Origin of the sequence: Thalassovita sp. (assembly GCF_034670005.1) — a bacterium.
In the GTDB taxonomy this organism is placed as follows: domain Bacteria; phylum Pseudomonadota; class Alphaproteobacteria; order Rhodobacterales; family Rhodobacteraceae; genus Thalassobius.
The window spans coordinates 1-115343 of record NZ_JAXMOH010000003.1; the positions used below are offsets into that span (position 1 = coordinate 1).

At 59.9% G+C, this 115343-nt stretch carries 103 protein-coding genes, 2 tRNA genes and 1 riboswitch (1 of these 106 running past the window's edge); of the genes, 56 read left to right on the forward strand and 49 right to left on the reverse strand.

Features of this window, described 5'->3' with window-relative positions; all coding sequences use genetic code 11:
- A partial coding sequence (locus VOI23_RS07515) for an autotransporter outer membrane beta-barrel domain-containing protein (RefSeq protein ID WP_323783729.1) occupies positions 1–3654 on the forward strand: 3654 nt, incomplete at its 5' end.
- 317 nt (positions 3655–3971) lie between these two features.
- Positions 3972–5309, forward strand: a complete 1338-nt coding sequence (locus VOI23_RS07520; RefSeq protein WP_323783731.1) for an MmgE/PrpD family protein — start codon at positions 3972–3974, stop codon at positions 5307–5309.
- 172 nt (positions 5310–5481) lie between these two features.
- On the opposite strand, the gene VOI23_RS07525 is transcribed toward VOI23_RS07520, so the two are convergent.
- A tRNA-Leu gene (locus VOI23_RS07525) sits at positions 5482–5568 on the reverse strand.
- Positions 5569–5713: 145 nt separating this feature from the next.
- Between VOI23_RS07525 and VOI23_RS07530 the strand changes: the two genes are divergently transcribed.
- Positions 5714–6697 carry a complex I NDUFA9 subunit family protein gene (locus tag VOI23_RS07530; protein ID WP_323783733.1) on the forward strand — a complete coding sequence of 328 codons (984 nt, stop codon included), beginning with the start codon at positions 5714–5716 and terminating at the stop codon, positions 6695–6697.
- A 48-nt stretch (positions 6698–6745) separates the two neighbouring features.
- Here the strand turns inward: VOI23_RS07530 and VOI23_RS07535 are convergent, their stop codons facing one another.
- Entirely contained in the window at positions 6746–7549 is an 804-nt protein-coding gene (locus VOI23_RS07535; protein ID WP_323783735.1) for an undecaprenyl-diphosphate phosphatase, read from the reverse strand.
- A gap of 225 nt (positions 7550–7774) precedes the next feature.
- Between VOI23_RS07535 and VOI23_RS07540 the strand changes: the two genes are divergently transcribed.
- Together VOI23_RS07540 and gltB are read left to right on the forward strand one after the other, a co-directional pair.
- Positions 7775–9208 (forward strand): NAD(P)-dependent oxidoreductase, encoded by a 1434-nt coding sequence (locus tag VOI23_RS07540; RefSeq protein WP_323783737.1) that lies wholly within the window; start codon positions 7775–7777, stop codon positions 9206–9208.
- An 89-nt stretch (positions 9209–9297) separates the two neighbouring features.
- Positions 9298–13836 (forward strand): glutamate synthase large subunit, encoded by a 4539-nt coding sequence (gltB, locus tag VOI23_RS07545; RefSeq protein WP_323783739.1) that lies wholly within the window; start codon positions 9298–9300, stop codon positions 13834–13836.
- A gap of 54 nt (positions 13837–13890) precedes the next feature.
- On the opposite strand, the gene VOI23_RS07550 is transcribed toward gltB, so the two are convergent.
- Complete coding sequence (locus tag VOI23_RS07550) at positions 13891–14397, reverse strand: hydrolase (RefSeq protein ID WP_323783741.1); 507 nt, start codon at positions 14395–14397, stop codon at positions 13891–13893.
- 133 nt (positions 14398–14530) lie between these two features.
- On the opposite strand from VOI23_RS07550, the gene mtgA reads away from it, so the two are divergent.
- The 5 genes from mtgA (at position 14531) to msrA (ending at position 18115) form a co-directional block, all read left to right on the forward strand.
- Positions 14531–15259: a monofunctional biosynthetic peptidoglycan transglycosylase gene (mtgA, locus tag VOI23_RS07555; protein ID WP_323783743.1), complete on the forward strand. Its 729-nt coding sequence runs from the start codon at positions 14531–14533 to the stop codon at positions 15257–15259.
- Between the two features lie 61 nt (positions 15260–15320).
- Complete coding sequence (locus VOI23_RS07560) at positions 15321–15986, forward strand: glutathione S-transferase family protein (protein WP_323783745.1); 666 nt, start codon at positions 15321–15323, stop codon at positions 15984–15986.
- Positions 15987–16055: 69 nt separating this feature from the next.
- A complete protein-coding gene (queG, locus tag VOI23_RS07565) occupies positions 16056–17105 on the forward strand; it encodes a tRNA epoxyqueuosine(34) reductase QueG (RefSeq protein WP_323784507.1) in 1050 nt (349 codons plus the stop codon).
- A gap of 66 nt (positions 17106–17171) precedes the next feature.
- Positions 17172–17618, forward strand: coding sequence for a peptide-methionine (R)-S-oxide reductase MsrB (gene msrB / locus VOI23_RS07570; protein ID WP_323783747.1), 447 nt, complete (start codon positions 17172–17174; stop codon positions 17616–17618).
- The gene (msrA, locus tag VOI23_RS07575) at positions 17615–18115 is read left to right on the forward strand and encodes a peptide-methionine (S)-S-oxide reductase MsrA (protein WP_323783749.1); all 501 of its coding nucleotides are present in this window, start codon (positions 17615–17617) and stop codon (positions 18113–18115) included. The genes msrB and msrA overlap by 4 nt, the downstream gene beginning before the upstream one ends.
- Before the next feature lie 48 nt (positions 18116–18163).
- Here msrA and VOI23_RS07580 read toward each other — a convergent pair whose 3' ends face one another.
- Both VOI23_RS07580 and VOI23_RS07585 read right to left on the reverse strand, forming a co-directional pair.
- Positions 18164–18757, reverse strand: a complete 594-nt coding sequence (locus VOI23_RS07580) for an outer membrane protein (protein ID WP_323783751.1) — start codon at positions 18755–18757, stop codon at positions 18164–18166.
- A 140-nt stretch (positions 18758–18897) separates the two neighbouring features.
- Positions 18898–20418 carry a malonyl-CoA synthase gene (locus tag VOI23_RS07585; protein WP_323783753.1) on the reverse strand — a complete coding sequence of 507 codons (1521 nt, stop codon included), beginning with the start codon at positions 20416–20418 and terminating at the stop codon, positions 18898–18900.
- 128 nt (positions 20419–20546) lie between these two features.
- Here VOI23_RS07585 and VOI23_RS07590 point away from each other — a divergent pair, with 128 nt between their 5' ends.
- A complete protein-coding gene (locus VOI23_RS07590) occupies positions 20547–21470 on the forward strand; it encodes a DMT family transporter (RefSeq protein WP_323783756.1) in 924 nt (307 codons plus the stop codon).
- Positions 21471–21516: 46 nt separating this feature from the next.
- Here VOI23_RS07590 and VOI23_RS07595 read toward each other — a convergent pair whose 3' ends face one another.
- The 5 genes from VOI23_RS07595 to VOI23_RS07615 form a co-directional block, all read right to left on the reverse strand.
- Complete coding sequence (locus tag VOI23_RS07595; RefSeq protein WP_323783758.1) at positions 21517–22845, reverse strand: FAD-dependent oxidoreductase; 1329 nt, start codon at positions 22843–22845, stop codon at positions 21517–21519.
- Positions 22845–23660 carry an ABC transporter permease gene (locus tag VOI23_RS07600; RefSeq protein ID WP_323783760.1) on the reverse strand — a complete coding sequence of 272 codons (816 nt, stop codon included), beginning with the start codon at positions 23658–23660 and terminating at the stop codon, positions 22845–22847. The genes VOI23_RS07595 and VOI23_RS07600 overlap by 1 nt, the downstream gene beginning before the upstream one ends.
- Complete coding sequence (locus tag VOI23_RS07605; RefSeq protein WP_323783762.1) at positions 23657–24706, reverse strand: ABC transporter permease subunit; 1050 nt, start codon at positions 24704–24706, stop codon at positions 23657–23659. Before VOI23_RS07605 ends, VOI23_RS07600 begins: the two co-directional genes overlap by 4 nt.
- Before the next feature lies 1 nt (position 24707).
- Entirely contained in the window at positions 24708–25835 is a 1128-nt protein-coding gene (locus VOI23_RS07610; protein ID WP_323783764.1) for an ABC transporter ATP-binding protein, read from the reverse strand.
- 65 nt (positions 25836–25900) lie between these two features.
- Positions 25901–26986, reverse strand: a complete 1086-nt coding sequence (locus VOI23_RS07615; RefSeq protein WP_323783766.1) for a polyamine ABC transporter substrate-binding protein — start codon at positions 26984–26986, stop codon at positions 25901–25903.
- A 146-nt stretch (positions 26987–27132) separates the two neighbouring features.
- Here VOI23_RS07615 and VOI23_RS07620 point away from each other — a divergent pair, with 146 nt between their 5' ends.
- Together VOI23_RS07620 and VOI23_RS07625 are read left to right on the forward strand one after the other, a co-directional pair.
- A complete protein-coding gene (locus VOI23_RS07620) occupies positions 27133–27810 on the forward strand; it encodes a GntR family transcriptional regulator (protein WP_416376515.1) in 678 nt (225 codons plus the stop codon).
- A gap of 107 nt (positions 27811–27917) precedes the next feature.
- Entirely contained in the window at positions 27918–29315 is a 1398-nt protein-coding gene (locus tag VOI23_RS07625) for an aspartate aminotransferase family protein (RefSeq protein ID WP_323783769.1), read from the forward strand.
- Positions 29316–29423: 108 nt separating this feature from the next.
- Here VOI23_RS07625 and VOI23_RS07630 read toward each other — a convergent pair whose 3' ends face one another.
- Complete coding sequence (locus VOI23_RS07630; RefSeq protein WP_323783771.1) at positions 29424–30701, reverse strand: M24 family metallopeptidase; 1278 nt, start codon at positions 30699–30701, stop codon at positions 29424–29426.
- Between the two features lie 464 nt (positions 30702–31165).
- Here VOI23_RS07630 and VOI23_RS07635 point away from each other — a divergent pair, with 464 nt between their 5' ends.
- The 4 genes from VOI23_RS07635 to VOI23_RS07650 all read left to right on the forward strand — a co-directional run bounded on the left by VOI23_RS07635 (position 31166) and on the right by VOI23_RS07650 (position 36137).
- Positions 31166–32266 (forward strand): ABC transporter ATP-binding protein, encoded by a 1101-nt coding sequence (locus VOI23_RS07635; protein WP_323783773.1) that lies wholly within the window; start codon positions 31166–31168, stop codon positions 32264–32266.
- Positions 32267–32381: 115 nt separating this feature from the next.
- On the forward strand, positions 32382–33473 hold the full coding sequence (locus VOI23_RS07640; RefSeq protein WP_323783775.1) for an extracellular solute-binding protein: 1092 nt from the start codon (positions 32382–32384) through the stop codon (positions 33471–33473).
- A gap of 73 nt (positions 33474–33546) precedes the next feature.
- Entirely contained in the window at positions 33547–34920 is a 1374-nt protein-coding gene (locus VOI23_RS07645) for an ABC transporter permease (RefSeq protein ID WP_323783777.1), read from the forward strand.
- A gap of 5 nt (positions 34921–34925) precedes the next feature.
- Entirely contained in the window at positions 34926–36137 is a 1212-nt protein-coding gene (locus tag VOI23_RS07650) for an ABC transporter permease (RefSeq protein ID WP_323783779.1), read from the forward strand.
- A 146-nt stretch (positions 36138–36283) separates the two neighbouring features.
- Here the strand turns inward: VOI23_RS07650 and VOI23_RS07655 are convergent, their stop codons facing one another.
- Positions 36284–37852 carry an alkaline phosphatase D family protein gene (locus VOI23_RS07655; protein WP_323783781.1) on the reverse strand — a complete coding sequence of 523 codons (1569 nt, stop codon included), beginning with the start codon at positions 37850–37852 and terminating at the stop codon, positions 36284–36286.
- A gap of 236 nt (positions 37853–38088) precedes the next feature.
- Positions 38089–38955 carry a branched-chain amino acid aminotransferase gene (locus VOI23_RS07660; protein ID WP_323783783.1) on the reverse strand — a complete coding sequence of 289 codons (867 nt, stop codon included), beginning with the start codon at positions 38953–38955 and terminating at the stop codon, positions 38089–38091.
- Positions 38956–39128: 173 nt separating this feature from the next.
- Between VOI23_RS07660 and VOI23_RS07665 the strand changes: the two genes are divergently transcribed.
- From VOI23_RS07665 to dxs, 7 genes are all read left to right on the forward strand, one after another.
- On the forward strand, positions 39129–39626 hold the full coding sequence (locus VOI23_RS07665; protein ID WP_323783785.1) for a MarR family winged helix-turn-helix transcriptional regulator: 498 nt from the start codon (positions 39129–39131) through the stop codon (positions 39624–39626).
- Positions 39623–40324: a response regulator gene (locus tag VOI23_RS07670; RefSeq protein WP_323783787.1), complete on the forward strand. Its 702-nt coding sequence runs from the start codon at positions 39623–39625 to the stop codon at positions 40322–40324. The genes VOI23_RS07665 and VOI23_RS07670 overlap by 4 nt, the downstream gene beginning before the upstream one ends.
- A 145-nt stretch (positions 40325–40469) precedes the next feature.
- Positions 40470–40967: a hypothetical protein gene (locus tag VOI23_RS07675; RefSeq protein ID WP_323783789.1), complete on the forward strand. Its 498-nt coding sequence runs from the start codon at positions 40470–40472 to the stop codon at positions 40965–40967.
- 38 nt (positions 40968–41005) lie between these two features.
- A complete protein-coding gene (locus VOI23_RS07680; protein WP_323783791.1) occupies positions 41006–41935 on the forward strand; it encodes a histone deacetylase family protein in 930 nt (309 codons plus the stop codon).
- Positions 41932–42174 (forward strand): exodeoxyribonuclease VII small subunit, encoded by a 243-nt coding sequence (locus VOI23_RS07685; RefSeq protein WP_323783793.1) that lies wholly within the window; start codon positions 41932–41934, stop codon positions 42172–42174. The genes VOI23_RS07680 and VOI23_RS07685 overlap by 4 nt, the downstream gene beginning before the upstream one ends.
- The gene (locus VOI23_RS07690) at positions 42175–43044 is read left to right on the forward strand and encodes a farnesyl diphosphate synthase (protein ID WP_323783795.1); all 870 of its coding nucleotides are present in this window, start codon (positions 42175–42177) and stop codon (positions 43042–43044) included.
- Between the two features lie 18 nt (positions 43045–43062).
- Complete coding sequence (dxs, locus tag VOI23_RS07695; protein ID WP_323783797.1) at positions 43063–44991, forward strand: 1-deoxy-D-xylulose-5-phosphate synthase; 1929 nt, start codon at positions 43063–43065, stop codon at positions 44989–44991.
- Positions 44992–45053: 62 nt separating this feature from the next.
- Here dxs and VOI23_RS07700 read toward each other — a convergent pair whose 3' ends face one another.
- From VOI23_RS07700 to thiB, 5 genes are all read right to left on the reverse strand, one after another.
- Positions 45054–45908: an SDR family oxidoreductase gene (locus tag VOI23_RS07700; protein WP_323783799.1), complete on the reverse strand. Its 855-nt coding sequence runs from the start codon at positions 45906–45908 to the stop codon at positions 45054–45056.
- A gap of 36 nt (positions 45909–45944) precedes the next feature.
- Complete coding sequence (locus VOI23_RS07705; RefSeq protein ID WP_323783801.1) at positions 45945–46754, reverse strand: SDH family Clp fold serine proteinase; 810 nt, start codon at positions 46752–46754, stop codon at positions 45945–45947.
- A 73-nt stretch (positions 46755–46827) separates the two neighbouring features.
- Entirely contained in the window at positions 46828–47523 is a 696-nt protein-coding gene (locus VOI23_RS07710) for an ATP-binding cassette domain-containing protein (RefSeq protein WP_323783803.1), read from the reverse strand.
- Complete coding sequence (locus tag VOI23_RS07715) at positions 47510–49042, reverse strand: thiamine/thiamine pyrophosphate ABC transporter permease ThiP (RefSeq protein WP_323783805.1); 1533 nt, start codon at positions 49040–49042, stop codon at positions 47510–47512. Before VOI23_RS07715 ends, VOI23_RS07710 begins: the two co-directional genes overlap by 14 nt.
- Positions 49039–50016, reverse strand: a complete 978-nt coding sequence (gene thiB / locus VOI23_RS07720; protein WP_323783807.1) for a thiamine ABC transporter substrate binding subunit — start codon at positions 50014–50016, stop codon at positions 49039–49041. The genes VOI23_RS07715 and thiB overlap by 4 nt, the downstream gene beginning before the upstream one ends.
- A gap of 38 nt (positions 50017–50054) precedes the next feature.
- Positions 50055–50166, reverse strand: a riboswitch (TPP riboswitch).
- 91 nt (positions 50167–50257) lie between these two features.
- Here thiB and aroC point away from each other — a divergent pair.
- From aroC to VOI23_RS07750, 6 genes are all read left to right on the forward strand, one after another.
- The gene (gene aroC, locus VOI23_RS07725) at positions 50258–51364 is read left to right on the forward strand and encodes a chorismate synthase (RefSeq protein ID WP_323783809.1); all 1107 of its coding nucleotides are present in this window, start codon (positions 50258–50260) and stop codon (positions 51362–51364) included.
- Positions 51364–52023 (forward strand): HD domain-containing protein, encoded by a 660-nt coding sequence (locus tag VOI23_RS07730; protein ID WP_323783811.1) that lies wholly within the window; start codon positions 51364–51366, stop codon positions 52021–52023. Before aroC ends, VOI23_RS07730 begins: the two co-directional genes overlap by 1 nt.
- Positions 52020–52964 (forward strand): AEC family transporter, encoded by a 945-nt coding sequence (locus tag VOI23_RS07735; protein ID WP_323783813.1) that lies wholly within the window; start codon positions 52020–52022, stop codon positions 52962–52964. The genes VOI23_RS07730 and VOI23_RS07735 overlap by 4 nt, the downstream gene beginning before the upstream one ends.
- Before the next feature lie 227 nt (positions 52965–53191).
- Positions 53192–55159: a type II secretion system secretin GspD gene (gspD, locus tag VOI23_RS07740; protein WP_323783815.1), complete on the forward strand. Its 1968-nt coding sequence runs from the start codon at positions 53192–53194 to the stop codon at positions 55157–55159.
- Entirely contained in the window at positions 55149–56609 is a 1461-nt protein-coding gene (locus tag VOI23_RS07745; protein ID WP_323783817.1) for a GspE/PulE family protein, read from the forward strand. The genes gspD and VOI23_RS07745 overlap by 11 nt, the downstream gene beginning before the upstream one ends.
- On the forward strand, positions 56606–57817 hold the full coding sequence (locus tag VOI23_RS07750) for a type II secretion system F family protein (protein WP_323783819.1): 1212 nt from the start codon (positions 56606–56608) through the stop codon (positions 57815–57817). Before VOI23_RS07745 ends, VOI23_RS07750 begins: the two co-directional genes overlap by 4 nt.
- Positions 57818–57838: 21 nt before the next feature.
- Here the strand turns inward: VOI23_RS07750 and VOI23_RS07755 are convergent, their stop codons facing one another.
- Positions 57839–58321, reverse strand: a complete 483-nt coding sequence (locus VOI23_RS07755) for a type II secretion system protein N (RefSeq protein ID WP_323783821.1) — start codon at positions 58319–58321, stop codon at positions 57839–57841.
- A 109-nt stretch (positions 58322–58430) separates the two neighbouring features.
- Between VOI23_RS07755 and VOI23_RS07760 the strand changes: the two genes are divergently transcribed.
- Positions 58431–58943 (forward strand): hypothetical protein, encoded by a 513-nt coding sequence (locus VOI23_RS07760; RefSeq protein ID WP_323783823.1) that lies wholly within the window; start codon positions 58431–58433, stop codon positions 58941–58943.
- Between the two features lie 7 nt (positions 58944–58950).
- On the opposite strand, the gene gspM is transcribed toward VOI23_RS07760, so the two are convergent.
- The 7 genes from gspM to gspG all read right to left on the reverse strand — a co-directional run bounded on the left by gspM (position 58951) and on the right by gspG (position 63585).
- Complete coding sequence (gene gspM / locus VOI23_RS07765) at positions 58951–59445, reverse strand: type II secretion system protein GspM (protein ID WP_323783824.1); 495 nt, start codon at positions 59443–59445, stop codon at positions 58951–58953.
- Positions 59442–60617, reverse strand: coding sequence for a type II secretion system protein GspL (gene gspL, locus VOI23_RS07770; protein ID WP_323783826.1), 1176 nt, complete (start codon positions 60615–60617; stop codon positions 59442–59444). Before gspL ends, gspM begins: the two co-directional genes overlap by 4 nt.
- A gap of 65 nt (positions 60618–60682) precedes the next feature.
- Positions 60683–61621 carry a type II secretion system minor pseudopilin GspK gene (gene gspK, locus VOI23_RS07775; RefSeq protein WP_323783828.1) on the reverse strand — a complete coding sequence of 313 codons (939 nt, stop codon included), beginning with the start codon at positions 61619–61621 and terminating at the stop codon, positions 60683–60685.
- Positions 61618–62298, reverse strand: a complete 681-nt coding sequence (locus VOI23_RS07780; protein WP_323783830.1) for a type II secretion system protein GspJ — start codon at positions 62296–62298, stop codon at positions 61618–61620. Before VOI23_RS07780 ends, gspK begins: the two co-directional genes overlap by 4 nt.
- Positions 62295–62660, reverse strand: a complete 366-nt coding sequence (locus VOI23_RS07785; protein WP_323783832.1) for a prepilin-type N-terminal cleavage/methylation domain-containing protein — start codon at positions 62658–62660, stop codon at positions 62295–62297. Before VOI23_RS07785 ends, VOI23_RS07780 begins: the two co-directional genes overlap by 4 nt.
- Positions 62645–63115 carry a prepilin-type N-terminal cleavage/methylation domain-containing protein gene (locus VOI23_RS07790; protein ID WP_323783834.1) on the reverse strand — a complete coding sequence of 157 codons (471 nt, stop codon included), beginning with the start codon at positions 63113–63115 and terminating at the stop codon, positions 62645–62647. Before VOI23_RS07790 ends, VOI23_RS07785 begins: the two co-directional genes overlap by 16 nt.
- Positions 63116–63129: 14 nt before the next feature.
- Positions 63130–63585, reverse strand: coding sequence for a type II secretion system major pseudopilin GspG (gene gspG, locus VOI23_RS07795; RefSeq protein ID WP_323783836.1), 456 nt, complete (start codon positions 63583–63585; stop codon positions 63130–63132).
- 145 nt (positions 63586–63730) lie between these two features.
- Between gspG and VOI23_RS07800 the strand changes: the two genes are divergently transcribed.
- From VOI23_RS07800 to VOI23_RS07825, 6 genes are all read left to right on the forward strand, one after another.
- Positions 63731–64489, forward strand: a complete 759-nt coding sequence (locus VOI23_RS07800; RefSeq protein ID WP_323783838.1) for a prepilin peptidase — start codon at positions 63731–63733, stop codon at positions 64487–64489.
- 100 nt (positions 64490–64589) lie between these two features.
- A complete protein-coding gene (locus tag VOI23_RS07805; protein WP_323783841.1) occupies positions 64590–66185 on the forward strand; it encodes a tetratricopeptide repeat protein in 1596 nt (531 codons plus the stop codon).
- Complete coding sequence (locus tag VOI23_RS07810) at positions 66182–67387, forward strand: tetratricopeptide repeat protein (protein WP_323783843.1); 1206 nt, start codon at positions 66182–66184, stop codon at positions 67385–67387. The genes VOI23_RS07805 and VOI23_RS07810 overlap by 4 nt, the downstream gene beginning before the upstream one ends.
- Before the next feature lie 332 nt (positions 67388–67719).
- Positions 67720–67998, forward strand: a complete 279-nt coding sequence (locus tag VOI23_RS07815; protein WP_323783845.1) for a hypothetical protein — start codon at positions 67720–67722, stop codon at positions 67996–67998.
- Entirely contained in the window at positions 67988–69244 is a 1257-nt protein-coding gene (locus VOI23_RS07820; protein ID WP_323783847.1) for a hypothetical protein, read from the forward strand. The genes VOI23_RS07815 and VOI23_RS07820 overlap by 11 nt, the downstream gene beginning before the upstream one ends.
- A 90-nt stretch (positions 69245–69334) precedes the next feature.
- Entirely contained in the window at positions 69335–70246 is a 912-nt protein-coding gene (locus tag VOI23_RS07825) for a DUF1698 domain-containing protein (RefSeq protein ID WP_323783849.1), read from the forward strand.
- Between the two features lie 29 nt (positions 70247–70275).
- Here the strand turns inward: VOI23_RS07825 and VOI23_RS07830 are convergent, their stop codons facing one another.
- Positions 70276–71007, reverse strand: a complete 732-nt coding sequence (locus VOI23_RS07830; protein WP_323783851.1) for a hypothetical protein — start codon at positions 71005–71007, stop codon at positions 70276–70278.
- Between the two features lie 207 nt (positions 71008–71214).
- Between VOI23_RS07830 and VOI23_RS07835 the strand changes: the two genes are divergently transcribed.
- A complete protein-coding gene (locus tag VOI23_RS07835; RefSeq protein ID WP_323783853.1) occupies positions 71215–73104 on the forward strand; it encodes a CRTAC1 family protein in 1890 nt (629 codons plus the stop codon).
- A gap of 67 nt (positions 73105–73171) precedes the next feature.
- Here the strand turns inward: VOI23_RS07835 and VOI23_RS07840 are convergent, their stop codons facing one another.
- The 5 genes from VOI23_RS07840 to VOI23_RS07860 all read right to left on the reverse strand — a co-directional run bounded on the left by VOI23_RS07840 (position 73172) and on the right by VOI23_RS07860 (position 77243).
- Positions 73172–73588 carry a thioredoxin family protein gene (locus VOI23_RS07840; RefSeq protein ID WP_323783855.1) on the reverse strand — a complete coding sequence of 139 codons (417 nt, stop codon included), beginning with the start codon at positions 73586–73588 and terminating at the stop codon, positions 73172–73174.
- Between the two features lie 15 nt (positions 73589–73603).
- Positions 73604–74356, reverse strand: coding sequence for a cytochrome c biogenesis CcdA family protein (locus tag VOI23_RS07845; RefSeq protein ID WP_323783857.1), 753 nt, complete (start codon positions 74354–74356; stop codon positions 73604–73606).
- Positions 74357–74374: 18 nt separating this feature from the next.
- On the reverse strand, positions 74375–75250 hold the full coding sequence (locus VOI23_RS07850) for a DMT family transporter (RefSeq protein ID WP_323783859.1): 876 nt from the start codon (positions 75248–75250) through the stop codon (positions 74375–74377).
- Positions 75251–75338: 88 nt separating this feature from the next.
- Positions 75339–75626 (reverse strand): HU family DNA-binding protein, encoded by a 288-nt coding sequence (locus tag VOI23_RS07855; RefSeq protein WP_058261462.1) that lies wholly within the window; start codon positions 75624–75626, stop codon positions 75339–75341.
- A gap of 132 nt (positions 75627–75758) precedes the next feature.
- Positions 75759–77243, reverse strand: coding sequence for an AMP nucleosidase (locus VOI23_RS07860; protein WP_323783862.1), 1485 nt, complete (start codon positions 77241–77243; stop codon positions 75759–75761).
- A gap of 87 nt (positions 77244–77330) precedes the next feature.
- Here VOI23_RS07860 and VOI23_RS07865 point away from each other — a divergent pair, with 87 nt between their 5' ends.
- Both VOI23_RS07865 and VOI23_RS07870 read left to right on the forward strand, forming a co-directional pair.
- Positions 77331–77774 (forward strand): VOC family protein, encoded by a 444-nt coding sequence (locus tag VOI23_RS07865; RefSeq protein WP_323783864.1) that lies wholly within the window; start codon positions 77331–77333, stop codon positions 77772–77774.
- Complete coding sequence (locus VOI23_RS07870; RefSeq protein ID WP_323783866.1) at positions 77771–78193, forward strand: DUF1810 domain-containing protein; 423 nt, start codon at positions 77771–77773, stop codon at positions 78191–78193. The genes VOI23_RS07865 and VOI23_RS07870 overlap by 4 nt, the downstream gene beginning before the upstream one ends.
- Positions 78194–78286: 93 nt before the next feature.
- Here the strand turns inward: VOI23_RS07870 and VOI23_RS07875 are convergent, their stop codons facing one another.
- The 6 genes from VOI23_RS07875 to VOI23_RS07900 all read right to left on the reverse strand — a co-directional run bounded on the left by VOI23_RS07875 (position 78287) and on the right by VOI23_RS07900 (position 83420).
- Entirely contained in the window at positions 78287–78469 is a 183-nt protein-coding gene (locus VOI23_RS07875) for a Trm112 family protein (protein ID WP_323783868.1), read from the reverse strand.
- Entirely contained in the window at positions 78466–79110 is a 645-nt protein-coding gene (locus VOI23_RS07880; protein WP_323784508.1) for an LON peptidase substrate-binding domain-containing protein, read from the reverse strand. The genes VOI23_RS07875 and VOI23_RS07880 overlap by 4 nt, the downstream gene beginning before the upstream one ends.
- A 27-nt stretch (positions 79111–79137) precedes the next feature.
- Positions 79138–80061, reverse strand: coding sequence for a co-chaperone YbbN (locus VOI23_RS07885; protein WP_323783870.1), 924 nt, complete (start codon positions 80059–80061; stop codon positions 79138–79140).
- 86 nt (positions 80062–80147) lie between these two features.
- Positions 80148–80936 (reverse strand): exodeoxyribonuclease III, encoded by a 789-nt coding sequence (locus tag VOI23_RS07890; RefSeq protein ID WP_323783872.1) that lies wholly within the window; start codon positions 80934–80936, stop codon positions 80148–80150.
- 92 nt (positions 80937–81028) lie between these two features.
- Positions 81029–82537: a hypothetical protein gene (locus VOI23_RS07895; protein WP_323783874.1), complete on the reverse strand. Its 1509-nt coding sequence runs from the start codon at positions 82535–82537 to the stop codon at positions 81029–81031.
- 196 nt (positions 82538–82733) lie between these two features.
- Positions 82734–83420, reverse strand: coding sequence for a response regulator transcription factor (locus VOI23_RS07900; RefSeq protein ID WP_323783876.1), 687 nt, complete (start codon positions 83418–83420; stop codon positions 82734–82736).
- A gap of 164 nt (positions 83421–83584) precedes the next feature.
- Here VOI23_RS07900 and ribA point away from each other — a divergent pair, with 164 nt between their 5' ends.
- Entirely contained in the window at positions 83585–84676 is a 1092-nt protein-coding gene (ribA, locus tag VOI23_RS07905) for a GTP cyclohydrolase II (RefSeq protein WP_323783879.1), read from the forward strand.
- Complete coding sequence (locus VOI23_RS07910; protein ID WP_323783880.1) at positions 84673–85167, forward strand: L,D-transpeptidase family protein; 495 nt, start codon at positions 84673–84675, stop codon at positions 85165–85167. Before ribA ends, VOI23_RS07910 begins: the two co-directional genes overlap by 4 nt.
- A gap of 79 nt (positions 85168–85246) precedes the next feature.
- Here VOI23_RS07910 and lpxK read toward each other — a convergent pair whose 3' ends face one another.
- The 6 genes from lpxK to VOI23_RS07940 form a co-directional block, all read right to left on the reverse strand.
- On the reverse strand, positions 85247–86242 hold the full coding sequence (gene lpxK, locus VOI23_RS07915; protein ID WP_323783882.1) for a tetraacyldisaccharide 4'-kinase: 996 nt from the start codon (positions 86240–86242) through the stop codon (positions 85247–85249).
- A complete protein-coding gene (locus tag VOI23_RS07920) occupies positions 86242–87459 on the reverse strand; it encodes a 3-deoxy-D-manno-octulosonic acid transferase (RefSeq protein ID WP_323783884.1) in 1218 nt (405 codons plus the stop codon). Before VOI23_RS07920 ends, lpxK begins: the two co-directional genes overlap by 1 nt.
- A 10-nt stretch (positions 87460–87469) precedes the next feature.
- Positions 87470–87712 (reverse strand): DUF4170 domain-containing protein, encoded by a 243-nt coding sequence (locus tag VOI23_RS07925; RefSeq protein ID WP_323783886.1) that lies wholly within the window; start codon positions 87710–87712, stop codon positions 87470–87472.
- Between the two features lie 163 nt (positions 87713–87875).
- Positions 87876–88661 (reverse strand): 3'(2'),5'-bisphosphate nucleotidase CysQ, encoded by a 786-nt coding sequence (locus VOI23_RS07930; protein WP_323783888.1) that lies wholly within the window; start codon positions 88659–88661, stop codon positions 87876–87878.
- Positions 88648–89994, reverse strand: coding sequence for a TldD/PmbA family protein (locus VOI23_RS07935; RefSeq protein WP_323783890.1), 1347 nt, complete (start codon positions 89992–89994; stop codon positions 88648–88650). The genes VOI23_RS07930 and VOI23_RS07935 overlap by 14 nt, the downstream gene beginning before the upstream one ends.
- A 136-nt stretch (positions 89995–90130) precedes the next feature.
- Positions 90131–91648 carry a DUF2125 domain-containing protein gene (locus VOI23_RS07940; protein WP_323783892.1) on the reverse strand — a complete coding sequence of 506 codons (1518 nt, stop codon included), beginning with the start codon at positions 91646–91648 and terminating at the stop codon, positions 90131–90133.
- Positions 91649–91774: 126 nt separating this feature from the next.
- Between VOI23_RS07940 and VOI23_RS07945 the strand changes: the two genes are divergently transcribed.
- The gene (locus VOI23_RS07945) at positions 91775–92521 is read left to right on the forward strand and encodes an SDR family oxidoreductase (protein ID WP_323783895.1); all 747 of its coding nucleotides are present in this window, start codon (positions 91775–91777) and stop codon (positions 92519–92521) included.
- On the forward strand, positions 92518–93123 hold the full coding sequence (locus tag VOI23_RS07950; RefSeq protein WP_323783897.1) for an enoyl-CoA hydratase/isomerase family protein: 606 nt from the start codon (positions 92518–92520) through the stop codon (positions 93121–93123). The genes VOI23_RS07945 and VOI23_RS07950 overlap by 4 nt, the downstream gene beginning before the upstream one ends.
- A 96-nt stretch (positions 93124–93219) precedes the next feature.
- Here the strand turns inward: VOI23_RS07950 and VOI23_RS07955 are convergent, their stop codons facing one another.
- Positions 93220–97023: a hypothetical protein gene (locus tag VOI23_RS07955; RefSeq protein ID WP_323783899.1), complete on the reverse strand. Its 3804-nt coding sequence runs from the start codon at positions 97021–97023 to the stop codon at positions 93220–93222.
- Positions 97024–97297: 274 nt separating this feature from the next.
- Between VOI23_RS07955 and VOI23_RS07960 the strand changes: the two genes are divergently transcribed.
- A complete protein-coding gene (locus VOI23_RS07960) occupies positions 97298–98635 on the forward strand; it encodes a mechanosensitive ion channel family protein (RefSeq protein WP_323783901.1) in 1338 nt (445 codons plus the stop codon).
- A 6-nt stretch (positions 98636–98641) separates the two neighbouring features.
- Entirely contained in the window at positions 98642–99832 is a 1191-nt protein-coding gene (locus VOI23_RS07965; RefSeq protein ID WP_323783904.1) for a TIGR03862 family flavoprotein, read from the forward strand.
- An 88-nt stretch (positions 99833–99920) separates the two neighbouring features.
- Here the strand turns inward: VOI23_RS07965 and VOI23_RS07970 are convergent.
- Together VOI23_RS07970 and VOI23_RS07975 are read right to left on the reverse strand one after the other, a co-directional pair.
- A tRNA-Lys gene (locus VOI23_RS07970) sits at positions 99921–99996 on the reverse strand.
- 80 nt (positions 99997–100076) lie between these two features.
- Positions 100077–101381 (reverse strand): calcium-binding protein, encoded by a 1305-nt coding sequence (locus VOI23_RS07975; protein ID WP_323783906.1) that lies wholly within the window; start codon positions 101379–101381, stop codon positions 100077–100079.
- A 99-nt stretch (positions 101382–101480) separates the two neighbouring features.
- Here VOI23_RS07975 and dapF point away from each other — a divergent pair, with 99 nt between their 5' ends.
- The 4 genes from dapF (at position 101481) to VOI23_RS07995 (ending at position 104928) form a co-directional block, all read left to right on the forward strand.
- Positions 101481–102323 (forward strand): diaminopimelate epimerase, encoded by an 843-nt coding sequence (gene dapF / locus VOI23_RS07980; RefSeq protein ID WP_416376516.1) that lies wholly within the window; start codon positions 101481–101483, stop codon positions 102321–102323.
- The gene (mtaB, locus tag VOI23_RS07985; protein ID WP_323783908.1) at positions 102320–103582 is read left to right on the forward strand and encodes a tRNA (N(6)-L-threonylcarbamoyladenosine(37)-C(2))-methylthiotransferase MtaB; all 1263 of its coding nucleotides are present in this window, start codon (positions 102320–102322) and stop codon (positions 103580–103582) included. Before dapF ends, mtaB begins: the two co-directional genes overlap by 4 nt.
- Positions 103583–103643: 61 nt before the next feature.
- Positions 103644–104267, forward strand: coding sequence for an FMN-binding negative transcriptional regulator (locus VOI23_RS07990; RefSeq protein ID WP_323783910.1), 624 nt, complete (start codon positions 103644–103646; stop codon positions 104265–104267).
- 55 nt (positions 104268–104322) lie between these two features.
- Positions 104323–104928 (forward strand): glutathione S-transferase, encoded by a 606-nt coding sequence (locus VOI23_RS07995; protein ID WP_323783912.1) that lies wholly within the window; start codon positions 104323–104325, stop codon positions 104926–104928.
- Between the two features lie 164 nt (positions 104929–105092).
- On the opposite strand, the gene VOI23_RS08000 is transcribed toward VOI23_RS07995, so the two are convergent.
- Entirely contained in the window at positions 105093–105752 is a 660-nt protein-coding gene (locus tag VOI23_RS08000; protein WP_323783914.1) for an outer membrane protein, read from the reverse strand.
- A 237-nt stretch (positions 105753–105989) separates the two neighbouring features.
- Between VOI23_RS08000 and petA the strand changes: the two genes are divergently transcribed.
- The 3 genes from petA to VOI23_RS08015 are packed head-to-tail and all read left to right on the forward strand — an operon-like array spanning position 105990 to position 108680.
- Entirely contained in the window at positions 105990–106550 is a 561-nt protein-coding gene (petA, locus tag VOI23_RS08005; RefSeq protein WP_323783916.1) for a ubiquinol-cytochrome c reductase iron-sulfur subunit, read from the forward strand.
- 12 nt (positions 106551–106562) lie between these two features.
- On the forward strand, positions 106563–107876 hold the full coding sequence (petB, locus tag VOI23_RS08010) for a cytochrome b (protein WP_323783919.1): 1314 nt from the start codon (positions 106563–106565) through the stop codon (positions 107874–107876).
- A gap of 15 nt (positions 107877–107891) precedes the next feature.
- Positions 107892–108680 (forward strand): cytochrome c1, encoded by a 789-nt coding sequence (locus VOI23_RS08015; protein ID WP_323783921.1) that lies wholly within the window; start codon positions 107892–107894, stop codon positions 108678–108680.
- Between the two features lie 173 nt (positions 108681–108853).
- Here the strand turns inward: VOI23_RS08015 and VOI23_RS08020 are convergent, their stop codons facing one another.
- The gene (locus VOI23_RS08020) at positions 108854–110107 is read right to left on the reverse strand and encodes an FAD-dependent monooxygenase (RefSeq protein WP_323783923.1); all 1254 of its coding nucleotides are present in this window, start codon (positions 110105–110107) and stop codon (positions 108854–108856) included.
- 44 nt (positions 110108–110151) lie between these two features.
- On the opposite strand from VOI23_RS08020, the gene VOI23_RS08025 reads away from it, so the two are divergent.
- The 3 genes from VOI23_RS08025 to VOI23_RS08035 form a co-directional block, all read left to right on the forward strand.
- Positions 110152–111486, forward strand: coding sequence for an amidase (locus VOI23_RS08025; RefSeq protein WP_323783925.1), 1335 nt, complete (start codon positions 110152–110154; stop codon positions 111484–111486).
- A gap of 143 nt (positions 111487–111629) precedes the next feature.
- Positions 111630–112808, forward strand: coding sequence for an aminotransferase class I/II-fold pyridoxal phosphate-dependent enzyme (locus VOI23_RS08030; RefSeq protein ID WP_323783927.1), 1179 nt, complete (start codon positions 111630–111632; stop codon positions 112806–112808).
- A gap of 16 nt (positions 112809–112824) precedes the next feature.
- Positions 112825–115343, forward strand: the 5' portion of a protein-coding gene (locus tag VOI23_RS08035) for a DNA translocase FtsK 4TM domain-containing protein (protein WP_323783929.1). 487 nt of this gene lie beyond the right edge of the window; only the first 2519 of its 3006 coding nucleotides appear in the window; its start codon is at positions 112825–112827; the stop codon falls past the right edge of the window.

The window sequence follows — 115343 nt, forward strand, 5'->3', positions numbered from 1 at the left end:
GGGGCTCCGGGCTTTGCCAAGGCGTTTGCGCCTGACAGCATCGTGCAGGGCGACGTTTCGACCCTGACCTTCACCATCGACAATAGCGCTGCTTTGGTCGCGGCCACGGCGCTTGATTTCAGCGACAGCTTCCCGTCGGGGATGACCGTTGCGGCGACGCCGAATGGGTCGAGCACTTGTTCGGGCGGTACGCTGACGGCGGCGGCCAGCGCCGATACGATCAGCTTCAGCGGCGGCACGCTGGCAGCCGGTGCAAGCTGTGAAATCAGTGTCGATGTGACGTCGGCAACCGTGGGCGATGCCGCCAACACAAGCGGTGATCTGACCTCGTCGCTGGGCAACAGCGGCACCGCGTCGGCCACGCTCAGCGTGACCGCGGCGGGGGCTCCGGGCTTTGCCAAGGTGTTCGCACCCGACAGCATCGTGCAGGGCGACGTTTCGACCCTGACCTTCACCATCGACAATAGCGGTGCGTTGGTTGCAGCCACGGCGCTTGATTTCAGCGACAGCTTCCCGTCTGGGATGACCGTTGCGGCGACGCCGAATGGGTCGAGCACTTGTTCGGGCGGTACGCTGACGGCGGGGGCCAGCGCCGATACGATCAGCTTCAGCGGCGGCACGCTGGCAGCCGGTGCAAGCTGTGAAATCAGTGTCGATGTGACGTCGGCAACCGTGGGCGATGCGGCCAACACAAGCGGTGATCTGACCTCGTCGCTGGGCAACAGCGGCACCGCATCGGCCACGCTGAGCGTGACCGCGGCGGGGGCTCCGGGCTTTGCCAAGGTGTTTGCGCCTGACAGCATCGTGCAGGGCGACGTTTCGACCCTGACCTTCACCATCGACAATAGCGCGGCTTTGGTCGCGGCCACGGCGCTTGATTTCAGCGACAGCTTCCCGTCGGGGATGACCGTGGCGGCGACGCCGAACGCGACCAGCACCTGTTCGGGTGGTACACTGACGGCGGAATCGAATGCGACAAGCTTCGGTTATACCGATGGCACGCTGGCGGCTGGGGCAAGCTGTGAGATCACAGTCGGTGTGACGGTTGCCATTGCAGGTGCCTACGAAAATGAAACCGGTGATCTGACCTCGTCGCTGGGCAATAGCGGCACTGCGTCGGCCACGCTGAGCGTGACTGCGGCGGACGTACCTGTCTTTGCCAAGGCGTTTACACCCGACAGCATCGTTCAGGGCGACGTGTCGACCCTCACTTTCACCATCGACAATAGCGCGGCTTTGGTCGCGGCGACGGATCTGGATTTCACCGATAGCTTCCCGTCGGGGATGGTGATTGCAACCGAACCGAATGCTACGAGCACCTGTACCGATGGAACTCTTACAGCGGAGGCGGATGCAGTAAGCTTCGCTTATACCGGCGGCACACTGACAGCCGGGGAGACATGTGAGATTACCGTCGATGTAACGGCTGCCATTGCTGGTGACTACGACAATGAATCCGGCGATCTGACATCGTCCTTGGGTAATAGCGGCACCGCCGCCGCGACGTTGAGCGTGACGGCAACGGGCGCTCCCGATTTCAGCAAGGCGTTTTCACCGGACAGCATCGTGCAGGGCGACGTGTCGACGCTGACATTTACCATCGACAACAGCGCGGCTTTGGTCGCGGCGACTGAACTGGATTTCACTGACAGTTTCCCGTCGGGTATGACCGTGGCGGCGACGCCGAACGCGACCAGCACCTGTTCGGGCGGGACGATAGCTGCGGTCGCTGAAGCGGCGGTGTTCGGGTATAGTGGCGGTTCTGTCGATGCAGGATCGACATGTGAACTGAGCGTCGATGTTACCGCATCCGTCGTGGACGATTACGACAATGAATCCGGCGATCTGACATCGTCTCTTGGCAATAGCGGCACCGCGTCGGCCAGGCTAAGCGTGACGACAGCGGGTGCACCTGTCATGACGCAGCGGTTCAACCCGGAAACCATCGCCCAGGGCGGTACTTCGACCCTGATCGTGACCATTGATAACAGCGCGAATTTCATCGAAGTCGGTGGACTCGCCTTTAACGGCATCTTTCCGGATAACCTGAAAATTGCAAACCCAACCGGGGCTGATTCGACCTGTGGCGGCACTTTGAACGCAGTGTCGGGTGACACCAGCTTCAGCTTCAGCGCCGGGACCGTGGGCGCCGAAGGCAGTTGTGAAATCCGGCTGAACGTGACCTCGGTCGCTGTCGGCGGGCTGGCGAGCAAACTAAGCCCGCTCTCTACTGATGCAGGGACAAGCCCGGCACCGGCGGATGTCGAAGTAACGGTGGTCGTGAATACCAATGCCTATGTCACCTTCGTTCAGGAAACGACCGAAGACGGCAGTTTTGGCTTCACCTCTCCCGAAGCATTGCTGAACTTCACAATTGCCACGGCAAGCGGAACCGGAAGCGTTGGCCCGATCGAGATACCGTCGGGCAACTACACCGTAAAGCAAAGCCGGCCGTCCGGCGTCGGCAATGAATCGATCAGCTGTAGCGATGACGACAGCACCGTCAATGTCACGGGCGGCGAGATCAATCTGGTCCTAGGCGATTTCGAATCCGTCACCTGCACGATCAGCAGTGTGGCAACGTTGCAGAAGACTGTGGATACCATCCACAACTTCTTACAGCGGCGGAATAACCTGCTGCTGTCGAACCAGCCCAGCCGATCCCGCCGGTTGCAGCGGTTGAATTCCGGTGGCACCGGTGGTCAGCAACTGAGTTTCGCCACCGGCGATATCATGTCGATGTCGCCACTGGAATTTGATCTGATGTCGATCGGATCGGGCAATTACCATGTAGCCACGTCGACCCACAGGATGCGCACGGCGCAGGCAATGGCGCTGTTGGCTCATAATCCCGATCTGGAAACCATGTATGTGAAAAACACTCGTTGGGATGTCTGGTTCGAAGGATTCTATAACGAATTCTCGGGCACCCAAGGGGCGGGAGGGCATTTCGCCCTGGGGTATTTCGGGGCCGATTACGTGGTGTCCAAAGACCTGCTGATCGGTGCGCTGATCCAGTTCGATTCGATGCGCGATGCGTCGACCGTCACCAGCAGCACTGTCGAAGGACAGGGCTGGATGGCCGGGCCATATATCACTGCGCGGCTGGCACCGAACCTGATCTTTGACGGTCGTCTCGCCATGGGTCAGTCGACCAACGATATCAGCCCGTTCAACACCTATACGGATACTTTTGAAACAGAACGGCTCCTCGCCAATGCCAGCCTGACCGGTCAATACGAGCTGAAGAATAATTGGATGATGTCACCCAATGTCAGCCTTTCCTATATCCGGGAAAATCAGCAGGCCTATGTGGATTCTCTCGGCGTTCCCATTCCGGGACAGAAGGTTTCTCTGGGTCAGTTGCGGCTCGGTCCGAACTTCTCGCGCCGGTTTGAGATGCTCGGTGGTGATGTGTGGGAACCGTTCTTCACCTTTGATGCAATCTACAACTTCAGCGATGCGTCAGGGGCGAGCTTGTCTGCCAATGCAACCACCGAAAGCGATGGCCTGCGGGGGCGTCTGGAAGGCGGGTTCAACTATACCAACCGCGAAGGGCTGCAATTCAGCATGACCGCGAATTACGACGGTATCGGTCAGAATGATTTTGAAAGCTACGGTGCCGGTTTCAAACTGACTATTCCGCTGCAATAGCATCGGATTGAGATGCGGATCGGATAAACCGGTTGCTCGGGACCACGATAGCGCCCCGCTCATTGAGCGGGGCGCTGTTTGTTTTTGGGCGCTGGATATCCGACGCTGTTGGCGCGGATCAGGCCACAATACAGTGTCTGGAAATCGCGCCTCACCCTGCTTGATCCATCTCACGACATCCGAGGCGCAGTATTTGAGGCTATCGGCATGATTTGAAATTTGCGCAGTCATTGCGCCCAACGCCGCGACTTGACCTTGCGCTTTCCAGTTGAACAGGCTTTGACTCTATCCAAATGACTAGGGATCAGGGGCTACGTATGGCTGTCATGGACCAAATACTTGATTTGTCGGAACTGTCAGATTCCGACATCCCTGATGCGGTACTCAGGCTCGCCTATGCTTCGTTTTTTGATTGGCTGGCCTGTGGCAGGGCAGGGATTGGCGAACCGGTGGCGATCAAGCTTCACGCCTTTGCCGATCACGAATTCGGCTCTGGGGCGTCTTCGCTGTTTGGCGGTGGTCAGGCACCCGCGCGGATGGCCGCGTTGGTCAATGGCGCGATAAGCCATGCGCTTGATTTCGACGATACCCATTTCGACCATGTCGGGCATCTTTCTGTCGGGATATTCCCGGCCGCGCTCGCCGTTGGCGAAGAAACGGGTGCAACCGCGCGTGCCGTTGCCGAAAGCTTCCTGATCGGAGCCGAAGCGGCAATCCGTCTGGGGCGGATTTTGGGAACGGTTCACTATAATCGCGGCTTTCACCAGACGGCGACTGCGGGGGCCTTTGGGGCGACACTTGCCGCCGGGCGGCTTTACGGGCTCAGCCGCGACCAGATGCGTGCCGCTTTGGGACTATGCTCGACCCGTGCTTCGGGTCTCAAATCCCAATTCGGAACGATGGGCAAACCGTATAATGCCGGACTGGCGTCTTCGAACGGGGTGGAATCTGCGCTGCTCGCCGGGTTGGGTATGTCATCGGCCGATGATGGGCTCATGGGGCTACAGGGTTTCGTCGCGACGCATTCAGATGCACCAGACATGGACGCAGGATGGCAGACACCGCCGCCACAAGAATTCCGGTTCACGCGGAACAGCTACAAATTTCATGCCTGTTGCCACGGCACTCATGCGATGATCGAAGCGTTGTTGTCCGCGCTTCAAACGCACCGAATACAGCCCGAGGAAATCGCAAGGTTGCGGGTAGGTGTGAATCCGCGTTGGCTTTCCGTTTGTGACATCAAGACGCCCCGGACGGGGCTCGAGGTCAAATTCAGTTATTCCTGGTTGGCGGGCATGGTTTTCCACGGCTATGCCACCGGGAATGACCGGACCTACACAGACACTCTTTGCACTGATACCAAGCTTCGGGAGTTCTCCGGAAAAGTGACCGTTACCGGAGAACCGTCATTGTCGGACCAGCAAACTCAGGTTTCAATCGAATTGACCTCGGGCGAAAAAATCGCAGTTTCACAGGACCTTGCGGATCGGATGCCGATTGAAGCGCTGGAAACGCGTCTGCTGACCAAGGCTCAAAACCTTATCGGCAGCGGGGCAGAAGACCTCGTCGCGCTGTGGAATAGCTTTGACAGTATTGATGCGACAACAGTGGGGGCCTTCGTGCAGGCGACACAGCACCAATGCCAAGCCACCTGAAAGAGAATTAGGGGGGCTCTTTTCTGCTTTGCCTAGGTTCGGATTTTCGGCGTGGAAACGAACGATGTTTGCAGATTACGACATTTCGCAGCGCTGAATTGGCAAGTGTCAGGCGGAACAGCCAGCGATTGCCATATCCCCAAAAATCCGAACAAAAATTTCTAGGATTTTTTGGTGCCCAGGAGAGGACTCGAACCTCCACATCGTTGCCAATACTAGCACCTGAAGCTAGCGCGTCTACCAATTCCGCCACCTGGGCAGGTGTCGTGGACCGCGATGTATCCCCGCCCGCAGGCAGTGTCAACGACGTTTTTCAACTTTTTGCCGTGTGGGCAAATCTCCTTGTGAAAACGCCCTTTCAAGGCTAGGAAAAGGCAACGTTTTCATTAGCCGGAGTCATCCCCATGTCGAAACTCGTGACCATTTATGGCGGGTCAGGCTTTGTAGGCCGTTACATTGCGCGGCGTCTGGCGAAAGACGGCTGGCGCATCCGCGTGGCGGTTCGTCGCCCGAACGAAGCCATGCATGTCAAACCCTATGGCACGCCGGGTCAGGTCGAACCGGTTCTGTGCAATATCCGCGATGACGCCAGCGTGGCGGCGGTGATGAACGGGGCGGATGCGGTTGTGAACTGCGTCGGGCTGATGGGGGAAAAGGGCGCAAACACCTTTGATGCCATTCAAACCGAAGGCGCCGGGCGGATCGCCCGTATCGCGGCCGAACAGGGGATTGAAACTCTGGTGCATCTGTCGGCCATCGGCGCCGATGCTGAGAGCGCCAGCGCTTACGCCCGCACCAAGGCCGAAGGCGAAGCAAACGTTCTGGCCCATATGCCGAAGGCTGTTATCCTGCGTCCGTCGGTGATTTTCGGGGCCGAAGATGGTTTCTTTAACCGTTTCGCGTCGATGTCGCGGATGGGGCCGATCCTGCCGATCGTCGGTGGCAATACCAAGTTTCAGCCGGTCTATGTCGATGATGTCGCTCAGGCGGCGGTTCTGGCGGTTCAGGGCAAGGCGGAACCGGGCGTATATGAACTGGGCGGAGCTGACGTAAACACCCTGCGCGAACTGATCGATCACATGCTGACCGTGATCCACCGCCGTAAACTGGTGATGAACCTGCCGTTCTGGATGGCGCGGATCGACGCGGCACTGTTCGAACTGGCTAGCAAGCTGAGCCTTGGTCTGTTCACCGCCCCGCTGACCCGCGATCAGGTGACGCTGCTGGCCAAGGATAATGTGGTGTCCGACGGTGCCAGAGGACTGGCCGATCTGGGCATCAAGCCGGTCGCATTGGAAGCCGTGCTTCCGGACTATCTGTGGCGGTTCCGCCCGTCAGGTCAGTATGACGCCATCAAGGACTCGGCGAAGAACCTCAAGATCAGCTGACCGCAGCGCAATAGCATTTAGAAAGGGTGGGCCTTGGTCCGCCCTTTTTTATTGATACGCGATCACCAGCAAAACCACGCCCAGGAATATGCGGTAGATCACATAGGGTGTGAAACTGGTCGAGCGCAGCAGGCGCATCATCAGGCTCAACGCTATGAGTGCCGAAATGCACGACATCACCGCCACGATGGCCCCGTCCCGTGCGGCGGCCATATCTGCGGTTTGGATGACCTCGGCGGTCAACAGCGTGCCACTGGCGAAGATCGTCGGGATCGACATCAGCATCGACAATTTGGCCGCATCGTGGCGCGAATAGCCCAATAACCGGCCCGCTGTGATAGTGATCCCGGATCGCGAGGTGCCCGGGATCAGTGCCACGGCCTGCCACAGACCCATTTTCACCGCATCCTTCACCGACCAGTCTGTGTCGACTTTTTCGGTGCGGCCGGTCTGGTCGGCCCAGTACAGGACGATCCCGAAGCCCAGCATGGTCCAGCCGATCACCGCTGTGTTGCGCAGCAGATCGCTCAGTCCCGTCAGATTCAGCGCCAGACCGAACAGGACTACCGGGATGGTCGCCAATACGAGCAGGAAGGCCAGCTTGGACCCCGGAGTGTCAATCCGCCCGGTCAGCATTCGGGGAATGCCTGCCAAACCGATCCGGACATCGGTCCAGAAAAACAAAACCACCGCCACCAGCGTTCCCAGATGCGCGGCGACATCGATAACCTGCCCTTGATCCTGCAACCCGGTCAGATTCGGTATGAGAATCAGGTGACCCGAGGATGAAATGGGCAAAAACTCAGTAACGCCCTGAATCAGCGCGATAATGAGCAAATGTAAAATGGTCATGTGACGGCCTGTATCTGTTCAGATGCTAGTGGTATAAAACATTGAGAATGCGGGGAAAGATTTATTTAAGGACCGGATCGGACCTAATACCTGCGCCAGAATGTCGCTTTCCGCCAATCCGGGCGCAACTTTTCTACATTTAGGTAAACTGTTCTGACTTTTATTTGTCGATCAGGTGCCGTAAAGAACCTCGGACTCATTCTGTTTCTTAGGAAAGGCAGCGCTGTGGCCAAGCAACCGATGCTGAAATTTGTGACGATCGAACGCGACATGCCGGAAAAGCGTGACGCGGATCTGCGCAACAAGGATTTCCACGAAATCTATGCGGAATTCGCCGAACAGAAGGCCCGTGAACAGGCCAGCCGCTGCAGCCAGTGCGGTGTGCCCTATTGCCAGTCGCATTGTCCGCTGCACAACAACATCCCCGATTGGTTGCGGATGACTGCGACCGGGCGTCTGGAAGAAGCATATGCGCTTAGCCAGTCGACCAATACCTTCCCGGAAATCTGCGGACGCATCTGCCCGCAGGATCGCCTGTGCGAAGGCAATTGTGTGATCGAACAATCGGGCCATGGCACCGTGACCATCGGGTCGGTGGAAAAATACATCACCGACACCGCGTGGGAAAAAGGCTGGGTGAAACCGATTACGCCCGCTGCTGAACGTGATCAGTCGGTCGGAATCATTGGCGCAGGCCCCGGTGGGCTCGCTGCGGCTGACGTGCTGCGCCGCGCCGGAGTGCAGGTCACAATTTATGACCGCCATGACCGCGCCGGCGGGTTGCTGACCTATGGTATCCCGGGATTCAAGCTGGAAAAAGACGTGGTGATGCGCCGGATCGACCAACTGCAACAATCCGGTGTCGAATTCGTGCTGAACTGCAATGTTGGTGAAGACATAAGTTTTGACGCCATTCGCGGCAAGCATGACGCGGTTCTGATCGCAACCGGCGTTTACAAGACCCGCGATCTGACCGGTCCGGGGGCGACTGCGGGCGGCATCGTGCGTGCCATTGATTACCTGACCGTGTCGAACAAGCTCAACTTTGGCGACGATGTGCCGGAATACGAAGACGGCTCGCTCAATGCCGCAGGCAAGAAGGTCGTGGTTATCGGTGGCGGTGACACCGCGATGGACTGTGTGCGCACCGCGATCCGGCAGGGCGCAACGTCGGTCAAATGTCTCTATCGCCGTGACCGCGCCAACATGCCCGGATCACAGCGCGAAGTGCAAAATGCCGAAGAAGAAGGCGTCGAATTCGTCTGGCTTGCCGCGCCCAAGGGATTTGCCGGCGATCCGGTCAGCGGCGTGATGGTGCAGAAAATGCGTCTTGGCGCGCCGGACGCGTCGGGCCGTCAGTCCCCCGAAGTGATCGAGGGCGCGGATTATGTCGAAGAGGCCGATCTGGTGATCAAGGCGCTTGGGTTCGAACCCGAAGACCTGCCCAAGCTCTGGAACACCGATGGGCTGGATGTGACCCGCTGGGGCACCGTCAGGGCGGATTTCCAGACCGGGCAGACATCGCTCGACGGTGTTTTCGCGGTCGGCGACATCGTGCGCGGTGCCTCTCTGGTGGTCTGGGCGATCAAGGACGGGCGCGATAGCGCCGACGCGATCCTCGACTACCTGGGCGATGCCAAGGCCGTCGCCGCCGAATAAACCATTCCGGGCGGTCCCCCGCCCGCCCCACCGAATTTTCTAGGGCCCTCCGAAAGGGTCCTGACCCACCAGACAAGGAAGGGTTGGATATGACGAAGTATGATGAAAACTGGGCCGCTGCCGAAGAAGCAAAACGCCAATGGATTGCCGAAAACGGCATGTACAGTATTGAGGACGAACATTCGTCCTGCGGTGTCGGTCTGGTTGTGTCGCTGGACGGCAAGCCCAGCCGCAACGTCGTCGATGCCGGTATCACCGCATTGAAAGCGATCTGGCACCGAGGCGCCGTTGACGCGGATGGCAAAACTGGTGACGGCGCGGGTATCCATGTGCAAATTCCGGTACCGTTTTTCTATGATCAGATCGAGAGGACCGGACACAAGCCACGCATGGATAAGCTGATGGCTGTCGGTCAGGTGTTCCTGCCAAGGGTCAACTTCGCCGCGCAGGAAACCTGCCGGACCATCGTCGAATCCGAAGTGCTGCGGATGGGGCATCAAATCTATGGCTGGCGTCACGTTCCGGTCGATATTTCCTGTCTTGGTGAAAAAGCCAACGCGACCCGCCCTGAGATCGAACAGATCCTGATTTCCAACGCCAAGGACATCGACGAGGAAGCGTTCGAACGCGAACTCTACGTGATCCGCCGCCGGATCGAAAAAGCGGCGGCCGCCGCCGGTATCAGCAGCCTTTATGTCTGTTCGCTGTCCTGCCGGTCGATCATCTACAAGGGCATGATGTTGGCCGAACAGGTGGCCGAATTCTATCCCGACCTGAAGGACGAACGGTTCGAGAGCGCCTTCGCAATCTATCATCAGCGCTATTCGACCAACACCTTCCCCGAATGGTGGTTGGCGCAGCCGTTCCGCATGTTGGCCCATAACGGCGAAATCAACACGCTGAAGGGCAACGTGAACTGGATGAAGAGCCATGAAATCCGTATGGCATCCAGCGCCTTTGGCGAACTGGCCGAAGACATCAAGCCGATCATTCCGTCGGGTTCATCGGATTCCGCCGCTCTGGACGCCGTGTTCGAAGTTCTGGTGCGTGCCGGACGCAATGCGCCGATGGCGAAAACCATGCTGGTGCCGGAAAGCTGGTCGAAACAGGCCAAGGAACTGCCCGACGCCTGGCGCGACATGTACAGCTATTGCAATAGCGTGATGGAACCCTGGGACGGCCCCGCAGCTTTGGCGATGACCGATGGACGCTGGGTTTGTGCCGGTCTCGACCGAAACGGCTTGCGCCCGATGCGCTATGTCGTGACTGGTGATAATCTGCTGATCGCCGGGTCCGAAGCGGGCATGGTTCCCACTGACGAATCGAAGGTGAAGGAAAAAGGCGCTCTTGGACCGGGTCAGTTGCTGGCCGTCGACATGCAAGAAGGCGAGCTGTTCCACGACACCGAAATCAAGAACAAGCTGGCGGCGGCCCAGCCGTTCGGGGATTGGGTCGGCAAGATCAATGATCTGGACGAAGCCCTGTCTGGCCTGACTGAAAAGCCTGTCTATTCGGGCGCCGAACTGCGCAAGCGCCAGATTGCCGCCGGTTACAGTATCGAAGAACTGGAACAGGTGCTTGCACCGATGGCCGAGGACGGCAAGGAAGCGATTGCTTCGATGGGCGATGATACGCCCTCGGCGGTTCTGTCCAAGAAATACCGCCCGCTGAGCCATTTCTTCCGGCAGAATTTCAGCCAGGTCACCAACCCGCCGATCGACAGCCTGCGCGAATTTCGGGTGATGTCGTTGAAAACGCGGTTCGGCAACCTGAAGAACGTGCTCGACGAAAGCTCGGCCCAGACCGAAATTCTGGTGCTGGAAAGCCCCTTTGTCGGCAACGCTCAGTGGCTTGAACTGGTGCGTCAGTTCAACGCCGATCTGGTGGAAATCGACTGTACCTTCCCCGCGGGTGGCGACAGCAGCGGCTTGCGTGCCCATCTTGAACGAATCCGTAACGAAGCAGAAGACGCCGTGCGTTCCGGTGCAGGGCATATCGCGCTGACCGATCAGCATCAAAGCGAAGACAAGGTCGCGATGCCGATGATCCTCGCCACCAGCGCGGTGCATTCGCATCTGACCCGCAAAGGTCTGCGCACCTTCTGTTCGCTGAATGTGCGGTCCGCCGAATGTATCGACCCGCATTATTTCGCCGTTCTGATCGGCTGTGGTGCCACCGTCGTCAACGCCTATCTGGCCGAAGACAGCCTGTCCGACCGGATCGAAAAAGGCCTGCTGGATTGTAGCCTGACAGAAGCGACGAGGCACTATCGCGATGCGATCGACCAGGGTCTGTTGAAGATTATGGCCAAGATGGGGATCTCGGTGATCTCGTCCTATCGCGGTGGTCTGAATTTTGAAGCTGTCGGTCTGTCCCGCGCCATGGTCGCGGAATTCTTCCCCGGTATGCTCAGCCGGATTTCCGGGATCGGCGTCAGCGGCATTCAGCGCAAGGTGGAAGAGGTCCACGCCATGGGTTGGGGTGGAGGCCGCGACGTGCTGCCGATCGGCGGTTTCTACAAGGCCCGCAAATCGGGCGAAACCCACGCCTGGGAAGCGCAGACCATGCATCTGCTGCAACAGGCCTGCAACCGTGCCTCTTTCGAGCTGTGGAAGCAGTATTCGGCCAAGATGCAAAGCAATCCGCCGATTCATTTGCGCGATTTGATGGATTTCAAATCATTGGGCAAGGCTGTGCCGATCGAAGAGGTGGAATCGATCACCTCGATCCGTAAACGTTTTGTCACCCCGGGGATGTCGCTGGGGGCGCTCAGCCCAGAGGCACACAAGACGCTGAACGTGGCGATGAACCGGATCGGTGCCAAGTCGGATTCCGGCGAGGGCGGCGAAGATCCGGCGCATTTTGTGCCGGAACCGAACGGCGACAACCCGTCGGCCAAGATCAAGCAGGTCGCGTCGGGCCGGTTCGGCGTCACCGCCGAATACCTCAACCAGTGCGAGGAACTGGAAATCAAGGTGGCTCAGGGGGCCAAGCCCGGCGAGGGCGGCCAGTTGCCCGGCATGAAGGTCACCGACCTGATCGCCCGGCTGCGCCATTCGACCAAGGGCGTGACGCTGATTTCGCCGCCGCCGCACCACGATATCTATTCGATCGAGGATCTGGCGCAGCTGATCTATGACCTGAAACAGATCAACCCGCGCTGCAAAGTGACGGTGAAACTGGTCGCGGCATCGGGCGTTGGCACCATTGCCGCCGGCGTGGCCAAGGCCAAAGCCGACGTGATCCTGATTTCCGGTGCCAATGGCGGCACCGGCGCGTCGCCCGCGACGTCGATCAAATTCGCCGGTCTGCCCTGGGAAATGGGCCTGACCGAGGCGCATCAGGTTCTGGCGATGAACAACCTGCGGTCCCGTGTGACTCTGCGGACCGATGGCGGTCTGCGCACCGGGCGCGACATCGTCATGGCCGCGATGATGGGGGCCGAGGAATACGGCATCGGCACCGCCGCTTTGATCGCGATGGGCTGTATCATGGTGCGTCAGTGCCAATCGAACACCTGCCCGGTGGGCGTCTGCACGCAGGACGAAGCGTTGCGCGGCAAATTCACCGGCACTGCCGACAAAGTGGTGAACCTGATCACGTTCTACGCGCAGGAAGTGCGGGAAATCCTCGCCTCCATCGGGGCACGGTCACTGGACGAAGTGATCGGTCGTGCCGACCTGTTGGGCCAGGTCAGCCGTGGATCGGCGCATCTGGACGATCTGGATCTCAACCCACTGCTGTTGATGGTCGACGGGGTCATGGACATATCCTATGACCGTAACAAGCCCCGCAATGTCGTGCCCGACACGCTGGACGCGGAAATCGTGCGCGACGCGCAGCGGTTCCTCGAAGACGGCGAAAAAATGCAGCTCAGCTATGCGGTGCAGAACACCGATCGTTCGGTGGGCACCCGTACCTCCAGCCATATCGTCAAGAATTTCGGGATGCGCAACGCGCTGCAGCCGGATCACCTGACGGTGAAGCTGACGGGTTCCGCCGGTCAGTCGCTGGGCGCCTTCGCGGCACCGGGGCTGAAGCTGGAAGTGTCCGGCGATGCCAACGACTATGTTGGCAAGGGCCTGTCGGGCGGCACCGTGGTGGTGCGCCCACCGATGGCAAGTCCGCTGGTCGCCGAGGACAATACGATCATCGGTAATACCGTTTTGTACGGTGCGACCGACGGCTTCCTGTTCGCGGCAGGCCGCGCCGGGGAACGTTTCGGGGTTCGGAATTCGGGCGCGCAGGTGGTGATCGAAGGCTGCGGTTCGAACGGGTGTGAATACATGACCGGCGGTGTGGCGGTGATCCTCGGCTCGATCGGCGCCAATTTTGGTGCCGGTATGACTGGCGGCATGGCCTATCTCTACGATCCGGAAGGTCAGGCCGACACCATGATGAACATGGAAACACTGGTGACCTGCCCGGTGACAGTGCCCTACTGGCATGACCAGTTGAAAGGCCTGATCGAACAGCACCTGAGCGAAACCGGCAGCCGCAAGGCCGCCGAGATCCTGCAGCACTGGGATGCCGAAGTGAAGAACTTCGTTCAGGTCTGCCCGAAGGAAATGCTGGTGCATATCCCGCACCCGCTCAGCCTAGAGGAAAAGGCGGTTCCGGCGGAATAAGCCCCGCATACACCGACATCGCGAACGGCGGCCCATTGGCCGCCGTTCGTTGTTTCAGACCTCGGCCAGACCTACCACATAGTTCTTGCCGTAGACCTTGGCGCATTTCGGGCAGGTGCTGTAGAAGAACCAGACCTCGCCATCGGCCTTGCCGCGCCCGGCGGCCAGCTGCTTCATCTCATCATACCAGTCCTTGGCGTCCTTGTAGGGGCCTTCGAACACCTTGGTGACGAAATCGCCCGACAGCGTCACCATTTCTTCGTCCGGAACCGGCTGATCGGCGGCGAAAAGATGTTCGGATTTCCACGGCGACAGATCGCGGCTCAGTACGATGGTGTTGTCCGGATCGAACCCGGTGGCCGCTTCGACATGGCTCTGAACCCGGGAAAACACCTTTCCCATATTCACCGGCACATGCATCACCGACTTGGTTTCGGCGCGCACGAAGGGTTTGTCCTTGAAATGAAGCTCAACTCCATCCCAGACGTCGGGATGGAAGCGGGGACAACACCCGGTCGGATTGTCGCTCATGTCGTAATGGGGCAGTTCGTTGGTTTCCATGACACCGGTCCTTTGCTGCGGCCACCCCGCCTAGCATGGGACGCGCGGCGTCGCTTTGATTTAGGCCAAGGCGGTCTGCGCAAATTCCAACGCGGGGGTTTTCTCACCTCCGGTCCGCGCCTATAGCTGGACTATGGCAGGCAAGACACGGAAACCGAGAAAAAAGACAAAGCGTGTAAAGCGCCCCTTTCGCCCGTTGCGCTGGCTGGCGGTCTGGGCGCTGCGCCTTGCCGTGTTCGGATGGGGGCTGGTGATGATCTGGATCGGTGTCTATGCCGTGCTTGACCCTCCTGGCACCATCTATATCGGGCAGGAAACCCGGCGGCTGGGAACCGTAGACCGGAAATGGGTCGATCTGGAAAATGTCGCGCCGGTAATGGCGCGCTCGGTGGTGGCGGCGGAAGACGCCAATTTCTGCAATCACTGGGGCTTCGACATGGCGGCGATCCGCGCCGCGATCGAAGACGGCGCGACGCGCGGCGCCTCCACGATCAGTCAACAGGTGGTCAAGAATACATTTCTCTGGCATGGCCGCAGCTGGGTGCGCAAGGCGCTGGAAACCCTGATGACCCCGATGGTCGAGCTGGTCTGGTCGAAAAGACGCATCATCGAGGTCTATCTGAACGTAGCGGAGTTCGACGAAGGCGTATTCGGAGTCGAAGCGGCGGCACGGCACTATTTCGGAGTTGATTCCGCCCAGCTAAGCCCGGTTCAGGCGGCGCGACTGGCCGCCATCCTGCCGTCGCCCAAAGCGCGGTCGGCATCGCAACCGGCGGAATTTGTCCGACGCCGCGCGGCCGGTATCCGCGATGGCGCAGAGACTATCCGTTTGGATGGCCGCGCGGCCTGTTTCGAGGATTGAAAATCCTCGCTCAAGAGGGCATTCAGGATCACGCCCGCCGATTGAAAGAACAAAATAGCCAATGGCCAAGCTTTATCATTTCCCGCTGTCCCCGTTCTGCCGCAAGGTCCGGTTGTGCCTGGCCGAAAAGCGCATCGAATGCGAATTGGTCGAGGAACGCTATTGGGAACAGGACACCGATTTCCTGCGTCGCAATCCCGCGGCCAAGGTGCCGGTGCTACGGCTGGACGGCAAGACAATGGCCGAAAGCGGGGCGATTTGCGAATATCTTGAAGAGGTTTATCCCGACCCGCCGCTGATGCCACGCACCCCGGATGACCGCTATGAAGTGCGCCGTCTGGTGGCGTGGTTCGATGACAAGTTTCATCACGAAGTGACCTCGAAACTGCTCTATGAACGGGTCAACAAGAAGGTGATGGGGCTGGGATATCCGGATTCGAAGAACGTGAAAGCCGGGGCGCAGAAGATTAAGTATCACCTCGATTACATGGCCTGGCTGCTGGATCAGCGCCGTTGGCTGGCCGGGGACGCGATGAGCCTGGCCGATTTTGCCGCGGCCGCGCATTTGTCCGCGCTGGACTATATCCGCGACGTGGACTGGAATCGTCATGCAGTGGTCAAGGATTGGTATGCCAAGATCAAATCGCGCCCGGCGTTTCGGTCGATTCTGGCCGATCAGATCCCCGGTTTCCCGCAGCCTGCACATTATGCCGATCTGGATTTCTGATCCGGACCGGTGTTGGGGGCGCTGCCCCCGCCGCCCCTTGGGCGGCTCCCCCGGAGTATTTTGACCAAGATGAAACAGGGGTTGAAAGCAAAACTGGTGTCGCAGGCCCTGAACGAGGGATTCGATGCCTGCCGGGTTTGCCGACCTGGGGATATTCCGCAAGTCCCTGAGCGGCTGGCCGAATTTCTGGCGGCGGGGCGGCATGGCCAGATGGCATGGATGGAGGCCCGGGCGGACTGGCGCGGCAACCCGCAGGCGTTGTGGCCCGAGGCGCGCTCGGTGATCGTTCTGGCGGAAAGCTATACGCCGCAAAACGATCCGCTGGAGATATTGCAGCGGCCCGACCGCGGCGCGATATCGGTCTATGCCCAGAACAAGGACTATCACGATCTGGTCAAGAAACGGCTGAAGCGGTTGGCGCGCTGGCTGATCGCGGAGGAGGGCGGCGAGGTCAAGGTCTTCGTCGATACTGCGCCGGTGGCCGAAAAACCGTTGGGTCAGGCGGCGGGGCTGGGATGGCAGGGCAAGCATACCAATCTGGTCAGCCGCGACCTGGGCAGCTGGTTTTTTATCGGTTCGGTGTTTACCACCTTGGAAATCGACCCTGATCCGGCCGAAATCGACCATTGCGGGTCCTGTACCGCCTGTCAGGACATTTGTCCGACTGCGGCCTTCCCGGCACCCTACCAGATCGACGCGCGGCGCTGTATTTCCTATTTGACCATCGAACATCACGGACCGGTGGCCGAAGACCTGCGGCCGCTGATGGGCAACCGCATCTATGGCTGTGACGATTGTCTTGCTGTCTGCCCGTGGAATAAATTCGCGGTTGAAGCGCGCGAGCTGCGCTACCATGCGCGCGAAGAGCTGAAGGCGCCGGGACTGGCGGAGCTGGCCGTGCTGGACGATGCCGGGTTCCGGGCGTTTTTTTCCGGCAGTCCGATCAAGCGGATCGGGCGCAACCGCTTTGTTCGTAACGTGCTTTATGCCATCGGCAATTCGGGGCAGCACGACCTGTTGCCGGTGGCGCACCGTTTGACCGAAGATGACGATGCCACCGTGGCGGATGCGGCGCGCTGGGCGGTACTGCGGCTGAACACGAATGCGACAGAGGATTGAAACAGGGCTTTGCTTTTGGTCAAACTGCGCCATCTTGTCAGGATGTAACAGGACCGGAGGGCCGCAATGCCAAAATTTGAAAAACACCCCGATGTGGTGGCCAATCTGACGCCGGAACAGTTCTGGGTCACTCAGGAAAACGGAACCGAACGGCCAGGATCGGGCAAGTTGCTGAACAACAAGGCGCCGGGCATCTATGTCGATGTGGTGTCCGGAGAACCGCTTTTTGCCTCATCGGACAAGTACGAATCCGGCTGTGGCTGGCCCAGCTTCACCAAGCCAATAGAACCGGCCCATATCGCCGAGCTGCGCGATGCCAGTCTGGGCATGGTCCGGACCGAGGTACGATCGACCCATGGCGACAGTCATCTGGGCCATGTGTTCAACGACGGGCCGCCGGATCGCGGTGGGTTGCGGTATTGCATCAACTCGGCCTCGCTGCGCTTCATCCATCGTGATGACATGGAGGCCGAAGGCTATGGCGACTATCTGAACCAGGTGGAGGACATATGATGGAAGAGCGTGCTGTTCTGGCGGGGGGCTGTTTCTGGGGTATGCAGGATCTGATCCGCAAACTGCCCGGGGTGGTGTCGACGCGGGTGGGCTATACCGGCGGGGATGTACCCAACGCGACCTATCGCAACCACGGCAGCCATGCCGAGGGGATCGAAATCACCTTTGATCCGGAAAAAATCAGCTATCGCAAGCTGTTGGAGTTTTTCTTTCAGATTCACGATCCGACCACGCTGAACCGACAGGGCAATGATCTGGGACTAAGCTACCGGTCCGCGATCTATTATGTCGATGAGGCACAAAAAGACTGTGCGCTGGAAACCATCGCCGATGTCGAGGCGAGCGGAATTTGGCCCGGTAAGGTGGTGACCGAGGTCGAACCAGTTGGCGATTTCTGGCAGGCGGAACCGGAGCATCAGGATTATCTGGAACGGCTTCCCAATGGCTATACCTGCCATTTCCCGCGCCCCGATTGGGTGCTGCCGAGCCGGAAATAGAGCCTGACAAGGCAGAAACGGGCGCGTGTCAAAGCGCCCGTTGCCAGATCAAAATCGGAAATTGACCTTGGCCGAGGCGGTGGTCGCCTCAACATCGGTGCCCGATCCGTTGAAATTGTCGAAAGCGTGATACAGCACCTCGCCGCCAACCGAGATATTGTCGGTCAGCATGTGCTCGTAACCGATCCCGGCAAAATAGCCGGTATCATCGCCCATACTTGCCAAAGACGCCTGTGCCACACCGCCGGTGGCATAGATCAGGCCCCGGCCCAGATCGTAACCGGCGCGCAGTTTCAACCGCCCGATGCTATCCAGAGTGTCTGTGCCGTTGAGATCGATATTGGACACATCGTAGTCCAATCCCGCACCCAGCACGAACTGGCCAAAATCGTAATCATAACCGAGGCTCAATCCGCCAATCACGTCGTCGCCACTAAGAGTTGAGGTGCCGGTCGTGCTGACATCGCCATAGCCCAGACTCAGACCGCCATAAGCGCCGGTCCAGTCGCCGCCCGTCGAAACAACGGGGGCAGGGGTGGTGATGACAGGTTCAGCAGGGGGGGCGACCGGTGATCCGGCAAGAGCCGGGGCGGCGATCAGGGCCGCGCCCATTGTGGCCAGGCTTAACCTTTTGACAGTCATATCCAAGTTCCTTTCGTTCTTGTTTCGGTATGGCTCTAAGCGACCGCATACACCGTTGAACGAAGGAATATCTGGGGTCCTGTCGGACAGATTTGAACCCTGCGGTTCAGTTTCGGCTAAGCCCCGCCGATGCCGCCGGGTCAGGTTGGCAAATCTTGGCCGAACAGGTCGTTATAGGTTTCCCGCAGGGCCTTTTTCTGGACTTTCCCCATCGTGTTACGGGGCAATTCGGGCAGGAACAGGATCTGCTTGGGTTGTTTGAACTTGGCCAGATCGCGCCCCATGACCGTCTCGATCTGTTCCAGCGTCAGCGCCGGGTCTTGCCTGACCACGACCGCCACCACAGCTTCGCCGAAATCGGGATGCGGCAGGCCGATCACGGCACTTTCCAACACTCCGGGAATGTCGTCGATCAGGCTTTCCAATTCCTTGGGGTAAACGTTGAACCCGCCGGTAATGATCAGGTCCTTGGCGCGACCGACGATGCTGACATATCCGTCGGCATCGCGGGTCGCCAGATCGCCGGTTATGAACCACCCATCCGGGCGCAGTTCCTCGGCGGTTTTTTCCGGCATTTGCCAATAGCCCTGAAACACATTGTCGCCGCGCACTTCGATCACACCGATTTCGCCGTCTGCGACTTCGTGATCCTCCGCCATGATGCGCAACTCGACCCCGGGCAGCGGGAACCCCACAGTGCCGGCGCGGCGTTCGCCGTCATACGGGTTCGAGGTGCTCATATTGGTTTCGGTCATGCCATAGCGTTCGAGGATGCGGTGCCCGGTGCGCGCTTCCCACTTCTCGTGCGTATCGACCAGCAGCGGCGCCGATCCCGACACGAAAAGCCGCATATTTCGGGACTGTTCCAGCGTCAAACGCGAATTGTCCAGCAGCCGGGTGTAGAATGTCGGTACCCCCATCAACGCGGTCGATGTCGGCATCGCATCGAGGATCGCTTCGGCGTCGAATTTCGGCAGGAACACCACCGAAGCCCCGGCCAGCAGCGCCACGTTGGTCGCCACGAACAAACCGTGGGTATGGAAGATCGGCAAGGCATGGATCAGCACGTCCCGGTCGGTGAACCGCCACAGATCGCGCAGGCTTTCGGAGTTGGAGGCAAGGTTCTTGTGGCTCAGCATCGCGCCCTTGGACCGCCCCGTAGTGCCGGAGGTATAAAGGATCGCCGCCAGATCGTTGGCGCCCCGCGCGACCGGCTGAAACGCCGGGTCGGGATCGGGCAGATCGGTCATCAACGTGCCTTGGCCGTCTTTGTCCAGGGTGAAAACCGTTGCTCCGTTTGCCAGCGGCGACAGTTCATCAACCCGACCCGGATCACAGACCAGAATCCTCGGGGTGGCATCGGTAATGAAGTAATCCACCTCTGCGCCGGTATAGGCCGTGTTCAGCGGTAAAAAAATACCACCGGCCAGAACCGTGCCCAGATAGAGTTCCACCGCTTCCAGTGTCTTTTCTACCTGAACCGCGACCCGGTCGCCCGGACGTAGCCCTTCTGTAATCAGCTTCTGAGCCAGGCTTTGCGCCCCCGAAAAAAGCTGGGCATAGGTGACATCGGGCAGGCCCGGGCGGGTGGCGAAAACCTTACCCGGTGCGATTTCCACGGCTTGGGATAAACGGCTGATAAGGTAATTGGCGTCGAACATGGGACCCCCGATCCTTGTGTGTTCTGAAATCCGGCATTGTACTTTTCGCATGGATTTTCCCGAACGCAAGGGCTGGACCTTTTTCCTTAACCCGTTCAGCATCGCCGCAACCGCAAGGAGACCCCGAAATGAATCCCGTCAATGGCATCCTGCTGAAGCTGTGTTCGGTGCTGATGTTCATCACGATGGCGGCGCTGATCAAGGCGACATCGGGCCATGTGCCTCCCGGAGAGGCGGTGTTTTTCCGTTCGCTTCTCGCCATGCCGGTAATTTTCGGCTGGCTGTGGTTGCGCGGCGATCTGCGCACCGGGCTGAAGGTTGCGTCACCGATGGGGCATTTCTGGCGCGGCTTGGTCGGGACTTGTGCGATGGGGATGATGTTTGCCGGTCTTGGCTTGCTGCCGTTGCCCGAAGTGACCGCCATCGGCTATGCCGCGCCGCTGCTGACGGTGGTGTTCGCGGCGATGTTTCTGGGTGAAAAGGTGCATCTGTACCGGATGACGGCGGTGGGGCTGGGCCTTATCGGGGTGTTAATCGTGATCGAACCGCGACTGACCCTGTTTGCGGGCGAAACGGTGCGAACTGCCCAAGCGCTGGGCGCGGCCTTTGTTCTTCTTGGGGCTGTGTTCGCGGCGCTGGCGCAAATCCACATTCGTAATCTGGTACAGACTGAACAAACCTCGGCCATCGTATTTTTCTTTTCGCTGACCTCGACCACCTTGTCGCTGCTCACATTGCCCTTCGGTTGGGTGGTGCCTGAATTGCCCGAGGCGGGTCTGCTGATCATCGCCGGGCTGGTTGGCGGGCTGGGTCAGATTTTTTTGACCTCGGCCTATCGCTTTGCTGGCGCGTCGGTGGTGGCCCCGTTCGATTACGCCTCGATGCTGTTTGCACTGCTGATTGGATATTTCATCTTTGACGAAGTGCCGACAACGCAGATGTTGGTCGGGGCGTCGCTGGTCATTCTGGCGGGTGTGCTGATCATTTGGCGTGAACATGCGCTTGGATTGAAACGGGCCAAGGCGCGGTCGGGAATGACGCCGCAGGGATAGGTATGCCCCGTTTCTGCGCTCACGGCGGACTATGATCCTTTGTCGGCTACTTGCCGGTCACCGATGCATAAACGTAACCCGGTGCCATCAGCATCCGGCGGAACTTGCCGAACGGGAACCGCATAGGGACATCGCGCATCAGGGCTGGATAGGGCCTGTCAGGGTCTTTCCCTTGTGCCAGATCGGCCAGCAGAGCCCCGGCATAGGATCCCATTGCGACGCCATTGCCATGATAGGCAAAGCCGACAAAGGCCCCCGGCATTTCCGGGATCGGCCCAACATAGGGCGCGCGCTTGGCTGAGAAGGCCAGAATGCCATTCCAGCAATACGGCGTTTCCACATGTGCCCAGTCGGGAAAGACAGCTTCGAACCGTTCACGGGTGCGCCGGTGCAGCGCCGCGTCGACCTTGGGCGATGACCCCAGCCCGCCGCGCATCCCGAACAGGAACTGACCATTCGGCATCAGCCGGAAATAATTCAGGAATGTCTGATGGGTATAGGCCATCTGATCGCTGCTCCATCCGGCGCGGATTTCTTCCGCGCTCAGCGGCCTTGTGACCAGAACATTCGATTGCAGCGGCATGTAGCGTGCCCGCATCCAGTCCGGCACATCCTCGGAAGAATACCCATTTGTGGCAAAGATCACCTTATCGGCCTGAATGGTGGCCCCGGGCGTTTGCAACGTGAAACCGGCACCCTCGGACTTGACCGACAGAACCGGGCTTTGCCCGTGAATCGTGACCCCCGCCGCAAGGCAGGCACCAGCCAGTCCATCGGCATATTTGCGCGGGTTGAGCCCGAATCCAGTGGGCAATGTCAGCGCCCCGAAGAACCGTCCGCGCATTCCCTGTCTGGCCAGGTCCTCGGCTTCGATCAGGTCGGTTTTGACGCCATAAGCAGTCTCTAATTCGGCCTGTTCGGAACGTAGTTCCCGCATGGCCCCGGGTGAATGGGCCAGAATGGTTTCGCCGTTCGAATGGGTGTCGGCATCTGTGCCGGTCCGGGTCAGAAAGGACCGGACCTGTTCGATCGCGGCGACTTCGCTGGCGCACCAGTCCTGCAACCCTTGTGTCCCATGGCGTTTGGCGATGGTTTTGAACGGAAGGTTGGTTCCGCCCAGACAACAGAACCCGCCATTGCGCGCCGACGCCCCCCAGCCGGGGCTTTCGGCGTCGAACACGGTAACGGTCTGTCCCGCCTGTGCCAGATGCAGCGCGGCGTTCAGCCCGGTATACCCGGCGCCGATCACCGCGAATTGGGTGCGGATCGTGCCGCTTGCCGATGGCATCTGATCGTCGGGCACAGTGCTTGGACCCCAGAAACAGCGCGCGCGCGGTCCGGGGCCATAGCTGTATTGCGGCATGATCCGTTTCATCAGCTTCGGATCGCTTCTTGTTCTTCACGCTGCTGCCGCACCACCGACCGTTTCGTGATCAGCGAAGCAGAGATCACACCAACGGTGACGATCCCGATCATGATGGTCGACAGCGCGTTGATTTCCGGGCTGACGCCGAGCCGCACCGCCGAAAAGATCTTGATCGGCAACGTGGTCGAGGAAGGGCCGGCGGTAAAGGACGCGATCACCAGATCGTCAAGCGACAGGGTGAAGGCCAGAAGCCAGCCGGAAATCACCGCCGGAGCGATGATCGGCAGCGTGACCAGCCTGAAACTTTGCATCGGCGTGCAGCCCAAATCCAAAGCCGCCTCTTCCAGCGATTTATCGAAGCTGACCAGACGCGACGACACCACCACCGACACATAGCACATCGCAAAGGTCGTATGCGCCAGAACGATGGTGAGAACGCCGCGATCCAGCCCGATGCCGATGAACAACAACAGCAGCGACAGGCCGGTGATCACGTCGGGCATCACAAGCGGGGCATAGATCATGCCGGAAAACAGTGTCCGGCCCAGAAACCGGCCGCTGCGTACCAGAGTATAGGCGGCCATCGTGCCCAGAACCGTTGCGATGGTCGAAGAAATCACTGCAACACGCAGGGTTACCCAAGCCGCGTCGAGAAAGGCTTCGTTCTGAAGCAGTTCCCCATACCACTTGGTCGAAAACCCCGCCCATACGGTGACCAGCTTGGAGGAATTGAAGCTGTAGATCACCAAAAGCAGCATCGGCAGGTACAGGAAGACGAAACCGAAGGTCAGTGAGGTCGCATTGAACCATGAAAACCGTCTCATTGATCCGCCTCCCGTGCTTTTTGTTCGTTTCTCTGGAACAGGATGATCGGGATGATCAGGATCAACAGCAGCACCACTGCCACCGCGCTGGCCACTGGCCAGTCCCGGTTGGAGAAGAATTCTTCCCACAACACCTTACCGATCATCAGCGTCCCCGACCCGCCCAGAAGCGAAGGAATGACGAATTCGCCAAGTGCCGGGATGAAGACCAGAAAGCTGCCCGCGATGATGCCTTGTTTCGACAGCGGAATGGTGATCAGCCAGAACGCCGACAGCCGCGAACATCCCAGATCTTCGGCCGCTTCCAGCAGGCTCGAATCCAGCTTTTCCAAAGCGGAATAAATCGGCAGGATCATGAAGGGCAGGTAGGTATAGACGATACCGATATAGACCGCTGTGGGCGTGTTCATGATGTGCAGGGGTTCCGATATTATCCCGGTCCACAGCAGGAACTGGTTCAGCAAACCTTCATTTCCAAGAATCCCCATCCATGAATAGACCCGGATCAGGAAACTGGTCCAGAACGGCAGAATCACCAGCATCATCAGCGTCGGGCGCCATTCATCCGGCGCCTGCGCCATGCCGTAAGCGATGGGATATCCAACCAAAAGCGTCAACACGGTCGAAACAGCGGCGATTTTAAGGCTGGAAAGATAGGCTTTCCAATACAGGTCGTCCTGGGTCAGCCAGACAAAGTTCTCCAGATCCAGCTTCGACAGGAAATCCTTGAACCCCGTCCAGCCCTCGGACCACTCGATCACCGGCACGTAGGGCGGGATCGCCAGCGCGATGTCGCTGAGCGAAATTTTCAACACGATCAGGAATGGCACCAAAAACAGCGCCAGTAGCCAAGAGTAGGGTAATAAAATGACGAGTTTTCTAAGTGTCCTCGACTTTCCCTCATCTGACCAGAAATGCCAAGAGATCACGGCAACGAGCGCTGCGGTGATCGCATTAAGCCAGTTTCCAAAGACTACGTAAGCAATGCAATAGCCGATCGAAGCGGCGAAAATTAAACTGAGTGGGAAGTCGATTGCTCGTCTCATCCTATTGCTCCAGTACCGACCCGGCGGTCAGCGTCCAACTGAGCCAGACCTCGTCTTCCCAGGTGAAGCCGCGCCGCGACAGGCGGCGGGTATTGGCGGTCTGCGCCTTGATAATCAATCCGCCGGGAATTTCGACATGGTAGGTCGACATATTGCCCAGATAGGCGATGTCGATGATCTTGCCCTTGATCGCGTTCAGCGCGCCTTCGGGCTTTTCCTGCGATACCGCGATCTTTTCCGGGCGGATGGCGATATAGGCTTTCTGCCCCTCGCTCAGCGCGCGGGTGGTCTTGGCCTGAAACGGTTCCTTGCCCTCGGACCAATTGATATTGTAACCATCATCGCCGGACTTTGTCGCGGTGCCTTCGATAATGTTCACATCCCCAATGAAATCCGCGACATATAGCGAAACGGGTTCTTCATAAATCTTGGCAGGCGTTTCCACCTGGATGATCTGACCTTCGTCCATCACCGCAACGCGGGAGGCGACGGTCATCGCTTCTTCCTGATCGTGGGTCACGATCACGAAGGTGGTGCCGGTCTTTTCCTGAATATCCATCAGTTCGAACTGGGTATCCTGACGCAGCTTTTTGTCCAGCGCGCCCAAAGGTTCGTCCAGCAGCAGCAACTTCGGGGCGCGGGCCAGCGACCGGGCCAGTGCCACGCGCTGCCGCTGGCCGCCGGAAATCTGATGCGGTTTGCGGCGCGCGAATCGTTCGAGCCGGGTCAATCGCAGCATTTCATCAACCCGTGTATCGATTTCCGGTTTGGAAATGTTCATCCGCTTCAGGCCGAATGCGATATTGTCCCAGACCGACAAATGCGGGAACAGAGCATAGGACTGGAACATCATGTTCACTGCGCGTTCATTCGGTGGCACTCGCGCCATGTCCTGGCCGGCCAGCAGAATCTGGCCTTCGGTCGGTTGTTCGAACCCTGCCAGCATCCGCATCATCGTGGTTTTACCACAGCCTGATGGCCCCAGAAGCGCGAAGAATTCGCACTCGTAGATATCCTGTGTCAGGTTGTCGATGGCGGTGAAGCTGCCGAAGCGTTTGGTGACGTTCTTGAACTGAATCAGCGGCTTTTCCCCGGGCTCGTTCCACGGGGCGAATTCGGTCTGAGTCATGACTGTCCTTGCTGGAAAAAGGGCCCGCGCCGGTGTGGCGCAGGCCCGTGTTAGTGACAGGTTCGTTAGATGCCTGATTTGATCTTGGTCCACAGGCGGGTGACGATCCGCTGCACCTTGGCCGGGTATGGCCGGGTGGTGAACAGGTTGTCCAACGTCGCGGCATCAGGATAGATCGCCGGATCGCCGATCACGTCCTCGACGAGGAATTCCTGCGAGGCTTTGTTGCCGTTGGCATAGTAGACATAGTTCGAAGCCGCCGCCATGTTCTGAGCGTCCATGATGAAGTTCAGAAACGTGTGTGCGGCGTCCGGGTTCGGCGCGTCGACCGGAATCGCCATCTGGTCGAACCACATCTGGGCGCCTTCCTTGGGTGCGTGATAGGCGATCTCGACGCCATTATCGGCCTCTGCCGCACGGTCGCGCGCCTGCAACACGTCACCCGACCAGCCGACCGCGACGCAGATGTCACCATTGGCCAACCCGTTGATGTATTCCGAGCTGTGGAATTTCTGGATATAGGGGCGAACGGCCATATAGACGGCCTCGGCCTTGGCGATCACATCGGGGTCCTGGCTGTCGGGATCTTCGCCGATGTATTTCAGTGCCGCGGGGATCATTTCCGCCGGCGCGTCGAGGAAATGCACACCGCACCCGGCCAGCTTTTCCATATTGGCGGGGTCGAAGACAAGCGCCCAGCTGTCGATCGGGGCGTCCTCGCCCAGCAGCTCGGTCACCTTGCCGACATTCACGCCGATGCCCGTGGTGCCCCACATGTAGTTGATCGAGTATGCGTTGTCGGGGTCATACTGCGCAGTACGCTTTTCGACCACGTCCCACATGTTTTTGTGGTTCGGCAGTTTGGACATGTCCAGTTTCTGGAACGCACCGGCGGAAATCTGGCGCTGCAGGAATGTGCCCGAGGGCACCACAACGTCGTAGCCGGACCCACCGGCCAGCATCTTGGTTTCCAGCACTTCGTTGCTGTCGAACACGTCATAGATCAGGTCAATGCCGGTCTCTGCTTCGAACTTGGCCAGCAGCTCTTCGTCGATATAGTCGGACCAGTTGTAAACCCGCACTTCTTCGGCGGTCGCGGCCCCAGCAATCAGCGCGAGGCTGGCTGCGGCGGTTAGAAAACGATTCTTCATATCTTTCTCCCGGTTGTTCGAGGGTCTTTGCGCCCGTCTTCCTAATTTGATCAAACTTTGGCGCTCAAGGCAATATGGTAATGTTTCCACGCTGTCGTTAAACTCGCAAGCAAAGCCGAATAACCAATGATGAGAAATTAGGCCTGATGGACGGAGGTGCCCGAAAAGTGACCGTTATAGATACCGTTGAAAAGCGGTTGCCCACCCATGAACTCGTCTATCGCAAGATGCGCGAGCAAATCCTGTTTGGGGAAATCGCGCCGGGTCAGCCGGTGACGATTCAGGGGCTGACTGCGCGGCTGGATGCCGGCATGACGCCGGTACGCGAAGCGATCCGGCGTCTCACCGCCGAGGGCGCGCTGAAGTTTCAGGGCAATCGCCGGGTCATTGTCCCGTTGCTGACTGCGAAGAATATCGAAGAAATAATCGTTGCTCGTCAATGTATTGAGGGTGACATTGCCGGGCGTGCCGCAGAAAATGCAACGCCTGAAGACTTATTGGAGCTCAGGCAGTTCGACGATCTGCTGGACCAGGCCATCGTCACCGGTGATCTACAGGCCTATCTGGAAAACAATTACCGGTTTCACCAGCGAATCTATCAAATGGCCGATGCGCCGATTCTCAGTGATCTGGCCGAAGGCTTGTGGTTGCGATTCGGCCCCTCGTTGCGGGTGGTCTGTGGTCGGGTCGGGACTCAGAACTTGCCGGATAAACACAAGGACCTTCTGGCTGCTCTGGACGCCGGGGAAAAAGATCGTGCCGCGCAGGCAAATATCGAAGATATGATGCAAGGTATGCAGCAGGTCCGCGCGATGTTGTCGTGATTTGGGGGCCAATTCGATTCGATTGACAAAATTTAATTTGATCATATTTTGGAATCAACGGTCGCTGTTTGCGGTCTAAATGTAATTTCCAGACAGATGAGGCTTTGATGTCCACGATTTCGAACCACATGCCCACGGATGAGTTGCAGGCGATTGATTCGGCTCATCATATGCATCCGTTCACTACGCAGAACGAACTTGCCGAACGCGGTGCTCGGGTGATCACCCGAGCCGAAGGCGTTTGGATACATGACAGCGAAGGCAACAAAATCCTCGACGGTATGGCCGGGCTGTGGTGCGTCAATATTGGCTATGGCCGCGACCGGCTGGCCGAAGTCGCGGCGCGGCAGATGAAGGAACTGCCATATTACAACACCTTCTTCATGACCACTCACGTGCCCGCCATCGCGCTGAGCCAAAAACTCTCGGAACTTGCACCGGGCAATCTGAATCATGTGTTTTATGCCGGGTCCGGGTCCGAAGCCAACGACACCAACATCCGCATGGTGCGCACCTATTGGGCCGAAAAGGGCAAGCCGACCAAAAAGACCATCATCAGCCGCAAAAACGCCTATCACGGGTCGACCGTCGGTGCGGCGTCGCTGGGTGGCATGAGCGGCATGCATGCGCAGGGTGGGTTGCCGATCCCCGATATTCACCACATCGACCAACCCGATTGGTGGAACGAGGGCGGCGATACGGACCCGGCCGAATTTGGCCTGGAACGCGCCCGCCAATTGGAACAGGCGATCAATGATCTGGGCGAAGACAATGTCGCCGCTTTCATCGCGGAACCGGTGCAGGGCGCGGGCGGGGTGATCGTGCCGCCGGAAACCTATTGGCCCGAAATTCAGCGGATTTGCGACAAATACGAAATCCTGCTGATCGCGGATGAAGTGATCTGTGGTTTCGGCCGCACCGGCAACTGGTTCGGATCGCAGACCGTGGGTTGGAAACCCGATATAATGACCATCGCCAAGGGCCTCAGCTCGGGCTACCAGCCGATCGGTGCCTCTATCGTCAGCGATGAAATCGCCGAAGTGATCGGCGGTTGCGAATTCAATCACGGCTATACTTATTCCAGCCACCCGGTGGCCGCTGCCGTTGCGCTGGAAAACCTCAGCATCATGCAGGAAGAAAAGATCGTCGAGCACGTTCGTGACGACGTCGGTCCGTACCTGAAGGAGAAATGGCAGGGGCTGGCCGATCACCCGATGGTGGGCGAGACCAATATCGTCGGCATGATGGGGTCCATCGCCCTGACGCCGGACAAGGCGAGCCGGGCAAAGTTTGCCTCTGATGCGGGCACCGTCGGCTATATCTGCCGCGAACGCTGCTTTGCCAACAATCTGGTGATGCGCCATGTTGGTGACCGGATGATCATCAGCCCGCCACTGGTCATGACCCGCGGCGAAGTCGATTTGCTGATCGAACGCGCGGTGAAGTCACTGGACGAAGGCATGGCGCGGATCAAGGACGAAGGCTTGTGGAAACCCGCTTCGTGATCTCTTGCTCCGGCTGACCGGAGCCAGGATAAGCCAAAAAAGTTTGCGCCCGCCTCCGATCCCGGAGGCGGGCGCAAATCATTGATCAGGCCGATATCATGCGGCAGTTCAGATTGGGTTTTCCTTGCTCAGTTCCTGCGCGGCCAGCGCTGCGGCTGGAATCGGGTCGCGGTGATCCATCGGCAGCATGGTCGGTATGCGATCCGGTTTGACGAACAATTGGCGTGGCAGGTTGCAGAACGGTTTGGCCGGGCCGCTCTGCGTGATCAGCATCGGTTCGGTGATTTCCAATCCCCATTCGGGTGTCCAGAGGCCGGGCATGAAATGGAAAGTCATGCCGGGCAGCAGTTCGGTTTCGTCCTCGTCCCGCAGGCTGATGGTGCGTTCGCCCCAATCCGGCGGATAGGACAGGCCGATCGAATAGCCGCAACGTGCCCCACGCTCGATCCCGGCGCGTTCCAGCGGTCCGGCCAAGGCACGGGCGATATCGCCAGCCACGTTGCCGGCGCGGGCGGCGTCGATTCCCGCCTCCAACCCTTCAACCAAAGCGGCTTCGGCACGTTTCATATCCTCGGGCGGGGTGCCCAGGAATACGGTACGCGAAAGCGGCATGTGATAGCGGCGATAAACGCCTGCGAGTTCGAAAAAGGTGCATTCACCCGACTTTAGCTCGGCCCCGTTCCATGTCAGATGCGCGGCCGAGGCGTCGGCGCCGGAGGGACACATCGGGACAATCGCCGGGTAATCACCCCAATGCCCGTCTGCCCCGGTCAGCGCGTCGTGATAGATGTCTGCGACCAGTTCGTTTTTCTTAACACCGGCTTCAGAGCGGTCGATCGCGCCCAGCACCATCTTTTCCGCGATCCGCGCGGCGCGGTGCATGAAAATCAATTCCTCATCCGACTTCACCGCTCGCTGCCAGTTGACCAAAGCGGTGGCGTCGACGATTTCGGCCTGCGGCAACTCTGCCAGCAGCGTGGTATAGGCCTTGGCCGAGAAATAGTAATTCTCCATCTCCACACCGATACGGGCGGTTTCATAGCCCATCTCCTTCAACAACGCGGCGAGGTGCTGCATCGGGTGGCGGCTGGTGGATTGCACATATTCATCGCCATAGGGGCGGATTACATCTTCTCCGATCCACGCGGTGCGGCGCGCGCCATTGGCATCCATATTGCGCCCCCACCAGACCGGATCTGTGTCATGGGTGATGATCAAGCCCTGATGAACATAGAACGACCAACCGTCATACCCGGTCAACCAGGCCATGTTGGACGGATCCTCGACAAACACTGCATCCAGATCCAGTTCGGCCATCGCGGCGCGCGTCAGCATCAACCGACGACGATATTCGGCCGGAGAAAAGGATATCGATTTCTGTGTCATGGGGGCCTCCGCATACAAATACGACGACGTGCGACCCGTTGGTGCGACTGGGCGCAATCGACCTGTAAACGAATCCTATGACGTATAATCAGAGGCTTTCTGCGCAAAACCGATCTTTTCAGGGTCTAAAAACGACAGTTGCCAAAAATTCGTGCATGCTTTGGGCAAAAAAAGTGTCGCGCCGGTTTCAGTCAGGGGCGCGGCTGATTCTCCGGTAGGGGTTTTGGCCGTGCTGAAAATTCAAACACACTTAATCGCTTAATTTTTCTAGCGAAGCTGGCATTTTGACCGGCTTTGCACAGATCTGCGATTCACTGGGAACAGATACCGAATAAATCTTTCAGACTGATGGTGAATGTCGTTTTTTGTTCAAAAGTGCCGCGATCTGGTTGCAACACTGGTCGGTACAGGCTTTAGTTTGAATTGAAAGAGCGAAAAATCGCCACAAGAAACGGGGAAACACATTGCCAGACGGATCGACAAGCGATGCTTTTGTCGCGTTTGAACGCGTACAAAAAAGTTACGACGGCGAAACGCTGGTCGTAAAAGACCTGAACCTCAGTTTGCCGAAGGGCGAGTTTCTGACGATGCTTGGACCATCGGGATCGGGCAAGACCACTTGCTTGATGATGCTGGCCGGGTTCGAAACTGCCACCCACGGTGAAATCCTGTTGGACGGCAAGCCGATCAACAACATCCCGCCGCATAAACGCGGCATCGGAATGGTGTTCCAGAATTACGCCCTGTTCCCGCATATGACGGTGGCCGAAAACCTGTCCTTCCCTCTGGAAGTGCGCAAGATCGGCAAATCCGAGCGGGAAGCCAAGGTCAAACGCGCGCTGGACATGGTCCAGATGGGTGAATTCGGCGGTCGCCGCCCGGCGCAGCTTTCGGGCGGTCAGCAACAGCGGATCGCACTGTCACGCGCACTGGTGTTCGAACCCGAGCTTGTTCTGATGGACGAACCGCTGGGCGCGCTGGACAAACAGCTGCGCGAACATATGCAGTTCGAAATCACTCGTTTGGCACATGAGCTGGGGATCACCACCGTTTATGTGACACATGACCAGACCGAAGCTCTGACCATGTCAGATCGTGTCGCCGTGTTCGACGATGGCCGCATTCAGCAGCTCGATCCGCCGGACACCTTGTATGAATCGCCGCAAAACAGCTTCGTGGCGCAGTTCATCGGTGAAAACAACACGCTGGAAGGCGTGGTCAAGGAAATCACCGAAGATTCCGCCGTGGTCCAGCTCGACGATGGCGAATTGATCGACTGCAAGCCGGTGAACGTGTCGAAAGTCGGCGAACGCACCAAGGTGTCGATCCGGCCCGAGCGTGTGGAATTCAACAAGGACCGGCTGAAGGAAGATGCCCATCTTCTCAAGGCGACGGTCAAGGAATTTATTTACATGGGCGACGTGTTCCGCACCCGCCTCAGCGTTGCCGGAAATGATGATTTCATCATCAAGTCGCGCAACGCCCCGGACCAGGTCCGGTTGAAACCTGGGCAGCAGATCGAAATCGGCTGGCTGCCCCAGGATTGTCACGCACTCGACGCGTAACAGGATAAACCCGCATCCCTCTAGGGGGGGTGTGGGATCGCCTGAGACCTCGTGCGGTAAACCCGTGACCCCGGGGTCCATATTTCTAGAACGGGAAATAACTGGGAGTTACCGAATGAAACCGACCAAGCTTCTGATTGCCAGCTCTGTCCTCGCCCTTGCGGCGGGCGCGGTCGCTGCAGAAGACATGACGATCGTGTCTTGGGGCGGCGCCTATTCCAAGTCGCAGCAGAAGGCATATCATGAACCCTATACCGCCAAGACCGGTATCAACATCATCAACGATGACAGCTCGAACGAAGCGGTGGCCAAGCTGCGCGCGATGAACGAAGCGGGTAACGTCACCTGGGATGTAGTCGATGTCGTGGCCGCCGACGCAATGCGTCTGTGCGACGAAGGTCTGGCGATGGAAATCGATCCCGACACTCAACTGGCCCCAGCACCCGACGGCACCCCGGCTTCCGAAGATTTCGGCGATTTGCTCGTGTCCGACTGCTTCATCCCTCAGATCGTCTATTCGACTACTTTCGGGTATCGCACCGATCTGGTCGGCGACACCCCTCCGGATGACATCTGCGACGTGTTCGATCTCGAGGCCTATCCGGGCAAACGCGCACTGGAAAAGCGTCCGATCAACAACATGGAATGGGCTCTGCTGTGCGACGGTGTCGCCAAGGCCGATGTCTATGACGTTCTGGAAACCCCGGAAGGTCAGGATCAGGCTCTGGCCAAGCTCGACACCATCAAGGACAGCGTTGTCTGGTGGTCGGCCGGTGCCGATACGCCGCAGCTTCTGGCCGATGGCGAAGTCGTGATGGGGTCGACCTATAACGGTCGTCTGTTCAGCCTGATCGTGGAACAGAAACAGCCCGTTGCCATGCTGTGGGACGCTCAGGTATTCGATCTGGACGGCTGGATCATCCCGGCCGGTCTGAGCGAAGAGCGCAAGAAGCGTGCACTGGACTACATCTATTTCGCCACCGACACACAGCGTCTGGCGGATCAGGCCCAGTACATTTCTTACGGTCCGGCACGTCATTCGTCCGCGCCGCTGGTCGGCAAACATGCCGAACTGGGCATCGACATGGCGCCGCACATGCCGACCGATCCGGCCAATGCCACGAACACGTTCCTGTATAACTACGAGTTCTGGGCCGACTATCGCGACGATATCGACGCGAAGTTCCAGGCCTGGCTGGCCCAATAATCAGTCCGCTTTGAGACTGTAACAAAGGATGGGCCGCCAAAGGCCCATCCGCAATTCATCCGACGGGGACATCATGAGCGAACTGAAAGGCACTGGTCAGCAAACAGCTGACGCGCCCACACCAGAAGACGCTTTTCACGAAGCAGCGGCGCTGAATGCACGAGAAGAGACTTCGAAAAGTTCGGGCCGCCATGGCGATCCCGTCCTTGCTGCCGACGGTACGCCGTTGAAACGCAGCCTCAGCCGGGCGCTGCGACGGCAAAAGCTGCGCGCCCTTGCATTGATTGCCCCTCTTCTGATCTTTGTGCTTTTTTCTTTCATCATTCCGATCGGATCAATGCTGTTCCGGTCGGTGGAAAACAGTTTCGTTGAGCAAACGCTGCCACTGACCGTGGCCGAGCTGAAAAACTGGGATGCCGAAAGCGGCGAATTGCCGGACGAAGCGCTTTATCGGGCTTTCGTCACCGATATGGTCGCGGCGGTCGAAGCCAAGGAACATACCAAGCTCGGTACGCGGCTGAATTACGAACAAACCGGCCTGTCGTCGCTGTTCCGCCAGACCGGGCGCAAGGTCAAGAGACTTGACCCGGAAACCGACGGTCCGTTCAAGGAAAAATTGATCGATATCGATGAAGACTGGGGCGATGTGCAGACCTGGCGCACCATCAAGACCCATTCGGTGAAGATCACCAACGGCTATTTCCTGAATGCCGTCGATATGCGCCGCACCCCGGAAGGTGCCGTCGCGCAGCCGGAAAACAAGCGAATCCTGATCAAACTGTTCATGCGGACCCTTTTCATGTCGCTGGTGATCACCACGTCCTGCATTTTGCTGGGGTATCCGGTGGCCTGGATTCTGGCAAACCTGCCGTCGCGCTCGGCCAATATGCTTATGATTCTGGTGTTGCTGCCGTTCTGGACCTCGCTTTTGGTGCGAACGTCGGCCTGGAAGGTCATGTTGCAACAACAGGGTGTGATCAACGACGTTCTGGTCTGGCTGGGTATCGTGCCCGATGATGCAAGGCTGGTGCTGATCAACAATCAGCTGGGCACCATCATCGCAATGACTCATATCCTGCTGCCGTTCATGATCCTGCCGATGTATTCGGTGATGCAGACGATCCAGCCGACCTATCTGCGCGCGGCGAAATCGATGGGCGCGACCAACTGGACCGCGTTCTGGCGGGTCTATTTCCCACAATCGGTGCCGGGCATCGGTGCGGGATCGATTTTGGTCTTCATCCTGTCCATCGGTTACTACATCACGCCCGAAATTGTCGGCGGCACCAAAGGCGTCTTCATTTCGAACCGGATCGCGTATCACATTTCCAGCTCGCTCAACTGGGGTCTGGCTGCTGCCTTGGGCACCATCCTGCTGGCCGTCGTGCTGATCCTGTACTGGGCCTATGACAAGATTGTCGGCATCGACAACGTGAAACTGGGGTAACGATCATGGCTGCACTCACTCCTATCTCCCGCAAACCCCTGTCCCTGGTCCTGCCGACGATCGCAGCGGCCGGGGCCTTTCTGGGGCTTTTCGTTGGCACGGCTAACGGTTCTGGTCTGCTTGGCGTCGTAATTGGTGCCGCTCTGATCGCCGCCATGGGTTTTGTCTACATAACGGTTCTGAAAAACGAAACGCTGTCGAAATGGATTACCATCCTTGGGCTGGCCGCACTGGGTTATGTTTTTGGCGGTGTGCCGGGCGTGGTTCTGGGCGCGCTTTCGGGTTGGTTTTTCCACTGGTTTACCTATTGGCTTTACGAAGGGCGGTATCGCGCCCGGCTGCTGCCTTATCTGACATCGCGTCAGGTGCTGTGGTTCTACAGTTTCCGGGTGATCTGCGGCGCGATCTTCGTTTTCCTCATCACGCCGATTCTGGTGGTGATGCCGCTCAGTTTCAACGCCGAGAACTTCTTCACCTTCACGCCGGAAATGCTGCGCTTCGATCCGGACGGCTATTCGCTGAAGCATTACGTCGATTTCTTCACCAATAACGAATGGCAGCGCTCGTTCAAAAACTCGCTGATCATCGCGCCGATCGCGACAATCATTTCGGTGTCGCTGGGGACATTGGCAGCCATCGGTCTGTCGCAGTCTCACGTCCCGGGTCGCCGCGCCATCATGGCGGTTATGATTTCGCCAATGATCGTGCCGCTGATCATCTCGGCCACCGGTATGTTCTTCTTCTATTCCGATATCGGGAACTGGCTCGAAGGTACTCTGGGACTGTCGAAAAACTTTGTCGGCTATGTCAAAGTGATTTTGGCCCACGCGGTTCTGGGAATTCCCTTTGTGATCATCACGGTGACCGCGACTTTGGTTGGTTTCGACCAGTCTTTGACCCGGGCATCGGCCAATATGGGGGCTGATCCTGTCACTACCTTTTTCAAGGTGCAGATGCCGTTGATCCTGCCCGGTGTGATTTCCGGGGCGCTGTTTGCCTTCATCACGTCCTTCGACGAGGTGGTGGTGGTGCTCTTCGTCGGCTCCGCCGCCCAGAAAACGCTGCCGTGGCAGATGTTTACCGGCCTGCGCGAACAGATTTCGCCGACCATTCTGGCAGTGGCGACCATTCTTGTGGCGCTTTCGATCCTGCTGCTGACCACGGTGGAATTGTTGCGTCGCCGATCCGAACGGTTGCGCGGAATGAGCCCCTCTTAATCAGCCTGACGTGATCTGACTGTGCGCACCTGCGGTGCGCACAGCGGGCGCTTTGCTCTTGGGGCGAAGCAGAGGGGGCGCGGTCCCCAGGGGATTTGTCAAAAAGAAGAAGATGGGGCGGCTGTGACACCGCCCCACTTTTACGGTCAGAGCGACAGGCCTTTTGGGTCCAGCGTAATGGACCACAGTTTACTGTTGCCGCGATCCATCAGCCGAACCGTCATTTGCTGGCTTTGCCCGTCGATATCGACGAGGCCAAAGAATTGCAGCCCCATTGACGGTGGCAGGTTGGCCCCTTGTTCGGCCGTCGGGGCTTTGACGAATTCGACCTTGGGGCCGAAGGTCATGTCCATGTCATTGGGACCGAACGTGCCGGCGTGGAGCGGACCAGAAACGAATTCCCAGAACGGATCGAAATCCTGAATCTGGGCGCGGTCGGGGCTGTAATGATGTGCAGCGGTGTAATGCACGTCGGCGGTGAGCCAGACCGTGTTGTCGATACCGGCGGTCTTGATGAAGCGCAAGAGATCCGCGATTTCCAGTTCGCGGCCCTTCGGTGCGCCGTGATCGCCATTGGCGACACCTTCAGTACCGGCCTGTTCCTTCCAGTTGTCCCAGACGATGAGGCCAAGCGGCATGTCGCAGGCGATCACTTTCCAGGTTGCCCGGGAAGCGGCGAGTTCGCGCTTCAGCCAGGCCAGCTGTTCGGCGCCCAGCACGCGGGCCTCATCGGAAAGCTCGGTTTCCATCGAATCGTGGTTCGGGCCGCGATAGCTGCGCAGGTCGAGGAAGAACACGTCCAGCATCGGACCATAGGGGATCTTGCGATAGACCCGGCCCGGTTCGGCCGGGCTGTAGCTGATCGGTGTCATTTCGTGGAAGGCGCGGGCAGATCGTGCGGCCAGCAGTTGGACCGATTTTTCGGAATAGCGGTCGTCGGCGGTCAGGTCCTTGGAGGCCGACCAGTTGTTCACCACTTCGTGGTCGTCCCACTGGAAAAAGGTCGGGCAGATCGCGTTCAGCGCCCGGACATGGTCGTCCATCATGTTGTATTTCCACTGGCCGCGATATTCGTCCAGGGTTTCGGCCACTTTGCGTTTTTCGTCGATCAGCACGGTGTTTTTCCAGGTGCTGCCGTCTTTTAGCTCCACCTCATCCTGCATCGCGCCGTCGGCATAGATCGTGTCGCCGGAATGGAGAAAGAAATCGGGCTGATGCTGAGCGATGGTGGCATAGGTGCGCATGCCTTCGTCATCAATGCCCCAGCCCTGACCGGCCGTGTCGCCCGACCAGGCAAACCGGATCGAGCGGCGCCCGGCGGGGGCGGTTTTGAACCGGCCCATGATCGGGTCCGAGGTCGCGTTGAGATCATGCAGGTCGGCGGCGGTGAACCGGTAGAAGATGTCCTGATCGGCGGGCAGGCCGCCAACCATACGCTTGACCGCCAAATCGCTTTGCGGCAGCGCGTCGAGGCTGGCCAGTTTGCGGGCATCGGCGAAGCTTTCGGTGGTGGCGATTTCCATCGTCACCTTTGCCGGGCGGTCGGTGCGGGTCCAGATCATGCCAGACGATGTGCTGACATCGCCGGATTGGACCCCGTGAGTGAAGACGGGGCGGGCATTGGCGCGGCTGAGCGACGGCATTGCCAGCGATGCGGCAAAGGCGGTGCCGCCTGCCAGAACGGTACGGCGGCTGGGTCTTAGGAGTTTGGTCATGTTGGTTGATCCTTGTGCGTTTCCCGGGTGTCCGAGACGTGTTGAACGCGCAAAGAGAAGGCCAGTTGTGTAAACGGGGGCTGACCGGATGGTAAAAATTTGCGGAAGGTTTTGTGACGCCCATTGGTGTGAAGACCGATGGCGGGAATGGAGGGTCTTTGTGGAACGATGAAAAGCCGGGCGGTTCGATCCTGCCCGGCCTTTAGGATATTTCGAGACGTCCGATCAGGTGAGGATCAACTGCGCACCATTTTTTCATAGCTTTCCGAAATGTCGCGGGTCAGTGCGCCGACTTCGAACCTGTAATCGCCGATTTGGCCGACGGGCGTGACTTCGGCGGCGGTGCCGGTCAGCCAGCATTGTTCGAAGCTTTCCAGCTCTTCGGGCATGATATGGCGCTCGGTCACCGTGATGCCGCGTTCTTTCAACATGCCAATCACGGTCTGACGTGTGATGCCGTTGAGGAAACAGTCCGGTTTCGGGGTGTGCACTTCGCCGTTCTTGACGAAGAAGATATTGGCGCCGGTCGCTTCGGCCACATAACCGCGGTAATCGAACATCATCGCGTCGGAACACCCTTTGTCCTCGGCGGCATGTTTCGACATGGTGCAGATCATGTAAAGCCCGGCAGCCTTGGCTTCGCAGGGGATGGTGGCCGGGTCGGGACGGCGCCACTTGGCGATGTCCAGTTTCGCACCCTTCATCTTGGCGTCGCCATAATAATTGCCCCATTCCCAGGCCGCGACGGCGACCTGAACCGGGTTGTTGCGGGAAGCTACCCCCATGTCTTCGCCCGCCCCGCGCCATGCAATGGCCCGGACATAGGCGTCGGTCCAGCCATTGGCGGCCAAAACGTCGTATTTTGCCTTTTCCAGATCTTCCACCGCATAGGGCACTTCGAAATCCAGCAGGTTGGCGGAATTTCGCAGCCGTTGGGAATGTTCGACGCTTTTGAAGATCTTGCCGTTATAGCAGCGTTCGCCCTCGAATACCGAAGAGGCGTAATGCAGGGCATGGGTCAGCACGTGGACCTTGGCATCGCGCCAGTCCACCAGTTTGCCGTTCATCCAGATTTTACCGTCGCGATCATCGTATCCGGCCATGTCCCGTCCTCCTGCGCCTGCGCGCCTTTGCATATGTTGCGCGGATTTAGTCCGAAACGGACACATTCTTGCGCCAAAACTGCGATTCGGTACCAAGTTGATCTTGGAAAGTCAATAAGACTGACTTAAGCTGCCTCTATTGCGGGCATATTGATGATTTCCGGGGGAAATTTATGGCGGATGTGACGACGGGCGAAAAATTGCTTTTTCTGACCGACGAACAATTGCGGCAGGGAATCGAGGCGATGTTTTTCGCCTATCGCGGTTTTACCGCGGACCCTGATCGCATTCTGGCCGGCATGGCTTATGGTCGTGCGCATCACCGGGCGATCCATTTCATCAACCGCGCCCCGGGGACCACGGTCAACAATCTGCTGGTGCTGCTGGGGGTAACCAAACAATCGCTGAACCGCGTCTTGCGCACCTTGATCGAGGACGGTCTGGTGGAAAGCCGTGTCGGCATGGCCGACAAACGCGAACGCCACCTGTACCTAACGGAGGCGGGGCAAGAGCTGGAACGTAAACTGTCTGATGCGCAGCGCGCCCGTATGCGCGCCGCTTACCGCGCGGCAGGGCCACAGGCAGTGGCCGGGTTCCGGCAGGTTCTCGAAGCGATGATGGATACCGAGATGCGCCGCAAATACCATGCCCTCAAGGAGAACGGCGCATGAGTGATGTAGATGCTCATCTGCTGATCGTTGACGATGATGAGCGTATTCGCGGCTTGTTACAAAAATTCCTGATCCGTAACGGGTTCCTGGTGTCGGCGGCACGCGATGCGGCACATGCGCGCCGGTTATTAGCGGGCCTGGATTTCGATCTGATCGTGCTGGATGTAATGATGCCGGGCGAGGACGGTATCAGCCTGACCCGGGATCTGCGCCAGACGATCACCACACCGATTCTGCTGCTGACTGCCAAGGGCGAAACCGAAGACCGGATATCGGGATTGGAAGTCGGCGCGGATGATTACTTGTCCAAACCGTTCGAACCCAAGGAATTGTTGCTGCGGATCAATGCGATCCTGCGGCGGATGCCAGCGTTGACCCCCGAAGATACAGCGCCGAAGGTTCTGTCGCTGGGGCCGATCCGTTACGATGTCGACCGGGGCGAACTGTGGCGTGACAATGAATTGGTGCGGTTGACCGCCACCGAAAACCAGCTGATGAAAATCTTTGCCGCCCGGCCCGGCGAAGCGATCAGCCGGGCCAATCTGGTCGAAGACCTGGGTCGCGATCACGGGCAGGCCCAGGAACGTGCGGTAGATGTTCAGATCACGCGGCTGCGGCGCAAAATTGAACACGACCCGAAACAGCCGCGTTATCTGCAAACCGTGAGGGGAGCGGGATACATGTTGGCACCCGATTGACTTGTATTGGATTGCGCCGGTCCTTCAGTCGCGGGGAATTTTCTTTGTTCGCCTGAATAACCCCTTGTTTTTGGGAGAATTGTGTTAGGTTCCGCCCGCACAAGTTGGTCGATACAAGAATCAACAAGGGACAAGGAGAACAACAATGAAATTATTTAAGACCTTTTCGGCAATGGCTTTCGCGGTTGCGTTGACCGCCCCGTCGGTGGCGCCAGCTGCCGATCTGGAATATTGGGGCGAAGCCGGTGGCTGGGATGTCATGGTCGACCCGACGCTTGGCTATGGTTGCCTGATTCAGGCGGAATACAATAACGGTGTTCTGGTGCGGATCGGGTTCGATCTGAACGAAGGGGCCGCCTACCTGACCGCCTTTCACGACAATTGGGGTGATATCGAAGAAGGGGGGCAATATGACATCTCCTTCGACGTTGACGGTCAGACCTATCACGGCGTGGCAAAGGGTATCTATCTGAACGGTGTTCCGGGGGCTGATATCTATTTCGACAGCGAAGATTTCCTTTGGGATTTGGCTTCGAAATACACGCTGACACTGTATAACGATTACGGTGAGGTCATGACGATCGACCTTGATGGGTCCATGACTGCACTGGAAGAGGCGATAGCCTGTCAGGATTCGCAATAACGCCGAACCGGCTTCCGGATCACGACAAGGGGGGGGATATGACGACTGCCTTCTATACGCATTCGGACTGTTTGAATCATCAGACCCCAACCGGCCATCCAGAACAGGTTGGCCGGCTGCAATCCGTGACAGAGGCCTTGCAGGGTTTCGATGCGCTGGACCGGCGCGACGCGCCGCTTGCACCGGACCGGCTGATCGGTCTGTGTCATCCGCAAAGCTATATTGACAGAATCGCAGCGGCTGAACCGCAGCAGGGCTGTATCGCGCTGGATGAAGACACCTTCATGTCACCGGGATCATTGCAGGCCGCGCGCCGCGCGGTTGGCGGTGCTTGCGCTGCCGTCGATGCGGTAATGACCGGCGAGGTGGCCAATGCCTTTGTCGCCTGCCGCCCGCCCGGCCATCATGCCGAACGTGAAACTCCGATGGGATTCTGCCTGTTCGGAAACATCGCCATCGCCGCGAAACATGCGATCATGGCGCATGGGTTGACCCGGGTGGTGATCGTGGATTTCGACGTGCATCATGGCAATGGCACGCAGGAATTATTGTGGACCGAAGACAAGGTGTTGTTCTTTTCCTCGCATCAATCGCCGCTCTGGCCCGGCACCGGAACCGAATCCGAACGCGGTAAATTCGACCAGATCGTCAACCTTCCCTTGGCACCGCAAACCGGCAGCCTGGAAATGCGCAACACTTATGTGCGTCAAGTCTTTCCGATGATCGAGGCATATAAGCCTGAACTGATCCTGATTTCCGCCGGGTTCGACGCGCACAGGGCAGATCCGCTGGCGCAACTGGAATGGGAAGTGGACGATTATACCTGGATCACCGAACATCTCTGCGATCTGGCGTCGAGACATTGCGCGGGTCGCGTTGTCTCGACTTTGGAGGGCGGATATGATCTGACGGCGCTGGCGGCTTCGGCCGCCGCACATGTTCAGGTTTTGATGGAGAAGGGCGCATGAGCGATAAGCCGGTCAGCGAAATGAGCTTCGAAGACGCGATGAAAGAGCTGGAACAGGTTGTGGGTCAGCTGGAACGCGGCGACGTGGCGCTGGAAGATTCCATCAAGCTGTACGAACGCGGTGCCGAGCTAAAGAAGCGCTGCGAAACCAAGCTCAAGGAAGCCGAAGAAAAAGTTGCCGCGATCACCCTCGACGGGGATGGCAACCCAACGGGATTGAAGCCGGTCGAAGGTTTGTAAGTGTTCGAAACCCGCTTGAAAGACGCCGCACAGCAGGTGCAGGCGCATCTGGATGCCGTAATTGCGCCGATGGGCGATCTGCCCGTGGTCGAGGCGATGCGCTACGCCAGCACCGGCGGCAAACGGTTGCGTGCTTTTCTGGTGCTGGAAACCGCGCGGCTGCACGGGATCGCGCCGCAACAGGCGCTTTGGCCCGCCGCGGCAGTCGAGGCGCTGCATGCCTACAGCCTGGTGCATGATGATCTGCCCTGCATGGATGATGACGATTTGCGCCGCGGAATGCCCACGGTGCATATCCAGTGGGATCAGGCCACCGCCGTACTGGCCGGGGATGCGCTGCAAACGCTGGCCTTTGAATTGCTGTCCCGGGCTGAAACATCGCCCGACGCCGCCATTCGATGCGATCTGGTGCTGGGGATGGCCCGGGCCGTCGGCGCGCGCGGCATGGTTCTGGGTCAGGCGCTTGATATCGCCGCGGAAACCGCGCCGGACCCGCTGACGCTGGACCAGATAACCGAATTGCAGGCGGGTAAGACCGGGGCGCTGATCGAATGGTCTGCCGCTGCGGGGCCGATCCTGGCTGGGGCCGATACGGCACCGTTGCGGGCCTATGCGCAGGCGCTGGGCCTTGCTTTTCAGATTGCCGATGACATCTTGGATGTAACAGGTGACGAAAAAACTGCCGGAAAACGGCTGCAGAAGGACGAAAAGGCAGGCAAGGCGACCTTTGTGTCGTTGCTGGGATTGGACGGTGCGCGCGCCCGCGCCGCCGAACTGATTGAGCAGGCCCATGCGGCGCTTGACACCTATGGTGACGACGCCGAATGCTTGCGGGATGCCGCCCGTTTCGTTATTGCGCGGCAAAGCTAAACTCCCCGGAGGGGGCCAATGCCAGACAGATCCAAAACGCCGTTGCTTGATGATGTCCACCAGCCGTCCGACCTGAAACGGCTGAACGACACCCAACTGCGCCAGCTTGCCGACGAATTGCGCACCGAAACCATCAGTGCGGTGTCGGAAACCGGCGGCCATCTGGGCGCGGGTCTTGGCGTGGTCGAATTGACCGTTGCATTGCACGCGGTGTTTGACACGCCGCGCGATAAACTGATCTGGGATGTCAGCCATCAAAGCTATCCGCATAAAATCCTGACCGGACGGCGCGATCGCATCCGCACCCTGCGCCAAGAAGGTGGATTGTCGGGATTCACCAAACGCAGCGAAAGCCCCTATGACCCGTTCGGCGCGGCGCATTCGTCGACCTCGATTTCCGCCGCTTTGGGGTTTGCCGTGGCGCGTGATCTCGGCGGGAACGCCGAAGGCGGGTTGGGTGACGCCATCGCGGTGATCGGCGACGGATCAATGAGCGCGGGCATGGCGTTCGAAGCGATGAACAATGCCGGTCACCTGAAAAAGCGGCTTTTCGTGATCCTGAACGACAATGACATGTCGATTGCGCCGCCGGTGGGCGCATTGTCGAATTACCTCAATCGGCTGTATTCAGGCGAACCGTTTCAGGACTTCAAGGCCGCCGCCAAGGGCGCCGTTAGCCTGCTGCCCGAACCGTTCCGCGAAGGCGCGAAACGGGCCAAGGAAATGCTCAAAGGCATGACCATCGGCGGCACGTTGTTCGAAGAACTGGGCTTTACCTATATCGGCCCAATAGACGGCCACGACATGGCTCAGCTTCTGCCGGTGCTGCGCACGGTCAAGGCGCGGGCCACCGGACCGGTGCTGATCCATGTTCAGACCAAGAAGGGCAAAGGTTACCCGCCCGCAGAACGCGCCCGTGATCGTGGGCATGCCACCGCCAAATTTGACGTTCTGACCGGCGAACAGAAAAAAGCCCCCTCGAACGCCCCCAGCTACACAAGCGTCTTTGGCAAGGCGTTGCTGGACGAAGCGGCGCGCGATGACAAGATCGTCGCAGTGACCGCCGCGATGCCCGACGGGACTGGTCTGAACCTGTTTGCCGAACGGTATCCCAGCCGCTGTTTCGATGTCGGTATCGCCGAGCAGCATGGCGTGACCTTTTCCGCGGCTCTGGCTGCGGGCGGGCTGAAACCGTTCTGCGCGATGTATTCCACGTTCTTGCAGCGCGGCTATGATCAGGTGGTGCATGATGTCGCCATTCAACGCCTGCCGGTGCGCTTTGCCATCGACCGCGCCGGACTGGTTGGTGCCGACGGGGCAACCCATGCAGGTAGTTTCGACACCGCCTTCATGGCCAATCTGCCCGGCATGGTGGTGATGGCCGCCGCTGATGAGGCCGAACTGGTCGATATGGTCGCCACTGCCGCGGCGCATGATGACGGACCGATCGCTTTCCGCTATCCGCGCGGAGAAGGGGTCGGGGTCGACCTGCCCGAACGCGGCACGCCGTTGCAGATCGGCAAGGGCCGGATGATCCAGAAGGGCGGCCGGGTCGCGATCCTGTCTTTCGGCACAAGGTTGCAGGAAGTGATGAAAGCCAGCGAAAATCTGGCTGCCAAAGGGATCCGGCCGACCGTGGCCGATGCCCGTTTCGCAAAACCACTGGACGAGGACCTGATCCTGACTTTGGCGCAGGATCACGAAGCGCTGATCACGATCGAAGAAGGTGCCATTGGCGGTTTTGGCAGCCATGTCGCCCAATTCTTGGCCGAAAATGGTGTTTTCGACAGTGGTTTGCGGTTCAGGTCGATGGTTCTGCCCGATATTTTCATTGATCAGGCGTCGCCTGCGGCAATGTATGACGTCGCGGGCTTGAATGCGTCCGATATCGAAACGAAAGTCCTCGAAGCGCTCGGAATTGCCACGATCAGAGAAAAAAGGGCATGAAACGCCCGATCGTTCTGCCGCTTGACCTGACGCTGGTTGCTATCGGGCCGCAATAATCAGGGTCAGGTTTTGCCTGCCAGCATCGCGGCCAAGCCGTCGCGATAACTGGCGTATTTTAGGTGGATGCCCAGTTCGGCCTTGATGCGATCATTCCGCACCCGTTTCGATTCCGCATAGAAACTGCGTGCCATCGGCGTCATCTCCGCTGTTTCAAACGGGATCGCGGGCGGCACGGGCAGGTCAAGCAACTCTGCCGCAAGGGCGATCACGTCTTCGGGTGGGGCCGGATCGTCATCGCACAGATTGTAAATCGCACCCGGATTTGGGGCCTGGATCGACGCCGCCAGAACCTGCGCAATATCCTCCACGTGAATCCGGCTGAACACCTGATTTTCCTTGATGATCCGCCGCGCGGTGCCATTTCGGACCTTGGCAAAGGGGCCGCGACCGGGGCCGTAGATTCCCGCCAACCGGAAAATATGCAGCGGCAACCCGGGAATGGCGCCCCACTCCGCTTCGGCTGCAACCCGCATCTGGCCGCGCTTGGTCGATGGTGTCAGCGGGGTATCTTCGTCCACCCATCCCCCCTGATGATCGCCGTAAACCCCGGTGGTCGACAGATAACCGATCCAGTCGAACCGATCCGCACGCGCCGCGATCTGATCACGGTATAGTCGCAGCACCGGATCGCCCTCGGCATCCGGCCCGGCGGAAATCAGGATATGGCTGGCCTGATCCAGACAGGGGGTCATATCGGTATCGGGCCACAGTACCGGGTCCACCCCGGCCTCCCGCAAGCTCTCGAACTTCTCGGGTTTGCGGGTGGTGCCGATCACCCGCCATCCTTGCGGAATCAGCAACTTGGCAAGCGCTGCGGCACTATAGCCGTGGCCAAAGGAAATCAGGGTCTTGGTCATGCGGTCTCTCTGGTTCTCAATTTGAAAACGAAGGGCTTACCCGTGTTTGCGCGGCAGGTATTCCACCCCGCCCTGTTTGTTGGTCGGCTGCGGATAAAGCCGCATCAGGTCCATCACCTCGATCGGTATGTCGGTGCTGATCGGCAGCCCCATCTGCTGCGCCTCTTCTGCGGAAATGGGGTAATCATGGGTCCAGCCGCCCGAAGCCAGCTTGTCCGCCACGTCCTTTGCCTGCGCCGCATCCATGTGGCTGGCCAGCAGGTCTTCGGCTTCGCTGCGGACCTGTACGATGGCCTTATGCGCCATATCGGCATTGATCAGAGTGGCATCGTCCAGTTCTTTTACCGGCTTTTTGGCCACCGCCGCCAGGATCGAGGCTGCGGGCTGCTGTCCCAGTTGCGGATCGACCGGGCCCAGAACCGCGTGGCGGTTCATCACGATCTGATCTGCGGCCAGGGCAATCAGGGTGCCGCCCGACATTGCGTAATGCGGCACCAACACGCGCACATCGGCCTTGTGTTTCTTCAGCGCCCGGCTGATCTGCACAGCGGCCAGAACCATCCCGCCCGGCGTGTGTACGACAAAATCAATCGGGGTGTCGTCATCGGTATTGTCGATCACCCGCAGCACCTGTTCGCTGTCCTGAACGTCGATATAGCGGATCAGCGGTATCCCAAGGATGCTCATGGTTTCCTGGCGGTGCACAAGAACGATCACCCGCGATCCGCGTTTGCGCTGAATTTCGTCGATCTTGCGCTGGCGCATCGCCTCTTGCAGCTTTTTCTGCAGAACCGGCTGCAACGCCGTAAACAGGATAAAGATCCAGATCAACGACATGAAATCCATTGGGTTTTCCTTTCGGTGGCGTCAAATCGATTGTGGCCGCCCCGGCCTGCCGGTGCAAGCGTGAGGCGCAAATTCAATCGCCCAGATAGGCCCGCAGTGCCGCAGATGGGTTTTTGAACAGCTCCGCCGTGGATTGCGGCGGGCTGACCGTGCCATCGGCCACGACCGATGTCAGATCTGCGATCATCCGGGCGTCTTCTGGATCATGGCTGACCATGATTAACGTACCGCCAATATCGGACATGAGGTCCCGTACCAGCCGTAGCATATCGCGTTTCAGCGCCGGACCCAGCGCTGCAAAGGGTTCGTCCAGCAGCACCAGCGGCCGGCGCTGAACCAGAATCCGGGCCAGCGCCACCCGGCTTTGCTGCCCACCCGACAGGCTGCCGGGCTTGCGCCCCCCCAGACCCGACAATCCGACCCGGTTCAGCGCGTCTTCTACCTGAACCCGTTCGGCCTGATCCAGTTTCAGATCGGGACGCAGGCCCAGACCCACATTCAAGGCCACACTGAGATGCGGAAACAGGTTATTGTCCTGAAACAACATCGCCATCGGCCGTTTGCCCGGTGCCAACCCGGTCAGGTCACGCCCCTGCCACGTCACCCGGCCCGATTGCGGCGGAAAAAATCCCGCGATCACGTTCAGCAGTGTCGATTTTCCCGCTCCAGACGGGCCGATCAGGGCCAATATGCGACCCTGTTCCAGTGTAAAGTCGGCCTTCAGGCTGAAATCGTCCTGAACGATCCGTAGCTGTTCAAGTGTCAACATCGCCGCGCCCTCCTTTGTCCAATATCCAGAACAGGCCCAGACTGGAGACCAGCAACAACAACCCGGCCCCGGCTGCTGCTTCCATCCGGAACGCGCCCATCAGCCGGTACATCTGTAGCGGCAGAGTGGCGCGGCTGGGATCGGCGAACAACGTGATCACCCCCAGATCGCCCATCGACATCGCCGCAGTCAGACCCGCGGCAAATCCCAGCGCCCGCCGCGCCCGTGGCAGCAGCAGCAATCGCAGCCGGGTCCAGCCCGTCAGGCTCAGGGAATCCGCAAGCCGCCCGAAATTCTGTTCCGACGCGCGCAAGGACGGGATCAGCACGCGCAGGGTAAACGGCAGCGCCATCAACGCATTGACCAGACCGGTCACGACAAAGGCCAATCGCGCCGGGTCGGCGAAAGGGTACACGATCAGGAACAACCCGGTGCCCAGAACCAAAGGTGAGCTGACGATGCCGAACAGCCCGACCACCTCGACCCAACCACGCCGCAGCGCGGTCAGCGCCAGCGGCAGCGCCAGGACCAGAGTCAGGACTGTCGACAGCAGTGCGATCATCAGCGAAACCCAAAGCGCCGAATAGACCTGGACGGGCATCTTGGCCCAACCTGCAACACCGTTGACCACCACCATCGTCAGCGGCAGCAATAAAAACAGCGCAGCCAAGATCAGCACCAAGGTATCATTCAGCCGTAACAGTGTCGATTGCGCATCCCAGCGCGTGACCACCCGGTCCAACCCCGCCCCGAACCCTTCGCCGCGCGAAAATTTCAGTGCCATCAATGCCACGACGCTGACCAACAGGGTCTGGATCACCGCCAGCATCGCGGCCCGTCCGAGATCGAAATCGAACCGGAACGCCTGATAGATCGCCAATTCCACCGTGGTCGCCTTGGGCCCGCCGCCAAGGGTTAGTGCAACGGTGAAACTGCTCAGACACAGGGCAAAGATGACCACGAACGCGCCCGGTGCGGCCGCCCTCAGCATTGGAAATTCCAGTTGCCGGGCGATCTGGCCCGCAGTCATGTTAAGGCTGGCGGCCAGCCGGAACCGTTCCGCCGGGATCTGCTGCCAGGCTTGCAGCAGAATGCGTGTGGCCAGCGGCAGATTGAAAAACACATGCGCCAGAACCACCCCATGCAGACCATAGATCTGCACCGGCGGCAGCCCGATCCAGATCAGCGCGGTATTGACCACGCCGCTGCGCCCGAAAACCGCCAGAAGGCCCAGAACCGCCACGATGACCGGCAGGATGAACGGTGCCCCCAGAAGCGTGATCAACACCCCGCGTCCGGGAAATTGCCGCCGCGCCAATGCGCGGGCGACAGGGATCGCCAACAACGTGCTGAACAGCGCCGACAATGTCGCTTGGGTGATGGAAAACCGTATCGCGGCCCAATCGCCGGGGCCGGGAATGACACCGCCCCCGGCCTTGGCAAAGACCACGATCAGCGGCCCAAAGATGAACAGCAGGACAAATGCCGCCGCCGCGTATCCCGGGCCGCTTCGGATCATTTCGACAGCGCCTCAAGCCATTCGGCCAGTGCCGCGTCGCGCACCGCACCGGCCTGATCGGCAGGCACGATCAGGGCCTTTTCGGGCTGGATCAGGGTCTCGAAACCCTTCGGCAATCCCTCCGCCGGAGTCACGGCGGGATACATCCAGTTGGTGGTCGGGATTACAGACTGGAACGCGTCCGTCACCATGAATTGCAGGAACTGATCGGCCAGGTCGGGCTGATCGGTTCCGGCGATTTTGCCTGCAACCTCGATTTGCAGATAATGCCCTTCGGCAAAATGCGCCGCCACTTTGGAAGAATCTTCTTCGGCGATCAGGTGATAGGCGGGCGATGTGGTGTAGGACAGAACCATGTCGGCCTCGCCCGCCATGAACAATCCGTAGGCTTCGGACCAGCCCTTGGTCACGGTGACGATATTATCACTCAACCCTTCCCAGATTGCCGGGGCTTCGTCGCCATAGGCCGCCTTCACCCACATCAGCAGACCCAGACCTGGGGTCGAACTGCGCGGGTCCTGGATGACGATTTTCAGATCGCTGTCGGCCAGCGCTTTGAAATCGGCGGGTCCGTTCAGATCGGCATTTTGAACGAAGGCGAAATAGCCCCAGTCATAAGGCACGAAGACCGGATCGTCCCACGCCACCGGCAGATCGTATTCGGCGCTGACCGGGGATTGCGCGAACAGCCCGGTTTCTGCTGCGGCAGCGGTCAGGTTTGTATCCAGCCCCAGAACCACGTCGGCCTTGGTGCGGGCGCCTTCCAGCTTCAGCCGCCCCAGCAGCGACGCGCCATCGCCGGCACCGACGAATTGCAGGTCGCAGGCGCAGACCTCTTCGAACGCTTTTTCCACCGCCGGGCCAGGGCCCCAATCGGACACGAAACTGTCATAGGTGTAGATCGTCAAAACGGGTGTTTCGGCCACGGCTGTGGTGGCAGCAAACAATCCCGTGGCAAATGCAAGATACTTCATTGGTATCCTCCTCACTGCGACGGGCGGAGTCAGAACGGATACCATATCCATACCTTCCCTCCGCCGGTCTTAACCGGTTCAGGTTCAACGGGTTCGCAATATCGCATCTCAGCCTGTCACAACGCGTGGCAGGCACCCCGAGGTAAGCGCAGACCTAGCGCCACAGATCATGCGTTTCAAGGCAAAACAGCTTGAGCGCCAAGGCCACCCTTTGTATTGCAGGCATCAAAGGAGCGCTGCAATGAGCATGAACACTTTCGGTCACCTGTTCCGCGTCACCACTTGGGGTGAAAGCCACGGGCCTGCCTTGGGGGCAACGGTGGACGGCTGTCCGCCCGAAGTTCCGGTGAACGAGGCGATGTTGCAGCACTGGCTGGACATGCGCCGCCCGGGGCAGAACAAAAACACCACTCAGCGTAACGAACCCGATGCGGTAAAAATCCTGTCGGGCGTGTTTGACGGCAAAACCACCGGCACCCCGATCCAGTTGTTGATCGAAAACACCGATCAGCGGTCGCGCGATTATGGCGAGATTTCCCAGACCTTCCGCCCCGGTCATGCCGACATCACCTATCACCTGAAATACGGCAACCGCGATTATCGCGGCGGCGGCCGGTCTTCGGCCCGTGAAACCGCCGCCCGGGTGGCCGCCGGTGGCGTCGCGCGCGAAGCGATCAGGGCAATGGTGCCGGGACTGGAAATCAAGGGTTACATGACCGCGATGGGCGATCTGGAGATCGACCGCGAGACATTTGACTGGGACGCCATCGACCAGAATGATTTCTGGATTCCGCAAGGCGCCGAAACCGCGCAACACTGGGAAGACTACCTGCAAAAGCTGCGCAAGGATCACGATTCCGTCGGCGCGGTGGTCGAAGTGGTGGCGCGCGGCGTACCCGCCGGGATCGGTGCCCCGATCTATGGCAAGCTCGATACCGATCTGGCGGCGGCGATGATGTCGATCAACGCCGTCAAGGGCGTCGAGATCGGCGAAGGCATGGCGGCGGCAAAACTGCGCGGCAGCGAAAACGCCGATGAAATTTTCATGGGCAACGATGGCCAGCCGGTGTTTTCCTCCAACCATGCGGGTGGCATCCTTGGCGGGATTTCCACCGGGCAGGATGTGGTGGTGCGCTTTGCTGTCAAACCGACCTCGTCAATCCTCACCCCGCGCAAATCAATCCGCAAGGACGGTACGCCAATCGAGGTGATCACCAAGGGCCGTCACGACCCCTGCGTCGGCATTCGCGCGGTGCCGGTGGCCGAGGCGATGATGGCCTGCGTGATCCTTGATCACCTGCTGCTGCATCGCGGACAGATCGGCGAAAATCGCGGCACCATCGGGTAATGGAGCCTCTGCGCCAGACCCTGCGGGACATTGCCGAACGGGACATGGCGCAGGACAGCGCCCATGATCTGGGGCATCTGGATCGGGTCTGGTTCACATGCGACCGGATTGCCGCGACAGAAGGCGGCAATCGAAAGCTGCTGCTGGCGGCGGCCTATCTGCACGATCTGGTCAACCTGCCCAAGGACGCGCCGAACCGGGCGCAGGCGTCGCGCCTGGCCGCCGATGCCGCTATCCCGCATTTGCAGGCGCTGGGTTTTTCCGAAACCGAAATCGCCCGGACCCGCCACGCCATCGAAGCACACAGCTTTTCCGCCAATATAGAGCCTGAAACCCAAGAGGCCCGCATCCTGCGCGACGCCGACCGGATGGATGCCATCGGCGCCACCGGTATTGCCCGGACATTTGCGGTTTCCGGTCGGCTGAATCGCCCGCTTCATCACCCCGACGACCCCTTTGCTACCCACCGGCCCCCCGATGACAGCGCCTATGCGCTGGATCACTGGCCGGTCAAGCTGCTGCGGTTGGCCGAGGGCATGACCACCGAAACCGGGCGCGCCTTGGCACAGCGGCGGCTGTCGGTGATGCATCGTTACCTGTCCGATCTCGCTGACGAAATCGGAACCGAACCGCCGCAACATTGGGACATACAGACATGATCGACATTCTTTCCATCACCTTCCCGATCTTCGCGGCCATTGCGCTTGGCTTTGCCACGGTCCGGTTCGGCATGTTCAGCCCGACAGACATGAAGATCATGGGCAAATACGTCCAGAACATCGCGCTGCCCGCGCTGCTGTGCGCCGCGCTGATAAAACGTGATCTGTCCGAAGTGCTGGACCTGTCCTATGTTGCCGTTTTCGCCATCGGCGGATTGGCGACGATAACGGCGATGTATGTGATCCTGTCGCTGCAGGGCACCGGCCCGGCGCGCCGCGCCATCGGGGTGATGGGGGCAAGCTGCCCCAATTCCGGCTTTGTCGGCTATCCGGTCATGTTGCTGTTGTTCCCGGACAAGGCAGGCATCATTCTGGCGCTGAATTTCGTAGTGGAAAATTTCGTTCTGATCCCGATCGGTCTGGTCCTGCTGGAATCGTCGCGCGACCTGACCCATAAAAGCCGCTGGCACATGCTGGGGTCGCTGTTCCTGTCGATCCTGAAACGGCCGCTTTTCATCGGGTTGCTGGCCGGGCTGGCGATCATGCTGTCGGGGATCACGCTGCCTGCTGCGGGGCTGCGCTTGCTCGACATGCTGGCGGCTTCGGCCAGCGCCTTGGCGTTGTTCGTGATCGGCGGGTCGCTGTTCGGTTTGCCGGTCAAGGGCAATCAGGTACTGGCGACGCAGATCATCCTTGGCAAGCTGATCCTGCATCCGGCGCTGGTGGCGGCGACCGCAATGTTGCTACCGCTGATCGGCCTGCCGATGCTGGGGGCCGATATGCATATGGCGGTGATCCTGTCGGCGGCGATGCCGATGTTCCTGATTTACACGGTCTTCGCGCTGGATTATGGCCACGAAGGCGTGGCTTCTATCGCGCTTCTGGGTGCGACTTTCGGATCTTTCATCACCCTCAGCATCCTGCTGGCGGTGCTGGTTTGATCCTGAATTTTCCGGGATTTGGGGCCACTTGACCTGGGTATCACCGGTCCGTGCCAACGGTCCTGCCTGTCCAGCGGCGGGCGGGATGTAGCCATCGAGTCACAGATCAACCCGATTCCAACCAAAAAGAGTGCCTTTTAATGCCCGTTCGGCTATGATGTCATGAAATTACAAGTGGCAGACAACCCCGGGACAAGGGAAATCTGCCCGGCACGAGAGAGCAGGTTATGAAAATTCTAGCGTCGATCCGGCCTATTCTGGCCGCGTTCGGTCTGATGCTCGGAACGGGCGTTGGTCCTTTGGCAATCTTGGTGCTGGATGCCCAGCCGGCACGGGCGCAGGTGGCCCTGGATCTGCGCGATGCCGATATTCGCAGCTTCATCGAAATCGTATCCGAAGCGACCAACCGCCGCTTTGTTCTGGACCCCGAAGTGCGCGGCACCGTCACGGTTCTGGCCCCCGGCGACATGTCCCCGGATGAACTGTACGAAGTCTTTCTCAGTGTGCTGGAACTTAACGGTCTGACCCTGATCGAAGGCACCGGCGCTGACCGGATTGTGGCCATGCGCAATGCGCGTGGCCTTGCCTCGGGACCCGATGTCGCTGGCAGCAAGGGCACCTATGAAACCCGGGTGATCGAAGTCGAAAACGCGCCATTGCAGGACGTTGTCGAAGTGGTGCGGCCATTGTTGCCCGCCGATGCGATCCTGACCCCGGTGCCGGGATCGAATATGCTGATCCTGTCCGACCGCGGTCAGAACTTCCGCCGGATCGAGGCGCTGATCCGCCGTCTGGACCAACCGCGCGATGAACCGATTCAGATGATCCGGCTGCGCAATGCCAACGCCTCCGAAGTGGCCCAGGTGATTCAGTCGATGGGTATCCTGCCCGACGGCGCGGCGTTATCGGTGGATCGCCGCTCGAACGCCCTGGTGGTTTCCGGCTCTGCCGATCTGCGGGAAAAAATCCGGGTCTTGGCATCGCGTCTGGATACGCAGCAAAACAACGTCGTCAGCCACGCTGTTGGGCTGAACTATGCCGATGCCGCCGCGCTGGCGGATGTGGTGCTGCGTGCCATTACCAACGAACAGCAGGGCGCGAACGAAGTACCAATCCATATCGTGCCGGAACCACAGACCAACACGCTTCTGGTGACCGCGCCACAGGACCGGATGGACGATATCGTCAGCATGATTCACTATCTCGACCGCCGCCCGCGTCAGGTTTTGGTCGAAGCGGTGATTTTTGAAATGTCAGTCGACGGATTTGCCGATCTGGCGGTGCAATGGGCCGGAATCCTGAATAACGCCGTGGTCGGCGGGGCGCAATTCACGCTGGAGGGCCGTCCCAGCCTGACCAATCTGGTGGCCTCCGTCCTGAATGGCACCACCATTGACGCGGGCTCGGGCGGGATCATTGCCGGCGTGCCGTCGCAGGGTGACCGGGGGGTTGCAGGGTTCTTGTCCGCCGTGGCCTCGACCAGCTCGACCCGGCTGCTGTCGACCCCGTCGATCATGACCCTGAACAATCAGGAAGCCGAAATCATCGTCGCCCAGAATGTGCCTTTCGTCACCGGCGCCTATTCCACCGTCAGCGACAGCGCGGTGGAAAATCCGTTCCAAACCATCGAAAGGCAGGATGTCGGCCTGACCCTGAATGTCACACCACAGATCAACGCCGACCGCACCGTGCGGATGGATATCAAGCAGGAAGTGTCGAACCTGACCTCGTCGCAGGCGGCCTCGGGGGGTGAAATCACCTCGAAACGGTCGCTGTCGACATCCGTTTTGGTGCGCGACGGCAATGTGATCCTGCTTGGCGGGTTGCTGGAAAATGGCTCCGGCTCGGTCAGCCAGCGGGTGCCCGGCATTTCCAAGCTGCCGCTCATAGGTGGGCTTTTCCGCGGCAAGAACGCCACCAAGAACCAGCGGGTTCTTTTGGTTCTGCTGCGCCCGCAAGTGGTCAATTCAGAAGAGGAAGCTCAGAAGCTGAGCCGTAAAATCGCCCGCGAAGCACGCAAAGCAAGCCTTGCCATCGAACCCATGGATGACGGAAAGTATCCGAAAACGCCGTCGGGGGGGCTGCCCTTTGACGGGGTCGACCTGAACCAACCGTTTGATGCCGGATTCGTTGATGATGTCGCGCAACGCAGAAATTTCCCGCCGCTCCCCAGCCGGATCCAGTTTGGCAACTAGGCTGCCCTTTGCGTTCGCCCGTGATCAGCAGGTGGTGCTGGATGGCGGGCGGCTGATCGTCGGGCCCGCCGTCACCCAGTTGGGTCTGCGCGAAGCGCAGCGGCGCCTCGGCATGATCCCCCATGTCGATTTGCAGGAAAGCGATCAGGCCGGGTTCGAAACCGCGCTGGCGCGGATTTACAACGCGGGCGAAGCAGATTCCGAAACCGGGGCCGATCCCGAACTCCTTTTCGATCTCGAAGACAGCTCGGCCACTGCCCGGCAACGCGATCTGCTGGACGATCCCAGCGACGCGCCGGTAATCCAGCTGGTCAACCGGCTGCTGAAACGCGCAGTGCTGAACGGGGCGTCGGACCTGCATGTAGAACCGCATGAACACGGACTTCGGGTGCGGATGCGGATCGACGGTTTCCTGCAGGAAGTGATGGATCGCTCCGACGTACCGGTCAAACGGATCGTGTCGCGGCTCAAGGTGATGGCCGGATTGGATATTGCCGAAACCCGGCTGCCACAGGACGGGCGCATTCCGCTGACGTTGGGCGGGCGGATGATCGACACAAGGGTGTCGTCGCTGCCCGGTCATTACGGCGAACGGATCGTCTTGCGGATTCTCGACCGGTCGGCGGGGTTGATGCCATTGACCGATCTGGGGCTGACGCAAACACAGCAGATATTGCTCAAACGGCTGTCGGCGCTGCCCAACGGGATCATCCTGGCCACTGGCCCGACCGGCGCGGGCAAGACCACGACGCTTTATTCCCTGCTGCAGCTGGCCGACCGTGACGAACGCAATATCGTCACCGTCGAGGACCCGATAGAATACGATCTGCCCGGCATTTCGCAAAGCCAGATCAACGCCGATATCGGCATGACATTTGCCGCCGGTCTGCGCGCCACGTTGCGGCAAGACCCGGATGTGATTCTGGTGGGTGAAATCCGCGACCCCGAAACCGCCAGCGTCGCGACACAGGCCGCTTTGACCGGTCATCTGGTGTTTTCGTCGCTGCACGCCAACAGTTCCATCGGTGCCGTCGTGCGGCTGCGCGACCTTGGGCTGGACAATTTCCTGATCGCCGCCACCCTGCGCGGTGTGATCGCGCAGCGGCTGTTGCGCAAACTGTGCACCGACTGCCGCCGGCCGCATCAACCGACCGGGGATCAGGCCGACCTGTTCCGCCGTCATGGTATCGAGGTGCCTGATGTTCTGTATGAACCTTTCGGCTGCGATTCTTGCGGCGGGTCCGGTCATTCCGGCCGGATGGGAATTTTCGAAATGGTCGAGGTGGGCGAAACCCTGCGCGCCGCGATTGACCGGGATGCCACCGAAACCGAAATGAAGGCCCTGGCGCTGGGTGTCAGTGAAACCCTGATCGGGCAGGGGCTGGCGGCAGCGGCGGCCGGGACATCCAGCCTGACCGAAACCCTGCGCGTGGTTGGGGACGTGGCGTGAAGGCCTATGCCTATACCGCCTATACAAGGGCAGGGCGCCGTAAATCCGGCACCGTCGTGGCCGAAACCGAAGCCGACGCAGCGGCGCAACTGGCCCGACAGGAACTTTTCGTTGCCGAAGTCTCGGCAGCGCGGGATCGTTCTGCCGGGGGGATGAAATCGGGATTTCGCAATCGGCTGAATGCCGATTTGCAGGCGGTATTCACACGTCAGATGGCGGTGATGCTGGCCGCCGAATTGCCGGTGGAAGCCGCGCTCGAAGCGGTGCGGACTGGCGGCCATCCGGCGTTGGATGCGGTCGCGGCGCAGGCGCGGGCCTCGCTGATGGATGGCGCGGCGCTGTCAGAGGCTCTCGATGGCACCGGTGCGGGGTTCCCGCCCTACTTTCTGGCCGCGATCCGCGCGGGCGAATCCGCCGGGGATCTGGCTGGTGTTTTTTCCGAACTGGCCGATCATCTGGATCAATTGGGAACTGACAAGGCGCAGATTTCCACCGCGCTGATCTATCCTGCCTTCGTCGCGGCGGTGTCGGTACTGGTCTGCGGCATCCTGATGACCTCTGTCGCGCCGGAAATCGTGTCGATGTTCGAAATGTCAGGCCGCCCGTTGCCGCAACTGACCCGCACCGTTCTGGCCATGTCGGATTGGATACAGGCGCATCTGGTGTTTCTGGCCGTGGCTTTTGCCGCTTTGGTGGCGCTGGGCGTGGCCACGCCGCGGGTCGAAGCGCTCAAAGACATCCGTGACCGCGCGGTCCTGAAACTGCCGGTCCTGGGTCGGTTGAAACGGTTGACCGAAGCGGTGCAATATATGCGCACGCTGGCGTTGGTGCTGGGCAGTCGTCACGCCGTGCTGAGCGCGGTGGACAGCGCCGTGGATGTGCTGACCGTGGCCGGGTTTCGCGCGCAGGGACAACAGGTCGCCACCGCCGTGCGACAGGGCGAAAGCCTGTCGACGGCGTTGCAACGGCTCAGTTTCCTGCCACCGGTTGCGCGACAACTGATCCATGCCGGGGAAACTTCGGTCCGGCTGGCGCAGATGACCGAACGGGCGGCGGTTCTGGTCGAACATCGGCTGTCGACCGAACGCAAACGCATCGCCGCTCTGCTGGAACCGATGCTGATGATGATCGTCGGCGGCATGGTGTTGGTGATCGTGCTGGCGGTGTTGCTGCCAATCTTCGATCTACAGGCGATCGTTGCCGGTTAGAACAGGCTCACCGGCAATCGTTCAGGGCTGTTTGGGAAATGCCAACAATTCGGGTTCGTCCCCGTCCCGCGATACCCACAGCCCGGCCTCGTCGATCCGCGCCACTATGATCCCCTCAGCCAACGCATCCCCGTCCCGCAACAACTGCTCGCCGGTGGGATGGGACAGGATCGCCCATGTTCCGGACCCCGCCCGCACCACGCCTTTGAGCGTATAGCCAAGGCTGTCCAATGGGGGTTTGGGCGGTTTCGGCGGTTGTGGTTCTGCTTTGACCGGCTGCGCGACCGGGGCCGGCTTCGGTGGCTGCGGTTCGCCAAAGATCGCCGGCCAATGCCGCGCCACGCGGGGAACGGCCGGGGGCGTGGCCGATCCTGCCTGAGTGGTCTGGTCCTGCTTCGCAGTGATCGCGGTTTCCGGTGCAGTGACCTGCTGCCACAGCGCCTGACCGGCAAAACCGGCGGCGGCAAGGCTCAGCAAGGTGCACAGGGCAGCGATCAGGCGCATCTATTTTCCCAATTCCGTGAAGGTGTTGCGTCCCAGATGGACGCAAAGCCGAAATCATGCTACGGTTCGTCAAAACAATAACACAATAACAAACAATAACGAGCATAAGATGCAGGCAAACTCCATGATCAAGGTCGGCCTTGCTGGCGCGCTGATTCTGTTGCTGGGCAGTTGCGAAGAAGGATCCGGCAGTCGCAGTGGCTTCGCGGCGCAATATGCCGTGGCACGCGATGCGCTGGAAACCGGCAACTATGATCGGGCCAAGCGCAGCTATGCGCGGCTGATGAACGATGCCGGGCCGTTGCGGCCACGGTTGCAACTGGAATATGCCCATAGCGAATTGCGCGATGGGAATTTCGCCGAAGCCGCCAGACTGGCCGGTGGATTGGCAAACAGCCAGAAAGGCACCGCGCGCAGCGCCGCGCTGGCGGTACAGGGCACGGCTCAGCACGAACTGGCGCAGCAATTGTTGCGCGATGGCGAAACCCAGGCGGGCAAACAGATGCTGCTGGCGGCCAAGACGGCGCTCGAGGAATTGTTGAAAAACGATCCCGATCTCGATCCGCTGGGATCGATGGCTGGGCGCAAGGCCGCGATAGACTCGCGTTTGAAACGGCTTTGATCGCGGTCTAGCCCCGTTGCGGCCGCAGCACCAGCCAGGCCGCGATCTTGCCCGGACTGTCGCTGGCTTCGAACCGGAAACTGGCGATGGCATAGCCCCAATCGGGATGCGCCGCGGTCATCCAATTCGCCAGCCGGATGAAATCCACCTCGTCAAACCGCAATTCGACCACGCCGCCCGCCTGCGTACCCAGTTCGGACACCGACCGGCGCAGCTTGGCGTCGATCAATTGTTGTTCGATACCGCTCGACCCGATTGCCGGTTTTGCCTGCTGCTGCGGGGCGACGACGTATTGCGCTTGTTCGGCAATCCTGTCCTGAACCCAATCGCGGAGCGCGATCGCCTCGGCCTCGGTCCGCACAGCGGCCTCTCGCCGTTCCGTCAGCGGCAGCAACAGGCCAAACGCAACCGCTAGCGGCGCCACCACAAAGACCGCAAGCCCCAGCAAACCCCGTTCCCGTGGGCTCAGCCTGAGCAGCAGATCAATCAGCCGTGCCGTCATTGCGTGACCTCCTTGTCCGCGATGCGGATTTCGGTGCGCACACCGCTGTTTCCATCGCTGACCCGCGATTCCACCAATGTGGCGTCCATCCCTTCGGCGATCAGGGCGGCGGTGATCTGTTCGGCGGCGGCGAAATCGGCCAGCCGCAGGATCAGGGATAATCCTTCGCCCGGGGTGAACCGGATCGTTTCCGGTTCGGCGCGGGCTGCTGCGACAACTTCGGCGGCACGGCGGGTCAAATCCAGAGGATCGGTTTCCCCGCCTTCCGACTGTGCGGCGCGACGGGCCTCGGCCAAGGCGCGGCTGACCTGAGTCCGGACATCCAAAATCGGCCCGGACTTCACGAAATTCTGCCGGATCAGGGTCTCGGTCTGTGCGGTAATCCCGGCAATGCGCGCTTCGATCCGCTCTATCGCCACGATCTGCGCGGCGGCCCATAGCGCGGCGGCAACCGCCCCGATCAGCAGCGGCCAGCGCCACGGCAAAACCTGCCGCGCCAGTCGCGCCCGCGCCGCCATCGGATCATTGCGCAGATCACAGGACAATTCATCATGGGCCAGAACCTGCGGTAGGGGCAATCCGATACCGCCGATATCTTCGACCTTATCTACCAGCGGCACCGCATGTTCCGCCGCCAGATCCGCCAACCCCGGCAACGGGTCGCCCAATTGCAAAATGGCGCGCGGTTTCGGTCCGTTCAGCGCCTGGCGCAGCAATCTCAGCGCAATATCCGGCACCGCGCTGAACCCGTCCGGCGGGCCCAGCCGCACCATGATCAATTCTGTACCGTCAACCATTTCGCCCTGTACCGTCCAGACGCCATCGGCGCTGGGCAGGGACAGGTAATCGGGCAGCACGGCACGGCATTGCACCGCGCGCCACTGCGCCATCCGGTCGGGGTCGGAAATCAGCACCCGGGTCCAGTTGTCCGGCTTTGCCCCGGCCATGAACGGGCGCATTTCCACCGTACCCTCACGCAGCCCGACGCGATCCGCCAATTGCCGCAACGCGACCTGTTCACGCGCTTGCCCGCGCAGCCCCTTGGGCAGGTCCAGTGTGAACAACGGCAATTCAACGCCCGGCACCAGCGCGACCTGACGCGCGCCGGGTGTCCCTGAGCCCAGCCGGATAAAATCCGCGTTGGTATCTGGTATGTGCGCTGTGGCTGTCACGACGGGTCCAGTTCAGGTTGACGATCTGCGGCAGGATGCCGGGCTTGGCCTGCGGTTGCAATGGGTTATGGCCTGCGGCTGACCCGCCACGCGATTTCGGGCCGGGTCGGCGGCGGCCCCCGGCGCAGCACCGTGCTCCGTTCGGCACTGCGCCCGTTCAGCTGCGCCGTCAGATCGGCACGGAACCATTCCGACCCGACCGCCACCCGATCACCGCTCAGGATAGCTGGATCGGGGTCGTCCCCGCCCTCCGTGTCCTGTTCTTGTTCGGGACGGGCAAGCCCCGCGGCTGTCATGAAGTCTTCGACCGATGCAAACGGTTCGCGGTCCCGTTCGGTCACGATCCGGTTCAGCGTGGCAGCGGGCAGATCGGGCAGGAATGCGGCCAGTATCACCTCGGATGCAGTGTTGACATTCAGCCTGCTATCGCCCGGAATCACGGTGATATAAGGGGTCAACCGGGCCAGAACCTGCGGCGACAGGCCCGGTATCGCGCGCAGTTGATCGCGCATCAACAGGCTGCCGCCAACCGGATCAAGCGGCGGATCGAGCCGCAGATAGGCATCGCGGTTTTCCGGCCCGCCCGGGCGCAGCAGGTCGCGGATCGCGGTCCCCGCATTTGACGGCACACCGATCCGCGCCAGCAGCCGGTCGAAGGCATCCCGCGCCAACAGGTTATCCGGATCGGCCAGCCAATTGAGGTTGAACAGACCCTGCATATCGGTGATCTGCCCGGCGACCCGACCGCGCGCCAGCGGCAGATCGGCGGCGGCATTGGCCCAGTCTTCGCCCAAATGATCACGCACCGGATCACCGTCACGCGCCAGCAGTGTCACGGCCCAGGCTTCGTAAGCGTCCAGATTCAGCGCCAGCTGCTCGGCCTCGATCCCGGCCAGCAACCGCACCCGGCCGGTTTCGGCACGGCTCAACAGAAACACCGCCACCGCCGTCAACGCCGCCACGATCACCAAAGCATTGACCAGAACGAAGCCGCGCTCCTTCATTTCAGCGCCTCCAGCAAGGTGACGCTGCCGTAGTTTTCGGTGTCCAGCGTCAGTTCGACCGCATCTGGCAGGGTGTCGGAATAGACTTCCGGTGCTGGTCCGGCTACGTCGCCGTCGCTACTCGCTTCGTTCCCGGTCTGCACCCCGGCAGGCGGTGCCACCCCGTCGATCCAACCGGTCTCGTCCCAGTAGCTGCGCAGGCGCAATCCGGTCACGCCGGTCAGGACCACCGTTTCGGGTGACAGCGCCTCTGCCCGGGCCGGGGTCAAAGCGGCCCAATTACGCCGAAACAGGGTCTGATTTGATGGCTCCAGCCGGTATTCGACCCGTATATTGGCATGATCGGGCAATATCCCGTCTGGCCCCGGGCGCAGAACCGGTTGACCGCCGACCGTGATGGCGAAAACTCCCTGCCGAAATCGCAGCGCCGATTGTGGCGCGGCCCCACCCGGCGGATAGAACAGCATCGGCAGAGCGGCCGACAGATCTGCCCGCAACAGCCCGGTGGCCAGCGCCAGATCACCGGCGCGGCCAGAGCGGGCCGACAGGTCGTCGCGCATCCGGATCATCCCGGTCAGCGCCTGCGCCCCCATCACCGCGACCAGCGCGAACAGCGCCATCGCCAGCACCAGCTCGATCAGGGTCAGGCCACGGGTGGCCGCGCCGCGCGGGGTCATCGCATCACCGCGCGCGGCAGATACAGGATCAGTTGCGCCCCTTCCCCGGTTCCGGTCCGCGCGGTGACGGTAGCCTGCACCAACCCGCCCGCGGTCGGTTCTGTGGCAACGTTCAGCGCGATGGTCCGACCACCTTGAACCACCGTTGCGGGCAGAACGGCAGCAGCGCCCAGCAATTGCAGTTCCTCGGCCCGGTTGCGGGCAGCGATGCGGGCCAGCAACCGCGGTGTTTCACCGCCGATGGCGATGCGGGACTGATCGGTGGCGCGGATCGCGGCGATGCTACCGATCGCCAGAACCGCAATCGCAATGATCAGTTCCAACAGGGTCAGACCGGTGTCGCGCTTCAGTTTGCGTCGCATATCAACCCCGTCCAGCCATCCGAGCGACAGCTTTCCACCCGGCCCCGGTCCGCAAAGGAAATGTCGAATGCCGTGGTCTGCCCGGTCGCCAGAACAACCAGATCGGGCGTATCGCGGCCACCGGCGTCGGTATCGAACGGCACCCGCAGCGACACCCGGCCGCGCCAGCGCAGCACCTGGTCCGATATCTGCCAACCCGTCGCGGTCCGTTCCGCCAGTTGCAGCCCGCGCGGCCCGAGCTGCAGTCCGCGGCTCTGCCCTCCGGCAATGGCCATTGCCCTTGCGGTGTTGAACTGATCTCGAAACAGCGCCAGATCGGACCGTTCCTTTGGTCCCCGTGCCGCTGACAGGCTGACCCCAACCGCAAGGATCGCCATGATGGCAACCGTAATCAGAAGCTCGATCAGGGTGAAACCGGCCTCCGGCACGCGTTGCGGCGCTGTGCTACTGCACATGCGGTAACGTGGATCTATTTGACATCCCATGATCCGATATCCGCATCCGCGCCATCGCCACCAGCGGTGCCATCGGCACCATAGGTAAAGATATCAAAATCGCCATGCACACCCGGTTGCAGATAGAGATAAGGCTTGCCCCACGGATCGACCGGCAGCCGGTCCATGTACCCGGCCCAGTTTTCCGGCACCGGGTCGGTGGTGGGTCGGGTGACCAGCGCCTGCAATCCCTGTTCGGTGCTGGGATAGCGGAAATTGTCCAGCCGATACAGGTTCACCGAGCTGGCGATGGCGGCGATATCGGTCTTGGCACGGGCCGCGCGGGCCTGATCGGGGCGGTCGATGACACGTGGCACGATCACCAGCGCAAGGATCGACAGGATCACCACCACGACCATCAGTTCCAGCAGGGAAAAGCCTTCTTCGCCGGTTTGGCGGGTCTTTTGCATCGGTTCGGTCTGCAATGTCATGAGCGGTCGATCCTTTTGCTTATGGCATGATAGGGAAAGGCATTCACAAATGTCCACGGTTGTATAAGCCCGCCGCGCCGTGCGGCAATGGACAAATGCGCAGACCGCCGCTTAAAACGGTGGCATCACCGATTGGACCGCTCCTTTGCCCGACCCCCGCTTTTCCGCGCTGCTGCTGATCCTGATCGCTCCGTTCATGGGATCGTTTCTGGCGCTGCTTGCCGACCGGCTGCCGCGTGGCGAAGACGTCATCGTCAAACCGTCCCACTGCCGCCGCTGCGATGCCCGGTTGCGCCTGCGCGATCTGGTACCGGTGCTGTCTTTCGTATCGACCCGTGGGCGCTGTCGCCATTGCGGTGCTGCGATCCCGCCGGTCACGCTATACAGCGAAATCGCCGCAACCGGCGCGGCGGTTCTGGCGGTTCTGGCGGGCGGTGGACCCGCCGATATCTGGCTGTCGGCAGTTTTCTTGTGGCTGCTTCTGGCGCTGACGCTTTGCGATCTGCAATGGTATCGGCTGCCCGATCTGCTGACTGGGACGTTGTTTCTGACCGCCTTGGGCATCGCTGCCCGGGGCGGCGGTCTGGATCAGGCGCTGATAGGGGCCGGGCTGGGGGCGGGGGCGTTTCTGGCGCTGCGGCTGGGATATTACGCCATCCGCGGACGCGAAGGGCTGGGGCTGGGCGATGTGAAGCTGATGGCGGGGCTTGGCGCCTTTTCCGGGCCGCTGGATCTGCCGCTGCTGGTGTTGATTGCAGCCCTTGGTGCATTGGCCGGTGCCGGATTGGACCATATGGTCGACAGGCGCAGGCGGGGCACGTCCCTGGCGACCCGGAAACTGCCTTTTGGCGCGGCTTTGTGCAGCGCGGCGGCGATTTTGTGGGTGCTGCGCGCGGCCATCTGACTGCATCGTTGAATTTGACAGGCAGAGGTCCTAGGGTCGCCATTGCGGGCGCTTAGAGCCCCAATTCTTCATTCACTTAGATTCTGGACATTGTTGGCATATGGGCAATTTTAAGCTGAAAATCATTCTTCCCGTCTTGCTGGTCCTGCCCGGCATTCTGACAGCGCAGGCAACGCCGGATTCTGACGCGGCCGCCATTGCCACCGAAAATCCTGCCGAAACCGCGCCTGACGCGATGCCAACGATGGCGGAAATCGAACAGGCCTATCAGCGCGGCGATTTTGTTTTCGTGCGCAAGGGGTTGGAGCGTCAAGCCAAAGAGGTTGGCACACCGCTGGCGCAATACCGCTACGGCCGGGTCCTGCTGGAAGGCAAGGGCGGGCCGCGCGACATGATGAAGGCGCGCGACTGGCTCGAAAAAGCGGTGGACCAAAACCATGCCGAAGCGGCAACCCTGCTGGGCCGGATCTATGTGTCCGGCCAAGACGGCGATCCGCTTTATCAACCCGAACGCGCGGTCGAACTATTTGCGAACGCCGCGGCGCGTGGGCAGACCGATGCGCAGTTTTATCTCGCCAAACTCTACTTGTCCGGTCTGGGAACCCCAGCCGATCCGAAACAAGCCTTCAACTGGTTTCTGGCGGCTGCGGAAGGCGGCAATGTTCAGGCGCAATACGAGCTGAGCAAAGCGTATTCGCGTGGCCGGGGCACCAAGCTGAACACCGAAGAAGCGGTTCGCTGGCTACGCTCGGCCGCCGAAGAAGGGCATACCGAAGCGCAGTTTTTCCTGTCTGTCGCATTGGATACTGGCAACGGCATGGCGCAGAACAAGTCCGCTGCCGTGGACTGGCTGCGCCGCTCCGCCGAGAACGGCATGATCGTCGCGCAACGCGCCCTGGGACTGAAATACGTTATCGGCGAAACTGTCGAACCCAATGCCGACGAAGCCCTGCGCTGGCTGACACTGGCGGCCAAGCGTGGCGACACTCAGGCGACCTTTGAATTGGGCAAGGCGTATCTGGCCGGGAATACCCTTCCTGCCGATCCGGGCCGGGCCTGGAATTGGTTCCAGCGGGCGTCGGATGACGATTTCGGACCTGCAACGGCCGCCATGGCGCGAATGGCGGATCAGGGTATTGGCGATGTGCCCGATCTGGAAAAAGCGGTGCGGCTGTATCGCAAGGCGCTGGCACAAGGCGATAGCAGCGTTGCGTTGCGGTTGGGGCATCTGGCCGGGGCAGGGAAACTCGACGGGCTGGCCGCACCGCATTACGCGGTGCCGTGGGCAATGGTTGCGGCACAGGACGGTGACATGGCCGCGCTCGACTGGGTCAGGATGCAGGCCGATCAGGGGGTCCGCCCGGCACAGACCGCGTTGGCGAAATGGTATCTGGATTCGGGCGAAAACCTGCTGCAGGCGGCGGAACTGTTCGAAACGGCGGGACGTGCTGGTGATGTCGAAGCTCAGTTTCATCTCGGCATGATGCTGACCAGGGGGCAGGGGCTGGAACAGGATTATGTGCAGGCGCATAAATGGCTGAACATTGCTGCCGCCAGTGGTTATGGCGAAGCCGCCAAGATGCGCGGAGTGATTTCCGATCTGATGACCGCTGAACAGATCGCCGAGGCGCAGCGCATGGCCCGTGCATATTTCGAAGAGATCCGGAACATGTCCAGCGACGAGGTGAAAAAATGAAACCGCTGCGTCCCCTCGTACCGGCGCTGATCGCGATCTGCGTCGCCGCCGCTGCCGTGGGACAAAGCGCAACGGACTGGGCCGACATTCCTCTCGACAGATTGCAGCAGGCGGCGCAATCCGGGACCGCCGGGGCGCAGTTCACCCTTGCGATGCGCTACCACAACGGACGCGGCGTTTTGCAAAACTTCTCCCGTGCGGTCGATCTGTTGCAGCAAGCCGCTGATCAGGGACATGCCGGTGCGATGAACCGGCTCGGGCAATATTACTTTTCCGGGCTGGGGGTTGCGCGCGACGGGGCGCAGGCGCTGAAATGGCTGGCCGCGGCGGCGGAATCGGGAAATCCGCAATTCCTGTATGATTACGCGGCGGCGCTGGAAAACGGCGTGGACGGCACCGCCGATCCGGCCAAGGCCGCCGAATTTTATGCCCGCGCCGCCGAACAGGGCCACGACGACGCGACCGTCAGTCTGGGTGTTCTGTATCAGAACGGTCTGGGCGTCGAACGGGATCTGGCCCGCGCGCTGCAGCTTTATCAAGGTCCGGCATCGCGGGGCCATGCCCGGGCGATGAACAATCTGGGTCTGCTCTATGCGCGTGGCGATGGAATTGAACAGGATTACGAACGCGCCGTGAAATTGTTTTCCGGCGCTGTCGACAAAGGTCTGACGGTGGCGATGACAAATCTGGGCGTGATGTATGAAAACGGTTTCGGGGTCGAGGTGAACGAAGCGCTGGCCACCGAATTGTACCGTCGGGGAGGGCGCGGCGACGAAGCGCAGTCTCAGGCGCTGCAACCGGTCTATGACACCCGTCTGGCCCCGCCCGATACCAGCGAAGAGGGTCTGACGATCCTGCGTCAGGCGGTTCAGGCGGGCGATCCGGTTAGCCGGTTTCAAATGGCATGGCTGTTGATGCACAAGACAGAACCGACGGTCAAAGACCGGTTTCAGGCGGCGGGGCTGTTGCAACGCGCTGCCGAACAGGGATTTGCCCCGGCAATGCTGAATCTGGGACTTCTGTATTTCGAAGGCGCGGGGGTGCCACAGGACTACGTGCTTGGCCAGATGTGGATGATTCTGGCGGGAACGGCCGGTATGTCCGATGCGATACGGATCAGTTCGGCGCTGTCTGAACGTATGACACCCGGCCAGATCAACGAAGCGCAGCAACTGGCTGCGAAAAAATCCAATTTGCAATAAGGTTTACAAGTTTCAAAGCCTAATCGGTCTGGATTCCGCTTTGTCAGTGATTGAGCTTGAACACATGCAATTAACGTAAGGTTAAAAAAAGTTTCAATTGAAAAGGTTTTTCGATACAATCCGGTTTGTAACTATATTTTTACCTTGTATTTTGTTCTAAAGAAATTTGCATCAGGAGGCGCCTGCATATGAATCGGTTTTTGTCCCACTTGCTTGTAGGTGCGACGCTGGTTTGCGCGACCCCGCTTGTCGCAGCCGAACCAGAGCCCGTTCAGCAGCATAATTCAAATGCCGTTTGGTTTGAAAACTGGAATGGTCTGAGCAATGCGACCATGACGATTTCCACCCCGAATGGCAAAGTCTCTTCGATCAGCGCAGACTCGGGTACGCCGGTGTTTCAGCTTTCCGGCCGCGACGTGGTCGATGGAATTTATCGGTATGAGCTGAAAGCGGCGACCGAGGAGAAGGTCGAGATTGTAAATCCGGTCGATAACGGTCGTGGCGAGAAAGCCGAAAATTCCATGCTGAAACCGTTCTATATGAGCGGATATTTCACCGTGGCCCGAGGTGTGATCATCACACCAGACGAAATCAAGGAGGATGACGGCTAAGCTGTCTTTCATCCGTCAACGCAATTTGGAAAAGAAAGTATCTGGACCGATGACAAAATTATACAGCAACACACTCAAGCTGATGGCGAGCAGCGCCATCGTTGCCTTGGCCAGCACCGCTTCGGCCGATCAGGTTTTCAATGATGACGTGATTATCACCGGATCGCTCTGCGTCGGGTTCGACTGCGTGAATGGCGAAAGCTTCGGCTTCGATACCATCCGGCTGAAGGAAAACAACGTACGGATCAAATTCGACGATACGTCGAACTCCTCCAGCTTCCCGAACAACGACTGGCAGCTGACCGCGAATGACAGCAGCAATGGCGGTGCCAACAAATTCTCGATCGAAGATATTTCTCACAGCAGAGTCCCGTTCACCATCGAAGCAAACGCCCCGTCGAATTCGCTGTTTGTGGACGATGGCGGCCGTCTTGGCCTCGGCACCTCGACCCCGGTGGTCGATATTCATGTGGTCAGTGGCAACACCCCGACCCTGCGTCTGGCACAGGACGGGTCTTCGGGCTTCGCATCGCAAACCTTTGACGTGGCAGCCAACGAAACCAACTTCTTCATTCGTGATGCGACGAATGGGTCGACGCTGCCGTTCCGGATCAAACCCAGTGCGCCGACCAACGCGCTTTATATCGACAGCGATGGCGATATCGGGATGGGGGCCGGTACGAGTCCTGGTGCCAATTTGCATGTAAAAGAAACTGGTGCGTCTGATATTGTGACGCCTCACATTTTGGTTGAAAATACCAATGCTGCAGACGCGCAACGTCATATGTTGAGCTTGGTTAATAACGGTGTTGTTTATGCGAGTTTGATCGACACTTCGGTTGCGTCTGGTAACAACACAGGCCGTCAGTGGAATGTTTTTAACGATTCTGGTGCTTTCCAAATTGTAACTGCGCCAGGTGGCGCTAACGAAACCGAGTTCCGATTGGATGTTGACGGCAATTTGGAAATTTCAGGCGAAATCATCACTGCGGGATCGTGTTCAAGCGGTTGTGACCGTGTGTTTGATGTCAGCTATGAAATGCCTTCAATCTCCGAGCATGCTCAATACATGTGGGAAAAAAGTCATCTTCCGGCGGTGGGTCCAACCGAAGAAGAAGGTCCGATGAACCTCTCAATGAAGATTGGTGGTATGCTTAATGAATTGGAAAAAGCCCATATCTATATCGATCAGCTGCACCAAAGGATTGAGAAGCTTGAAGCTAAAGCAGAAGCCGAAAAAGGATAGTATTTATTAGCTTTAAGTTGAAGACAGCTCAGAACCTAGATAGGTACGGGCTGTCTTTTTTTGCTCAAAATCGGTGCGGGAAACTGAAACATGAAAGTAATTGAACCGGGTGCGGACCATAAAAAAAATATTTTAACGCGTCGCGATGAGCTTCAATCCCTTTTTGAAACTACTTATGAAATTGGTACCGAAGGGCAGCGCACCAAGGCTGAAGAGCTTTTATCCCAGATTGGTTCGGTGGATTTCGCAATAGAAGGGTATAAGTCTTCTGAAAGACAGAGGGATCTTTCAATCAAATTTGTTTGGGGCCACGATCATCGCTTTGCCGAAGATATTAACGTGCCAGGTCAGATGAAAGACCGCCATCTAATGTTGATTTCTGAGTTTTATGAAGGGTTTGGTATAAAAGACTCACATTTTAAAGATAGGGATGTGCTTGATGTCGGATGCTGGACGGGTGGTACTACACTGACTCTGAAAATGTTGGGTGCTAAAAAAGTACACGCAATTGAAGAAGTCAAAAAATATGCTTACGCTGCGAAATCTCTTTGCTGTGAAATTTATGGTTTCAATGATGTAGAAGTGTCAGCAACTTCATTGTACAATTTCGAAGAAAGCAAATTCGACACAATCTATTTTCCCGGTGTCGTATATCATTTGTCTGATCCTGTTTTAGGATTGCGCCGTCTATATAACCGACTTCATGATGGCGGTGATATATTTGTGGAAAGCTTCGGTATATTTGATGATGGTCAGTTTTGTCGATTTGATAGCAACATTCCAAATGGATCTGGCAACAAGTCTGATCTGAATAGAAGCGGTTGGAATTGGTTTGTACCCTCGGCAAAATGTTTGGGTGCGTGGATGGAGGTTGCTGGTTTCGAAGATGTCGAAGTTTTTGCTTCGAATGTAACAGGCTACTGCCGTGTTTTCGGCCATGGTAGACGAAAATCGTTTAAGGATATAACTCGGGCCGGTCTGGCAGTGCCAGATATTGAATAGTATCGAATGAATAGTGAAGAAAAAGCCCGCTATTCACGCCGGCGGGTGCACCACGCAGGGAGATCTTTCTTCAAAGCTTCAAAACTTCTGTTTTGCGGAGACGATTCCATATAAATGGTCTGAGTCCCGCGCATTTTTCTTAGTAAACTTGCAATGCTCTGATCGTGGCGGTGTTCTTTGAATTCTGGATGATTAGGAGTCTCTGAGGGGCTGTCATCCGAATAGTGATAATTTTTCTCTATACCTATTTCTATCCATTCTCGAATTAAATCTATATTCTCTAGTGTCGGTTTAAGCAGCATTATGTTTGCTGTTAATTGAGTGGTTTTCATATCAGTGCTGTTAATTGTGAGGCCCAAGCGACTCGCTAGGTCAGCTTTGGTATAATGTGATTCAACCGCCATGTTTTGAAACGATAACATCTTGTACTTACTATCCATGGTCAATTCCACGTATTCACTAAACCTTTTTTTCCCTTCGGGGTTTAATGTATAACCGGCGTCAGTATATAATATGCAATCGTCAGGATCGGCGTTTTGTAGCGTTTCTAAAATAACAACTGGTTTCCATATCCAATATCCAAAACCACGTTTTGTATTAGTCATGTAGTTGCCATGCGATTTTGCAAAATTTTCCGGCAGCGATGCTTTATCATAGATTGAAATTGTGTCAAATGCGCCAAACTCTTCTGCATTCAAGCGAAAGTTGACTTTTCTTTGATGAAATGCACCATCAGCAAAGGATGCTAGATGAATCTTCATTTGGTTTTTCTTTCCGCTAAGAAACTTCAAAATGCTCTCTCAACATGTCTTTTAATCTAGGCACAAAGATTTCTCAACAAAGAAGGGTTTTCCTAAATGTATTCGATTGTGCAGATACCTTTCCAGTTTCGCCGTGTCTTCCTTTCACAACTCAAAGTTGGTATTTCTAGTTTACTCTTGATCGGTACGGCAGCACAGGCCGACGACATGCCCTGGAAGGTCACCAGCCCGGATGCCGACGGTATCACCATTCAGGCCACCGCCTTTGCCCTGTCTTCGCCTGCAGGCGAAACCGGGTTCACCCGGATCGAAGCCTGGGAAGCCGGGATCGACAAACCGCTGGAATTCAGCCTGCGCGACATGTGGCCCCCGTTCTGGGAAGGCCGCGCCGTGTCCAGCGCCGATATTGATCAGGATGGTGATCTTGACGTTGCGATCGCCTCGACCGAAGCGGGCATCTACCTTTTTGAGAACGACGGCACCGGCCAGTTCAGGCGGACCGATACGAATTTCGGCGAACTGGCTGATATGCCGATGTTCAACGCGGTGCTGGCCGATATCGACAATGACGGCTGGCCCGACCTGTTCCTGACCTCCTACCGGCACGGCAATTACGTGCTGCGCAATGTCGACGGAAAATTCGGGACCGAACCGCCGATGCCGGTGGCCAATCGCGAAAACGCCGTGCTGACCATGACCATGGCGATTTCCGATCCTGACCGCGACGGTGATCTCGATATCGCCCTAGGCAACTGGACCGCAGGTTGGTACCGCCGCATTCCCGGAGAAGAATCGCGCAACCGGATCATCTGGAATGAAAACGGCACACTGACCGGCGAACATTTCACCGACCTGCCCGGCATCCCCGGTGAAACCCTGTCCGTTCTGTTTTCCGATATGAACGATGACGGGTTGACCGACCTGTTGATCGGGAATGATTTCGATGTGCCGGACTATTTCTATCTCGGCGACGGCAAGGGCGGGTTCAAACCGATCACCTATGACGATGAAATCATTCCGCACACCACCACCACCACGATGGCGATCAAGGTGGGCGATCTGACCGGCGACGGGCAGAACGAAATCTATCTGGCGCAAATTGCCGGGCGGTCGCGGCAGGCATCAAAGATTCTCAAGATGCAGGACCAACACAAATACTGTGATGGGATCAAACGGGACGCGGACCGGGCGCTGTGCGAAAAGAACATGGAAATCAAGCGCTGGTATCGTTCGGGCAATCAGTTCGACCCGGACTATGCCGAAAAATGCACCGAACTGTCCGGTCGCTATCAGGCCGAATGCAAGGCGATGCTGATCAAGGATCTGGCAATCCAGAAAGACGATGAATCGATCTGTGGCCTGATCCCGGCCAATCAGCCGGTACCGCGCAGTTTCTGCGACCTGCATTTCAAGGAAACCCGCCGTCCTTCCCCGGACGAAATCGATGCCAGCCTGCAGCAGATCCTGCATCAGAACGTGCTGCTGCAATGGAACGGTACCGCCTACGAAGACACCGCCGAAGATCGCGGTCTGGATATCGGCGGCTGGAGCTGGGACACCAAATTCGAAGATTTCGACAATGACGGTGACCAGGATGTGTTCATCGCCAACGGCACATGGGTGCCGAATGAAAATTCGCCCTCCAATCTCTATTTCGAAAATGACGGGACCGGGCACTTCACCGAAGCCTCTGGTCCCTCCGGGCTTGAAGATTACCTGATGACCGCTGGCGCCACGTCCTTCGACATCGACAATGATGGCGATCAGGACCTGCTGACCCATACGGTGAACGGGCCGCTGCAACTGTTCCGTAACAATGCACAGCGTCAGGCCGTCGGCTTTGCTTTGCGTGATTTCGTCGGCAATCGTGACGGTATCGGTGCCAAGATCACCGTCACCGATGAAAACGGCCGGACCCGGTCGCGCGAAATTCAGCTCGGCGGCGGTTTCATGTCCTTTGACGCGCCGCGGGCCTATTTCGGGCTGGGCGATGCGACCGAAGTCACCGAAGCGCGAATTCGCTGGATTGACGGTGCCGAAACCGTGATCAGCGGGCCGCTACAGCCCGGGTCGCTGTACACGATCGAACGGCGCTGATCCCCGCAGGGACTGGGAAATCAGGGGCGGCGCAGTGCGTCGCCCCTTCGGTTTCAGAAACCCGTGATCAGCCGTTTTTACCCAGCGCCAGCGCCTCGTCCATCAACTGTTGGATTTGTGCGGTGCTTGTTTGTGCCACGATCCGTCCGTATTCCTGATCGCCCTTCAGAACCACCAATGTGGATCGGCGCGGGATGCGCAAACGCTTGACCAGATCGGACTGGCCGAACGCGTCCCAATCGACATTGATGAAGGTGATATGCGCCTCGTACTCGGGGTTATCCGCTTTCAGTTTGGTCAACACCCGCTCCTGTGCGGCGCAGGTCGAACACCAACTGGCCTTGAAATCCAGGAAAACCGTGTCTCCTGCGGCCAGATGTTGCTGCAACAGCCCGTCGGAATACTCCAACGGCTCGGACCGCGCAGGCAGCCCCGAAAAAACCAGACCGGCAGTCCCAAGCACAATAAGGTCACGACGTTTCATACTATATTCCTTTCATTAAAACCGAACCGAGAGGTCCTGAATCCAGATCGGCAGGGCCTGAACCGCCCAGGCCTCGATCAGATGGTGCAGACGAAACAGGATGGCGGTCCCGACGATGATGAACACCACCCCCATCAGTGGCCGCGCCCGTTCTGCCAGCGCCCGCATCAGCGGCTTGTGGCGGCTCAATACCCCGCGTGCGCCATAGCCAAGAGCCAGAATGATGCTCGATACGCCCAGTGCAAAGCTGGTCATAATGGTTGCGGCCCAGCCCAGATTGCTGCCTTGCGCCGCCAATGCGATGGCTCCGCCCAATGTTGGACCTATACAGGGGCTCCACACCGCGCCCAACAGCAGCCCGGACAAAAACTGCCCGCCCAGATGATTTTGATCCATCCCGTCCAGCCGCGCGTCGGCGCGGCTGGAAAACCCGGCTGTGGCGCTGGAAAAGACCATTCCGACCCTTGGTGACAGCAGGATCAGGCCAAAGCCCAGCATCAAAACCGCCCCTGCCTGCGCCAACATCTGTTCGTTCAGTCCCAGAGCAAAGCCAAACGCGGACACCAGCAGCCCCAGCGATACGAAAGCCAGGCTCATCCCCGCTGCCAGGGCGACTGGTCCCAACCGATGCGCCTGCAGCGCCCCGGTCAGCACGATTGGCAGCACCGGCAGAACGCAGGGGTTGATCAGCGTCAGCAACCCGGCGAGATATCCAAACAACAATTCCATTGCGCCAGAATGCGCAGGCAGCACGACCCTGTCATCCAACAAAGCCCTGACGCGGGATCACTTCGCCGTGGGCTTTTGTTTCGAAAGCTGCACCGCCAGAATGCCCGCCGCGATCACCACAACGCCGATCACGTCCAGCAGGCCCAGCCGTTCCCCCAACAAGGCGGCCGCAATGGCGACGCCGAAAAACGGGTTAAGGAAATGGAACGTGGCGGCTTTCACAGCGCCGATCTGGTTGACCAGAGTAAACCAGACCCATGTCGCAGCCAGACCCGGCACCAGCGTGGTATAGGCAAAGGCCACGCCCAATTGCCAGTTCAGCGTCAGATGCCACGGTTCAAACAGCACCGCCGTCACCGCCAGGCAAACCGACCCGACCAGCATCTGTAACCCGACGATCATCATCACGTTGCCGCCCGACGATGCGCCGCGCACCGACAATGTCGCCACCGTCAGCGCGGCGGCGGCGATAAAGCACAGCGCCAGACCGTAACGATCCACCCCGGCCTCGATCCGTGCGCCCATGATCAGCGTCACGCCGATCACGCCCAGAACCAACCCGGCGGTGCCCAGAACCGACAGCCGGTCGCGGAACACGACCCACCCTGCCAGCGCCACCATCAGCGGCATGGTCGACGCGACGATCGACGCCAGCGACGCCTCGACCGTTTGCATCGCGATGAAATTCAGTCCCAGATAAAGCGCGTTCTGACAGATACCGAAAACGATGGTCGCCCGCCATTGCGCCCGGCTCAGCCGGAAATTCTGACCCAGCGCCAGCGCGATCCCGATCCCCAGCAGCCCCGACACCAGAAACCGCAGCGACAGCGATGCCATTGGCGGTGCATAGGCGACAATCACCCGCGCCGAGGTAAAGGCCGAAGACCACATCAGGGCAAAGGCCAGCCCCATCGCCATAGCACGCAAATTCATCTTGAAACCTTATCCTCCACAGGCCCCGGCCCAAATGGAAAAGGGCCGCCCGAGGCGACCCTTTCCGAAACTTGCCGAAGATGCAAGATTAGCCGTTCACGCTGTCTTTCAGCGCTTTCGCGATGGTCATTTTCACGACCTTGTCGGCTTCTTTCTTGATCTGTTCGCCGGTGGCGGGGTTGCGCACCATACGCTCGGGGCGTTCACGGCAGTAGATTTTGCCGATACCGGGCAGGGTCACTGCGCCGCCGGCAGAAACTTCTTTGGTGATGATCGCTACGACGGCGTCCAGAGCCGCGCCAGCGGTTTTCTTCTCTGCGCCCATTTCTTCAGCCAGAGCAGCTACAAGCTGAGTCTTGGTCATCGGTTTTGCCATTTGTTGGTCTCCTTAATCTGCCCGATCACTTGGGCCTCATTGCGCGTATTTAACTGTATGTCGCGTATAAACACAACGAATTGTGTCCGGCAACAAGGGCAAAACCAGTAAAAAAGTACGATTTACTCTAGGTCAAAGGAACGCAGTCTCGTCAAAACTGCGCAATTTGCGGCTATGGATGCGTTCCAATGGCATTTTCCTTAACCGTTCCATCGCCCGAATGCCAATAAGCAAATGCCGCGACACCTGTGTTTTATAGAAATCAGAGGCCATACCGGGCAGTTTCAATTCGCCATGCAGTGGTTTGTCGCTGACACATAACAGCGTGCCATAGGGGACCCGGAACCGGAATCCGTTCGCCGCGATGGTCGCGCTTTCCATATCCAGTGCCACCGCGCGCGACTGGCTCAGCCGCTGTACCGGTCCGGACGTATCGCGCAGTTCCCAGTTCCGGTTGTCCAGACTGGCCACCGTACCGGTGCGCATCACCCGCTTCAGGTCATAGCCTTCCAGCTGGGTTTCCGTCGCCACCGCCTGTTCCAGCGCGATCTGGATTTCCGCCAATGCCGGCACCGGCACCCAAACCGGCAGGTCGTCGTCCAGCACCTTGTCTTCGCGCAGATAGGCATGGGCCAGAACGAAATCGCCCAGATTCTGGCTCGACCGCAGCCCGGCACAATGACCGACCATGATCCAGGCATGCGGACGCAGCACCGCAATGTGGTCTGTTGCGGTTTTCGCGTTCGACGGTCCAACCCCGATATTGACCAGCGTGATCCCCGACCCGCCTGCGCGTTTCAGGTGATAGGTCGGCATTTGCGGCATCTTGTCGGCGTGCGGTAAATCCTGATCCGGCGTGGTAATCTCGGCGTTCCCGGTCGCCACGAAAGACGTGTAACCACTATCTGCATCGGCCAGCATCTTTCGTGCATAGGCTTCGAATTCCGACACATAGAACTGGTAGTTGGTGAACAAGACGTGGTTTTGGAAATGTTCGGGGTCGGTGGCGGTGTAATGGGACAGCCGGGCCAGCGAATAATCCACCCGTTGCGCGGTGAACGGGGCCAGGGGCTGGGTTCCGTCGGCAGGGACCTGGTAGGTGCCATTGACGATATCGTCATTGGTGGTGCTCAGGTCCGGCACGTCGAACACGTCGCGCAGGATGAAATCGCCCGCGCCTTCCTGCGGCACCGTCATGTCGGTTTCATTCGCCACCGCGAAATGCACCGGCATCGGGGTGTCGCCGACCCCGACCACCACCGGGACGCCATGATTTTCGATCAGCAGCCCGATTTGTTGCTCAAGGTAATTGCGGAACATGTCGGGCCGGGTGATGGTGGCTGCGAAACTGCCGGGTTCAGACAGGTGGCCGAAACTCAACCGGCTGTCGATCTTGGCGAATGTGGTGGTCGTTACCCGGACCTCGGGATAGAATGCGCGGTAGCGGCAATCGGCCCTGCCATTTGCCATCGTGCTGCGGAAATTCTGGCTCAGAAAATCGACCGCGCCATCGTACAGCTCTTCCAGCCGGGCAACGGCGGCGGCAGCATCGCCAAAGGCTTCGGCGTCGGGCAATGTTGGCGTTTCGATCCTGAGGTCGGGGGCGCTGGGGGTCATTGCGTTATCCTGTTTTGCAACTGACGTTGACACGGGACCCGGGCAGGTTCAACCATTCCTGCACCTATGTAGGGTTTTGAAGCTGAGATGGATTTCGAAACGGTATCCCCAGAAGATTTCGGTGCCGCGCTGACCGGGATCGGATTGAACCTGCTGGTGCATGATGTTCAGGCCCAGGTGGCGTTTCTGGGCGATGTATTCGGTGTCAGGGCGCAGCGGGTGTCGGTCGATTTTGCCATCGTCCCCTATCATGGTCATCTGCTGCAATTGCACAGCGACGGCACCTTTTCCGGCCATCCCCTGATCAGTCTCTTGCCGGAAAACCCACCGCGTGGGGCAGGGGTCGAAATCCGGCTTTACCACAGTGATCCGGACAGGGCCGCCGAACGGGCGATTGCGGCGGGCGCGGTGGTATTGCAGGACCCGACCGACAAACCGCATGGATTGCGTGAAGCCGTGATCCTTTGTGACAATGGCTATGCTTGGGTGCCCAGTCGTCCGCTTGATCCGGCGGAACGGAAGGCGCTATGAAACAGGACGGGCTCGACCGGTTTTTGCTGGCGCAGGAACGCAACTACGCCGATGCCGAGCGGGAAATCACCCAAGGCCGGAAACTGACCCACTGGATCTGGTATGTCTATCCGCAGCTGCGCGGACTGGGCCGGTCCAATTTCGCCCAGCTTTACGGCATCGCGGATCTGGACGAGGCCGCGGCCTATCTCGCCCACCCGGTGCTGGGCGCGCGGTTGCGGCACATGATGGCGCTTATGCTGACCCATAAAGGTCGCCCGGCCGAAGAAATTCTTGGCGGCATCGACGCCCTGAAGCTGCGCAGCTCGGCCACGTTATTTGCCGAACTGCCCGCGGCGGACCCGATTTTCACCGAGGTGCTGAACGCGTTTTACAATGGTCAGCGCTGCGACAAGACGCTGGCGTTGTTGGGACGCTAAAGCGCCCGCCTGAATTCTTATGTCAGGATTTCGGTGCGCGGCACCAGCCCGGAACAAAGCCGTCAGGCCGCCGGGCAAGCGCCAGTCCGCCCGTCAGTCCAGCTTGCGCGCCTCATCGACCAACATGATCGGAATACCGTTGCGGATCGGAAAGGCCAGCTTGGCCGATTTCGACACCAACTCCTGCGCCTCTGCGTCATAATCCAGCCGGCCATGACTGACCGGACAAATCAACGCTTCCAGCATATGGCGGTCGAACAGGTGTGTTTCGGTCATTGTACCGTCTCCTCATGCTCGCCGCCACGTAGCGCATATTCGATCAGCGTGACAAGCGTTTCGCGTCGCGTGGACAGGCAGGGCGCTTCCAGCAGGGCCTGTTTATCCTCGGGCGCGAAATCCAGCATCATCGACAGCGAATTGATCATCAGTTCGTCATCGGCATCAGACAGATTGCCCCAATCGGCATTCAGCCCGCGCAGTTGGAAAAAACGCGACAGCAGGTCCATGAAACCGTCCCGGTTCAGCCCCGGATCGTGTTCTTCCGCGCCCTGATCCTTTTCGAAACCGGCCCATGACACGTCGCAGCGCCGGTAAGGGCTGAAACCTTCAATCTCGTTGCGGACGCGGAACCGTGAAATTCCGGTCAGCGTGATCATGTACCGCCCGTCCTCGGTTTCGGAAAACTGCGTGACCCGTCCGGCACAGCCGATCTGCTGCAACCTGTTGCCACCATTTCCCGGCACCATGCAGGGCTGCACCATGCCGATCAGCCGCGCCGGCGTTTTCAATACATCTTCCAGCATCGTCAGATAGCGTGGCTCAAAGATATGCAGCGGCAACCGCGCCCGGGGCAGCAGCAGCGCACCGGGCAGCGGAAACACAGGGATGGTATCTGGCAGATCGACATGTCTTGTCATGGTCAAAGACATAGCCCGGACGGGCGCTCAGGCAAATATCATCGAGCTCAGCTTGCGACGGCCATTCAGCACCACCGGATCTTCCGGCTTGAGCGCGTCGAAGATGGTGAAAAGCTGCTGCTTGGCCGCGCCTTCATTCCAATCCCGATCACGCCGGAACAGGTCCAGCAGTTCGTCGACCGCCGCCTCCGCCTGACCATCGGCATAGAGCGCCTGAGCCAGATCGAACCGCGCCTGCAAATCGTCGGGTGCCGCGTCGACCGCCGCCTTCAAATCGTCCAGCGGACCCGAATTGGCCGCCTGCCGCGCCAGTTCCAGTTGCGCATGGGCCGCCTCGATCGGGGCAGCGGTGGAAATTTCTGCCGGAACGCCGTTCAGCACCGCCTCGGCCTGATCCAGCTGACCCAGCGCGATCTGGCAGCGCGCCAGCCCGCCAAAGGCCTCGGCGTTCATCGGGTCTTCCTCGGCGATGGCGGCAAAGGTCTGTGCGGCGTCGTCCACCGCGCCTTCGTTCAGCATGTCCTCGGCTGCGGCCAGCGCTTCCTCCAGACCGCCATCGGCCTCACCGCCGCCCGCTTCGATCGCGCGCTTGATGAAGGCATCGATTTCAGACCCGGGCACCGCGCCCTGAAACATGTCGATGGGGCGGCCTTTGACAAAGGCCACGACGGTCGGGATTGATTGCAGCGGCAACCCTTGCTGTGCCAGCGCCTGCGCCAGCATCTGGTTCTGATCGACATCGACCTTGGCCATCTTGACGGCACCGCCTGCCTTGGTCACGGCCTCTTCCAGCATCGGGCCCAGCGTCTTGCACGGACCGCACCACGGCGCCCAGAAATCGACGATGACAGGCACGTCCTGACTGGCTTCGATGACATCGGCCATGAAATTGGCCTCGGTCACGTCCTTGATCAGATCGGCGGCGGGCGGGGTGGAACCTAGTTCTAGCATGACAACCCTATCCTTGGGATTTCGCGTTTGCCTTTATATGCCCCCTGACGGCACGGATTCCAAGGTTGCAGCGTCGTCGCAGATGCTCAAAGATCGAACGTCGCAAAAACCGGCGCGTGATCGGACGGCTTTTCCCATCCCCGCGCTTCGCGCAACACGCGGCTGGAATGTCCGGCGTTGCGGATGTCGCCGGTGGCCCAGATGTGATCCAATCGGCGGCCCTTGTCGGCGGCGTCCCAATCGCGGGCGCGGTAGGACCACCAAGAATACAGCTTGCCCTCGGGAATATCGTTGCGGGTGACGTCGGCCCATTTGCCCGCTTCCATCACGTCGTGCAGGTGATCCACCTCCACCGGCGTGTGGCTGACGATTTTCAGCAATTGTTTATGCGACCATACATCGTCTTCGCGCGGGGCGATATTCAGGTCGCCGACCAGAATTGCCTTTTCCGGCCGGTCGGAATGGAACCAGTCGCGCATCTCGGTCAGGTAATCCAGTTTCTGACCGAATTTTTCGTTCACTTCGCGGTCCGGCTTGTCGCCGCCTGCGGGGACATAGAAATTGTGGATCGTCACGCCGTTTTCGAGCCGCCCGGCCACGTGGCGGGCATGTCCGAGGGAGGCGAAATCCTTATCCCCCACATCCTCGATCGGCAGTTTCGACAGGATCGCCACGCCGTTATATCCCTTCTGCCCGCGCGCCACCATATGGCCATAGCCCAGCTCGCGGAACGCTTCGGTCGGGATCTTGTCGACCGGGCTTTTGCATTCCTGCAGGCACAGGATATCGGGCCCTTCCTCGGCCAGAAGCTTGCAGACGATCGGTTCGCGCAGGCGGACCGAATTGATGTTCCAGGTGGCAAGGGTGAAGGGCATTCAGTGTCTCCGATAAGGCTGGGGGGAAACTAGGCGCTTGTGGCCCACGGCTCAACCCGCGACGGACGTTCTGAGGGCAGGGCGATTGACCGTTAAGACGCGTCGTCCCAAACCGCCAGCGCGTAATAGCCGGTCAGATAGTGAAAGAGGTTCCCGCCCCGATCAAATTCGATCCGACCGCGCTTCAGCAAGGCGGGATTGTGTGAACAGATGCCAAAGAATTGGTCGCTGCCGCCTAATTCCTCGATTTGGTCGCCATTGTTCCAACCGGTCCACAACATGTCGCCGTGCCAGTCTTTCGGTGTGCTGGCATGGGCAATTCCCGAGTAATAATGGAAATAGTCGCGCACATCGTCGGCATGGGTTTCATTCCAATAAGTGAACCCGACCCGCTTATGGGAATTCAGAGTTATATCGACCGACTGAATTGCCAATCTTCGGTACGTGTTGGTTTCCGCCTCGGCCCCGGCGATATCCCAGCTGCCGGTCTTCGCCTTGGTGCGGGGCGCAAAATAGATCACCAGATTGACCTTGTCGCCATTCGCCGCCGGTTCGCGGAAATAGGTCAGCATCCGGTTGCCCTTGCCGTGACTTACACAGCCGTGCTTTTCAAAAGAACTGATCGGGTCATATGAAATCGCGGTGAAATTGATCCAGGTCCAATTCGCCGACAGCGCCTTGACGATCATCTCGGCATTGCCCTGATGATCGGTCTTGTCCAGCGACTTGTCCGTCAGCACCTTGTCACGCAGATACCTGTCGATCTGGCCCCGGTAATCGGACTGCACGGCGCAGGACCGTACCCATTTGTGGCACGCGGCCGATATGGTTTTCAGCAGCCCGGCATAATCCGACGGAATGGTTGCATCGCCTTCGATGTTTTCGGCGATCTTGATCTTGTCGGCATCGCTCAGGGTGATACCGGCGACCTCTTTTTTCGCTGCGGCCGCGGCTGCGGCTGCGCCGATGGCAAGTTCGGCCTTGTGGTTTAGGAAATCGGCCAGAATTGTCATTGTTTGTATGTGGCCATAGCTTTCGGTGAACACCAGTTGCAGCAGGTTCGGCGCCAACGGGGTGCCGGTTACGTAATCGCGGATGACGCCAACTGCGGTCTTCAACTGCACCAGATCGACCGTGGCCAGGTCGGTCAGATCCTGACTGTAATCTTCGCCCTTTTTCTTCTTCGCGGCGATCGAAGCCATGTAACCATATGCGGTGTTGATATGACTGATATTGGTTTCCAGTACGCCGCGCGAGGTGGAGTCCTTGATCGCCGCGATCAGCCCATGAACTTCGGTGTCCAGACGGTCGAGATGGGCGGAAATATCCTCAATCGCGTCGTAGATTTTGTCTTCTTTGCTTTTCGTCGCCGGCAGGAACAGGCCAAGCACCGACAGACCCATGGAAACGACCTGCAACGTTGTGCTGATCTTGGCCATGAAGGCCAGTTTGGAAAGAACGGCATCGACCTCGTCAAGCGTCTTGCCTTCCTTTTCCAGCTTCTGTGCAGCTTTCGACCAACCGGCCAGTTTGGCCGCGCCCTTTTGCGCAGCGTCGACATAGGTCTTGGCGGATTTCGGGGCGTGTTTGACGCTCGTCATCAAAAATGTCCCTGAAAAAAATTCGGAAAAATATACCGCAAACCCTAGCAGCGTTGCAGGCAGCTGCAAAGAAAAACGCCCGGGCCAGGGCCCGGGCCAGTCCAACAGGGAGGTGCATAAGTATGTCCGCTTATGCGACGGATCAGTTAATGATTACTCTTAGACGAATCATTTTTCCTTGATCCTGATCAATTTTTTACGCGACCAGCTTGTAGCCTCCGCTTTCGGTGATCAGGATGCGGGCATTCGATGGATCGGGTTCGATTTTCTGCCGCAGACGATAGATATGGGTTTCCAGCGTGTGGGTGGTGACCCCGGCATTATAGCCCCAGACCTCGTGCAGCAGGATATCGCGCGGCACCACGCCTTCGGACGACCGGTACAGGAATTTCAGGATATTCGTTTCCTTCTCGGTCAGCCGGATCTTCTTGTCGTCCTCGTCCACCAGAATCTTCATCGCCGGGCGGAACGAATACGGCCCCAACTGGAACACCGCGTCTTCGGATTGTTCATGCTGACGCAACTGGGCCCGGATCCGGGCCAGCAGAACCGGGAACCGGAATGGCTTGGTCACGTAATCATTGGCGCCTGAATCCAGCCCCAGAATGGTATCGGCGTCGCTGTCATGGCCGGTCAGCATCAGAACCGGGCTTTTCACCCCCTGCTTGCGCATCAGCTTGCACAGCTCGCGGCCATCGGTGTCGGGCAATCCAACATCAAGGATCAACAGGTCGTATATTCCTTCCTTGATGCGTTTCATTGCCTCGACGCCACAATCGGCTTCAAAGACGTCGAAATCTTCGGTCATGACCAATTGTTCGCTCAGCGCCTCGCGCAGATCGTCATCATCGTCGACCAGTAGAATTTTTTTGAGCTGCCCCATGATCACGGCCTCCTTGCCTTTTGGTGATACTGACATGCGGTTGGCTGACGGTTCTGACAAGATTTGCTTCAATCCGCTCACGTGGACGTGTTCTTTGCCCGGGAAATGTTTCAAATTCCAACAAAAAGGACTAAGTCACAGGCCTGACCTTGAAGGAACCCGGCATGAGCTTTGCCCCCGACACTGCTGAAATCATCGCCCGCGCCCGCGCCGACCTGCGCATGGGCGTTCCGGTCGTGCTGGTCGGGGATGGTGCGGGCGCGCTGGTCATGGCCGCTGAAACGCTTGATGCACAGCGGCTTGCCGATCTGCACGCGCTGGGCGGACAACCGGTTCTGGCGATCACCGCGCGGCGGGCCGAAACGCTCAAGGCGCGTGCTTATGATACTGATCTGGCCCGGGTGGCAGTGCCGCCCGATGCGTCGATGACATGGCTGCGCGGGGTAGCCGATCCGGCCGACGATCTGAAATCGCCGATGAAGGGGCCGTTGCAAACCCTGCGCGATGGCCCGGCCGACCTGCACCGGGTTGCCGTTACACTGACCAAATCGGCGCGTCTGTTGCCCGCTGCTCTGGTGCTGTCTCTGCCTGCGCCTTACGTCTTTGCCGGTGAAAATGCGCTGACCCTTGTCAATGCTGTCCGTGCTGCGGATCTGCTATCCGCCTCGCCGTATCCGCATCCCGTGGTCAGCGCCCGCCTGCCAGTCGAAGCCTCCGAGGCCGGCCGGCTGCACATCTTCCGCCCCGAAGATGGCGGCGAGGAACATTACGCCTTCGAAATCGGGTCGCCGCCGCGCGACAAACCGGTATTGGCGCGGCTGCATTCGGCCTGTTTCACTGGCGACGTGATGGGGTCGCTGAAATGCGATTGCGGCCCGCAGCTGCGCGGCGCACTGGCCCAGATGGGTGCCGAAGGTGCCGGTGTCCTGCTTTACCTCAATCAGGAAGGCCGCGGCATCGGGCTGGCCAACAAGATGCGCGCCTATTCACTGCAGGATCAGGGTTTCGACACGGTCGAGGCCAATCACCGGCTTGGCTTCGAAGACGATGAACGCGATTTCAAACTGGGGGCCAGCATCCTGAAATCAATGGGATTCGATCAGGTCAGGCTGCTGACCAACAACCCGCGCAAGATCGCCATGATGGAAAAGAACGGCATCGACGTGGTCGAACGGGTGCCGCTGAAAGTCGGTGAAACCCATCACAACCGGGGCTATCTCGCCACCAAGGCGGCGAAATCGGGGCACCTGCTGTGATCCCGGTCGATCTGGTGCTGACAGCGCGCGGCATCCGGTTCATGGGCCGCTATGTCCCCTGCAGCATTGGCCGCAGTGGGCTGACCAATGACAAGCATGAAGGCGACGGCGCCACCCCCATCGGCATCCACCGTATCCTCGGCATGCTCTACCGCCCCGACCGCATGCCGCGCCCTGCTGCCTGGGCCGAACCGATCGGCCCAAACGACCTGTGGTCAGACGATGCAACGCAGCCCGATTACAATCACCCGGTTCGCACGCCCTATGCCCACAGCCACGAACACCTGCGCCGCGCCGATCCGCTGTATGACATCGTGCTGATCACCGACTGGAACTATCCCGTCGCCACGCCGGGCAAGGGATCGGCGATCTTCCTGCACCAATGGCGCTGGCCGCATTACCCGACAGAGGGCTGTATCGCCTTCCGTCGCGACCATCTGATCGAAATCGCCCGCCTGATCACCCCGGGCACCCGCCTGATTATCCGCTGATCCGCTTCTTCTGTTCAAAAATATCCCGGGGGAGGCGTTGAAAATCCACAGGATTTTTAACGGTGGGGGCAGCGCCCCCTTACTGTCCGAACAACCCGCGCAGCATCTCGTCCAGCTGTGCTGCTTGCTCCAGCTCCAGCCGCACCGGCAGCGTCACCACCTTCGACCGGAAGTTTTCCGGCAGCCGCACCGCATCCTTTTCGGTCGTCACCATCTGCGCCCCGCGCAAACGCGCCTCGGTTTCCAACCGGGTCAGCAGGGCGGGCGTCAGCATCTGGTGATCGTCCAGCGCCTCGCACCGGACGACATCCGCCCCCAAGCTTCGCAGGGTGCGGAAAAACTTCTCCGGATGACCGATTCCGGCAAAGGCCAGCACCGTCATGCCCTGCCAGTCCATCCCGGTCTGCAACGGTGCCAGCTGTCCGCTCAGATGCGGTACGGTGATCGCCCCCGACCATTGCGCGGCGAACGCTGCCTGCGCCTCCCGGTCGCCGATCGACAACAGCATGTCGGCGCGGTTCATCCCCGCCGCCATCGGTTCGCGCAACGGCCCTGCCGGCAGGCAGCGGCCATTGCCAAACCCCTTGGCGGCGTCGACCACGATGATCGACAGGTCCTTGTGCAGTTCCGGGTTCTGAAACCCGTCATCCATCACGATTGCATCCGCGCCCAGATCGCAGGCCAGCCGCGCGCCCGCAGCGCGGTCGCGAGCCACCACTACCTTGGCAAAGGCGGCCAGCAGCAGCGGTTCATCCCCCACCTGCGCTGCCGTATGGGTCACGGGATCGACCGCCACCGGCCCGGATTCGGATCCGCCATAGCCGCGCGATACCACCACCGGGACTTTGCCCATCGCGGTCAGGCGTTCGATCAGCGCCACCGCGGTCGGGGTCTTGCCGGTGCCGCCTGCGTTCAGATTGCCGACACAGATCACCGGAACCTTTGCCCGAAACGGATCGCCTCGGCGCAACCGCCGCGCCGTCGCGGCGGCATAAAGCCATCCCAGCGGCGCCAGCAGGCGCGCCCGGACCGCGGGCGCCTCGGGACGGGTGAACCAGAACTGCGGGGCCCGCATCACGAAGCCTCCCGCAGGTCGAGTTCGTCCTGAATCATCTCGATCACCGCATCGGTCACTTCCGCCCCCGAGGAACTGACCTCCCATGCGGCATGGGCCATTGCAGCAGCCTGATCGGGGGCCGACAGTTGCGTCACCGCGCTGGCCAGCGTATCGGCATCGCGCACGATCCGCGCCGCGCCAGCGGCGGAAAACCGGCTGTAGCCGGGCAGGTACCGGCTCACATTGGGGCCATAAAGGATCGCCGATCCCAACGCCCCAGGTTCATACGGGTCGCGGCCACCATGACCCGATAACAATGAACTGCCCATGAAGGTGATCGGCGACAGCCGATACCACAGCCCCATTTCGCCACGGGTGTCGGCCAACAGGATCTGGGTGGTTTCTTCCGGATAATCGCCCTGCGACCATTCCGCGACGGTCCAGCCGCGCGCGCGCAGTTCGCGCGCGATCTGCGGCCCCTTGGTTTCGTCATCCGGCACCAGGATCAGCAGTTGCCGATGGGCGAACCGCATCGCCGACCGGTGCGCCTGACTCACGATGTCGATTTCGTCATGCTGCACCATCGCGGCCAGCCAGACCGGCCGCCCGGCCAGCGTCGCGGCCAGCGCGTCACGGGTGGCTTCGTCGCAATTGAGCGCCGCGCGGCCTTCCTGTAACGCCCCGATGGCCAGAACGGCGTCACTTGACAGCCCGATCCGGCGCAGCCGTTGCGCGGCGGCGGCATCGCTGGCCATGATCTTGCGGAACCGGCGCAGGATGCCGCGGCTCATATCCGGCAGCCAGCGAAACCGCGCCTCTTCCAGCGCGGCCGCTTCGGCATCGACCAGATAGAGCGGCACATTGCTGCGCGCCGTCAGTTCAATTGCTGCCGGGCGCAGATGGCCGCTGGTCCACAGGCAAAGGTCGGGGCGCCAATGGTCCAGAAACCGATGGATCGCAGGCACCGATTCTTCGGGGATCTGCTGCCAGATCACACAGCGTTTCAGGTGATCGGGCCGCGACAGCCCCGGTGACGTGGTCAACAGGAACCTGATCCCGGGGCGCAGCAATTCCAGCCGGTGAAACAGTTGCAGGATCGCCGCGGCGCGGGGCAATGACGACACATGCGCCCAGATCAGTTCGCCGTCGGGCCGGTCGATATCGAAATCGATCCGGTCGCGTGGCGCGCGCCGTGCAAGGGCCATATAGGCCACCAGACTGAGAGAAGGCGCCATCGGGTCCCGATCAACCCAGTTCTTCGGTCGGCGACACTTCCGCTTCTTCATCGCGCAGGCGATGGATATGGGCAATGTAATACCGGGTATGGGCGTTATCGACGGTCCGCTGCGCCTCGGATTTCCAGGCGTCATAGGCCGAATTGTAATCCGGGAACATGCCGACGATATGGATGTCGTCGACATCCTTGAAAACGTTCTTGGACGGATCGACGAGTTCGCCGCCAAAGACGAGATGCAGGCGCTGGGTCATTGAAGTCTCCTGACAGGACGGGGTCAATCTACGCGGTGACGCCTTATGCCGCAAGGCGGCGATGGCGCGGCCGTCCCACCCGGACGATGGGACGCAGGATCGGTGCGATACCGGCGTGTCTTCACGCGGCTTCTGTATATCCGGAATGTTGGATATATTTATCCTACGGCCAGTTGGCCAAGCGGCGGGCGATATCGCCATGCACCGCGGCCCCTGCCGCGATCACACCCTTGACCTTGGGATGGGGATTGTTGAACCGCAGCGGCCTGCCGCGGACATCTGACACTGTCGCACCGGCTTCGCGCAGGATCAGATCGCCCGCCGCGATATCCCATTCCCAGCTGTCGCGCAGGGTCATCATCGCGTCGTAACGGCCTTCGGCGACAAGGCTCAGCCGATAGGCCAGCGATGGGCGGTAGGATCGTCTGACCTCCGGCACCTGCTGACCCTTCCAGTTGGTCGGCGTGTAATTCGGCTTGGCCGCCAGAACCGACGCCCCGGTCAAATCCTGCCGTTCAGACACCTTGATCGGTTGCCCGTTCAGAAATGCACCCTGTCCTTCTGCGGCGGTATAAAGCTTGTCCTTCTCCGGCAGGTAGATCGCGGCGGCCGTCACCACGCCGTTTTCCGCCACCGCAAGCGAATGCGCCCATGTCGGCGACCCTTCGATGAAACTGCGGGTCCCATCCAGTGGATCGACGATGAAAACCCGCGGCCGGGTCAGCCGGTGCGCGGTGTCTTCATCTTCTTCCGACAACCAGCCATAAGATGGACGCGCCCCGATCAGCCGCGCATGCAGGGCGCTGTTCACCGCCAGGTCGGCCTCGGTCACGGGGCCCTGATCGCCCGGTTTGTTCCATGCCCGCGCCGTCGGACCGCTATACCCAAGGGCGATGTCCCCGGCCTCGCGGGCCGCTTCGATCAGCAGGTCCAGATCAGTCGCCGGCAAGGGTCAACCCCTCGACCAGAAGCGAAGGAACCACGCGGGACAGGTAGGTGCGGGCATCGTTGGCGGGTTGAACCGATTTCAGCATGCTGCGCAGGTTGCCCGCGATGGTGCATTCGTTGACCGGGTATTGCACTTCGCCGTTTTCGACCCAAAATCCGCTGGCCCCGCGTGAATAATCGCCATTGTTGGGGTTGATCGTGGACCCAATCATCGAAGTGACCAGCAAACCGGTGCCCATGTCCCGCATCAGATCATCCCGGGTCTTGTCGCCTTGGGTCAGGGCCACGTTCCACGTCGCGGGCGATGGCGGCGCAGAGGTGCCGCGCGCCGCGTTGCCGGTCGATTGCAGTCCCAGCTTGCGCGCGGTCGCCAGATCCAGCGTCCAGCCGGTCAGCATCCCGTCGCTGACAATGGCGCGGCGTTTGGTCGGCAACCCTTCGGCATCGAACGGGCGCGATCCGGTGGCGCGCGGGCGCAACGGGTCTTCGATCAGGTCAAATCCCTTGGGCAGAACCTGTTCGCCCATCGCCTCCAGCAACCACGACGACCCGCGCGCGATGGCGCTGCCATTGATCGCGCCCAACAGGTGCCCGATCAGCGACGCGGCGATACGTTCGTCGAACAGCACCGGATAGCTGCCGGTTTTCGGTTTGCGCGCATTCACCCGTTCGACCGTGCGCCGCGCGGCGGTTTCGCCGATATCTTCGGGGCTGCGCAGGTCGGATTGGAAAATGCGCATGTCACCGTCATAATCGCGCTCCATCGCGGTCCCGGTGCCGGCGATGGCGACGCAGCTGGTGGCGCGGTCGGTACGGGCATAGCCACCGGAAAATCCGTTGCTCGCGGCCAGATGAATAAACCGCCTGCCATAGGCGGCGCTGGCCGATTGCACCTGGCTTATCCCGTCGACCGCCAAAGCCGCCGCTTCGGCGCGGCAGGCATCTTCCTGCAATGTGGCCGGGTCGGGTTCGGGTGTCGGATCGGCCATTTCCAGCGCCTCCATATCCCAGTCCCGGGCCAGCTGGCCGGGATCGGCCAGGCCGATATAAGGGTCTTCGGGGGCTTCCTTGGCCATGGCGACCGCGCGTTCGGCCATCATTGCCAATGTTTCGGGCCGGGTGTCCGACGACGATACATTGGCCTGCCGCTGCCCGATCAGGACCCGCAACCCGATATCGGTGCCTTCGGACCGGTCGGCCTGTTCCAGTGCGCCGCCACGCACGTCGATGGACACCGAGGTGTCGGTCACGGCGATGGCATCCGCCGCATCCGCCCCGGCCTTGCGCGCAGCGTCAAGTAGGGCATGGGTCAACTGGTCCAGGTTTTGGGTCATGGCTTCAATCGCAATTCAAAAGGTCCAAGTCAGGTAAACCGCCAAGGCTCTCAGTGCAAGTTACCCGGCAAGTTACCGGCACAAAAAGGGCTACGGACATTTGCCCGTAGCCCAAAATTGCACCGTTCTGGCTAGATTATTTCAGCCGTTGACCATTGGCCAGAACATGGCCCTGATCGTTGATCTCGATGGTCGATTTCAGGCTGTCGGGCCCGTCGCCCGGCACCGCGAACATGCCGATCATCATCCGGGTGCCCATGGCGTCATCTTCGGGGATGAATCCCATCGCCACCAGCTTGTCCAGCAGCGCATTGCCCCCCGACAGCGCCAGGTTCAGCACCCCTTCGGGGCGTGGCATGCCATCGAACGACACCATATCGGTGTTGTCGAAGGTAAACGCGCCCTTGCCGGTCAGTTCGGCGCCGACCGCGCGGACGGTCAGGTCCTTGACGTCAAGTGCGTGCAATTCGCCGGGTGCGGCCTCTCCGATCGTTTCCATTTCCGCCGGATCGAAGATGTTGGCCATGACCTTGGCCTTGCCGACCAGATCGATGGCGATGGTCGCCGGATCGCGCGGCAATTGGCCCGCCGGATCGAACATGCCCCAGATCATGTCGGAAATGGTGAAATCGCCCAGTGTGAATGCAAGACGGAAATCCTGCGGCTCATCTGATTGGGCGACCGGAATATCCATTGCGAAACCGGATTTCGCCATCGCCAATTCTACCGGGAAGGGCAGATCGGGCACTTGCATGGTCATCTGCGCACCGGTGGATTCAAACGCGTAGCCAAGCTTGTCGGAATTCATCTGTACGGTGAACTGGCCCGATTTCGAACTGCCGCTGCCGCTGGCGTTGTCCCCATCGCCGGAGAAGGCGAATTCGGCTTGGCCGCCCTGATGTGCGAACGTGCCATCGACCGAAAAACCGGCGGCAAGTGCGGCCGCCATATCCTGAAAGTCGACACCCTTCGGCATCTCGGCGGCGAAATTGGAACTCAGCCCGTTCAACTGTCCCTTCAGCATCACCTTGTCGGCGGCATTGTCGGGATTGGCCATGTCGATGAGGTAAAACAGGCTCTCGGCGCGGAAATCCTGTTTGCGGGTCTTGATATCCGTGCCGCCGGTACTGGAATTGCCACTGACGTTGTTCAGCGTGAAATTGGCGTCGCCCATTTCGACGGGGTTGCCGCTTTCCACAATACCAGCCAGCGCCATCCCCATTGATGCCGCAGAATAGGTGGTGGTCATGTTTTCGGGCGTGCCCGACACCACCATGGCCAGCCCGGTGGTGGTGTAATTCACCGTGATATCGACCGGGTTTTCGTCCTTTGCCTCGACATGAACGTCAATCGGCATGATCGCGGGGAGCTGAACCGAAACGGTGCCGTCGCCATTGTCGTGAAACTTCACCCCGGTCAGCGCCACGTCAACCGTGCCCTCGTCTTCGGGCAGCGTGATGTTCATCTTAAGGTCGGTAATCTGCAAATCGCCGCCTGACATGTTTTCCTGCGCCGAAATATCATAGCCGTACCCGGCCAGCTGCGATTTCCAGTCGCCCCAGACGTCGGTCGGTTTGACGTCAGCCCAAGCAGCCGTGGCGGACAGAAGAATTGCCGCGATCAGCGGCGTTTTGAAAGTAACAGCATTTTTCATGAAAGGACCTTTCCCCCAATAAACTTGCCGTAAGCTTCCGCTTTTGAATTGTCGGGGTCAAGGGCATACGGGCTGGACCCGGCGCGGCGCGCGGTTTACCCCTGATCACAACTGAGGAGATGCAATATGACAGAAATCAAAGGTCAAACAGTCCTGATCACCGGCGCCAGCCGCGGTATCGGTGCAGCCGCCGCGCGGGAATTCGCCGCGGCCGGGGCGAATGTGGTCCTGATGGCCCGCTCGGCCGATGCCATCGAAGAAATCGCGGCGGAAATCGGCGGTCTTGCCGTCACCGGCGACGTTGCCGACTATGGCGATATGGACCGCGCCGTTGCGGCTGCGGTGGACCGGTTCGGCGGTCTGGATATCCTGATCAACAATGCCGGTGTGATCGAACCCGTAGCCTCGATTCTCGAAGCCGATGCCGACGGTTGGGGCACTGCCATCGACATCAACCTCAAGGGAGTTTTCAACGGGATGCGGGCGGCACTGCCGGGCATGGTGGCAAAGGGCGCGGGCACCATCATCACCATCAGTTCCGGCGCGGCACACAGCCCGCTGGAAGGCTGGAGCCATTATTGCAGCTCCAAGGCGGGGGCGGCGATGCTGACCCGCTGCGCCGATCTGGAATGCCGCGACAAGGGCATCCGCATCATGGGCCTGTCGCCGGGCACGGTGGCGACCCAGATGCAACGCGAAATCAAGGCCAGCGGCATCAACCCGGTCTCGGAACTGAACTGGGAAGACCACGTTCCCCCCGAATGGCCCGCCAAATGCCTGCTGTGGATGTGTGGACCCGCCGGTGACGGGCTGTGCGGCGAAGAAGTGTCGCTGCGCGATGCCGACGTGCGCGAACAGGTGGGGCTGGCATGATCGAACTGGAACAGGATAACGGGCTTTGGGTCGTCACGATCAATCGCCCCGACAAGGCCAATTCGCTGACCGGCGACATGCTGGAACGGCTGTGCGAAATCGCCGAATCCGCGCAGGCGGCCCGGGTGCTGATCCTGACCGGTGCGGGCAAGGTGTTCAGCGCCGGGGCCGATCTGGACGCAGCCAAGGCCGGGCTTGCGACTTCGCCGCTGTGGGAACGCCTGTCAGGCGCCATCGCGGCGTTGCCGGGGCTGACCATTGCGGCGCTGAACGGCACGCTGGCGGGCGGCGCCAACGGCATGGCACTGGCCTGTGATATCCGTCTGGCGGTGCCGGGGGCCAAGGTGTTTTACCCGGTAATGAAACTGGGCTATCTGCCGCAACCATCCGATCCGAAACGGATGGCGGCGCTGATCGGTCCGGCCCGGACCAAGCTGATCCTGATGGGCGGTCAGAAAATCACCGCCGAGGAGGCGGTCGATTTTGGTCTGGTCGACCGGCTGGTCGAAGGCGACGTTGTCGCCGCGGCCAAGGAAATCGCCGTGGATACCTTGGCTGCCCGGCCCGAGATCGCGGCAGGGATCAAAGATATGTGCCGCTGACCGCGCGACGCGTAAAACACCGAAATCGCAGGATGAAATGACGACGGCGGCATGTTTCAATGCCGCCGTATGTTTTTCGTAAGGCGGGCCGCGTGATCAGGTCAGCAGGTCGTGGGTAACCCCATCCAACACCAGGTTGATGCTGTCCTGACCACCGCCATCGACCAGCGCCCACATGATCTGCCCGGTCGGGCGATAGATCACGAAGGCTTCCTGGACACCGGCAACACCGGCATTGGCGGTTTCGGCCAGATTGATCTGGAACTGACCGGCCGAAGCGCCGCTTTGACCAAAGACCAGAACATCGCCGTCCGTCGCCGAATAATCCTGAATCCAGTCAGAACCATGATCTGCAATCCCCAGATGGAAGAACCGGTCGCCGCCAGCGCCGCCATTGACCCGGTCATAGCCGAAACCGCCATTGATGAAGTCATCACCATCGCCGCCGAAGATCAGGTCCGACCAGGCTTGCCCGGTCAGTTCATCGTCGCCGGTACCGCCGATCACCGTATCGACACCGAAACCACCGATAATCGTGTCGTTTCCGCCATCGCCGCGCAGTTCGTCATTGCCAAAGCCGCCGTCGATGAAGTCGTTGCCGTCGCCGCCGAAGACGACATCGCGCAGATCGGCCTCGGTTGCGCCGCCGGTAATGCTGTCATTGCCTCCGTTGCCGTTCAGCGTGTCAGGACCGTCCAGTCCCAAAATGGTGTCATTACCGTCCCCGCCGATCAACCTGTCCGGTCCGGGCGTGCCGGTTAGGGTCAGGTTGTTGGTGACGACCGTATCCGTGGCCGCACTTGTGACCATCTCATCGGTGCCCTGACCGTCGGTATAGCTGACCATCAGCGATACGACCGTCCCGATATCCGCGCTGGTAAGCTCATAGCTCGCGGATGTCGCGCCGGTGATTGCGGTACCATCGCGCAGCCACTGGAAGGACAAAGTGCCCAACCCGTCAGCATCGGCCAGAGTGGAGGTGTCCGAGGTAAGCGTCTGACCGCTTTCCGCCGTGCCCGAAACGGTAACGGCCCCGGTTGGGGCATCGTTGACGTTGTCTACCGTAGCGGTGGGGTCGCTGGTGATGCTCTCGTCGGTATCGAAGCCATCGGTATAGGTGACGCGGACCGAAATCTGTTCGCCAACATCCTCTTGCGTCAGACCGTAGGTGCCCCCGTTTGCACCGGTGATATCGGTGCCACCACGCATCCACTGGAACGAAAACGGACCAAGACCGTCCGCATCGGCCACGCTGCTTGTGTCCGCTGTCAGGGTTGACCCCTGCGCGGCGGTTCCGCTGATCCCGACATCGCCGGTCGGGGCGGTGTTACGCGGCACACCCGACATCGTCAGGGTCGAACCGTCACCCAGGTTGACCACCCGATCACCAGACCCATTCTCGGAAAAGGTTACTTCAGCCTGTTCCGCGGCGCTGAGATTCGAGAAATCCAGCGTGTCTTCGGTCGCATCAAAATCGGTGACCGTATCGTCGCCCATGCCGTTTTCGAGAATGAAAGTATCGGCACCGCTGCCGCCGGTCAGCTGGTCGTTTCCGGCTCCGCCTTGCAGGGTATCGTCCCCGTCCCGGCCATTCAGGGTGTCGACGTTATCGCCGCCCGCCAGCATGTTGTCCTCGCTGTCGCCCCGCAGAACATCCGACTGGTCCGAACCGACAAGGTTCTCAACCGAAGTAAACGTTGCCCCGGTCGCCGCCCCGGCATTCTGGGTCGCGTCTTCCAGGTCAATCGTCACGAACGAGGAGGTTTCATAGGACACGGTATCGTTGCCGTCGCCCCCGTCGACCGTATCCGCACCGCCCAGAGGACTGATCATGTCGTCTCCGGCAAGGCCCATGATCACGTTGTCAGAACTGTCGCCCTCCAGTGTGTCGTTGAATTCCGAACCGGTCAGGTTCTCGATGCTGGAATAGGTGTCGCCACGCGCTTCACCCGAATTGCCCGAGCTGTCGTTCAGGCTCGCCGCCACTCCCGTGGCCGCGATCGAATAGTCGGCGGTGTCGGACCCGGTCCCGCCGGACATGTTATCCTCGCCGGCACCGCTGCGCAGCGTGTCGTCGCCGTTGTTGCCCGTCAGGGTGTTGTTCCCGCCACCCGCCTGCAACAGGTTGTCGCCACTGTTGCCGACCAGGGTATCGTTGAAACCCGACCCGATCAGGCCTTCGATGCTGCTATAGGTGTCGCCTGCGGCTTCACCTGTGTTCGTCGCAGAATTCGACAGGTCTGCGCGGACACCGGTTGTGGCATCGGCATAGCTTGCCGCGTCAATGGCCAACCCGCCTTCAAGCCGGTCCGCGCCAAGTCCGCCGTTCAGAACGTCATCCTCGTTATTGCCGCGCAGGGTGTCATTGCCATCCCGCCCAACAAGCGTGTCATTGCCATCAAAGCCCGTGATCACGTTCGCCGAAGCGTTCCCGCTCAACAGGTCGTCTTCGCTGCCGCCGATCAGATCTTCGATGCTGGAATAGCTGTCACCCGCAGCGGCACCGCTATTGTTGGACGCGTCTGCAAGGTCTGCAACGACGTTCGTGACTGCGTCGCGATAGCTGGCCGCGTCGCGTCCGGGGCCGCCAATCAGGTTATCGGCGCCTTCACCACCCGACAATTCGTCGTCGCCATCGCCACCCACAAGGGTGTCATCCCCGGCTTCGCCGAACAAGGTGTCGTTGCCGTCGTCGCCGTCCAGATTGTCATCGCCGCCAAAGCCGTTCAGGATATTGTTGCCGTTGGTGCCCGAAATTTCATCCGCGAAGTTGGATCCGATGACGTTTAGAATGTTGGTGTAAGTGTCGCCAACTGCATCGCCGGTATTTTCTCCGGTGGAGTTCAGATTGACGATCAGCCCCGAAGCCGAACTTCTGTAAGCGGCAAAAGAGGTGCCACCAGTGCCGATCAGGGCATCCGCCCCTGCGCCGCCATCCAGTTCATTTTCACCGCTGCCGCCCTCAAGCCGGTCATCGCCTTCATCGCCGAACAGCGTGTCATCGCCAGAGTCACCAAACAGCGTGTCGTTATCCGCACCGCCGTGCAGGATATCGTCGTCTTCTTCACCGTGGATCTGGTCTTCGCCTTCGTCGCCGCTCAGGCGGTCAATGCCCAGACGGCCGAAAATCGAATCGTTTCCGCCGCCACCCGAAATGACGTCATTCCGTGCGGTGCCGTTGATCGTGTTGGGGTTGGCGTTACCGGTCAGGACATCGCCCTCAAGGTCGTCAATCTGCAACTGTCCGTCGATAACGCGGAACTGCCAGACACCCGCAACGCCGGTATTTCCTTCCAGTGTCTCCATGTCCGAGGCAAGACCAAGCTCATCCCCGGCCGTACCGCCGCGCAGGAAAAGCCGGGGGCCGCCGTCAGCCACTGCACCCAGCTGGAACGTGTTGCCGCGCGAATTCCCCATGTCCGAGAAACGGTAGATGATTTCCGCATCGCCATTGCCGAGATCCATGATCTCAAGCTGGAAAGTGTTCGGGGCGGTGACATTATTGCTGAAAATGCCGACCCCGTCCCAGGTCGCAACGATGGAATCGCGTTCTTCGTTGATGTTGAAATAGATACCGGGGGTGGCTCCCGGTGGCAGCGTGCGGTTATCCAGATCGTCATAGAACGGCGCGATGATGAAATCGGTGTTCTCGAAAGTGCCAGCGAAATTGATCGTCTGGTTGATGAATGAAACGCCGCCATTCGTGCTCAGAAACAGCTCGTTGAAAACACGGTTTCCAAACGAAAAACCGTTCTCGAAGACGGCTGATATATCAAACCGTTCGGAATTGTCGTCGCCCTGGGCGATCAGGGTGCTTTCGCCGCCTTGGTCGATAACCGCTTGCCCATAGGGCAACAGAGTGTTGTCGGTGACGGATGAGTATTGGGTTAGATCTACCATTTTGAGGACTCCAAAAATTTTAAGAAAAGGCACGCGAAGCAGCTCGCAAATTTAACTATCGGACTAGGGTAGCAAACTTTTGCGCATCCGACGTATTCTTTTTTGTTTTTCTTTATCCTTCAGGGCGCTTGCATTTCCGCGAAAAAGCGCGGGCTTCGGGCGGCGCTGACGCCGATGGATCGGATAGCCGTTTGTCCTGGGGCTTGTTCTTGCCCCAAAGGCGCGGCAAGACGGTGATCGGGCCGCGTTTGGCGCGCTTTGCATGGAGACGGGTATGGAATTCGATCTGCAGGACCAGCCGGAAATCCTGCGGCAGGTGGCAGGATATGCCTTGCAGGGTTGGGATCTGGTCAGGTCCTGGGCGCAAAGCCCCGAAGCCTGGTCGCAATTCGCGCTGCTGCTGCTGGCCTGGTTGATCGCGCTCTTTGCCACAAAACGGGCCCGCCCGCCGTTGCAGAACCTGCTGACGCCGGAACCGGGCAATGAAGGCCTGTTTGCCAGGGCGCGGTTGTTTGTCCGGCAATTCCTGCCGCTGTTGCTGCCTTTGCTGGCCTATATCCTGACCGGGATCGGCGAAAGCGTGGTCCGTTCAATCTTTGATTCCGGCGCGGTGATCGCGTTCGGAAAACGCATTTTCCTGTTCATCGCGGTCCGCGCGATGGTGCGCGACATCATTGCGGATTCGTTTTTCAAACTGATGGGCAAATACGTTTTGCTGCCGATGGCCGGGCTCTATGCGCTGGACCTGTTGGCGCCGGTCGCTCAGAAACTGGACGAAACCGTACTGCCTCTAGGCAACCTGTCCTTTTCGCTGCTCGATCTGGTCCGGTTCGTCTTGATCGGCGGAATTGTTTTCTGGCTTGGCCGATGGTCGAATGATCAATCCGCCAGCCTGATCCGCAAACAGGACGACATGCGCCCGGCGACCCGGCAATTGGCCGAAAAAGCCGCCGAGATCGCCATATTCGGATTGGCCTTTCTGGTTTTCATGAACATCATGGGCATCCCGCTGACATCGCTTGCGGTGTTGACCGGGGCGATCGGTGTCGGCCTTGGCTTCGGGCTTCAGAAAATCGCGTCGAATTTCATTTCCGGGGTGATCCTGCTGCTGGAGGGTCAGGCCACCGTCGGCGACTATGTCGAACTCGATGGCGGCGAAGCGGGAACCATCGTCAAGATGACCGCGCGGGCGGCGATCCTTGAAACTTTTGACGGGCGCTGGATTGTCGTGCCGAACGAGGATTTCATCATCACACGGGTGGTGAATTATTCCGACAGCGGATCGGCCAACCGGTACGAGGCGGCGTTTTCGGTCAGCTATGACACCGATATCAATCTGGTACCGGGGATCATCGAAACGGCGGTCAGAAAACTGCCCTTCGTGCTCAGCGAACCCGATACCCCCGATTGCGAATTGCGCGGCTTCGGCGACAGCGGCGTCGATTTCGCGGTGGAATTCTGGGTCGAAGGCATCGATGACGGCCAAAACAAATACACGTCGGAAGTGCTGTTCGCGGTCTGGAACGCACTGAAAGAGCACGACATCGAAATTCCCTACCCGCATCGCGTGGTTGAACTGAAGGGGGCAACCTTGACCCCTGAAAAGGGTTGAGCGGTGATGGCGGAACGGATTTCAGCGCTGGTGATCGGGGCGGGTCCTGCCGGGCTGATGGCGGCGCAGGAACTGGGCCGGGCGGGCGTGGCCGTCGTCGTGACCGATGCCAAACCCTCGGTCGCGCGCAAACTGCTGATGGCGGGAAAATCGGGGCTGAACCTGACCAAGCAGGAAGGGTTTGAAACCTTCCTGAACGCCTATGGCGATGCTGCGCCAGCCCTGCGGCCGATGTTGCGGGAATTCGGACCCGATCAGGTTCAGGATTGGGCCAGAGATCTGGGCCAAACCCTGTTCACCGGATCGTCGGGCCGGGTATTCCCCGAGGCGATGAAAGCCTCGCCCTTGCTGCGCGCCTGGCTGGGTGAACTGGCGCGGTTGGGGGTCGAAATCAGGCCGCGCTGGCGCTGGGTCGCATGGAACGGCACCTTAGGCTTTGACACGCCGCAGGGACGGCAGGATCTGCACCCCGATATTTGCGTGCTGGCCTGTGGCGGCGCCAGCTGGGCACGGCTGGGATCGGATGGCGCTTGGGCCAGCCTGTTCGGCAGGGGCGATCTGGCACCCTTCCAGCCTGCCAATATGGGGTTCATCGTCGACTGGTCGGATCACATGTGGCAGCATTTTGGCCAGCCGTTGAAAAACATTGCCCTGCACGTTGGCAACCGCGCGGTCCGCGCCGAATGCGTGATTTCGCAGCGTGGACTGGAAGGGGGCGGCATCTACGCGGTGTCGCGTGACCTGCGCGACGGCGGGGCGCTGCATCTCGATCTGTTGCCCGACCTGACGGTTGACGATATTCGCGCCCGTCTGGCGCGGATCGGGCCAAAGCAGAGCCTGAAAAATCGCCTGCGCAAGGGGCTGAAGCTCGATCCGGCGAAGCTGGCCCTGATCATGGAATGCGCCCGGCCCTTGCCCGCCGATATCGCCCCGGTGCTGAAACATCTGCCAGTGCCCCTTGCCGGTCCGCGCCCGATGGACGAAGCGATTTCAACCGCTGGCGGGCTGCGGTTCGGGGCGCTGGACGACGCCCTGATGCTGACCGCGCATCCCGGCACCTTTGCCGCCGGTGAAATGCTCGATTGGGAGGCCCCGACGGGCGGCTATCTGCTGACCGGCTGTCTCGCCACCGGTCGCTGGGCAGGGCGCGCGGCAGCGGAATATCTGCGCCGGCAATCCTCGCCGACATCCCGGTGATGTCATTGTCTTTGCAAAAATAACCACAGCCGCGACAACCGGCTGAACCTCGGTCCGCGCTGCGGTTTCAAGTCTGATCTTGTGTAAGTGGTGAGCCGTGCAGGATTCGAACCTGCGACCCACTGATTAAAAGTCAGTTGCTCTACCAACTGAGCTAACGGCCCACTGTGGAGGCGCTTCTAGAAACTAGGGACAGGGGGGTCAACCCCTAAAACCAAGAAGCGCTTACTTTTCTGCCCACGCCTCATACCAACAGTTCATGACCGGCCTGATCGATGTTCAACGTGATGCTATCAAGCGCCCCGCCATCGACCAGCGCCCACAGGATCTGCCCGGTGGGGCGGTAGATCACGAAGGCCTCGGCGACCTCCGCCTGACCCGCGCCTGGCGTGTTGGCGAAATTGACTTGGTACTGCGACGCATGATGGGCGTCGTCGACCACAAGCGCGTCGCCCTCGGCGTCGGAAAAATCCTGAATCCAATCGGTGCCATGCCCAGAGACCCCGGCATGATAGAACCGGTCGGCCCCGGCCCCGCCATTCAGACGGTCATGACCGTATCCGCCATTGAGAAAATCCATGCCGTCATTGCCAAACAAGATGTCACTGAACCCACCGCCAGAAAGGATGTCATTTCCGGATTGACCAATGATTGTGTCCACCCCGTGTTCCCCGGCGAGCGTATCGTCCCCATCGCCACCGTATAGGATATCGTTGCCATACCCACCAAAGGCCATGTCATTGCCGGCTCCGGCATCGATACTGTCGCCTTGGTCGTTTTCAGCGCCGTTCTCAATCCCGGCAACCATCCAGCCGAAAAGAGAATCGTTTCCGTCGCCGCCGCCAAGCGTGTCGCGGCCCAGTCCGCCGCGCAACGTGTCATCGCCTCCCCTGCCCAGCAGCAGGTCATCTCCGTTAAGGCCGAAGAACTGGTTGGGTTCTTCATCATCGCTATCATAGTAGTTATCGTCACCCTGGGTCAGATAAGCCACCGCATCCGGGTCCCATTCAACTGACGCATCCGGTACGATCCCGTCTGGGAAATAGTCGAGCATGGAAGGCCGCGCCGTGGCAGCGGTCAGATCCGAAATTGATATGAATGAACCATGCGCGAACGGTCCGTCGGTGAGTTCGGTCCGGGGATGCGCCACAGTATCGGTCCAGAACCGGTAAAACTCAGACGCGGATTGAAGGAGCGCATCGTCCAGACGGTCACCGGCCACCCAGTAAATCCGCTCCGAATACCCGTAGGCGGCCCGATAGAAGACCGTTGTGTTCCCGTCACCCCAACTGACCGAATGGAAGCTATTGAAATCGGCAGAAACGTTCCAATTTCCCAGTCCCCATCCGCTGTCCCATGCGGGATATTGCGACTGGGATTGATAGGCTCCGGCGATTGTTACCTCGCTGACAGTTCCGTCCTCGGTGAATCGAAACCCGTCGGTTTCATCTATCGCTGCGACGATCATGTAGTAGTTCATCGTCCAATAAGTCGACGTTGTTCCAGTATAGTCGCTGCGCGACCATCCGTTGAAAACGTAATTTGGCATGCAAAACCTGAAACTTATAGAACAATGAACGTAGCATGGATGGATCGTCCGATTTTTTCAACTTTCTGCGGGCTGGAAACTTTTTGGCCTTAGACGTATATGCCGCTCATGGGTGCCGGGGAACATATCACATTGCCGTTCATGAAAATGCACGGGCTGGGCAACGACTTTGTCGTTGTCGATGCGCGCGCGCACCCCGTCGTGTTGCCGCCCGAGCTGGTGATCGCCATCGCCGACCGGCACAAGGGTGTCGGCTATGACCAATTGGCGGTGATCGAACCGGGCGCGGGCGACGCGCATCTGGTCTTCTACAATTCCGATGGGTCGACCTCGGCGGCCTGCGGCAATGCCACCCGCTGCATCGCCCGTCACCTGATGGATGAAACTGGCCAGCGCGAATTGCACCTGACCACGGATCGCGGCGATCTTTACGCGGTGGATGCCGGAAACGGTCTGACATCGGTCAATATGGGACAGCCGCAGCTTGTCTGGGATGAAATCCCGCTGGCCCGCGAAATGGACACGCTGGAACTGCCGATTGAGGGTTCCCCCACCGCCACCGGCATGGGCAACCCGCATTGCACCTTTTTCGTGGACGATGCCGAGGCGGTCGATCTGCAATCGCGCGGTGCCGAAATCGAACATCACCCGCTCTATCCCCAGCGCACCAATGTGCAGTTCGCCAGTGTAATCGCGCCGGATCATTTGCGCATGCGGGTCTGGGAACGCGGCGTCGGTGTCACGTTGGCCTCCGGGTCGTCATCCTGCGCCACCGCGGTGGCGGCGGCACGCCGGGGATTGACCGGGCGCTCGGTGCGCATTGATCTCGACGGCGGTTCACTACAGGTCGATTGGCGCGACGATGGTGTCTGGATGACCGGTCAAACCATGCATGTTTTCACCGCGTATCTGACACCGGACTTTCTGGACTCGGTCGGATGAGCGCGAAACCCCCGGTCTTTGCCACGCTCGGCTGTCGGCTCAACGCCTATGAAACCGAAGCGATGAAGGATCTCGCCAAACAGGCCGGGGTCGAAGGCGCCGTTGTGGTCAATACCTGCGCCGTCACCGCCGAAGCGGTGCGCAAGGCGCGGCAGGAAATCCGCAAGCTGCGCCGCGAAAACCCCGACGCCCGTCTGATCGTCACCGGTTGCGCCGCCCAGACCGAACCGGACACCTTTGCCAAGATGGTCGAGGTCGATCTGGTCATCGGCAATGCGGAAAAAATGCAGCCGCAGACATGGGCCAATATGGGCCCCGATTTCATCGGCACCACCGAAAAGGTTCAGGTCGACGACATCATGTCCGTGACCGAAACCGCCGGTCACCTGATCGATGGGTTCGGCACCCGCAGCCGCGCCTATGTGCAGGTGCAAAACGGCTGCGATCACCGCTGTACCTTCTGCATCATCCCCTATGGCCGGGGCAATTCTCGCAGTGTTCCCGCCGGCGTGGTGGTCGATCAGATCAAGCGGTTGGTGGACAAAGGCTATAACGAGGTCGTGCTGACCGGGGTCGACCTGACCTCATGGGGCGCCGACCTGCCAGCAAACCCGAAACTGGGCGATCTGGTGATGCGCATCCTGAAACTGGTGCCCGATCTGCCGCGCCTGCGGATCAGCTCGATCGATTCCATCGAAGTCGACGAAAACCTGATGCAGGCCATCGCCAGCGAACCCCGGCTGATGCCGCATCTGCATCTCAGTCTGCAACATGGCGACGACCTGATCCTGAAACGGATGAAACGCCGCCACCTGCGTGACGACGCGATCCGCTTTGCCGAAGAGGCAAAGAAACTGCGCCCCGACATGACCTTCGGCGCCGATATCATCGCCGGGTTCCCGACCGAAACCGAGGCGCATTTTGAAAACTCGCTGAAACTGGTCAGCGATTGCGATCTGACCTGGCTGCATGTCTTTCCCTATTCGAAACGCGAAGGCACCCCTGCGGCGAAGATCCCCAATCAGGTCAACGGCAATGTGATAAAGGCCCGCGCCGCCCGTCTGCGCGAAGCGGGCGCGGCGCAGGTCGAAAAACACCTGGCGCAGCAAATCGGCCAGACCCACCGCATCCTGATGGAAAACCCGCATATGGGCCGCACCGAACAGTTCACCGAGGTGACGTTCAAGACCGCCCAGACCGAAGGCGCTATCGTCGAGGCACGCATTTCCGGCATCTCAGGCGATCAACTGACCGCATAGGGCTTGCCTCTGGCGCGGCGTTGCGGAACCCTGCGCGCGATACGCAATCAGAGGGCCCACCATGCATCCCAACCCCATTTACCGCAAGGCATCGCGCCAGCAGAACCTGGATTTTGCGAAGGCGACCGGCTTCGGCATCCTTGCCGCCGCCGATGACGGTGGTGCGCCGCTCATGTCGCATATCCCCTTCCTGATCGAAGGCGACGATGTGATCTTTCACTTGGTCCGCTCGAACCCGATCGTGCCGCTGCTTAAGGGGCCGCGGCAGGTGAGGTTCGCGATATCCGGCCCGCACGGCTATATCTCGCCCGACTGGTACGGGATCGAAGACCAGGTGCCGACCTGGAACTACGTCGCGGTCCACCTGACTGGCCCGGCGGAACTGCTGCCGCAGGATGACCTGCTCGGCGTGCTCGACCGGTTGTCGGACCGTTTCGAAGCCGATCTCGCGCCGAAACCGGTCTGGAAAAGCGATAAGATGCCGGAACAGGCGATGACCCGGCTAATGCGGATGATCGTTCCGGCGCGGATGCGAATCGAAACCGTCGACGGGACATGGAAACTGGCCCAGAACAAACCCGAAGCCGCCCGGATCGCCGCCGCCGACGCGATGCAGGCAACCGGTTTCGGCACCGAGCTTGCCACCCTCGCGGGGCTGATGCGCGACCTGCCCCCGGATGAATGATGGACAGCACCGCATCCGGTGCTAATCTCAACGCCGCAAAGAGGAAACCAAACCCATGAAACTCGTATATTCCCCCGCATCGCCCTTCGTCCGCAAGGTCGCGGTGGTGCTGCATGAAACCGGGCAATTCGACGATGTCGACCTGTTGCCGGTGAAAACCACGCCGGTCTCGACCCCGGCCGAACTGCAATCGGCCAACCCGCTGGGCAAGATCCCGGCGCTGATCCGCGGCGACGGGCCGGCGATCTATGACAGCCGGGTGATCTGCCAGTTCCTCAACGACCGCGCCGGCGGCGGGCTCTATCCCGATGCCAGCCGCTGGGAGGTGATGACGCTCGAAGCCACCGCCGACGGCATCCTCGATGCCGCGGTGCTGATGGTCTACGAAAGCAGGGTGCGGCCCGCTCACATGGTCTATGACGACTGGGTCGAGGCGCAATGGGAAAAGGCGTCGCGCGGGGTCAGGGCGGTCAATGACCGTTGGATGGCACATCTCACCGGTCCGCTGAATATCGGCCAGATCGCCATCGCCTGTGCGCTCGGATACCTTGATTTCCGTCATGCCGATCGCAACTGGCGCAAGGGCAACGACGCGCTTGACGACTGGTTCGCGGTGTTTTCCGAACGCGACAGCATGACCGCCACCCGTCCCGGCGACTGACGGTTTCTTTTTGGTTGAAATACTCTGGGGTGAATGCTTTGAAAATCATTTCGATTTTCAAGGCAGAGGGGCAACGCCCCTGACCCCCGTGGCGTCAGGCCAAAGGCCTGCGCTGCGGAAAACCTGCGCGCGCCTGTGGGCGCGCACCGGTCACCCGCTCTGGTTCAGAATGAAAAATTCACGCCGACATTCAATGCGTTGGTGATGATTCGCGTATGCAGATCGCCACCACCGGTCAGGTCCACATCATTGTTTGAAATGGTGAACTGGTATTCGCCGAACAGCGCCCAGCGATCATTCAGCTTGTAGCTGGCCCCGGCCGTCAGTCGCGCCGCCGGACTGGTATACTGATATTCATAGGTATGCACGCCACCCGATGGGGTGATGTCCACATGCGGAATCGCGACACCGATCCCGGCACCGACATAGGGGGTGAACTTGTCCCATTTGCCGGGCCAGCGCTTCATGTAGTTCACCGTCAGGATGTTAAGGCCATCGGTGAATTCCAGCCGGGTGAATTCCGGCGACATATCCGCCCCGGCATAAACCTTGTCATGGCTCAGCTCGAAGCCCCAACCCCAGTTGCCGCTTTGCCAGAACGTGACGCGGGCCCCGTAATAGGGTGGCATGGAAAAGGATTTGCCATCCCATCCGATCAAATTGCTGAAAGGACCGGGATAATCCACCCCGGCCGGCAGAGTCCCGCTGGCCCGGCTGTGCGGCGAGGTCTGCCAGCCGCCATAGAGGCTGAGCTGCGTTTCAGCAGCCGCGGCGGAAGCAAGGCAAACGGTTAAGGCGGTGGAAGCAAGCAACAGGCGAGACATCTGGTTCCCCTTCTGAATGAAAGCGACTGTAAAGCAATTTTTACTGGCGAAATAGGCCCGATACGAGGGCTGTGCAACCGCGACACTTCCGCACCTGTTGCTTTCGCGCAACCCCAAAGCGTCATTGTCTGCTGGACTGAGCGGGAATCCCCCGCTAAATAGCGCCACGGAAAGGCTGCGTAACCCGCGGCCCCAACCGCTATAGGCCCGATGCGGCCGAAGAATGGAGAGAACCTCGTGTCCCACGCAGAAGATCACGAAGGCACCCGCAGGGACTTCCTGTATTACGCCACCGCAGGCGCCGGTGCCGTAGCCACAGGTGCCGCAGTTTGGCCGCTTGTCAATCAGATGAACCCCTCCGCCGACGTCAAGGCTCTGGCCTCGATTCGCGTCGATGTTTCTGGCATCGAACCGGGCACCCAGCTGACCGTTAAATGGTTGGGCAAGCCGGTCTTCATTCGCCGCCGGACGCAAGAAGAAATCGATGCGGCCCGTGCTGTGGATCTGAATGATCTGATCGACACGAAATCGGAAAACGCCAACAAACCCGGCACCGACGCGTCGGACGTGAACCGCACGCTGGACGAAGCCGGCGAATGGTTGGTGATGATCGGCGTATGTACCCATCTCGGCTGTGTGCCGATCGGCGATGGCGCCGGTGATTTTGGCGGTTGGTTCTGCCCCTGCCACGGCTCGCATTACGATGCCGCCGGTCGTATTCGCAAAGGCCCCGCACCGCGGAACCTGGATGTGCCCGTCGCCGTCTTCGAAGACGAAACCACGATCAAGCTGGGTTAAGGGAGCGTAAGCATGTCCGGAATTCCTCACGACCATTACGAGCCCAAATCGGGCGCTGAAAAATGGCTGCACAGCCGTCTGCCCATCGTTGGGCTGCTTTATGACACTCTGATGATCCCCACCCCGAAGAACCTGAACTGGTGGTGGATCTGGGGCATCGTCCTGGCCTTCTGCCTGGTGCTGCAAATCGTCACCGGCATCGTCCTGGTGATGCATTACACCCCGCATGTCGATCTGGCCTTTGCCAGCGTCGAACACATCATGCGTGACGTGAACGGCGGCTTCATGCTGCGCTACCTGCACGCCAATGGTGCTTCGCTGTTCTTCTTCGCGGTCTATGTCCACATCTTCCGCGGTCTGTTCTACGGCTCCTACAAGGCACCGCGCGAAATCACCTGGATCGTCGGCATGATCATCTATCTTCTGATGATGGCCACCGGCTTCATGGGCTATGTTCTGCCCTGGGGTCAGATGTCGTTCTGGGGCGCAACCGTGATCACCGGCCTGTTCGGCGCGATCCCGTTCATCGGTGAAACGATCCAGACCTGGCTCTTGGGCGGACCGGCAGTGGATAACGCCACGCTGAACCGCTTCTTCTCGCTGCACTACCTGCTGCCCTTCGTGATCGCCGCGCTGGTCATCGTCCATATCTGGGCGTTCCACACCACCGGCAACAACAACCCCACCGGGGTCGATGTCCGCAAGGGATCGAAGGAAGAGGCCGAAAAAGACACCCTGCCATTCTGGCCCTATTTCGTGATCAAGGACGTGTTCGCCCTAGCGATCATCCTGGTGGTGTTCTTTGCCATCGTCGGCTTCATGCCCAACTTCCTGGGCGAACCCGATAACTATATCGAAGCCAACCCGCTGGCGACGCCCGCGCATATCGTTCCGGAATGGTACTTCCTGCCGTTCTACGCGATCCTGCGTGCCTTCACCGGCGATGTCTGGGTGGTGATGTTCGCAAGCTGGATCACCGGCGGCATCGTTGATGCGAAATTCTTCGGTGTGCTGGCGATGTTCGGCGCGATCATCGTGATGGCTCTGGTGCCTTGGCTGGATACCAGCCGGGTCCGCTCGGGCCGGTTCCGCCCGCAGTTCAAGTGGTGGTTCTACCTGTTGGTGGTCGACTTCATCGTGCTGATGTGGTGCGGCAGCCAGCCGCCCGAAGGCATCGCACCGATGCTGTCGCTGATCGGCTCTGCCTACTGGTTCGGTTATTTCCTGGTGATCCTGCCGATTCTGGGCGTGATCGAAAAACCGACCGCGGCCCCGGCCACGATCGAGGAAGACTTCAACGCCCATTATGGCAAACCTGCCGAATAAGAAGGAAACGGGATAATGCTTAAGAAACTTGCGATTACCGCAGTTGCGGCCCTGACCTTCTCGGCAGGTGGCGCAATGGCCAGCGAAGGTGGTCAGATCCACGACGTGGACTTTTCCTTCGAAGGTCCGTTCGGCAAATTCGACCAGATGCAGCTGCAGCGCGGCCTTCAGGTCTATACCGAGGTCTGTTCGGCCTGCCACGGCATGAAATTCGTGCCGATCCGCACGCTGGCCGACGAAGGTGGCCCGGCACTGCCCGAAGATCAGGTTCGTGCCTATGCCGCGCAGATGGACATCTACGATGCGGAGCTTGACGATACCCGGCCCCGCATTCCGGCGGATCACTTCCCTGAATCGTCGATGTCCAACGCCCCCGACCTGTCGCTGATGGCGAAGGCGCGCAAAGGCTTCTCGGGGCCGAACGGTCTGCTGGTCAACCAGCTGTTCAAGGGGCTGGGTGGTCCGGAATACATCACCGCGATCCTGACCAGCTATACCGGCGAGGAAAAGGAATCGGCAGGCACGACGTTCTATGAAAACACCGCCTTCCCGGGCGGCTGGATCGCCATGCCGCCGCCGATGGCGGGTGAGGATGTGGAATATGCCGACGGTCATTCGAATTCGCTGCATCACGAAGCCGAAGACGTCGCTGCGTTCCTGATGTGGGCTGCGGAACCCAAGATGATGGCGCGTCAGCATGCCGGTTTTGTCGCCGTGCTGTTCCTCAGCGTGTTGTCGGTGCTGCTCTATCTGACCAACAAACGCCTCTGGGCGCCGATCAAGAAAAAAGCGAAGGAAGCGTAAGCTTCGCAGTCGCGTCTGATCTTAGAAAGCCCCGCTTCGGCGGGGCTTTTTCTTTGCGCGGAGGAGGAGCAGAAGGCACTCTGTCGCGCGGCCCATTGGGGGCGCTGCCCCCGCCGTTGAAAATCTGTCGATTTGCAACGCCTCCCCCGGGATATTTTTGAACAAAAGAAGGCTTAGCGCATCAGTTCGGGCAAGTCGCCCGTTAACCCGGCAGCTTCGCGGATGAAATTCCGCCGCAGCGGCGGCAACGCGTTGATCAACCCCATGCCCAGATCGCGGGTCGCCCGCAGCAATGGGTTGTCGTTGGAAAACAGCCGGTTGGTCAGGTCGGTGGTCAGCGCCAGCGTGGCGGTGTCGAACCGGCGCCATTCCTGATAGCGGTCCAGCACCAGCGATGACGCGATATCTTCACCGCGGCGGCGCGCTTCGGTCAGGACTTGCGCCAGGGCAGCGACATCGCGCAGCCCCGCATTCAGCCCCTGACCGGCAATCGGGTGCATGCCATGGGCGGCATCCCCGATCAATGCCAGCCGGTCGCCGACAAAACTGTTGGCGACGGTCAGGGTGAGCGGATAGGTGAATCGGTTTCCGGCCAGACGAATGTCGCCCAGGAAATCGCCAAAACGTGGCCGCAAGACCTGCATGTAATCGTCATCCGGCAATGCCTGGAACAGGGCAGCGTTTTCATGGGTTTCCGACCATACGATTGACGATTTGTTGCCCGGCAAAGGCAGGATGGCCAGCGGCCCGGGTGGCATGAAGAACTGATGCGCGATGCCGTGATGCGGCAGATCGTGTTCGATGGCGCAGACCAGCGCGGTCTGGCCGTAATCCCAGCCGCTGCGGCTGATCCCGGCCCGTTGCGCGGTGCCCGAATTGCGCCCGTCGCAGCCGATCAGCAAACGCCCGCGCAGGGCTTTGCCGGAAGCCAGCGTCACGCTGATCCCGGTCGCATCCGCGGCCTGTGCGGTGACGGTTTCGCCATCCAGAACCGTGATCTGGTCGCTTGCGGCCATCGCATCGAACAGGGCGCGGCGCAAAAAACGGTCTTCCAGCATGTAGCCCATCGGGCCTTCTTCGATCTCGGCATGGTCGAAATGCAGGAAAAAGGGCGACAGCGGCCCTTCGCCGGCGCGCCCGTCGCTGACCTTGATTTCCAGCATCGGCTGACTGTGACCGGCCAGCGCGGGCCACAGCCCGATATTGGCCAGAAGCCGCTTTGAGGCCAATGCCAGCGCATAGGCGCGGCCGTCGAAATCGTCCCGGGCCTGGGCGGCGCGGGGCAGGCTGTCGATCACCGTGACACCGAAACCGGCCCCGGCAAGCGCCAGCGCCAAGGCCGGGCCGTTCAAGCCGCCGCCGACAATCAGGATATCGCTGTCATATTCCATGAGATGCAATATGCAGCCCTGATCGGGATTGTCCATGCGCCGCGCTGCCGCTACCGTTCGGAAAAACGCAGGAGATGACGATGCAGGACTGGTTGAAAACAAGCGCGGCGGACTTGGGCCGGGGGATCGGGGAAGGATCAATCGACCCGGTGGCGCTGACGCAGACCTATCTCGACGCGATCGCGGCGCATCCGTTCCGCGACCGCATCTATGCCCGCGTTACCGCCGAGCGGGCGCTGGCCGAAGCCACGGCCGCCGCCGAACGGGCCCGCACCGGGTTCCGGCTGTCACCGCTCGACGGGGTGCCGATCAGTTGGAAAGACCTGTTCGATACCGCCGGGGTGGCGACCGAAGCCGGGTCGGCACTGCTGAAGGACCGGGTGCCGGAGGCGGATGCGCCGGTGCTGCGCAACGCCACTGCGAATGGTCTGGTCTGTCTGGGCAAAACCCATATGAGCGAACTGGCCTTTTCCGGTCTGGGGCTGAATCCGGTGACCGAATCGCCGCCCTGCGTCAACGACCATGACGCGGTGTCGGGCGGATCGTCCTCGGGGGCGGCGACGTCGGTCGCTTTCGGGCTGGCGGCCTGCGGCATCGGGTCGGATACTGGCGGGTCGGTGCGAATCCCGTCAGCCTGGAACGATCTGGTCGGGTTGAAAACCACCTCGGGGCGGATTTCGCTGCAGGGCGTGGTGCCGCTATGCGAAAAATTCGACACCGTTGGGCCGCTGTGCCGCACGGTCGAGGACGCGGCGCTGATGCTGGCGCTGCTTGAAGGCGGCAAACCGGCGGATCTGCGTGGCGCGACGCTGAAGGGCAAGCGCTTCGCGGTGCTGCAGACCGCAGTGCTGGACCCCTGCCGCCCGGAACCGCTGAAAGCGTTCGACGACGCGGTGGCGAGGTTGGCCGATGCCGGGGCTCAGATCACCCGAATCGACGCGCCCGAAGTGGCGCAGGCGATGGATCTGGCCGCAATCCTGTTCACCACCGAAGCTTACGGCACCTGGCGCGAAGTGATCGAGGCCAACCCGGGCCTGATGTTCGACCGTATTCTGGACCGGTTCCGGGGCGGCGCGCATCATCTGGGTGCCGACTACGTCGCCGCCTGGCAGGAATTGGAAGGCTATCGCAATCGTTGGTACACCCGTGTCGCCGGATATGATGCGGTGCTGTGTCCTTCGGCCCCGAACCTGCCACCGAAACTGGACCGGCTGATGGGCGATGATGATTATTACGTCACCGAAAACCTGCTGACGCTGAACAACACAAGGGTCGGCAACCTGATGGGCAATTGCGGCGTGTCCCTTCCTACCGGGGTGCCCAGCTGCGGTATCCTGTTCAACGGGTTGCCGTTTCAGGAAGAACGCCTGCTGCGCATCGCGGCGGCGGCCGAGACAGTTTTGACCGCCGGGTAAGCGCTGGTCGGGGATGGCGGGCTACGTCAAAAAGGTCACAGCTGCCCCGACCCGGTCCGCAATAATCTGGACGAAAGCCATGTCATTGGGTACTCTGACAAAAAGCGGGGCGAAAACGATCCCGTAACCTGAGGCAGTACCAGATGTTTCCCGAGCGGTTTTCGAACCTACCGGCTTATGCTTTTCCGCGTCTGCGCGCCCTGTTGGATGCGCATGAACCGGGCGGCGAGGTCATACATATGACGATAGGCGAGCCGCGGCACGCCTTTCCCGATTGGGTGGCCGGGATTCTGGCCAAGAATATCGACGGCTTTGGGAATTATCCGCCCAATGATGGCACACCCGAATTGCAGGCGGCGATCAGCGGCTGGATCAGGCGGCGCTATGGCGTTGCGGTCGATCCGGCGACACAGGTGATGCCGCTGAACGGCACCCGCGAGGGGCTGTATAACGCCGCGATGGCGCTGATCCCGGAACGCAAACACGGCCAGACGCCCGTGGTTCTGATGCCCAATCCGTTTTACCAGGTCTATATGATCGGGGCGATTTCGGTGGGGGCCGAACCGGTTTTCGTCCCCGCCACCAAAGAAACCGGCCACCTGCCGGATTTCACCGCCTTGCCCGACGATGTGCTCAATCGCACTGCCGTCGCCTATATCTGTTCGCCGGCCAATCCGCAGGGCGCGGTGGCCGACCGGGCCTATTGGACCGATCTGATCCGGTTGGCGGAAAAGCACGATTTCCGCATCTTCGCCGATGAATGCTATTCCGAGATTTACCGCGACGACCCGCCGGTCGGCGCATTGCAGGTGGCGCAGGATCTGGGCACCGATCCCGAACGGGTGCTGATTTTTCATTCGCTGTCGAAACGCTCGAACCTGCCGGGTCTGCGTTCGGGTTTTGTCGCTGGTGGGCCGGACTGCCTGCGCCGGATCAAGCAATTGCGCGCCTATGCCGGGGCACCGCTGCCGCTGCCGTTGCAACGGGTGGCCGAAGCGGTTTGGGCGGACGAAGAGCACGTGATCGAAAACCGCCGCCTGTATCGGGAAAAATTCGATATCGCGGATGAGATATTTGGGGATATCCCCGGCTATCACAGCCCGCAGGCGGGGTTTTTCCTGTGGCTGCCGGTCGAGGACGGCGAACAGGCCGCGCTGAAACTGTGGACCGAAACCGGGGTCCGGGTTCTGCCGGGTGCCTATCTGGCGCGCGACGTGAACGGGTTCAATCCGGGCAAGAATTATATCCGGGTCGCCATGGTGGCCCCGAAACAAGACATGCGACGCGGGCTGATCCGGCTGCGCGAATGCATTTATGACTAAAAGAACGAGGGCAGGAATGGCATATCAGACACGAGGGCGCGATCCGCTGTTTGACAGCGACATGCAGGCCGCAATCGAAAGACGCGGCAAAGAACTGCTGGGCATCGTCCTGGCGCTGCTGGGTCTGGCAGTGGCGGCAATGGTGTTTTCCTACCACCCCGAAGACCCGTCTTTCATGTCTGCCACCGATGCACCGGTGCGCAACTGGCTGGGCCGCCCCGGTGCCTCAATCGCTGCGTTCCTGTTCGTGGTGGTGGGCAATGGCAGCTGGATCCTGTCGCTGGCGCTGATCAGCTGGGGCCTGCGTCTGGCACTGCATTACGGTTCTGATCGCGCCTTTGGCCGGTTGATTTTCCTGCCGATCCTGATCGCGGTCACCTCCGTCTATGCCGCCACGCTGGTTCCGGGCAGCGACTGGATTCACGGGTTTGGCCTTGGCGGGCGCTTTGGCGATACCATTCTGGGCGCGGTTCTGAATTTCCTCCCCGTCGGGATGAGCTTCGGCCTGAAACTCGCCTCGGTGCTGTTGGCGCTGGCGATGATCGGGTTGGGAGCCTTCGTTCTGGGCTTTACCGTACCAGAACTGCAGTTGATCGCACGGTTCCTGCTGGTCGGGATCATCATGGCCTATGCCGGCCTGATGACGGCTTTGGGCAAGGGCGCGACCGGCGCGGTCAGCGCCGCCCAGACGATGCAGGCCCGCACTGCCGCCCGGCGTGAAACCCGCAATAAGCTGGCGCAGGAACAGGCTGATTGGCAGGCCCAGACGGGCTCGGCCGAATACCCCGAATATCACGAAGAGCTGTTCGAAGAAGACCCCGAACCGGCCCGGCCCAGCCTGCTGAGCCGGATGCCCGCGCTCATTCGCCGTCCCGAACCGATGCCCGACCAAATGCCGGAACCCGAACTGGTCGAACATCACAGTATGGCCGCTGTCGATGCCCCCGGGGACGAGCGGATCAAGGCCAAGATTGCCGACGTGATCCGCAACCGGGTGCGCGACACTCCAGCTTTGCAAACCCAAGCCGCGACGCCGCTGACCAAGGGCCGTGGCCGTGGGCCCGATCCGCTGGTGCTTAATCCGCATCCCAACGCCGCCTTGCCGCCCGAACCGCCGCTGACCGGGGGCGCCACCGCTCAGGCACGGGCCGATGCGGCTCCGCTGGTCACGCCGCGCCGGATACAGCCGTTGCAGCCCGAACCGGTCTCTGAATACCAGCCCGAATATTTGCCCGAGCAGTTGAATGAACCTCTGGCCGATCCCGAATACGCTCCCTTTGCGGAAGAAGTCCCGCACGAAGAGGTGCCCGTCGTCCAGTTCCCGCAAGCTGCTGGCAATCAGACGGATTATCGACCCGCCTCCGACCCCGCCCCGGTGGCGCCGCGCGCCATTCCGGTGCCGGAACCGCGCAAGGTGGTGCAGCATCTCAACCGTAAACCGGTGCAGCCTTCGACCCGCGCCCGGGCCGAAGCACAGCCTTCGCTGCAATTCGAAGAAAAAAACCGCCCCGTTTATGATCTGCCGCCGCTCAACCTGTTGACCAGCCCGGCCAGCATTCAGCGCCATCATCTCAGTGATGAAGCGCTGGAAGAAAACGCCCGGATGCTGGAAAACGTGCTGGACGATTACGGCGTCAAAGGCGAAATCGTGTCGGTCCGCCCCGGTCCCGTCGTCACCATGTACGAACTGGAACCCGCGCCGGGTTTGAAAGCCTCCCGCGTGATCGGGCTGTCCGACGATATCGCCCGCTCGATGTCGGCGCTGTCGGCACGGGTCTCCACCGTTCCGGGCCGGTCCGTGATCGGCATCGAACTGCCCAACGAAAACCGCGAAAAAGTCGTGCTGCGCGAAATCCTGTCGGCGCGCGATTTCGGTGACAGCAACATGAAACTGCCCCTGGCTCTGGGCAAGGATATCGGCGGCGATCCCATCGTCGCAAACCTTGCCAAGATGCCTCACCTTCTGATTGCCGGGACCACGGGGTCTGGTAAATCGGTAGCGATCAACACGATGATCCTGTCGCTGCTCTACCGGCTGACGCCGGAAGACTGCCGGCTGATCATGATTGACCCGAAGATGCTGGAACTGTCCGTCTATGACGGCATCCCGCACCTGCTGTCGCCGGTTGTCACCGATCCGAAAAAGGCCGTGGTTGCCCTGAAATGGGTCGTTGGCGAGATGGAAGACCGCTATCGCAAGATGTCCAAAATGGGCGTGCGTAACATCGACGGCTACAACAGCCGCGTCGCCGATGCGCTGGCGCGGGGCGAAACCTTTAGCCGCACGGTGCAGACCGGATTTGACGACGATACCGGCGAACCGGTGTTCGAGACCGAGGAAATTACCCCCGAAAAAATGCCCTATATCGTCGTCATCGTCGATGAAATGGCCGACCTGATGATGGTCGCGGGCAAGGAAATCGAAGCCTGCATTCAGCGCCTCGCGCAGATGGCGCGGGCCTCGGGTATCCACCTGATCATGGCGACGCAACGGCCCTCGGTCGATGTGATCACCGGTACGATCAAGGCCAACTT

Excerpts from the sequence above, each read along its gene's own strand:
- VOI23_RS07520 (WP_323783731.1), top strand. The coding sequence starts at position 3,972 with ATGGCTGTCATGGACCAAATACTTGATTTGTCGGAACTGTCAGATTCC.
- VOI23_RS07530 (WP_323783733.1), top strand. The coding sequence starts at position 5,714 with ATGTCGAAACTCGTGACCATTTATGGCGGGTCAGGCTTTGTAGGCCGT.
- VOI23_RS07535 (WP_323783735.1), bottom strand. The coding sequence starts at position 7,549 with ATGACCATTTTACATTTGCTCATTATCGCGCTGATTCAGGGCGTTACT.
- gltB (WP_323783739.1), top strand. The coding sequence starts at position 9,298 with ATGACGAAGTATGATGAAAACTGGGCCGCTGCCGAAGAAGCAAAACGC.
- VOI23_RS07550 (WP_323783741.1), bottom strand. The coding sequence starts at position 14,397 with ATGGAAACCAACGAACTGCCCCATTACGACATGAGCGACAATCCGACC.
- mtgA (WP_323783743.1), top strand. The coding sequence starts at position 14,531 with ATGGCAGGCAAGACACGGAAACCGAGAAAAAAGACAAAGCGTGTAAAG.
- VOI23_RS07560 (WP_323783745.1), top strand. The coding sequence starts at position 15,321 with ATGGCCAAGCTTTATCATTTCCCGCTGTCCCCGTTCTGCCGCAAGGTC.
- queG (WP_323784507.1), top strand. The coding sequence starts at position 16,056 with ATGAAACAGGGGTTGAAAGCAAAACTGGTGTCGCAGGCCCTGAACGAG.
- msrB (WP_323783747.1), top strand. The coding sequence starts at position 17,172 with ATGCCAAAATTTGAAAAACACCCCGATGTGGTGGCCAATCTGACGCCG.
- msrA (WP_323783749.1), top strand. The coding sequence starts at position 17,615 with ATGATGGAAGAGCGTGCTGTTCTGGCGGGGGGCTGTTTCTGGGGTATG.
- VOI23_RS07580 (WP_323783751.1), bottom strand. The coding sequence starts at position 18,757 with ATGACTGTCAAAAGGTTAAGCCTGGCCACAATGGGCGCGGCCCTGATC.
- VOI23_RS07585 (WP_323783753.1), bottom strand. The coding sequence starts at position 20,418 with ATGTTCGACGCCAATTACCTTATCAGCCGTTTATCCCAAGCCGTGGAA.
- VOI23_RS07590 (WP_323783756.1), top strand. The coding sequence starts at position 20,547 with ATGAATCCCGTCAATGGCATCCTGCTGAAGCTGTGTTCGGTGCTGATG.
- VOI23_RS07595 (WP_323783758.1), bottom strand. The coding sequence starts at position 22,845 with ATGAAACGGATCATGCCGCAATACAGCTATGGCCCCGGACCGCGCGCG.
- VOI23_RS07600 (WP_323783760.1), bottom strand. The coding sequence starts at position 23,660 with ATGAGACGGTTTTCATGGTTCAATGCGACCTCACTGACCTTCGGTTTC.
- VOI23_RS07605 (WP_323783762.1), bottom strand. The coding sequence starts at position 24,706 with ATGAGACGAGCAATCGACTTCCCACTCAGTTTAATTTTCGCCGCTTCG.
- VOI23_RS07610 (WP_323783764.1), bottom strand. The coding sequence starts at position 25,835 with ATGACTCAGACCGAATTCGCCCCGTGGAACGAGCCCGGGGAAAAGCCG.
- VOI23_RS07615 (WP_323783766.1), bottom strand. The coding sequence starts at position 26,986 with ATGAAGAATCGTTTTCTAACCGCCGCAGCCAGCCTCGCGCTGATTGCT.
- VOI23_RS07620 (WP_416376515.1), top strand. The coding sequence starts at position 27,133 with ATGGACGGAGGTGCCCGAAAAGTGACCGTTATAGATACCGTTGAAAAG.
- VOI23_RS07625 (WP_323783769.1), top strand. The coding sequence starts at position 27,918 with ATGTCCACGATTTCGAACCACATGCCCACGGATGAGTTGCAGGCGATT.
- VOI23_RS07630 (WP_323783771.1), bottom strand. The coding sequence starts at position 30,701 with ATGACACAGAAATCGATATCCTTTTCTCCGGCCGAATATCGTCGTCGG.
- VOI23_RS07640 (WP_323783775.1), top strand. The coding sequence starts at position 32,382 with ATGAAACCGACCAAGCTTCTGATTGCCAGCTCTGTCCTCGCCCTTGCG.
- VOI23_RS07645 (WP_323783777.1), top strand. The coding sequence starts at position 33,547 with ATGAGCGAACTGAAAGGCACTGGTCAGCAAACAGCTGACGCGCCCACA.
- VOI23_RS07650 (WP_323783779.1), top strand. The coding sequence starts at position 34,926 with ATGGCTGCACTCACTCCTATCTCCCGCAAACCCCTGTCCCTGGTCCTG.
- VOI23_RS07655 (WP_323783781.1), bottom strand. The coding sequence starts at position 37,852 with ATGACCAAACTCCTAAGACCCAGCCGCCGTACCGTTCTGGCAGGCGGC.
- VOI23_RS07660 (WP_323783783.1), bottom strand. The coding sequence starts at position 38,955 with ATGGCCGGATACGATGATCGCGACGGTAAAATCTGGATGAACGGCAAA.
- VOI23_RS07665 (WP_323783785.1), top strand. The coding sequence starts at position 39,129 with ATGGCGGATGTGACGACGGGCGAAAAATTGCTTTTTCTGACCGACGAA.
- VOI23_RS07670 (WP_323783787.1), top strand. The coding sequence starts at position 39,623 with ATGAGTGATGTAGATGCTCATCTGCTGATCGTTGACGATGATGAGCGT.
- VOI23_RS07675 (WP_323783789.1), top strand. The coding sequence starts at position 40,470 with ATGAAATTATTTAAGACCTTTTCGGCAATGGCTTTCGCGGTTGCGTTG.
- VOI23_RS07680 (WP_323783791.1), top strand. The coding sequence starts at position 41,006 with ATGACGACTGCCTTCTATACGCATTCGGACTGTTTGAATCATCAGACC.
- VOI23_RS07685 (WP_323783793.1), top strand. The coding sequence starts at position 41,932 with ATGAGCGATAAGCCGGTCAGCGAAATGAGCTTCGAAGACGCGATGAAA.
- dxs (WP_323783797.1), top strand. The coding sequence starts at position 43,063 with ATGCCAGACAGATCCAAAACGCCGTTGCTTGATGATGTCCACCAGCCG.
- VOI23_RS07700 (WP_323783799.1), bottom strand. The coding sequence starts at position 45,908 with ATGACCAAGACCCTGATTTCCTTTGGCCACGGCTATAGTGCCGCAGCG.
- VOI23_RS07705 (WP_323783801.1), bottom strand. The coding sequence starts at position 46,754 with ATGGATTTCATGTCGTTGATCTGGATCTTTATCCTGTTTACGGCGTTG.
- VOI23_RS07710 (WP_323783803.1), bottom strand. The coding sequence starts at position 47,523 with ATGTTGACACTTGAACAGCTACGGATCGTTCAGGACGATTTCAGCCTG.
- VOI23_RS07715 (WP_323783805.1), bottom strand. The coding sequence starts at position 49,042 with ATGATCCGAAGCGGCCCGGGATACGCGGCGGCGGCATTTGTCCTGCTG.
- thiB (WP_323783807.1), bottom strand. The coding sequence starts at position 50,016 with ATGAAGTATCTTGCATTTGCCACGGGATTGTTTGCTGCCACCACAGCC.
- aroC (WP_323783809.1), top strand. The coding sequence starts at position 50,258 with ATGAGCATGAACACTTTCGGTCACCTGTTCCGCGTCACCACTTGGGGT.
- VOI23_RS07730 (WP_323783811.1), top strand. The coding sequence starts at position 51,364 with ATGGAGCCTCTGCGCCAGACCCTGCGGGACATTGCCGAACGGGACATG.
- VOI23_RS07735 (WP_323783813.1), top strand. The coding sequence starts at position 52,020 with ATGATCGACATTCTTTCCATCACCTTCCCGATCTTCGCGGCCATTGCG.
- gspD (WP_323783815.1), top strand. The coding sequence starts at position 53,192 with ATGAAAATTCTAGCGTCGATCCGGCCTATTCTGGCCGCGTTCGGTCTG.
- VOI23_RS07755 (WP_323783821.1), bottom strand. The coding sequence starts at position 58,321 with ATGCGCCTGATCGCTGCCCTGTGCACCTTGCTGAGCCTTGCCGCCGCC.
- VOI23_RS07760 (WP_323783823.1), top strand. The coding sequence starts at position 58,431 with ATGCAGGCAAACTCCATGATCAAGGTCGGCCTTGCTGGCGCGCTGATT.
- gspM (WP_323783824.1), bottom strand. The coding sequence starts at position 59,445 with ATGACGGCACGGCTGATTGATCTGCTGCTCAGGCTGAGCCCACGGGAA.
- gspK (WP_323783828.1), bottom strand. The coding sequence starts at position 61,621 with ATGAAGGAGCGCGGCTTCGTTCTGGTCAATGCTTTGGTGATCGTGGCG.
- VOI23_RS07780 (WP_323783830.1), bottom strand. The coding sequence starts at position 62,298 with ATGACCCCGCGCGGCGCGGCCACCCGTGGCCTGACCCTGATCGAGCTG.
- VOI23_RS07785 (WP_323783832.1), bottom strand. The coding sequence starts at position 62,660 with ATGCGACGCAAACTGAAGCGCGACACCGGTCTGACCCTGTTGGAACTG.
- VOI23_RS07790 (WP_323783834.1), bottom strand. The coding sequence starts at position 63,115 with ATGTGCAGTAGCACAGCGCCGCAACGCGTGCCGGAGGCCGGTTTCACC.
- gspG (WP_323783836.1), bottom strand. The coding sequence starts at position 63,585 with ATGACATTGCAGACCGAACCGATGCAAAAGACCCGCCAAACCGGCGAA.
- VOI23_RS07805 (WP_323783841.1), top strand. The coding sequence starts at position 64,590 with ATGGGCAATTTTAAGCTGAAAATCATTCTTCCCGTCTTGCTGGTCCTG.
- VOI23_RS07810 (WP_323783843.1), top strand. The coding sequence starts at position 66,182 with ATGAAACCGCTGCGTCCCCTCGTACCGGCGCTGATCGCGATCTGCGTC.
- VOI23_RS07815 (WP_323783845.1), top strand. The coding sequence starts at position 67,720 with ATGACGATTTCCACCCCGAATGGCAAAGTCTCTTCGATCAGCGCAGAC.
- VOI23_RS07820 (WP_323783847.1), top strand. The coding sequence starts at position 67,988 with ATGACGGCTAAGCTGTCTTTCATCCGTCAACGCAATTTGGAAAAGAAA.
- VOI23_RS07825 (WP_323783849.1), top strand. The coding sequence starts at position 69,335 with ATGAAAGTAATTGAACCGGGTGCGGACCATAAAAAAAATATTTTAACG.
- VOI23_RS07830 (WP_323783851.1), bottom strand. The coding sequence starts at position 71,007 with ATGAAGATTCATCTAGCATCCTTTGCTGATGGTGCATTTCATCAAAGA.
- VOI23_RS07835 (WP_323783853.1), top strand. The coding sequence starts at position 71,215 with ATGCCCTGGAAGGTCACCAGCCCGGATGCCGACGGTATCACCATTCAG.
- VOI23_RS07840 (WP_323783855.1), bottom strand. The coding sequence starts at position 73,588 with ATGAAACGTCGTGACCTTATTGTGCTTGGGACTGCCGGTCTGGTTTTT.
- VOI23_RS07850 (WP_323783859.1), bottom strand. The coding sequence starts at position 75,250 with ATGAATTTGCGTGCTATGGCGATGGGGCTGGCCTTTGCCCTGATGTGG.
- VOI23_RS07855 (WP_058261462.1), bottom strand. The coding sequence starts at position 75,626 with ATGGCAAAACCGATGACCAAGACTCAGCTTGTAGCTGCTCTGGCTGAA.
- VOI23_RS07860 (WP_323783862.1), bottom strand. The coding sequence starts at position 77,243 with ATGACCCCCAGCGCCCCCGACCTCAGGATCGAAACGCCAACATTGCCC.
- VOI23_RS07865 (WP_323783864.1), top strand. The coding sequence starts at position 77,331 with ATGGATTTCGAAACGGTATCCCCAGAAGATTTCGGTGCCGCGCTGACC.
- VOI23_RS07870 (WP_323783866.1), top strand. The coding sequence starts at position 77,771 with ATGAAACAGGACGGGCTCGACCGGTTTTTGCTGGCGCAGGAACGCAAC.
- VOI23_RS07875 (WP_323783868.1), bottom strand. The coding sequence starts at position 78,469 with ATGACCGAAACACACCTGTTCGACCGCCATATGCTGGAAGCGTTGATT.
- VOI23_RS07880 (WP_323784508.1), bottom strand. The coding sequence starts at position 79,110 with ATGACAAGACATGTCGATCTGCCAGATACCATCCCTGTGTTTCCGCTG.
- VOI23_RS07885 (WP_323783870.1), bottom strand. The coding sequence starts at position 80,061 with ATGCTAGAACTAGGTTCCACCCCGCCCGCCGCCGATCTGATCAAGGAC.
- VOI23_RS07890 (WP_323783872.1), bottom strand. The coding sequence starts at position 80,936 with ATGCCCTTCACCCTTGCCACCTGGAACATCAATTCGGTCCGCCTGCGC.
- VOI23_RS07895 (WP_323783874.1), bottom strand. The coding sequence starts at position 82,537 with ATGACGAGCGTCAAACACGCCCCGAAATCCGCCAAGACCTATGTCGAC.
- VOI23_RS07900 (WP_323783876.1), bottom strand. The coding sequence starts at position 83,420 with ATGGGGCAGCTCAAAAAAATTCTACTGGTCGACGATGATGACGATCTG.
- ribA (WP_323783879.1), top strand. The coding sequence starts at position 83,585 with ATGAGCTTTGCCCCCGACACTGCTGAAATCATCGCCCGCGCCCGCGCC.
- lpxK (WP_323783882.1), bottom strand. The coding sequence starts at position 86,242 with ATGCGGGCCCCGCAGTTCTGGTTCACCCGTCCCGAGGCGCCCGCGGTC.
- VOI23_RS07920 (WP_323783884.1), bottom strand. The coding sequence starts at position 87,459 with ATGGCGCCTTCTCTCAGTCTGGTGGCCTATATGGCCCTTGCACGGCGC.
- VOI23_RS07925 (WP_323783886.1), bottom strand. The coding sequence starts at position 87,712 with ATGACCCAGCGCCTGCATCTCGTCTTTGGCGGCGAACTCGTCGATCCG.
- VOI23_RS07935 (WP_323783890.1), bottom strand. The coding sequence starts at position 89,994 with ATGACCCAAAACCTGGACCAGTTGACCCATGCCCTACTTGACGCTGCG.
- VOI23_RS07940 (WP_323783892.1), bottom strand. The coding sequence starts at position 91,648 with ATGAAAAATGCTGTTACTTTCAAAACGCCGCTGATCGCGGCAATTCTT.
- VOI23_RS07945 (WP_323783895.1), top strand. The coding sequence starts at position 91,775 with ATGACAGAAATCAAAGGTCAAACAGTCCTGATCACCGGCGCCAGCCGC.
- VOI23_RS07950 (WP_323783897.1), top strand. The coding sequence starts at position 92,518 with ATGATCGAACTGGAACAGGATAACGGGCTTTGGGTCGTCACGATCAAT.
- VOI23_RS07955 (WP_323783899.1), bottom strand. The coding sequence starts at position 97,023 with ATGGTAGATCTAACCCAATACTCATCCGTCACCGACAACACTCTGTTG.
- VOI23_RS07960 (WP_323783901.1), top strand. The coding sequence starts at position 97,298 with ATGGAATTCGATCTGCAGGACCAGCCGGAAATCCTGCGGCAGGTGGCA.
- VOI23_RS07965 (WP_323783904.1), top strand. The coding sequence starts at position 98,642 with ATGGCGGAACGGATTTCAGCGCTGGTGATCGGGGCGGGTCCTGCCGGG.
- VOI23_RS07975 (WP_323783906.1), bottom strand. The coding sequence starts at position 101,381 with ATGCCAAATTACGTTTTCAACGGATGGTCGCGCAGCGACTATACTGGA.
- dapF (WP_416376516.1), top strand. The coding sequence starts at position 101,481 with ATGCCGCTCATGGGTGCCGGGGAACATATCACATTGCCGTTCATGAAA.
- mtaB (WP_323783908.1), top strand. The coding sequence starts at position 102,320 with ATGAGCGCGAAACCCCCGGTCTTTGCCACGCTCGGCTGTCGGCTCAAC.
- VOI23_RS07990 (WP_323783910.1), top strand. The coding sequence starts at position 103,644 with ATGCATCCCAACCCCATTTACCGCAAGGCATCGCGCCAGCAGAACCTG.
- VOI23_RS07995 (WP_323783912.1), top strand. The coding sequence starts at position 104,323 with ATGAAACTCGTATATTCCCCCGCATCGCCCTTCGTCCGCAAGGTCGCG.
- VOI23_RS08000 (WP_323783914.1), bottom strand. The coding sequence starts at position 105,752 with ATGTCTCGCCTGTTGCTTGCTTCCACCGCCTTAACCGTTTGCCTTGCT.
- petB (WP_323783919.1), top strand. The coding sequence starts at position 106,563 with ATGTCCGGAATTCCTCACGACCATTACGAGCCCAAATCGGGCGCTGAA.
- VOI23_RS08015 (WP_323783921.1), top strand. The coding sequence starts at position 107,892 with ATGCTTAAGAAACTTGCGATTACCGCAGTTGCGGCCCTGACCTTCTCG.
- VOI23_RS08020 (WP_323783923.1), bottom strand. The coding sequence starts at position 110,107 with ATGGACAATCCCGATCAGGGCTGCATATTGCATCTCATGGAATATGAC.
- VOI23_RS08025 (WP_323783925.1), top strand. The coding sequence starts at position 110,152 with ATGCAGGACTGGTTGAAAACAAGCGCGGCGGACTTGGGCCGGGGGATC.
- VOI23_RS08030 (WP_323783927.1), top strand. The coding sequence starts at position 111,630 with ATGTTTCCCGAGCGGTTTTCGAACCTACCGGCTTATGCTTTTCCGCGT.